The organism is Streptomyces longhuiensis, assembly GCF_020616555.1.
GTDB lineage: Bacteria > Actinomycetota > Actinomycetes > Streptomycetales > Streptomycetaceae > Streptomyces > Streptomyces longhuiensis.
Genome location: NZ_CP085173.1, coordinates 8,113,557 through 8,228,899, shown reverse-complemented (window position 1 = coordinate 8,228,899; position 115,343 = coordinate 8,113,557). Strand labels below are relative to the sequence as shown.

General features: G+C 71.3%; 95 protein-coding genes, 1 tRNA gene and 1 pseudogene (2 of these 97 cut by a window edge). 38 read left to right on the top strand and 59 right to left on the bottom strand.

Annotated elements, in window-relative coordinates; genetic code table 11:
- The 3 genes from LGI35_RS37510 to LGI35_RS37500 all read left to right on the top strand — a co-directional run.
- On the top strand, positions 1–771 hold the 3' portion of the coding sequence (locus LGI35_RS37510) for an SAM-dependent methyltransferase (RefSeq protein ID WP_227298808.1). It extends 42 nt beyond the left edge of the window; the window shows 771 of its 813 coding nt (coding positions 43–813); its start codon lies off the left edge, out of view; it ends in the stop codon at positions 769–771.
- 96 nt (positions 772–867) lie between these two features.
- Positions 868–1,878 (top strand): SPFH domain-containing protein, encoded by a 1,011-nt coding sequence (locus LGI35_RS37505; protein WP_227298806.1) that lies wholly within the window; start codon positions 868–870, stop codon positions 1,876–1,878.
- Positions 1,875–2,774 carry an NAD(+)/NADH kinase gene (locus LGI35_RS37500; protein ID WP_227298803.1) on the top strand — a complete coding sequence of 300 codons (900 nt, stop codon included), beginning with the start codon at positions 1,875–1,877 and terminating at the stop codon, positions 2,772–2,774. The genes LGI35_RS37505 and LGI35_RS37500 overlap by 4 nt, the downstream gene beginning before the upstream one ends.
- Positions 2,775–2,790: 16 nt before the next feature.
- Here the strand turns inward: LGI35_RS37500 and LGI35_RS46690 are convergent.
- Positions 2,791–2,909 (bottom strand): annotated as a pseudogene (locus tag LGI35_RS46690) (YceI family protein); the annotation flags it as partial.
- Positions 2,910–3,134: 225 nt separating this feature from the next.
- Between LGI35_RS46690 and LGI35_RS37495 the strand changes: the two are divergent.
- Together LGI35_RS37495 and LGI35_RS37490 are read left to right on the top strand one after the other, a co-directional pair.
- Complete coding sequence (locus LGI35_RS37495) at positions 3,135–3,380, top strand: immunity 53 family protein (RefSeq protein WP_264484699.1); 246 nt, start codon at positions 3,135–3,137, stop codon at positions 3,378–3,380.
- Between the two features lie 14 nt (positions 3,381–3,394).
- Positions 3,395–3,832, top strand: a complete 438-nt coding sequence (locus LGI35_RS37490) for a hypothetical protein (RefSeq protein ID WP_227298799.1) — start codon at positions 3,395–3,397, stop codon at positions 3,830–3,832.
- Between the two features lie 293 nt (positions 3,833–4,125).
- Here the strand turns inward: LGI35_RS37490 and LGI35_RS37485 are convergent, their stop codons facing one another.
- From LGI35_RS37485 to LGI35_RS37475, 3 genes are all read right to left on the bottom strand, one after another.
- A complete protein-coding gene (locus LGI35_RS37485; protein ID WP_227298796.1) occupies positions 4,126–4,380 on the bottom strand; it encodes a hypothetical protein in 255 nt (84 codons plus the stop codon).
- 269 nt (positions 4,381–4,649) lie between these two features.
- Positions 4,650–5,561 carry a YceI family protein gene (locus LGI35_RS37480; RefSeq protein ID WP_227298794.1) on the bottom strand — a complete coding sequence of 304 codons (912 nt, stop codon included), beginning with the start codon at positions 5,559–5,561 and terminating at the stop codon, positions 4,650–4,652.
- A gap of 391 nt (positions 5,562–5,952) precedes the next feature.
- A complete protein-coding gene (locus LGI35_RS37475; protein WP_227298792.1) occupies positions 5,953–7,152 on the bottom strand; it encodes an RNA-guided endonuclease InsQ/TnpB family protein in 1,200 nt (399 codons plus the stop codon).
- 146 nt (positions 7,153–7,298) lie between these two features.
- Here LGI35_RS37475 and LGI35_RS37470 point away from each other — a divergent pair, with 146 nt between their 5' ends.
- Complete coding sequence (locus LGI35_RS37470) at positions 7,299–8,489, top strand: hypothetical protein (protein ID WP_227298791.1); 1,191 nt, start codon at positions 7,299–7,301, stop codon at positions 8,487–8,489.
- The gene (locus LGI35_RS37465) at positions 8,486–9,781 is read left to right on the top strand and encodes a hypothetical protein (RefSeq protein ID WP_227298789.1); all 1,296 of its coding nucleotides are present in this window, start codon (positions 8,486–8,488) and stop codon (positions 9,779–9,781) included. The genes LGI35_RS37470 and LGI35_RS37465 overlap by 4 nt, the downstream gene beginning before the upstream one ends.
- 24 nt (positions 9,782–9,805) lie before the next feature.
- On the opposite strand, the gene LGI35_RS37460 is transcribed toward LGI35_RS37465, so the two are convergent.
- Positions 9,806–11,281 (bottom strand): NAD-dependent succinate-semialdehyde dehydrogenase, encoded by a 1,476-nt coding sequence (locus LGI35_RS37460; RefSeq protein ID WP_227298787.1) that lies wholly within the window; start codon positions 11,279–11,281, stop codon positions 9,806–9,808.
- 20 nt (positions 11,282–11,301) lie between these two features.
- On the bottom strand, positions 11,302–12,561 hold the full coding sequence (locus LGI35_RS37455; protein WP_227298785.1) for an aspartate aminotransferase family protein: 1,260 nt from the start codon (positions 12,559–12,561) through the stop codon (positions 11,302–11,304).
- A 236-nt stretch (positions 12,562–12,797) separates the two neighbouring features.
- On the opposite strand from LGI35_RS37455, the gene LGI35_RS46220 reads away from it, so the two are divergent.
- The 6 genes from LGI35_RS46220 to LGI35_RS37430 all read left to right on the top strand — a co-directional run bounded on the left by LGI35_RS46220 (position 12,798) and on the right by LGI35_RS37430 (position 17,936).
- Complete coding sequence (locus LGI35_RS46220) at positions 12,798–13,481, top strand: ROK family transcriptional regulator (RefSeq protein ID WP_264484698.1); 684 nt, start codon at positions 12,798–12,800, stop codon at positions 13,479–13,481.
- Positions 13,394–13,951 carry an ROK family protein gene (locus LGI35_RS46215; protein ID WP_264484697.1) on the top strand — a complete coding sequence of 186 codons (558 nt, stop codon included), beginning with the start codon at positions 13,394–13,396 and terminating at the stop codon, positions 13,949–13,951. The genes LGI35_RS46220 and LGI35_RS46215 overlap by 88 nt, the downstream gene beginning before the upstream one ends.
- A gap of 110 nt (positions 13,952–14,061) precedes the next feature.
- Positions 14,062–15,078: a Gfo/Idh/MocA family protein gene (locus LGI35_RS37445; protein ID WP_227298783.1), complete on the top strand. Its 1,017-nt coding sequence runs from the start codon at positions 14,062–14,064 to the stop codon at positions 15,076–15,078.
- Positions 15,075–16,085 (top strand): Gfo/Idh/MocA family protein, encoded by a 1,011-nt coding sequence (locus LGI35_RS37440; protein ID WP_227298781.1) that lies wholly within the window; start codon positions 15,075–15,077, stop codon positions 16,083–16,085. The genes LGI35_RS37445 and LGI35_RS37440 overlap by 4 nt, the downstream gene beginning before the upstream one ends.
- A 29-nt stretch (positions 16,086–16,114) precedes the next feature.
- Positions 16,115–16,630, top strand: coding sequence for an NUDIX domain-containing protein (locus LGI35_RS37435; protein WP_227298779.1), 516 nt, complete (start codon positions 16,115–16,117; stop codon positions 16,628–16,630).
- A gap of 235 nt (positions 16,631–16,865) precedes the next feature.
- Positions 16,866–17,936, top strand: a complete 1,071-nt coding sequence (locus tag LGI35_RS37430) for a mechanosensitive ion channel family protein (RefSeq protein WP_227298776.1) — start codon at positions 16,866–16,868, stop codon at positions 17,934–17,936.
- 76 nt (positions 17,937–18,012) lie between these two features.
- On the opposite strand, the gene LGI35_RS37425 is transcribed toward LGI35_RS37430, so the two are convergent.
- The 5 genes from LGI35_RS37425 to LGI35_RS37405 form a co-directional block, all read right to left on the bottom strand.
- Positions 18,013–20,136: a PQQ-dependent sugar dehydrogenase gene (locus LGI35_RS37425; RefSeq protein ID WP_227298773.1), complete on the bottom strand. Its 2,124-nt coding sequence runs from the start codon at positions 20,134–20,136 to the stop codon at positions 18,013–18,015.
- 53 nt (positions 20,137–20,189) lie between these two features.
- Entirely contained in the window at positions 20,190–21,272 is a 1,083-nt protein-coding gene (locus LGI35_RS37420) for a LamG domain-containing protein (protein ID WP_227298770.1), read from the bottom strand.
- A gap of 210 nt (positions 21,273–21,482) precedes the next feature.
- Positions 21,483–22,742: an NAD(P)/FAD-dependent oxidoreductase gene (locus tag LGI35_RS37415; protein WP_227298768.1), complete on the bottom strand. Its 1,260-nt coding sequence runs from the start codon at positions 22,740–22,742 to the stop codon at positions 21,483–21,485.
- Positions 22,739–24,181 (bottom strand): FAD-dependent oxidoreductase, encoded by a 1,443-nt coding sequence (locus tag LGI35_RS37410; protein ID WP_227298766.1) that lies wholly within the window; start codon positions 24,179–24,181, stop codon positions 22,739–22,741. Before LGI35_RS37410 ends, LGI35_RS37415 begins: the two co-directional genes overlap by 4 nt.
- The gene (locus LGI35_RS37405; RefSeq protein WP_227298765.1) at positions 24,178–25,650 is read right to left on the bottom strand and encodes an FGGY family carbohydrate kinase; all 1,473 of its coding nucleotides are present in this window, start codon (positions 25,648–25,650) and stop codon (positions 24,178–24,180) included. The genes LGI35_RS37410 and LGI35_RS37405 overlap by 4 nt, the downstream gene beginning before the upstream one ends.
- Before the next feature lie 129 nt (positions 25,651–25,779).
- On the opposite strand from LGI35_RS37405, the gene LGI35_RS37400 reads away from it, so the two are divergent.
- Entirely contained in the window at positions 25,780–27,300 is a 1,521-nt protein-coding gene (locus LGI35_RS37400; protein WP_227298762.1) for an amino acid permease, read from the top strand.
- Between the two features lie 85 nt (positions 27,301–27,385).
- Here LGI35_RS37400 and LGI35_RS37395 read toward each other — a convergent pair.
- Positions 27,386–27,459 (bottom strand) — tRNA-Pro (locus tag LGI35_RS37395).
- A 147-nt stretch (positions 27,460–27,606) separates the two neighbouring features.
- Between LGI35_RS37395 and LGI35_RS37390 the strand changes: the two genes are divergently transcribed.
- Positions 27,607–28,113, top strand: coding sequence for a DUF309 domain-containing protein (locus LGI35_RS37390; RefSeq protein WP_227298760.1), 507 nt, complete (start codon positions 27,607–27,609; stop codon positions 28,111–28,113).
- A 309-nt stretch (positions 28,114–28,422) separates the two neighbouring features.
- On the opposite strand, the gene LGI35_RS37385 is transcribed toward LGI35_RS37390, so the two are convergent.
- The 4 genes from LGI35_RS37385 to LGI35_RS37370 form a co-directional block, all read right to left on the bottom strand.
- Entirely contained in the window at positions 28,423–29,178 is a 756-nt protein-coding gene (locus LGI35_RS37385; RefSeq protein WP_227298758.1) for a sulfite exporter TauE/SafE family protein, read from the bottom strand.
- An 87-nt stretch (positions 29,179–29,265) separates the two neighbouring features.
- Positions 29,266–30,786, bottom strand: coding sequence for a long-chain-fatty-acid--CoA ligase (locus LGI35_RS37380; RefSeq protein ID WP_227298755.1), 1,521 nt, complete (start codon positions 30,784–30,786; stop codon positions 29,266–29,268).
- 67 nt (positions 30,787–30,853) lie between these two features.
- Positions 30,854–31,615, bottom strand: coding sequence for a 3-oxoacyl-ACP reductase FabG (fabG, locus tag LGI35_RS37375; protein WP_227298753.1), 762 nt, complete (start codon positions 31,613–31,615; stop codon positions 30,854–30,856).
- A gap of 31 nt (positions 31,616–31,646) precedes the next feature.
- Positions 31,647–32,834 carry a thiolase family protein gene (locus LGI35_RS37370; protein ID WP_227298751.1) on the bottom strand — a complete coding sequence of 396 codons (1,188 nt, stop codon included), beginning with the start codon at positions 32,832–32,834 and terminating at the stop codon, positions 31,647–31,649.
- 100 nt (positions 32,835–32,934) lie between these two features.
- Between LGI35_RS37370 and LGI35_RS37365 the strand changes: the two genes are divergently transcribed.
- Positions 32,935–33,576, top strand: a complete 642-nt coding sequence (locus LGI35_RS37365) for a precorrin-8X methylmutase (protein WP_227298749.1) — start codon at positions 32,935–32,937, stop codon at positions 33,574–33,576.
- Between the two features lie 63 nt (positions 33,577–33,639).
- Here the strand turns inward: LGI35_RS37365 and LGI35_RS37360 are convergent, their stop codons facing one another.
- Entirely contained in the window at positions 33,640–34,410 is a 771-nt protein-coding gene (locus LGI35_RS37360; protein WP_227298747.1) for a cobalt-precorrin-6A reductase, read from the bottom strand.
- A 51-nt stretch (positions 34,411–34,461) separates the two neighbouring features.
- Positions 34,462–35,652 carry an RNA-guided endonuclease InsQ/TnpB family protein gene (locus LGI35_RS37355; RefSeq protein ID WP_227300689.1) on the bottom strand — a complete coding sequence of 397 codons (1,191 nt, stop codon included), beginning with the start codon at positions 35,650–35,652 and terminating at the stop codon, positions 34,462–34,464.
- 161 nt (positions 35,653–35,813) lie between these two features.
- Between LGI35_RS37355 and LGI35_RS37350 the strand changes: the two genes are divergently transcribed.
- A complete protein-coding gene (locus LGI35_RS37350; RefSeq protein ID WP_227298745.1) occupies positions 35,814–36,926 on the top strand; it encodes a cobalt-precorrin-5B (C(1))-methyltransferase in 1,113 nt (370 codons plus the stop codon).
- 214 nt (positions 36,927–37,140) lie between these two features.
- Here the strand turns inward: LGI35_RS37350 and LGI35_RS37345 are convergent, their stop codons facing one another.
- Both LGI35_RS37345 and LGI35_RS37340 read right to left on the bottom strand, forming a co-directional pair.
- The gene (locus tag LGI35_RS37345; protein WP_227300688.1) at positions 37,141–37,779 is read right to left on the bottom strand and encodes a response regulator; all 639 of its coding nucleotides are present in this window, start codon (positions 37,777–37,779) and stop codon (positions 37,141–37,143) included.
- Entirely contained in the window at positions 37,776–39,530 is a 1,755-nt protein-coding gene (locus LGI35_RS37340; RefSeq protein ID WP_227298742.1) for a sensor histidine kinase, read from the bottom strand. The genes LGI35_RS37345 and LGI35_RS37340 overlap by 4 nt, the downstream gene beginning before the upstream one ends.
- Positions 39,531–39,688: 158 nt before the next feature.
- Here LGI35_RS37340 and LGI35_RS37335 point away from each other — a divergent pair, with 158 nt between their 5' ends.
- Positions 39,689–42,646: an NACHT domain-containing protein gene (locus LGI35_RS37335; protein WP_227298740.1), complete on the top strand. Its 2,958-nt coding sequence runs from the start codon at positions 39,689–39,691 to the stop codon at positions 42,644–42,646.
- A 1-nt stretch (position 42,647) separates the two neighbouring features.
- Here the strand turns inward: LGI35_RS37335 and LGI35_RS37330 are convergent, their stop codons facing one another.
- From LGI35_RS37330 to LGI35_RS37295, 8 genes are all read right to left on the bottom strand, one after another.
- Positions 42,648–45,032, bottom strand: a complete 2,385-nt coding sequence (locus LGI35_RS37330) for a beta-N-acetylglucosaminidase domain-containing protein (protein WP_227298737.1) — start codon at positions 45,030–45,032, stop codon at positions 42,648–42,650.
- Positions 45,033–45,095: 63 nt separating this feature from the next.
- A complete protein-coding gene (locus tag LGI35_RS37325) occupies positions 45,096–46,364 on the bottom strand; it encodes an alpha-L-fucosidase (protein WP_227300687.1) in 1,269 nt (422 codons plus the stop codon).
- Complete coding sequence (locus LGI35_RS37320) at positions 46,364–47,383, bottom strand: ABC transporter ATP-binding protein (protein WP_227298734.1); 1,020 nt, start codon at positions 47,381–47,383, stop codon at positions 46,364–46,366. Before LGI35_RS37320 ends, LGI35_RS37325 begins: the two co-directional genes overlap by 1 nt.
- Positions 47,367–48,443, bottom strand: coding sequence for an ABC transporter ATP-binding protein (locus LGI35_RS37315; protein WP_227298733.1), 1,077 nt, complete (start codon positions 48,441–48,443; stop codon positions 47,367–47,369). The genes LGI35_RS37320 and LGI35_RS37315 overlap by 17 nt, the downstream gene beginning before the upstream one ends.
- Positions 48,440–49,432 carry an ABC transporter permease gene (locus LGI35_RS37310; RefSeq protein WP_227298731.1) on the bottom strand — a complete coding sequence of 331 codons (993 nt, stop codon included), beginning with the start codon at positions 49,430–49,432 and terminating at the stop codon, positions 48,440–48,442. Before LGI35_RS37310 ends, LGI35_RS37315 begins: the two co-directional genes overlap by 4 nt.
- Entirely contained in the window at positions 49,429–50,505 is a 1,077-nt protein-coding gene (locus tag LGI35_RS37305) for an ABC transporter permease (RefSeq protein WP_227298729.1), read from the bottom strand. Before LGI35_RS37305 ends, LGI35_RS37310 begins: the two co-directional genes overlap by 4 nt.
- A gap of 7 nt (positions 50,506–50,512) precedes the next feature.
- A complete protein-coding gene (locus tag LGI35_RS37300) occupies positions 50,513–52,201 on the bottom strand; it encodes an ABC transporter substrate-binding protein (protein WP_227298727.1) in 1,689 nt (562 codons plus the stop codon).
- An 86-nt stretch (positions 52,202–52,287) separates the two neighbouring features.
- Positions 52,288–53,337 (bottom strand): LacI family DNA-binding transcriptional regulator, encoded by a 1,050-nt coding sequence (locus tag LGI35_RS37295; RefSeq protein WP_227298725.1) that lies wholly within the window; start codon positions 53,335–53,337, stop codon positions 52,288–52,290.
- A 198-nt stretch (positions 53,338–53,535) separates the two neighbouring features.
- Between LGI35_RS37295 and LGI35_RS37290 the strand changes: the two genes are divergently transcribed.
- The 11 genes from LGI35_RS37290 (at position 53,536) to LGI35_RS37240 (ending at position 67,839) form a co-directional block, all read left to right on the top strand.
- Positions 53,536–54,777 (top strand): glycoside hydrolase 5 family protein, encoded by a 1,242-nt coding sequence (locus tag LGI35_RS37290; protein WP_227298724.1) that lies wholly within the window; start codon positions 53,536–53,538, stop codon positions 54,775–54,777.
- Between the two features lie 48 nt (positions 54,778–54,825).
- Complete coding sequence (locus tag LGI35_RS37285; RefSeq protein WP_227298722.1) at positions 54,826–56,859, top strand: endo-beta-N-acetylglucosaminidase; 2,034 nt, start codon at positions 54,826–54,828, stop codon at positions 56,857–56,859.
- A gap of 116 nt (positions 56,860–56,975) precedes the next feature.
- Complete coding sequence (locus LGI35_RS37280; protein ID WP_227298721.1) at positions 56,976–57,833, top strand: TetR/AcrR family transcriptional regulator; 858 nt, start codon at positions 56,976–56,978, stop codon at positions 57,831–57,833.
- A 62-nt stretch (positions 57,834–57,895) separates the two neighbouring features.
- Complete coding sequence (locus tag LGI35_RS37275; RefSeq protein ID WP_227298719.1) at positions 57,896–58,816, top strand: beta-keto acid cleavage family enzyme; 921 nt, start codon at positions 57,896–57,898, stop codon at positions 58,814–58,816.
- Positions 58,817–58,818: 2 nt separating this feature from the next.
- Positions 58,819–59,787: a 3-hydroxyacyl-CoA dehydrogenase NAD-binding domain-containing protein gene (locus LGI35_RS37270; protein WP_227298717.1), complete on the top strand. Its 969-nt coding sequence runs from the start codon at positions 58,819–58,821 to the stop codon at positions 59,785–59,787.
- A complete protein-coding gene (locus LGI35_RS37265) occupies positions 59,784–60,260 on the top strand; it encodes a thioesterase family protein (protein ID WP_227298715.1) in 477 nt (158 codons plus the stop codon). Before LGI35_RS37270 ends, LGI35_RS37265 begins: the two co-directional genes overlap by 4 nt.
- A 188-nt stretch (positions 60,261–60,448) precedes the next feature.
- Entirely contained in the window at positions 60,449–62,434 is a 1,986-nt protein-coding gene (locus tag LGI35_RS37260; RefSeq protein WP_227298714.1) for a hypothetical protein, read from the top strand.
- Positions 62,431–63,930, top strand: coding sequence for a type 1 periplasmic-binding domain-containing protein (locus LGI35_RS37255; RefSeq protein ID WP_227298712.1), 1,500 nt, complete (start codon positions 62,431–62,433; stop codon positions 63,928–63,930). Before LGI35_RS37260 ends, LGI35_RS37255 begins: the two co-directional genes overlap by 4 nt.
- Before the next feature lie 86 nt (positions 63,931–64,016).
- Positions 64,017–65,102, top strand: a complete 1,086-nt coding sequence (locus LGI35_RS37250) for a toll/interleukin-1 receptor domain-containing protein (protein ID WP_227298710.1) — start codon at positions 64,017–64,019, stop codon at positions 65,100–65,102.
- Complete coding sequence (locus tag LGI35_RS37245) at positions 65,099–67,327, top strand: toll/interleukin-1 receptor domain-containing protein (RefSeq protein WP_227298709.1); 2,229 nt, start codon at positions 65,099–65,101, stop codon at positions 67,325–67,327. Before LGI35_RS37250 ends, LGI35_RS37245 begins: the two co-directional genes overlap by 4 nt.
- Positions 67,309–67,839: an HIT family protein gene (locus LGI35_RS37240; RefSeq protein ID WP_227298707.1), complete on the top strand. Its 531-nt coding sequence runs from the start codon at positions 67,309–67,311 to the stop codon at positions 67,837–67,839. Before LGI35_RS37245 ends, LGI35_RS37240 begins: the two co-directional genes overlap by 19 nt.
- Here LGI35_RS37240 and LGI35_RS37235 read toward each other — a convergent pair.
- Positions 67,753–68,181 carry a hypothetical protein gene (locus tag LGI35_RS37235; RefSeq protein WP_227298706.1) on the bottom strand — a complete coding sequence of 143 codons (429 nt, stop codon included), beginning with the start codon at positions 68,179–68,181 and terminating at the stop codon, positions 67,753–67,755. The two genes, LGI35_RS37240 and LGI35_RS37235, sit on opposite strands and share 87 nt — an antisense overlap.
- Before the next feature lie 164 nt (positions 68,182–68,345).
- Between LGI35_RS37235 and LGI35_RS37230 the strand changes: the two genes are divergently transcribed.
- Positions 68,346–70,142 (top strand): acyl-CoA dehydrogenase, encoded by a 1,797-nt coding sequence (locus tag LGI35_RS37230; protein WP_227298705.1) that lies wholly within the window; start codon positions 68,346–68,348, stop codon positions 70,140–70,142.
- On the opposite strand, the gene LGI35_RS37225 is transcribed toward LGI35_RS37230, so the two are convergent.
- The 7 genes from LGI35_RS37225 to LGI35_RS37195 all read right to left on the bottom strand — a co-directional run bounded on the left by LGI35_RS37225 (position 70,084) and on the right by LGI35_RS37195 (position 76,797).
- A complete protein-coding gene (locus LGI35_RS37225; RefSeq protein ID WP_227298704.1) occupies positions 70,084–70,767 on the bottom strand; it encodes a DUF6629 family protein in 684 nt (227 codons plus the stop codon). The two genes, LGI35_RS37230 and LGI35_RS37225, sit on opposite strands and share 59 nt — an antisense overlap.
- 142 nt (positions 70,768–70,909) lie before the next feature.
- On the bottom strand, positions 70,910–71,593 hold the full coding sequence (locus tag LGI35_RS37220; protein WP_100592868.1) for a GntR family transcriptional regulator: 684 nt from the start codon (positions 71,591–71,593) through the stop codon (positions 70,910–70,912).
- Positions 71,594–71,758: 165 nt separating this feature from the next.
- Entirely contained in the window at positions 71,759–72,760 is a 1,002-nt protein-coding gene (locus LGI35_RS37215; protein WP_227298702.1) for a proline racemase family protein, read from the bottom strand.
- 53 nt (positions 72,761–72,813) lie between these two features.
- A complete protein-coding gene (locus LGI35_RS37210) occupies positions 72,814–73,710 on the bottom strand; it encodes a dihydrodipicolinate synthase family protein (RefSeq protein ID WP_227298701.1) in 897 nt (298 codons plus the stop codon).
- A gap of 111 nt (positions 73,711–73,821) precedes the next feature.
- Positions 73,822–75,306, bottom strand: coding sequence for an FAD/NAD(P)-dependent oxidoreductase (locus LGI35_RS37205; protein ID WP_227298699.1), 1,485 nt, complete (start codon positions 75,304–75,306; stop codon positions 73,822–73,824).
- Complete coding sequence (locus tag LGI35_RS37200) at positions 75,296–75,634, bottom strand: (2Fe-2S)-binding protein (protein WP_227298698.1); 339 nt, start codon at positions 75,632–75,634, stop codon at positions 75,296–75,298. The genes LGI35_RS37205 and LGI35_RS37200 overlap by 11 nt, the downstream gene beginning before the upstream one ends.
- The gene (locus LGI35_RS37195) at positions 75,631–76,797 is read right to left on the bottom strand and encodes an NAD(P)/FAD-dependent oxidoreductase (RefSeq protein WP_227298696.1); all 1,167 of its coding nucleotides are present in this window, start codon (positions 76,795–76,797) and stop codon (positions 75,631–75,633) included. The genes LGI35_RS37200 and LGI35_RS37195 overlap by 4 nt, the downstream gene beginning before the upstream one ends.
- 236 nt (positions 76,798–77,033) lie before the next feature.
- Between LGI35_RS37195 and LGI35_RS37190 the strand changes: the two genes are divergently transcribed.
- Complete coding sequence (locus LGI35_RS37190; protein WP_227300686.1) at positions 77,034–78,392, top strand: aminopeptidase P family protein; 1,359 nt, start codon at positions 77,034–77,036, stop codon at positions 78,390–78,392.
- 75 nt (positions 78,393–78,467) lie between these two features.
- Here the strand turns inward: LGI35_RS37190 and LGI35_RS37185 are convergent, their stop codons facing one another.
- The 9 genes from LGI35_RS37185 to LGI35_RS37145 all read right to left on the bottom strand — a co-directional run bounded on the left by LGI35_RS37185 (position 78,468) and on the right by LGI35_RS37145 (position 86,178).
- Complete coding sequence (locus tag LGI35_RS37185) at positions 78,468–79,913, bottom strand: glyceraldehyde-3-phosphate dehydrogenase (protein WP_227298694.1); 1,446 nt, start codon at positions 79,911–79,913, stop codon at positions 78,468–78,470.
- Positions 79,914–80,064: 151 nt separating this feature from the next.
- Positions 80,065–80,661, bottom strand: coding sequence for a bifunctional 4-hydroxy-2-oxoglutarate aldolase/2-dehydro-3-deoxy-phosphogluconate aldolase (locus LGI35_RS37180; protein ID WP_227298692.1), 597 nt, complete (start codon positions 80,659–80,661; stop codon positions 80,065–80,067).
- A gap of 32 nt (positions 80,662–80,693) precedes the next feature.
- Positions 80,694–82,247, bottom strand: coding sequence for a DgaE family pyridoxal phosphate-dependent ammonia lyase (locus LGI35_RS37175; RefSeq protein ID WP_227298690.1), 1,554 nt, complete (start codon positions 82,245–82,247; stop codon positions 80,694–80,696).
- 69 nt (positions 82,248–82,316) lie between these two features.
- Positions 82,317–83,033, bottom strand: a complete 717-nt coding sequence (locus LGI35_RS37170) for a DUF4310 family protein (RefSeq protein ID WP_100592860.1) — start codon at positions 83,031–83,033, stop codon at positions 82,317–82,319.
- 13 nt (positions 83,034–83,046) lie between these two features.
- Positions 83,047–83,838, bottom strand: a complete 792-nt coding sequence (locus LGI35_RS37165) for a DUF4311 domain-containing protein (protein ID WP_227298688.1) — start codon at positions 83,836–83,838, stop codon at positions 83,047–83,049.
- A 10-nt stretch (positions 83,839–83,848) separates the two neighbouring features.
- Entirely contained in the window at positions 83,849–84,184 is a 336-nt protein-coding gene (locus LGI35_RS37160; RefSeq protein WP_227298687.1) for a DUF4312 family protein, read from the bottom strand.
- Complete coding sequence (locus LGI35_RS37155; protein WP_227298685.1) at positions 84,181–84,546, bottom strand: glycine-rich SFCGS family protein; 366 nt, start codon at positions 84,544–84,546, stop codon at positions 84,181–84,183. Before LGI35_RS37155 ends, LGI35_RS37160 begins: the two co-directional genes overlap by 4 nt.
- An 82-nt stretch (positions 84,547–84,628) precedes the next feature.
- Positions 84,629–85,012, bottom strand: a complete 384-nt coding sequence (locus tag LGI35_RS37150) for a hypothetical protein (protein WP_227298684.1) — start codon at positions 85,010–85,012, stop codon at positions 84,629–84,631.
- Complete coding sequence (locus tag LGI35_RS37145) at positions 85,009–86,178, bottom strand: amidohydrolase/deacetylase family metallohydrolase (protein WP_227298682.1); 1,170 nt, start codon at positions 86,176–86,178, stop codon at positions 85,009–85,011. Before LGI35_RS37145 ends, LGI35_RS37150 begins: the two co-directional genes overlap by 4 nt.
- A gap of 135 nt (positions 86,179–86,313) precedes the next feature.
- Here LGI35_RS37145 and LGI35_RS37140 point away from each other — a divergent pair, with 135 nt between their 5' ends.
- Positions 86,314–87,180 carry an IclR family transcriptional regulator gene (locus LGI35_RS37140; protein WP_227298680.1) on the top strand — a complete coding sequence of 289 codons (867 nt, stop codon included), beginning with the start codon at positions 86,314–86,316 and terminating at the stop codon, positions 87,178–87,180.
- 99 nt (positions 87,181–87,279) lie between these two features.
- Here the strand turns inward: LGI35_RS37140 and LGI35_RS37135 are convergent, their stop codons facing one another.
- The 9 genes from LGI35_RS37135 to LGI35_RS37095 form a co-directional block, all read right to left on the bottom strand.
- A complete protein-coding gene (locus LGI35_RS37135; RefSeq protein ID WP_227298679.1) occupies positions 87,280–88,749 on the bottom strand; it encodes a family 43 glycosylhydrolase in 1,470 nt (489 codons plus the stop codon).
- Positions 88,750–88,945: 196 nt separating this feature from the next.
- Entirely contained in the window at positions 88,946–90,508 is a 1,563-nt protein-coding gene (locus LGI35_RS37130; protein WP_227298678.1) for a carboxylesterase/lipase family protein, read from the bottom strand.
- Between the two features lie 57 nt (positions 90,509–90,565).
- Positions 90,566–91,660: a 5'/3'-nucleotidase SurE gene (gene surE / locus LGI35_RS37125; protein WP_227298676.1), complete on the bottom strand. Its 1,095-nt coding sequence runs from the start codon at positions 91,658–91,660 to the stop codon at positions 90,566–90,568.
- Positions 91,661–91,786: 126 nt separating this feature from the next.
- Entirely contained in the window at positions 91,787–93,571 is a 1,785-nt protein-coding gene (locus LGI35_RS37120) for a glycoside hydrolase family 3 protein (RefSeq protein ID WP_227298673.1), read from the bottom strand.
- Positions 93,572–93,703: 132 nt separating this feature from the next.
- Positions 93,704–95,038: an MFS transporter gene (locus LGI35_RS37115; protein ID WP_227298671.1), complete on the bottom strand. Its 1,335-nt coding sequence runs from the start codon at positions 95,036–95,038 to the stop codon at positions 93,704–93,706.
- Between the two features lie 257 nt (positions 95,039–95,295).
- Complete coding sequence (locus LGI35_RS37110) at positions 95,296–96,312, bottom strand: LacI family DNA-binding transcriptional regulator (protein ID WP_227298669.1); 1,017 nt, start codon at positions 96,310–96,312, stop codon at positions 95,296–95,298.
- A 235-nt stretch (positions 96,313–96,547) separates the two neighbouring features.
- Positions 96,548–97,699, bottom strand: coding sequence for an MASE1 domain-containing protein (locus LGI35_RS37105; protein ID WP_227298666.1), 1,152 nt, complete (start codon positions 97,697–97,699; stop codon positions 96,548–96,550).
- A gap of 102 nt (positions 97,700–97,801) precedes the next feature.
- Entirely contained in the window at positions 97,802–99,136 is a 1,335-nt protein-coding gene (locus LGI35_RS37100) for a PP2C family protein-serine/threonine phosphatase (protein WP_227298663.1), read from the bottom strand.
- Between the two features lie 579 nt (positions 99,137–99,715).
- Complete coding sequence (locus LGI35_RS37095; RefSeq protein WP_227298661.1) at positions 99,716–101,107, bottom strand: carboxypeptidase regulatory-like domain-containing protein; 1,392 nt, start codon at positions 101,105–101,107, stop codon at positions 99,716–99,718.
- A 77-nt stretch (positions 101,108–101,184) separates the two neighbouring features.
- Here LGI35_RS37095 and LGI35_RS37090 point away from each other — a divergent pair, with 77 nt between their 5' ends.
- From LGI35_RS37090 to LGI35_RS37075, 4 genes are all read left to right on the top strand, one after another.
- Complete coding sequence (locus LGI35_RS37090) at positions 101,185–101,742, top strand: TetR/AcrR family transcriptional regulator (protein WP_227298658.1); 558 nt, start codon at positions 101,185–101,187, stop codon at positions 101,740–101,742.
- A 109-nt stretch (positions 101,743–101,851) separates the two neighbouring features.
- Positions 101,852–102,388 carry a helix-turn-helix domain-containing protein gene (locus LGI35_RS37085; protein ID WP_227298657.1) on the top strand — a complete coding sequence of 179 codons (537 nt, stop codon included), beginning with the start codon at positions 101,852–101,854 and terminating at the stop codon, positions 102,386–102,388.
- Positions 102,389–102,515: 127 nt separating this feature from the next.
- Positions 102,516–103,661 (top strand): aminotransferase class V-fold PLP-dependent enzyme, encoded by a 1,146-nt coding sequence (locus LGI35_RS37080; protein WP_227298655.1) that lies wholly within the window; start codon positions 102,516–102,518, stop codon positions 103,659–103,661.
- 37 nt (positions 103,662–103,698) lie between these two features.
- The gene (locus LGI35_RS37075; RefSeq protein WP_227298653.1) at positions 103,699–105,288 is read left to right on the top strand and encodes an amino acid permease; all 1,590 of its coding nucleotides are present in this window, start codon (positions 103,699–103,701) and stop codon (positions 105,286–105,288) included.
- A gap of 69 nt (positions 105,289–105,357) precedes the next feature.
- Here LGI35_RS37075 and LGI35_RS37070 read toward each other — a convergent pair whose 3' ends face one another.
- The 3 genes from LGI35_RS37070 to LGI35_RS37060 form a co-directional block, all read right to left on the bottom strand.
- Positions 105,358–106,302: a TauD/TfdA dioxygenase family protein gene (locus LGI35_RS37070; protein ID WP_227298651.1), complete on the bottom strand. Its 945-nt coding sequence runs from the start codon at positions 106,300–106,302 to the stop codon at positions 105,358–105,360.
- Between the two features lie 606 nt (positions 106,303–106,908).
- On the bottom strand, positions 106,909–108,072 hold the full coding sequence (locus LGI35_RS37065; protein ID WP_227298649.1) for an acyl-CoA dehydrogenase family protein: 1,164 nt from the start codon (positions 108,070–108,072) through the stop codon (positions 106,909–106,911).
- 139 nt (positions 108,073–108,211) lie between these two features.
- The gene (locus LGI35_RS37060; RefSeq protein ID WP_227298648.1) at positions 108,212–109,981 is read right to left on the bottom strand and encodes a succinic semialdehyde dehydrogenase; all 1,770 of its coding nucleotides are present in this window, start codon (positions 109,979–109,981) and stop codon (positions 108,212–108,214) included.
- Between the two features lie 267 nt (positions 109,982–110,248).
- On the opposite strand from LGI35_RS37060, the gene LGI35_RS37055 reads away from it, so the two are divergent.
- Positions 110,249–111,457 carry an oxygenase MpaB family protein gene (locus tag LGI35_RS37055; protein ID WP_227298647.1) on the top strand — a complete coding sequence of 403 codons (1,209 nt, stop codon included), beginning with the start codon at positions 110,249–110,251 and terminating at the stop codon, positions 111,455–111,457.
- A 209-nt stretch (positions 111,458–111,666) separates the two neighbouring features.
- Here LGI35_RS37055 and LGI35_RS37050 read toward each other — a convergent pair whose 3' ends face one another.
- Positions 111,667–112,830 (bottom strand): TetR/AcrR family transcriptional regulator, encoded by a 1,164-nt coding sequence (locus LGI35_RS37050; protein WP_227298645.1) that lies wholly within the window; start codon positions 112,828–112,830, stop codon positions 111,667–111,669.
- 223 nt (positions 112,831–113,053) lie between these two features.
- On the opposite strand from LGI35_RS37050, the gene LGI35_RS37045 reads away from it, so the two are divergent.
- Positions 113,054–114,661 (top strand): long-chain-fatty-acid--CoA ligase, encoded by a 1,608-nt coding sequence (locus tag LGI35_RS37045; protein WP_227298644.1) that lies wholly within the window; start codon positions 113,054–113,056, stop codon positions 114,659–114,661.
- Between the two features lie 33 nt (positions 114,662–114,694).
- Here LGI35_RS37045 and LGI35_RS37040 read toward each other — a convergent pair whose 3' ends face one another.
- Positions 114,695–115,343 carry the 3' portion of a DUF6226 family protein gene (locus tag LGI35_RS37040; RefSeq protein ID WP_227298642.1) on the bottom strand. The gene runs 2 nt beyond the window's last position, so the window shows 649 of its 651 coding nt (coding positions 3–651); its start codon straddles the right edge of the window (only 1 of its three bases is visible, at position 115,343); the stop codon is at positions 114,695–114,697.

The following is a 115,343-nucleotide window of genomic DNA, read 5'->3' as shown; positions in this document are numbered from 1 at the left end:
AGCAAGCCGCATCCGGCACGGGTCTACGACTGGTTCCTGGGCGGCAAGGACAACTATCCGGTCGACGAGGAGCTCGGCCGGCAGATCGTGGCGCTCGAACCGCAGTCCAAGTACGCGGCCCAGCACAACCGTTGGTTCATGCAGCGCGCCACACGGCATCTCGCCGAAGCGGCCGGGGCACGCCAGTTCCTGGACATCGGCAGCGGCATCCCGACCGAGCCCAACCTCCACCGCATCGCCCAGGGCGCCGCACCCGACGCCCGTGTCGTGTACGTGGACAACGACCCGATCGTGCTCGCCCACGCGGGGGCGCTCCTTCGCGGCACTCCGGAGGGCCGCACCGAGTACCTCTCGGCGGACGTGCGGGAACCGGAGAGGATCCTCGAACTCGCCGCGCACATACTGGAGTTCGACCGCCCGGTGACCCTTTCGCTCATCGCGCTGCTCCACTTCATCCCGGACTCGGACGGCGCCCACGACCTCGTGCGGACCCTGGTGGACGCGTTGCCGTCGGGGAGCCATCTGGTCCTGTCGCAGCTCGCCGGCGACTTCGATCCGGAGCGGACGCGGGAGGCCGTGGCGATGTACACGGCGGGCGGGGTGACGCTCGTGCCGCGCTCGCGCGAGGAGATGGGCCGTTTCTTCGACGGGCTCGACCTGCTGGAACCCGGGATCGTGTGGCTGCCGGACTGGCACGCGGAGCTCGGCGTGGACGAGGTCAGGAACGGTTCGCCGGTGCCGCTGTACGCGGGGGTGGCGCGCAAGCCGTAACCCTCGGGCCACGCCCTCAATTTTTATGGTCACCTTGACTATATTCATGGTGCGCCATATCGTCGCCATGACGAAAACGACCAGGGGGTTCCCGTCATGGCCGACATCAAGCGACGCTTCGGACTGCACCACCTGCGCTCCGCGCCCACCGCCCACATCCGTCACCACAAGCGCGGCGCACTCGCCCACGACGGCACGGGCCTGAGCTTCTGGTTCCGGGCGTTGAGCGCGGCACTGTCCGAAGTACCCGTCGACGACAGGGAGTTGGCGGTCACGTTCCACGCGCGGACAGCCGACTTCCAGGACGTCGCCGTGCAGGCCTCGGTGACGTACCGGATCAGCGACCCCGCGCTCGCCTGCGCCCGGCTCGACTTCTCGCTCGACCCGGACACCGGCGCCTGGCGCGGCACTCCCCTGGAGCAGCTGTCCGCGCTGCTCACGGAGACGGCGCAGCAGCACGCGCTGGACGTCCTGGCGCGCACCCCGCTCGCGGAGGCCCTCGCGGACGGTGTGACGGCGGTGCGCGAACGGGTCGCGGCGGGCCTCGCCGCCGAGCCCCGCCTGCCCGCCACCGGCGTGGAGGTCGTCACCGTACGCGTCGTGGCGCTGCGCCCCGAGCCCGAGGTGGAGCGGGCGCTGCGCACGCCGGCCAGGGAGCGGATCCAGCAGGAGGCGGACCGGGCGACGTACGAGCGGCGCGCGGTGGCGGTCGAGCGGGAGCGCGCCATCGCCGAGAACGAGCTCGGCAGCCGCATCGAACTGGCCCGGCAGGAAGAGCAGTTGGTGGAGCAGCGCGGCACGAACGCGCGCCGCGAGGCCGAGGAGAACGCGGCGGCGGACGCGGTACGCGCCGAGGCGGAGGCCGCGCGGGCGGTGCGCCTGGCCGGCGGCGAGGCGGAGGCGGCTCGCGCGGTCGGCGAGGCGCGGGCGCATGCGCAGGAGGCGTGGCTGCGGGTCCACTCCGAGGTCGACGCCGCGACGCTGCACGCCCTCGCCGCCACGCAACTGGCGCAGAACGTGCCGCGGATCGAGAACCTGACCCTCTCCCCCGACGTGCTCACGGGCCTGCTCGCCCGGCTCGGCCACGACCGGGGTGAGCGACCGTGACGCTCGCCCCGCGCGCGGTACTGGTCCACCGGACCACGGAGTACGAGGAGCTGCTGGCCCGGCACGGCACGCACGGCCAGGCCGCCTTCTTCCTCTCCTCGCGCGGGCGCTCCGTCGAGGAGGTGGCCGAGCGCCATCACCGTACGGCGCGCGCCCTCGCGGAGGTCGCGGCGGCCGTGCCGCTGTCGTGGCGCAGGACCCGTCTCGAGCGGGCGGATCTGGACCGGTTCCTGTTCGGCCCGGAGGACGTGGTGATCGTCGTCGGGCAGGACGGTCTGGTCGCGAACGCGGCCAAGTATCTGTCGGGCCAGCCGGTCGTAGGCATCGACGCGGATCCCGGACGCAATCCGGGTGTCCTGGTGCGGCACCGGGCGGCCGACGCGGCGAAGCTGCTGCCGGCCGCCGTTTCCGACCGGGCTTCGGCCGACGAACTCACCATGGTGGAGGCCGTCGCCGACGACACACAGCGGCTGCTCGCGCTCAACGAGATCTACCTCGGTCCGGCGTCGCACCAGACGGCGCGCTACCGGATCGGCCCCGACGACGACACCCACGCGCCCGAGCCCCAGGCCTCCTCAGGCGTCCTGGTCGGCACCGGGACCGGCGCCACCGGCTGGCTGCGTTCACTGTGGCAACAGCACGCGAGCACACTGCCGCTGCCGGGCCCGGCGGAGCCCAGGCTGCTCTGGTTCGTACGGGAGGCCTGGCCCTCCCCCGCCACCGGAACGTCCCAGGTGGAAGGCTCCCTCGGCCCCGCCGACCGCCTGCGCGTCACGGTCGAGTCGGACCGCCTGGTCGCTTTCGGCGACGGCGTGGAGAGCGACGCGCTGGAACTGACCTGGGGTCAGACGGTGCGGGTGGGACGGGCGACGGAACGGCTGCGGTTGGTCGCCTGAGGTGGAGATCGGGCGGCTACTCCGGCGGCGTAGGCGTGTCGTGGCTGTGGTACATCGCCTGGATGTCGAGCTCCAGCTTCACCGTGGGACCGACCACGGCGATGCCGCGGGGCAGCACGTTCGCCAGTCGAGGGTGACTGGCAGTGGGGGCGCCAGGTACGGCCACGGCTGCACCCCGGTACTGGAACGGGCCCCGCCCGTCGTCCAACCGCTAGTGCTGTGACCGGGAAGGTCCACCGGCTCTGGGGCTCACCGCCAGTTCGAATAGCCTGCGCCCATGTCCGAATCCGAGAACGACCTTGACTGGTGCAGAGCTGGTACAGCTCGCAGTGCGATGGTGACTGGGAGCACGCATGGGGTGTGGCGATCGAGACACTCGACAACCCGGGCTGGTCCGTCAAGATTGATCTTGCGGAGACGGACCTGGCGGACCGGGAGTACCCCCGACAGCAAGTCATGCGGAGTGCGCACGACTGGGTGATGGCCTGGACATCTGAGAAGGCGTTCCATGCCGCCTGCGGGCCCGGCCAATTGACCGAGGACCTCACGCTGTTCAGCGCCGGGGCGACTGTGAGTGCCGTGACTGAAGAATCGATCACGCCGTGAGAGGAAATCTGTACGTGAACTTCGACGAGTACGCCACCTCGTTCCTGCTCTACGCCCCCGCGAAGAAACCTCACGGCTGGAATCTCGACCTGCAGGAATTCGGTGAAGCACTCCGGGAAAACTTCTCCGATGCCGGATATGAGCCGGAAGAAGAGTACCCAGCCCGTCTTTCCTTCTGGATAATGGACGAACAGGGTGTCGAGTTCAATGGTTTCGCCGATACGGAAGTGCGAGACACTATCGCGCTCGCCGAGAGTACGGTTGACGAGGTCGCCGAATTCACCGTCTGGTTCCGGGACAGCTGTATCCCTTCACCCGACTTGGTCCGGTTCACGTCGGAACTCGCTCACGCCCGCGGCATCGAGGCCGACTGGCGCGTTCCACGGACTGGCGGCGTGACCGAGGTTCTCAATGTGCTGCAGCAGCACATCCAGGTTGTGGTCGGAAAATAGACCTTCCACACATTCCGCCTGGCCGCGCCCTCCAAATGAAGAGCGCAGGCCCTGGCTCGCTGCCACGACGCGTTGCCTGATCATGACTGGGATCACCACCCAGCGCCTCGCCTCCCCTGCTGACTTCGCACTGCCGGTTCCGCCGGCCCCGCTGCTTCCTATGTTGACGTTGAAGGAAGCGCAGGATGTTGTCGAGTTGCCGGCCACTGTCGCGGCCGGCGGGGTTGTTGGATCGGGAGTGGGCTCGCACCCTGGCGATGAACTTGGCAGCCAGGGCGCCGTCGCGGGAGTGATCAGGGCTTGGTGAGTTTCGTCAGGCTGGCGCCGATTCCGGCTATCAGTTTCCTGATGTCTCCGGTGGGCTTGACTGCTGCGTCGGTCAGACGTGTGAGGGCCGCGACGAGCTCAACGTTGCTCTGGGCAAGAGCGAGAGTGGCGAGTGCTTGGGTTCGGGCGGCTTCATCCGGGTGCAGCTTCTGCTTGGTGTTCATGAGCTTGTCGGCGTGCGTGCGCGCTTCGCTGATGAGGTCGGTGGTCTTCTTATTCAAGGCTCCCCCTCGGTGCTCGTGACACGTGCAGACCAAAGTAAGTGCAGAACTCACCTGCTGCCAGAACGCCTCACGCCGCGGCCCGTTCGGCGAGAGGCAGGTCGAGCAACTCGCTTTGGTTGTCAGGGTTTTGGGCAGTTGCGGCACCGGAGTCCGAGGGTGCAGAGGGTGAGGGCGACGGGTTGACCTCAGGGGCACGCGACGCGGAGGTTCTCCGGTGGTGAGCGTCGGACCCGGCCGGCGATCTGTGCGATCTCGTGGGCGATCGACTACTCCGGCGGCGTAGGCGTGTCGTGGCTGTGGTACATCGCCTGGACGTCGAGCTCCAGCTTCACCGTGGGACCGACCACGGCGATACCGCGGGCCAGCATGCTTCGCCAGTCCAACGTGTAGTCCTCCCGGTGGAGTTCGGCCGTGGCGAGGGCCGCGCAGCGCAGCTCCTCCGCGTAACCGCCGTTGACCATGCCGAGATAGCCGGTGTCCAGTTCCACCGTGCGGCTGACGCCGTGCATGGTGAGCGCGCCCTGGATCGACCACTTGGTGCCGCCGCGGTACAGGAAGCGGTCGGAGGAGAAGTGGATGTACGGGTAGCGCTCGACGTCGAGGAAGTCGGCCGAACGCAGGTGGTTGTCCCGGGTCTTGTTGCCCGTCGTGATGCTCGCCGCGTCGATCCGCACCTCGACCCGCGAGTCCGCCATGTCGTTCGCGACCTGGATGCCGCCGTCGAAGCGGGTGAACCGGCCGTGGACGTGTGCCATGCCGACGTGCTTGGCGATGAACCGGATCGCGGTGTGCGGCGGGTCGAACAGCCAGGTGCCGGGCTGCGGCAGCTCCGGCGGGCGGGCCATGTGCAGCTGCACCGAGGTCAGCGGGAGCGTCTCACCGGCGACGACGTCGACCGTCTGCTGGTGGGGCTGGAGTCCGTCGGCCGCGATCATGACGCCGTACCGGCCGGGCGGCAGCGTGAGGAAGACGAGCCCGTACGGGTCGCTGACCAGCTTCGCCACGACGCGGCCGTTGCCGACCCGCGTCACCGTGACGTCCGCCCCCGACATCGGCTGCCCCATGGGGTCGGCCACCTCGCAGTGGAAGGCGCCGGCGCCGTGCGGCACGGGATGCACCAGTCCCGCCCCGCGCGGGTCACGTCCGGACCGGCTCCTCCTGAACAGCGCGAGGGGCATGCAGATCACCTTCCGACTCGGCCGCAGAACCTCCGCAGCGGGCTCGCATCTACGATCCCATGTCCGCGATCTCCGCTGATCAAGGGCGCTGAGGGTTACCGGCGGCAACTGCATGGTGAATACACGGGAATCCGACATACCGCCGCCCGGGCGCCCGGGACTGCACACTCTCCTCACCTTTCACCCACCACTCGACCACGCCCGCACCCCCTCGGACTCCGGGCGAGGGCGAGCGAAGAGGGGCAAGGACGGGCCAGGACGAACCACTGGGACGCAGGGCCACTTCCACGCCATATGTCTGCCGATTACGGGTCAACCGTTGACTCGGTCAATCGCGCTCTGACAGATTCTCGACGCCTTGACTTCACCCCCTCCTGAAGGAAGGGGATTCTCACAGCTCACGCCGTGGGGGTTTCTGCTTCGTCGCCGACTGCCCGCCCGGAGTTCTCCGTTGAGGTCTTACACCGGCTCCACAGACTGTCACCGCCAGCCCGGCGGCCTTCACGTTGCGTGCCGCGTTCACGTCCCGGTCATGGGTCGTACCGCAGCCCTCACACGTCCAAGTGCGGACGTGGAGCGGCATCTTCCCCGCGAGGGCGCCGCAGTGGGAGCACAGCTTGGAGGAGGGGAACCAGCGGTCCACGACCACGAGGTTGCGCCCGTACCAGGCGGCCTTGTACTCCAGCATGGTGCGCATGTCGCGCCACCCGGCGTCCGAGATGGCCCGGGCCAGACTGCGGTTCTTGACCATGTTGCGCACGGTCAGGTCCTCGATCACGAGCGTTTGGTTTTCACGCACGAGTCGAGTGGTCAGCTTGTGCAGGTGATCGCGGCGACGGTCGGCGATCCGGGCGTGGATCCTGGCGACCTTACGGCGCGCCTTGGCCCGATTGGTCCCCTCGCCCTTGGCCTTCTTCGCCAGACGGCGCTGGGCCAGGGCGAGACGAGCGCGGTCTTGGCGTTCGTGCCGGGGGTTGGCGATCTCCTCTCCGGTGGAGAGGACCAGCAGGCGGTCCAGGCCGGCATCGATGCCGATGGCCGAGTCCGTCGTGGGGAGCGGCTTCACGGCCGGGTCCTCGCACAGCAGGGAGACGAACCACCGGCCCGCACCGTCCTGGGACACGGTCACCGTGGACGGCGATGCCCCTTCGGGAAGGGGGCGGGACCATACGACGTCCAGAGGCTCGGACATCTTCGCCAGCGTCAGCTTCCCGCTCCGGTACCGGAATCCCGAGGTGGTGTACTCGGCGGACTTCCGGGACTTCTTCCGGGATTTGAAGCGCGGGTACTTGGCCCGCTTGGCGAAGAAGTTCGTGAACGCCACCTGCAAATGCCGGAGCGTCTGCTGGAGCGGAACCGACGACACTTCGCAAAGGTAGGCCAGTTCCTCGGTCTTCTTCCACACCGTGAGCATCGCCGACGTCTGGTTGTAATTGACCCGCTCCTGACGCGTCCACGCTTCCGTGCGGGCCGCGAGCGCCAGGTTGTAGACCTTGCGCACACACCCGAACGTGCGCGACAGCTCGGCTGCCTGCGCATCCGTCGGATAGAAGCGGTACTTGAATGCCCGCTTCACGTGCCCCCCGGTCATGCCCACAAACTAGCGTTACCAATAGTTGAGCCCAAATCTGCCGGTCAGCGCACTGCCCCAGAGGGCGAATCACAGCCCGTTGCCCTGCTCCGCAGGAGTCCGATTCCTCCCCAGGCTGAAGCCAGGGGTATCCACGGAGGAACCCGATGAATGCGACTGAGCCCGACCTCTCCGCCAGGTGGAAACGGTTCGCCGAAGCACACTGGGGCAGGGAGCCTGCCGCGGTTCCGTTCGCCCCGGGCCTCGGGCCGGAGCAGGTGTACGGGGCCGTCGCCGCCTCCTGCGCACCGCCCGTCGAGGACGCGGCCGGCGTCCGTTTCGCCACCGCGGCGCAGGGCCGATTACGCGACGCGGGCGCGCTGCTGCCCGGCCGTGACGACCCCGGCCCGGACGCGTACCGGGACCGAATTGCCCGTCACCTCACCGGATCCGGATGGCTGTTGAGTGTGCGGCAGCCGCTGTGGCGGGACTTCGGACTCTGGACCCATGTGCGCGAACTCGTCTCCGGGCTGTGGCGGGCGGTGGGCTGGCCCGCCCTGCCGGTGACCGCCGAACTCGCCCTCGGAGAGCACTGCGCCGGCCGCGACGCCCCCGCCGCGCGCCCCGGCTCGTTCACGCTCACCTGGGTACTCGCCGGCACCATGGCGGTCAGGCTCTGGCCCGAGCACACCGGCACCGAGTATCAACTCGCCGCCGGAGCGGGGGACTTGTTGTACTGGCCCGCCCGATGTCGCCACCTCGATCACTACCTCGACCGCTGCACCACCTTACGGATCGTCGTGCCCGCTCGCCGCGCCGCCGCGCTCACCCACGTACGGGGACTCCTGGCGGACCGTATGCAGGAGGACCTTGTCTACGCGGGCGCCCCCGGCGCCCTGCCGTTCCCTCCCCCTGCGGCCCCGGACGGCGAGATCGGCGCGGCGGAGCCGGTCGCCGGCACCGCGCGGCTGTTCGCCGGGCTCGCCACCGGACCGGGAACGGCCAGGGAGCTGCGCGTGTCCTGGGCGGCGCGCAGATCGGCGGCGGGGCTCGAACCGGCGCCTCCGCCACGACCGGCCGTACCTCTCGAGCCCGGACTGCGCGTACAGGCCTCGGCCGAGCTCTTCCGAGTACCGGACGGCCCCGGACGCGCCGTGTGGGCCGCGAACGGGCACACCCTGACGGTCGAGGGAGCCGGACCCGAACGCGTCAGGAACCTTCTGCGGTCCGAAGCGGCGCTCACGACAAGGGAGTTGGGCCGCTGCTCACGGATGCCCGCGCAGACACTGACCCCGCTCCTGTCCGACCTGCATCGCATTCGCGCCATCGAACTGGTGGACGGAGACGGGGCGGCATGAGGGAGGATCCCCGCGCCGCCGACCCCGCAGGCCGCGCCGCCGAGCCCACAGGCCACGTCACCGAGACCGCGAGCAGCGGCGCCGCCCCCGTCGAGCAGAGACAGCCGGTCCGGCTCGACCCGCTCGACCGCCTCGACTGGCGGGAGTTCGGCGAGCGGTACTGGGACCGGCGACCCGTGCTGTTCAGGTCGGTCGCGCCCGCCCCCTTCGACGCGCACGAGGTGTTCGAGACCGCCGTCGCCGCGGCCCACCGCGGAGGCCCTTTCGGTGTACCGCCCTACGCGGGGTTCGCGGTCGGCGGCGAGCCCCAGACCGACCCCGGCGACTTCCTGCCGCAGCCGAGGGACGGCTCGTTCGCGGGTTACCACCAGCGGCTCGTCCGGCAGCTCTCCGGCGAGCCGTACTCCCTGTCCGTTCAGGCGTTTCACGCGTTCCACCATCCGTTGTGGGCACGCGAACGCGCCTTCTTCGCCGGCCTGTGGGAGCGCGTGGGACAGCCCGTGCAGAGCGCCCTCACGACACTGGTCCACGGCACGTACGAGCAGCCGTTCACCGAGGCGCTGCCCGGTCAGCGCGTCGCGACGTTCCTGTTCGTGCTGGGCGGGCGGCAGCGGATGCGGTTCGATGCGGGAGACCGGGGCGCGTCCCTCACCGTCGAGGCCGATCCGGGCGACCTGTTGTACTGGCCGTCGCCGCTGTCCCCCGTCGCCGAGCCCTATGCCGGTTGGGCGTCGACGGGCGTGCGCGTGAGCGTCGTGCGGGAGGGGCGGCAGGCGGCGGCCGAGCTGTACGACCTGCTGCACGACGTGACGCCCGAGACGCTGCTCACGCCGGACCCGGATCCCGCGGGCGCCGGGCCGCCCGGCGAGGAGAGCCTGCTCGTGCCCGACGCCGAGGCGGGGTCGGAGCTGCCCGTTCCCCTGGAGCGTGCCCTCGCGCACTTCCGTTCGGCGGGCGCGCGCGGGCCGCTGGAGGAACGGGTCGCCCGGCAGTCCCTGCGGCACTGGACGGCCGGGGGATTCCGGCCCGTGCCGCCGCCGGCGCCGCGCGGCAGGTTCGGCGACGACGACGTCGTGCGCGCCAGGGAGCGCGTGCTGTGGACCGAGGCCGCCGGGCGGCGGCTGTACTCCGCGTGCGGCCATGTGGCGGCCACGGAACTGCCTGCCGCCGACCTGGCCGCCGTACTGCGGGTCCTCAACTCCGGACGACCGCTGCCCGTCCGTGAACTGGCCCCGGCAGCACGGGTGTTGCTGGCCGAGCTGACGGCGTTCCGCGCGCTGGAGCGGCTCTGAGGGCCCGCCGGTCCGTCATCGCCGTCACTGTCCCGGTGCCGGGATCGCCAGGTACTTGTACTCCAGGAACTCGTCGATGCCGACCCGGCCACCCTCCCGGCCGATGCCGGACTGCTTGACGCCGCCGAAGGGGGCCGCCGGGTTGGAGACGAGGCCGGTGTTGAGGCCCACCATGCCCGTCTCCAGGCGTTCCCCGACGCGCAGCGCCCGGTCGAGGTCACGGGTGAAGAGGTAGCTGACGAGGCCCCACTCGGTGTCGTTGGCGGCGCGTACCACCTCGTCCTCGTCGTCGAACGTGAACAGGGCGGCGACGGGTCCGAAGATCTCGGTCCCGGTGAGACCGGCGTCGCGCGGCACCCGCACGAGGACGGTGGGCGGGTAGAAGTAGCCCTCCCCGTCCGGGATTTCGCCGCCGGTGAGGACCTTCGCGCCGCGGTCCACCGCGTCGCGTACGAGCCGGTCGACCTTGTCGCGGCCGGCGGCGTCGATGAGCGGCCCGACGTTCGTCCCGGGTTCGGTGCCGGGGCCGACGGTGAGGGCGCTCATGCGGGCGGCGAGCCGGGAGGCGAACTCGTCGGCCACGGAGCTGTGCACGAAGATGCGGTTCGCGGCCGTGCACGCCTCTCCCATGTTGCGCATCTTCGCCACCATGGCGCCCTCGACGGCCGTGTCGAGGTCCGCGTCGTCGAAGACGATGAGCGGCGCGTTCCCGCCGAGCTCCATCGAGGTGCGGACGACGGTGTCGGCACACTGGGACAGAAGGATCCGGCCGACCTGGGTGGACCCGGTGAACGACAGCTTGCGGACGATTCCGCCGCGCAGCAGCGGTTCGACGAGCGCGCCGGCGTCCGTGGTCGTGACGACGTTCAGGACGCCGTCGGGCAGGCCCGCCTCGGTGAGGATCCCGGCCAGGGCCAGGGTGCACAGGGGGGTCTGCGGCGCGGGCTTGAGGACCATGGTGCAGCCCGCGGCGACGGCCGGGCCGATCTTGCGGGTGCCCATGGCGAGCGGGAAGTTCCAGGGGGTGACGAGCAGACAGGGGCCGACGGGCCTGCGCATGATCAGGTGGCGGCTGCGGCCGTCGGGCGAGGGCGCGAATCCGCCCTCGATCCGTACGGCCTCCTCGGAGAACCAGCGGAAGAACTCGGCGGCGTACGCGACCTCGCCGCGCGCCTCCGCGAGGGGCTTGCCCATCTCCAGGGTCATGAGCAGGGCGAGGTCGTCGGTGCGGGCGATGATGATCTCGTAGGCGCGGCGCAGGATCTCGCTGCGGGCGCGGGGCGCGGTGGCGGCCCATGACTCCTGCGCGGCCGCGGCGGCCTCCGCGGCGCGCCGGCCGTCGCCGGGGCCGGCGTCGGCGACCTCGCACAGGCTCTCGCCGGTGGCCGGGTCGTCGACGGAGAAGGTGCGGCCTCCGGCCGCGTCCTGCAGGCGGCCGCCGATGAGGAGCTGCTTGGGGACGTCCTCGACGACTCGGGGCGTGGGGTGGGTCGTTGTCATACTGCTTCCTCCGTCGCTGGTCAGCGGGTTGCCGTCGCGGTCTCCACGGCCGCGGCCCAGGCCCGCAGGCCGTCGTCGATCTGTCCCTCGTCGACGACGAGCGCGGGGATCATCCGCACGACGTTGCCCCAGGGCCCGCAGAGCAGGAGCAGCAGCCCCTCGTCGGCGGCGGCCTGCTGGGCCCGTACGGCGGTCGCCGCGTCGGGTTCCCCGTCGGGGGTCGTGAACTCGCTGGCGAGCATCAGGCCGAGTCCTCGTACGTCGCCGATCGCCTCCGTCTTCGCGGCGACGTCCTCCAGGCCGGAGCGCAGGCGGGCCCCCATGGCGGCGGCGTTGGCGACGAGCCCTTCCTCCTCGACGACCTCCAGGGTGGCGACGGCGGCGGCGCAGGCGACGGCGTTGCCGCCGTAGGTGCCGCCCTGCGAGCCGGGCCGCGCCTTGTGCATCAGCGCCTCGGGGGCGGCGATCCCGGAGAGCGGGAAGCCGCTCGCGAGGCCCTTGGCGGTGATGAGGATGTCGGGGCGTACGCCGAAGTGGTCGTGCCCCCAGAAGCGTCCGGTGCGGCCGACGCCGGTCTGCACCTCGTCGAGGACGAGCAGGATGCCGTGGCGGTCGGCGCGCTCCCTGAGTCCTTGCAGGAAGGCGGAGTTGGCGGGGACGTAGCCGCCTTCGCCGAGGACGGGTTCGACGAGGATCGCGGCGGTGTCGTCCGGGTCGGAGACGGTCTGGAGGAGGTGGTCGAACTCGCGCAGCGCGAACCGCGTCGCGGTCTCCTCGTCCCAGCCGTAGTGGTAGGCGTTCGGGAAGGGGGTGATGGCGACGCCCGCCATGAGCGGCCCGAAGCCGGTACGGATCTTCGTGCCGGACGTGGTGAGGGAGGCGGCGGCGACGGTGCGGCCGTGGAAGCCGCCGTGGGCGACGACGATGTTGGGCCGGCCGGTGGCCTGCCGGGCGAGGCGCATGGCCGCTTCGACGGCCTCGCTGCCGGAGTTGGCGAAGAAGAGGCTGTCGAGTCCTTCGGGCAGAACCGATCCCAGTTTCTCGACGAGGCGCTGAAGGGGCCGGTGCAGGACGGTCGTGTACTGGCCGTGGATGAGGGTGGCCACCTGCTCCTGGGCGGCGGCGACCACGCGCGGGTGGCAGTGGCCGGTGCTGGTGACGCCGATCCCGGCGGTGAAGTCCAGATATCGGCGGCCGTCGGTGCCGTAGAGATGGACGCCTTCCCCGCGTTCGGCGACGACGGGGGTGGCCTGGCGCAGATGCTCGGACAGTCGCGTCATGCCTCCACCCTCGACGCTGAGCCGAAAGGACGTCAATGGGCCATCTGTGACGATCCGCCCCCTGGGGGGCCACGGGTCACCCGGGTGGCCTCGACGACCGTCGGCTCCGTCACCCGTCGCAGGTCCGCTCATCCAATGCGCAAGAGTTCTGCGAAATCGGCTCAACCGGCAGGGTTCCCAAGGAAGTCGGGATATGCAACAGTCCTGCGCAACCCGAGGCGAGGGAGCGGACCGGCATGGCTGGGGCACGGGGGCACGACCTTGCGGCGCTGCGCGGGCTCAACACGGGTGTCGTGCTGCGGGCACTGCGCAGGGAGAGCCCGCAGACCGTCAGTCAGTTGACGGCCGCCACCGGACTGTCGCGGCCCACGGTCGAGGCGCTGGTCGACGAGCTCGTCTCGCAGGGCTGGATCTCCGAGACCGGCATTCCGCCCGCCGGGCGCACCCCCGGCCGTCCGGCCCGACGGCTGCGTTTCCGGTCCGAGGCCGGGCACGTCGTCGGCGTCGACATCGGGCTGCGCAAGATCGTACTGGTGCTCGCCCGGCTCGACGGCGAGGTCGTCGCGCGTGAACGGGAGGACATCGCCGAGGAGTTGAGCGGCACGGAGCGTATCGAGTTGCTCCGTGGACGGCTGCGCCGCTTCCTCGCCGACCACGGTCTGCGCGCCGAGGCCGTCTGGGCCATCGGTATCGGCGTGCCCGGCATGGTCGACGACACGGGCCGGATCCGGTCGGTGATCGTCCCGGAGTGGACCGATCTGGATCTCGCGCGCCGCCTCGCCGACGACTTCCCGTGCCGGATCCTCGTCGAGAACGACGTGAATCTCGCCCGGTGCTCGCCGAGCACTGGCAGGGCGCGGCGACGCTCGCGGACGACGTGGCCTGCGTGCTCGTCGGCCGGCGCATCTCCTGCGGCCTGATGATCAACGGCAAGTTGCACCGCGGACGCCGCGGCGGCGCGGGCGAGCTGGGCATCCTGCCCCAACTCGGCCTGGACGCCGCGGAGAAGTGGCTGGCGTGGGACGGCGAGCGGCTCCCGGGCGAGTCCGAGACGGACGCCCTCGCACGGGCCGTGCGGGACGGGGACGCCGGGGCGCGCGCCGTGCTCGACGACTATCTCGCCGGTGTCGCCCCGGGCATCGCCGCGCTCGTCCTCGCCCTGGACCCCGAGCTCCTGGTCCTCTCCGGCGCGCTCGCCCCGGTCGGTGAGGCACTCGGGCCCCTGCTCACGGAGCAGCTGCGGCCGCTGACGCTGCACGTGCCGCGCGTCGCGGTCAGCGCGCTCGGCCGTGAGGGCGTGGCCCTCGGCGCGGTACGGCGAGCGCTCGACGCTCTCGATCCTCATCTCCCGTACGGGACAGGCCCGTTGCGCCCGTTCCCTGCCCCCTGACCTCTCCACCGTCCCCCTCACCCTCCGGAGGCGCGGCAGCCCCTGGCCCCGACCTGCAGGAATCCGTTTTCTCTCCGCCCTGAAGGGCGGTTTATCCACGGAGGTATCCGATGACACGCCTCGATGTGGGTCTGATCGGCGCGGGCGGCATCGCCCGGGCCCATCTGCCCGCGTGGATCGAGCTGGGCGCCCGCGTCACCATCCTGTCCACGGACGGGAACGCGGAGAAGCTCGCCGCGAAGTACGCCGCGTCCGGCGTGACGGCCACGCACAGCCTGGCCGGTCTCCTGGACCGCTCCGGCGTCGTCGACATCTGCACACCCACCTTCACCCACCGGGAGCTCGCGCTCGACGCGATCGCCGCCGGCAAGCACGTCATCTGCGAGAAGCCCCTCGCGCTCACCGTGTCCGAGGCCGCCGAGATGGCGGACGCGGCCGAGGCGGCGGGCGTCCTGCTGTTCCCCGCGCACGTGGTCCGCTACTTCCCCGCGTACGCGGCGATGGCCGAGTCCGTCGGCAAGGGCGCCGTCGGGACCCCCGCGGTCCTGCGCTTCACCCGCTCGGGCGCCTATCCGGTGTGGGCTCCGTGGTTCTCCGACCCGGCCCTGTCGGGCGGCATCCTGATGGACCAGATGATCCACGACCTGGACTTCGCCCGCATGCTCGCGGGCGAGGTCGTACGCGTGCACGCCAGGCTCCGGGGCCGTCAGGAGCCGGGCGCGAAACCCGGTGACGTCGCGGTCGGCACGGCGGTCCTGACCCACGCGTCGGGCGCGATCAGCCACGTCCTCGGCGTGTGGGGGCTGCCCGACCTCCAGTTCCGTACGACGTTCCGTGTCGCGGGGCCCGACGGGATCCTGGAGCACGACTCGACGGCCCTGCCCGGGTTCCGCATCCTCGCCCAGGGCACGCGTCCGCCCGGCGAGGGCATTCCCGGCAGCCCGATGACGGAGAGCCCGTACCTGACGGAGCTGCGCGAGTTCGCCGGGGCGGTGGACGGCGGGCCCGTTCCCCGTGTGACGGCCCGCGACGGCGTCGAGGCGGTGCGGATCGCGGCTGCGGCGGCCGCCTCGGCCCGTACGGGCGAACCCGTGGAACTCAAGATCTCCGAGGAGGCGGCCCGATGAAGGTCGGAGTGCTGTCGTTCGCGCATGTCCACGCGGGCGGGTTCGCTCGTCTGCTCGACGGGATGGAGGGCGTCGAGGTCCTGGCGGCCGACCCGGACACGGATCTGGCGGCGCCGGGTGAGGTCCGGGGCCGGGAGTTCGCCGACCGGCTCGGGGTGGCCTACGCGGACTCGTACGAGGAGCTGTTCGCCTGGGGCCCCGACAAGGTCGTCGTCTGCTCGGAGAACGTCCGCCACCGGCCCCTCGTGGAGCTGGCGGCGGCGCACGGGGTGGACGTGCTGTGCGAGAAGCCCCTCGCGACGACGGAGGAGGACGGCGCGGCGATGGTCGAGGCGTGCCGCGCCGCGGGCGTGCGGCTCGCGGTGGCGCACCCCGTCCGTTTCAGCCCGGCCTACACGGCGGTCCGCGCCGCGGTGCGCTCCGGCACGGCGGGCGGCGTCCTCGCGGTGTCCGGCGCCAACAACGGATATCTGCCGGCCGCCCGGCGCCGCTGGTTCGCCGACCCTCAACTGGCGGGCGGCGGAGCCCTGATGGACCACACCGTGCACATCGCGGATCTCCTGGACGACCTCTTCGAGGCGTCCCCCGCCACCACCGTGTACGCACAGGTCAACAACGTGCTCCACGAGGGACGGGTGGACGCGGACACCGCGGGGCTCGTCACGGTCGAGTACGCGAACGGCGCCGTCGCGACGATCGACTGCAGCTGGAGCCAGCCCCAGCACCACCCGGCCTGGGGCGGGTTGCAGATGCAGGTGATCGGCGACCGGGCGACCTTGGAGATGGACGCCTTCGACCAGAAGGTCCACGGTTTCAGCGAGACGTCCCGCGCGCCCTTCGAACTGCCCTACGGCGTCAACCTGGACGCCCTGATGCTCCACTCGTTCCTGTACGGCGGCAGTGGCGGGACGAGCGTGACGGACGGCGAATCAGGGCTGCGCTCCCTGCGGATCGTCACGGCGGCGTACCGGTCCGCGCGCGAGGGGAGGGCTGTGCCGGTGCGGTGACGTCCGGCGGCTTCTGCCATCGTGGCCGCATGAGCGAACTGGTGGACCGCGTGGACGAACAGGACCGCGTACTCGGCACCGTGGACCGGGGCGCGGCGGTCCGTGAGGGGTGGCTGCATCGGGTGGCGACGGTCGTGTGCCGCGACCCGGCGGGGCGGATCCTCGTGCATCGCAGGGCGCCGCACGTCTCCCGCTTTCCCGGGCGGTACAACTGGCTGATCGGCGGGGGTGTGGACGCGGGCGAGTCGTACGAGGCCGCCGCGGCCCGCGAGCTCGCGGAGGAACTCGGGGTCACGGCCCCGGTCCGCTTCGTCTTCAAGTACCTGTGCCGCGGGGAGATCAGCCCGTACTGGCTCGGGGTCCACGAGGCCGTCGTCGACGGACCGGTGGTGCCGCTCCCCTCCGAGATCGTCTGGCACGACTGGCTCACCGAGGCCGGGCTGACGAACGCGATGCGCCAGTACCCGTTCGTGTCGGACTCCCTGGAGGCGCACGCGCGGTACGTCGCGCTGGGCCGCGAAGGCGGGGCGGGGACGGCGCGCTGACGAGTGGGAGCGCGGGGCCGGGGAATGGGCCCCGGCCCCGCGGCTGCCTCGTAGGCGCTGGTGAGCGGCATCCCCCGCGCGCATGTGTCCGGCGCGTGCGGCAGGATGTCCCGGCGCGTCGGTGAAGGCGCGGCAGCTCCACTTACGGACAAGCAGGTAGCAAGGTGACGACTCATCACATACGGCCGCTCCCGGCGGCGTACGACGACCTCGGTCACGGCGCGGGAGGCCGCCGGTGAACCGTGCGATGACGCCCGACGATCTGATAGTGGCCGGGATCGCGGTCGCCGCGGGGCTCGCGGCCGGTCTGCTCCTGCGCATGATGCTGCGCTGGCTGGGCGTGCGCGCGGACCGGACGCGCTGGGGCGGCGACGACGTCATCGTGGACGCGCTGCGCAGTCTCGTACCGTGGGCGGCGGTCGCCGCCGGTGTCGCTGTGGCCGCCTCCGCGCTGCCGCTCACCACCCGGACCCGGCACAACGTCACCGTGACGCTGACGGCGCTGCTGATCCTCGTCGCCACGTTCACCGCGGGCCGGGTGATCTCCGGGCTCGTGCGGTCGGTGGCGCAGTCGCGGTCCGCGGTCGCCGGGTCGGCCACCATCTTCGTGAACATCACGCGGGTCGTGGTGCTCGCGGTGGGCTTCCTCGTGGTCCTGCAGACCCTGGGCATCTCCATCGCCCCGCTCCTGACCGCCCTCGGCGTCGGCGGTCTCGCGGTGGCGCTCGCGCTCCAGGACACCCTCGCGAACCTCTTCGCGGGCGTGCACATCCTGGCCTCCAAGACCGTGCAGCCCGGCGACTACATCCGGCTCAGCAGCGGTGAGGAGGGCTACGTCGTCGACATCAACTGGCGCAACACCGTGGTGCGTCAGCTCTCCAACAACCTGGTCATCATCCCGAACGCCAAGCTCGCCTCCACCAACATGACCAACTACAGCCGCCCGGAGCAGCAGATGACGCTGCTCGTCCAGGTCGGCGTCGGCTACGACAGCGACCTGGAGCATGTCGAGCGGGTCACGGCCGAGGTCGTCGAGAGCGTCATGGTCGACATCACCGGCGCCGTCCCCGACCATGAACCGGCCATCCGCTTCCACACGTTCGGGGACTCCAGGATCAGCTTCACGGTGATCCTCGGCGTCGGCGAGTTCAGCGACCAGTACCGGATCAAGCACGAGTTCATCAAGCGCCTCCATGCCCGGTACCGGGACGAGGGCATCCGGATCCCGGCACCCACGCGGACGGTGGCCCTGCAGCAGGGAGCGGTGGCCATTCCGCACCAGCGCGAGGCACCGCCGATTCCGTGACGACGGCACGGTCAGGGGGAGCCGGTCCGTCCGGACAGCGGACCGGCTCCCCCTGACGTGCTTTGACCCCGTGAGGTCAGTCGCGCGCCACCGTCCCCGTGACCTTCAGGTTCCGGATCCGGCCGTTGTTGTCGAACGAGCCGAAGCCCACGCGGCCCGAGGAGAACACCGGGTCCGTGCCCGTGATGAGCGGCGTGCGGCTGCCGTCCATGTACACGGCCGTCTCGCCGGTGTCCGCGCAGTGCGTGAGACGGACCTTGTGCCAGGCGGCGTCCTTGATGGCCGGGGGCGCGCCGTAGGTGCCGTTCCACTGGTCGTCGATGCGGAGCCGGTCCGCGTCGTCGACCGTGAACAGGCCGTTGTGCGGGTAGATGCTGTTGTCGCTGGACAGGTGCGCGTACTGGAACTGGGTGTCCGAGTTGTAGTCCCAGACGACGATGACGTCCCGGTTGGTGATGTCGACCGGGGTGTCGATGCGCACCTCGGCCTCGATCGTCACGTTCGAGTAGCGCGGGCCAGCGGTGAGGACGGCGTACTCGAAGGGGCGGCGCGGGCCCGGGCGGGAGACGCCCGGCTCGGTGAGGACGGTCTGGCGCCGGGTGAACTCCCATTTGGCGGGGGTGACCGGGGCCCAGTTGTCCGCGCCGGTGGTGTGCGTGGTGGGGGTGTTGCCCACCTTGCAGTCGGCGAAGGTGCGGGTGCCGGTGACCTTCCAGACCTTGCCGTTCGCCTTGGAGACGATGTACAGGTCACCGGCGAGGTCGGTACCGAAGCGCAGGTCGACGCGCTGGTCCCCGGCGAGGTCGCGCATGGTGACCTTCTTGCCGGTGGCCTGGTCGAACAGCATCAGTGACTTGAGCGGCGCGAGACCGGCGCCGCGGCGCATGTCGTGGGTGTCGGCGGCCAGGATCCGGCCGTCCACGAGGTCGCCGAAGATGTACGTGCCGCGCAGCTCGGGCGCGTCCTTGCCCCGGTAGACGAAGCCTCCGGCGATCGCGCGGCCCACGTCGGAGCGGCAGTCCCAGTCGGCTCCGGGGTCGTGGTCGTACGCGGCGACGGGGTACGTGTAGCCGTACTTGGCGTCGTCGGCGGGCAGCGGCGCGATGCGGGCGCACGGGTCGGTGGTCTTCTTGTCGAAGAGGAACGGGCCCTCGCGCTCGCTCCAGCCGAAGTTGTCGCCGGCCTTGACCTCGTACACCGACTCGATGGCGTGCTCGCCGATGTGGCCGAGGTACATGCGGTGGCTGCCGCCGGTGTCCCAGCTGAAGCGGTGCGGGTCGCGCATGCCGACGGCGTAGATCTCGCCGAGGGCGCCCGGTGTGGACACGAACGGGTTGGCGGCCGGGATGCCGTACTTGCCGTTCGCGCTGTTGCGGCCCGCCGGGTCGATGCGCAGGAGCTTGCCGTGCGGGAGCGCCATGTTCTGCGGTTCGCTGTTGCCGACGCCCTGGCCGCCGTCGCCGACGGCGAGGTAGAGCAGCCCGTAGTCCTTGTCGTGGGGCTTGGCGGTCGGGTTGAAGTCGATCTGCTGGATGCCGTGCACCTGGCCGGTGAAGCCGATGCGCAGGACCTCGCGGTGGGTGCCGTGGAAGACGGCGGCCTTCGGGTCGTCGGCGGTCCACTCGGTGATGACGCCGTGGTACGTCGTGGTGCCCGCCTGCTTGAAGTCGGGGGCCTGGGTGACCTGCGAGGCGAGTTCGGTGTGGATGGTGTAGAAACGGCCGTTCTTCGCGAACTGCGGGTGGAAGGCGGCGTATCCGAAGCCCTGGCCGAGGCCACGGCCCGAGAAGAAGTTCGGGAAGGTGCCCTTCACGTCGAGGTACGGGTGCGGGGTGCCACCGGTGTCCTTGCCGGCGGTGCCCGGGTCGGTGAGGTAGAGCGTCCCGTTGAGGTCCGGGGTCGCCATACGGCCCGAACCGTCGGGGAGTTCGTTGATGGTGTTGATCCTGGCGTGCCGCATCAGACGCGGGTCCGTCGGGGCCGGGACCGGTTCCGACTTGGGGAACTGGGCGTATTCCGTCAGAACGAGCCCGGTCCTCGACTGGGCGGGCTTCTCCGGGATCGGGTCGCTGAGTCCCGCGGTCGCGGCGGCGGGAGCGGGCTCGTCGGCGTGCGAGGGCGCGGCGAGCCCGCCGAGCGCCAGGGTTGCGGTGACGGCGAAGGCCGCCCAGAGTCTTGGATTCTTGCGTCGTGCTGCCATGCGGGTCCCTTCGGATGGCGAGTACGGCTGGAGGGAAGCGGGGGTACGAGGCGTCAGTGGCCCCTCGTCATGCGGCGGTACTCAGCGCTGACCTGACCGGCCGTCACTTCGCGGTCCAGGAAGAGGAGATCGTCCATGCGGCAGTCGCAGGCGTTGTTCTCGCGCGTGTTCTGCGGGAAGCTGCCGCCGACCTTGATGCCGCGCGGGTCGGTCGGCGAGGCGCGGTGCGGTGCCGGTGTGGTGGTGAGTTCCCAGGGGTCGCCCGGCGTGACGTAGAAGCCGTCGAGCGGCTTGCCGTCGCGGTACAGGGCCATCGTGCCGTCGCGGAAGTCGAAGGTGGCGGCCAGATGGACCCACTCGCCCCGGGGCAGCACCTTCTGCCAGTCGGCGGAGGCGGCGAAGGTCTGGGAGGCGCCGCTGTCGAGGCGACGGCCGAGCGCGACGAGCTTCAACTCGCCGTTCACCTGGATGAGTTCGAGCAGCGCACGCACGGCGTGCCCGTCACTGGTGCCGGAGAGCACCCCGGCGAGTCCGATCGCTCCGTAGCGGTCGGTGGGGTTGGCGGTGTTGGAGTTGAGGGTGGGATTGTCGCCCGTCATCTTGAACCAGCCCATGACCGTGGCGGCCTTGGCGCTGTTGAAGGCGCCGAGGGACCCGACCCCGGCCTCGTTCCAAGTACCCGCTTTCCAGTCGTCGTTGCCGGCCGTGGCCGGGTTCTGCTGACGCACCTGGAGGGCGGGCGAGCTGCCCCGGTACGCCTCGTCGTCGACGCGCATGGCGGAGCCGCCGTTGATGAGCGTGAGCGGGGTGCGGGAGCGGCCGATGTCCCGCTCCCTCGCGGGATCGGCGGGATCGGGGTGCCCGAAGTCGTAGGCGGCGACGGCCTGGGCGCGCAACGGGCTGTGTCCCTCGGGGCCGTTGGCCTGCGCGGGGACCTTGTGAGCGGGGCCGCTCGCCTGCGCGGGAAGCGCGGCGGCGGCGAGGACGGCGACCGAGGCGAGGGCCACGGCGGCGAGTGCGGTGCGTCGGGTACGGCGGGTGTCCCGGGCGGATCGGGCGCGCCGGGCGTGTGGTGCGAGCCCGGTGCGGACGGCGGTCCGGGCGATCGCAGTGCGGCTGGTGCGGGGCAGTCTCATACGGCCTCCGAGCGGCAACGAAGGGGCTGCCGACCGGGATTCCCCCGACCGACAGAAAGCGCTTTCGTCACGTGCGGGCACCATGTAACTCCCTCACCGCAACCCTGACAATGGGCGTGTCCGCGCCATTTTTCGAAGACGCACCACTGGGCAGCCGATGCGGCCCGCCTCCGGGGCGTGGACGGCGCGCGGGTCAGCAAGGGGCGCGCATCACTCCGTGGCCGCTCCGAAGATTCCGTCCCTGAGCCCGCCGACCGTGATCCGGACGGGGCCGCCTGCGGCGTCGACCTTTCCCGTCCAGTGGCCCGCCAAGCGCAGGGTGCGGTTGGGGAGCGCGCGGCGCGGTACGTACTGGCGGTGCAGGCGGTGGCCGTCCTGCGTCACGACGAGCACCGGCCGGGTCAGCGCCTGCGCCGTGCGCAGAACGAAGCCGTCCACCGGCACCCCCGGGACCGCCCGGTTCGGCGCCACCCAGCGCAGGGGCGCCGCGACCTCGATCGCCGGGCCGCCCGGCGCCGGACCCGAGCCGTCCAGGAACCCGCGCACGGCGTCGGCCGCGAGCGCGCCCTCGCGGGCCGCCCACAGCGCCGGCTCCACCGCGTGCAGCACGTTCCCCACGGCGAAGACGCCCTCGACGCCGGTGCGGAACGCGCCGTCGACGGCGGGCCCCCGCGTCCCGGGATCGAGTGCCACTCCCCCGCGCCGCGCCAGCTCGTGGTCCGGCACGAAGTCCCCGGTGAACACCACGGTGTCGCAGTCGACGGTCGTCAGCCGGCCGTCACGATGCCGCAGCCGTACACCCGACAGCCGGCCCCTGCCCAGGAGTTCGGCCACGGTCGTGCCGGTGAGTACGGGGACGCCGTGACCGATGCGTGCCGCGACGGCCGACGCCCGGCCCAGTTGGTGGCGCGGCTGATCGGTGGTGAGCGCGACGACGGTGACGCGCGCGCGGCGCAGGGCGGACAGGGCCGCGTAGCCGACCGGTTCGGCTCCGACGACGACCGCGCGGGTGCCGACCCGCTGTCCGTGCAGGTGGACGGCCTGCTGGAGCTCGCCGGTGGTGAGCACTCCGGCGGGCCGTGTGCCGGGTACGAGGCGTGCGCTGCGCGGGCGTTCGCGCGCCCCGGTGGCGAGGACGACGGCGCGCGCGGTGATGCGTTCGAGCCCGTGCGGGCCAGTGGTGTCCAGGGTGAGCGGCCCGGCCCAGCCGGTGGCGGTGACCCCGGTCCGTACGCGGGCGCCGGAGCCGAGCGCGGCCTCGACGGTCCTGGCCGCGTACTGCGGCCCCGTCACGCCCCACCGGCCGAACCCGCGGTGGTGGCAGTGCCGCGGCACACCGCCCGCCACCACCTCACGCTCCAGGACCTCCACGACGCCCACGCCGTGCTCGGCGAGGCCGCGGGCGGCGGCGAGCCCGGCGGGCCCCGCGCCGACGACGAGCACGTCGACGCCCCGCTGCCGCCGCGTCATTCCGGACCCCACTCGCCCCTCCCCTCGTGAAGTACGCGCACGGCCGCCCCGCAGTAGAACCCCTGGCACCGTCCGCCCCGCGCCCGGGTCCTGCGGCGCAGGCCCTCCAGGGAAGCGGGCGGGACCGTGCTGATCAGGGCGTCCCTGATCTCGCCGCGGGTCACGCGCTCGCAGTGGCAGACGATGGTGCCGTACGCGGGGTCGGTCGCGATGAGGTCGGCGCGCTGGTAGGGGCGGGGGAAGGCCTCGCCCAGGTTGGGCATGTGGACGGGGAGCGGCTCGACCGGGTCCTTGAGGTCGAGGCCGGGGTCCGCCTCGGCGATCAGGCCCGCGACGTGCGCCGCGATCGCCATGGACGCGGTGAGGCCGGTCGAGCGGATGCCGCCCACGGTGACGTAGCGCCGCCCCTCGTGGCAGCGGATGCGGTAGTCGTCGTGCTCGGTGGCGGCGCGCAGGCCCGCGTACACGGCGGTGACCTCCTCGTCGACCAGGGCGGGCAGGATGCGGCGCCCCTTCGTGAGCAGCCCGTCGAGTCCGTCCGCCGTCGTGCCGGTGGCCGTCTTGTCGTCGAGGTCCTCGGCGGTCGGGCCGAGCAGTACGTTGCCGTAGACGGTCGGCGCCACGAGGACGCCCTTGCCGAGCGCGGTCGGCACCGGAAGCAGGATGTGCCGGACCAGGTCGCGGGCGAGTTTGTCGAAGACGATGAGCTGGCCGCGGCGCGGGGTGACGGTGAAGTCCCCGCTCCCGAGGACGAGCCGGTCGAGCACGTCGGCGTTCAGCCCCGCGGCGTTGACGAGGAACCGCGCCCGGAGCGCGCCGCGCGACGTGTCCAGAAGGTGTGCACCGTCTTCCGAACTCACCTTCTCCACTCGGACGTTGAGATGCAGGTCGACACCGGACCGCACCGCTTGGGTGGCGTACGCGAGCGTGGTGGTCCAGGGGCAGATGATGCTCTCGCCCGGGACGTCGAGGGCGCCGAGCGCGCCGGGGCCCAGGTGCGGTTCGCGGGCCCGGGTCTCGTCGGCGCTGATGATGCGCGCCGCGTCGTATCCGTTGTGTCCGGCCTTCTCCAACAGGCCGGGCAGCGCGTCGAGTTGTTCGTCGTCCCAGGCGACGAGCAGGGCGCCGACGGTCTCGACAGGGATTCCGGACTCGGCCGCGTAGGCGGAGAGCAGCCGCTGCCCTTCCCTGACGAGGCGGGACTCCAGGGAGCCGGGCACGGCGTCGAACCCCGTGTGCAGGATCGCCGTGTTGGCCTTGGAGGTGCCGTCTCCGACATCGCCGGACGCCTCCACGAGAGCGATGCGCAGGTGTGGGTGGCGCGCCAGTTCGCGGGCGATGGCGGTACCGACGACGCCGGCGCCGACGACCGCGACGTCGTAGGGCCGGGGCGACAGCTGCCCTTTGGGGGACAGCGGCCCTTTGGTGGTGACGGTCATGGGGACCCCGCCGGCGTGCGGTCGAGGAGCGTGGCCACCGCCGAGCGGAACCCGTCGAGGCGTTCGGCGGCCTGGGCGGCGTCGATGCGCGGCTCGTACACGGCGGCGGGCCGCCCGTACGGGACCGCGTCCCGCACGGTGAGCGCGGGATCGAGTCCGAGCCGGGCGACGGCACCTACGCCGAGCGCGGTCGCGTCGGGCAACTCAGCAACTTCCACGGGCAGTTGGAGAAGGTCCGCCTGGGTCTGCATCAGCAGGGCCGACCGGGTCAGGCCGCCGTCCACGCGCAGGGCGCGCAGCGGTTCACCCAGGTCGGCGGCGACGGCGTCCGCGAGCGAGACGACCTGCGCGGCGATCCCCTCGCACAGGGCGCGGACGAGGTGGCCGGGGGTCGTGTCCAGGCCGAGGCCCGTCAGGGAGCCGCGCAGGTCGCCGCGCCACCAGGGCGCCGCGAGACCGGCGAGGGCGGGCACGAAGGTGACGCCGCCGGTGTCGGGCACGGCCGATCCGACCGGGTCGATGTCCTCGGCCCCCGAGATCACCCCGAGGCCGGTGAGCCAGCGGACGGCGGATGCGGCGGTGTAGACCTGCCCGTCGAGGCAGTAGCTGCTCCGCCCGGCCAGTCGCCACGCGACGCAGCTGACCAGTCCGGAACTGCCGCGGCGCGGGCGGTCGCCGGTCGGGGCGAGCAGGAACGCACCTGTTCCGTAGGTGCACTTGGCGGTTCCCCGCTCGGTCACGTCCTGCGCGAGCAGCGCGGCCTGCTGATCCACGAGGAGCCCGGTGAGGGGTAGTTCGGGGCCGAATGCCTTCGTCGTGCCGACGGGTCCCGCGGCGTCGACGACGTCCGGTAGCCGCTCGCCGCCGAGGCCGAAGATCTCCAGGGCCCGCGGCGACCACGCGACGGCGTCCAGGTCGAGGAGCTGCGTGCGTCCCGCGGTGGCGGCGTCGGTGACGAACGCGCCGGTCAGCCGGTGGACGAGCCACGCGTCGCTGGTGGTGACGACGCCGTCCCGGGTGAGGTGCCGCCGGATCCAGGCCATCTTCGGGGCGGCGAAGTAGGGGTCGAGCGGCAGCCCCGTGAGGTCCCGCAACTCATCGGCGTACGAGGAGAGTTCCGCGCACAGCGCTTCCGCCCGTCGGTCCTGCCAGACGATCGCGTCCGTGAGCGGCCTGCCCGACGCGGGGTCCCAGGCGAGGACCGTCTCGCCCTGGTTGGCGAGGCCGACCGCGCCGACGGGCTCGCCCGCGGCGGCCAGCGCGCGGCGTCCCGCGTCGACGACGGAGGCGAGCAGCGCGGCCGGATCGACCTCGACGAGGCCGCCCGGGAGGTGGCGCGGACGTACGGGCGCACTGCCGGAGCCGATCACGCCGCGGCGCGGGCAGACGACGAGAGCCTTGGTCCCCGATGTGCCCTGATCGATGGCGAGGACGGTTCCCTCGCGCGGCCCGCCGGCATTCGTGATCACCGCGGAAGCCTGCTACAGCCTCCGCGAGAGCGTCAAGGGCGCCCCCTTCCCTCCGCCCCTACACTGATCATCCGTCAGACCTCGTACCAGACCTGTGACTTCACGCCTCTCTCCCCACAAGAGGAGCTCATGTCCACACCGGAAATAGGCACCACCACGTCGAGCGCCGCCGAGTACGGACAGGCCGGGCAGCCACCGGACGAGGAGGCCAGACTCAGGGAGCTGGGCTACCAGCCGGTCCTGGCCCGCCGCATGGGCGGCTTCGGGAACTTCGCCATCAGCTTCTCCGTGATCTCCGTCCTGTCCGGCTGCATGACGCTCTACGGATTCGGCCTCGGCACGGGCGGACCGGCCGTGATGATGTGGGGATGGGCGGGCGTCGGCCTCTTCGTCCTCCTCGTCGCCCTCGCGCTCGCCGAGGTCACCAGCGCGTATCCGACGTCCGGGGCCCTCTACTACATGGCCGACCGGCTCGGCGGCCGCCGCTGGGGCTGGTACACGGGCTGGCTCAACCTCCTGGGCCTGCTCGGCGCGATCGCCGGAATCGACTACGGCGCGGCCCTGTTCACCGGCGCGCTGCTCAACCTCCGGTTCGGCTTCGACCCGACACCGGGATCGACCTTCCTGATCTTCCTCGCCATCCTCGTCGTGCACGCCGCCCTGAACCTCTTCGACGTACGCCTGGTCAGCGTGCTCAACTCGATCAGCGTGTGGTGGCACCTGACGGGCGTGGCCGTGATCGTCGGCGTCCTCGCGATCGTGCCCGACCACCACCGGTCGCCGTCCTTCGTGTTCACCGAGTTCGTCAACGACACCGGCTGGCACAACCCGCTGTACGTCGCCGCGATCGGCCTGCTCCTCGCGCAGTACACGTTCTCCGGCTACGACGCGTCCGCGCATCTCTCGGAGGAGACGTCGAACGCCTCCATGTCCGCCGCGCGCGGCATCGTGCGGGCCGTGTGGGTCTCGTGGATCGCCGGGTTCGTGCTGCTCGCCGGGCTGACGTTCGCGATCCAGGACTACGCGGGCGCGCAGGACAGCGCCACCGGGGTGCCGCCCGCGCAGATCATGATCGACGCCCTCGGCACGTCCGGCGCCACGGCGCTGCTCCTGATCGTGATCGTGGCCCAGCTGTTCTGCGGCAACGCCGAGGTGGCGGCGACCAGCCGCATGGTGTTCGCGTTCAGCCGCGACAACGCGCTGCCGGGCTCGGCCCTGTGGCGCAGGGTGAGCGCCCGCACCCGCACACCCGTGCCCGCCGTGTGGCTGTCGGTGGGCCTCGCCACCGTGATCGCGCTGCCGTCCCTCTACTCCACGACGGCGTACGGAGCGGTGACGGCCATCAACGTCATCGGGATCACGCCCGCGTACGCGATCCCGATCCTGTTGCGCCTGCGGGCGGGCGACCGCTTCGCTCCCGGCCCCTGGAACCTGGGGCGCTGGAGCAGACCGGTCGGCTGGATCGCGGTGACGTGGGTGGCGTTCGTGACGATCCTGTTCTGCCTGCCGCAGGCGTCACCGGTGACGGTCGACTCGATGAACTACGCGTCGGCGGCCCTGGCCGTGGTCCTGATCCTGGCGACGGTGTGGTGGTACGCGGCGCGCGACGCGTACGGCACGCCTCCGGCGGAGGAAGACACCCCGGGATAAGAGGCGTTGGGAGAGAGTTCCGGGAACGACCGAGGGGCCGTGTCAGATTTCTCTGACACGGCCCCTGATCTGCGACTTCGAAAAGTCGGGACGACAGGATTTGAACCTGCGACCCCTTGACCCCCAGTCAAGTGCGCTACCAAGCTGCGCCACGTCCCGGTCGCGCCGCCCGGCGGGTGTTCCGCTTGGCGGCGCAGAAAGAACAATACCCCAAGCTCAGGGGTGGTCCGTCGCCGGTGCGAGAGCCGCGGGGACGCGGCTGGGCCGCGTCGGGAAGGCCGGGCGCCGGCGCGGGACAATCGAGGCATGAGTGACGTGAGCAGTGGCCGGGACCGCGACCGTGACGAGGAGGGGCGGGCCCGCAACGCGCGCCCCCGCGACGGCCTCGGCCGTCCGCTGCCGTACGGCGCGGAGGGGGTCGCTCGACAGCCGGAGGGGGTGGTGCGGTCCCCCGAGGAGACGGTCACGGAGGCGCAGGCGCTGCTCGACGCGGGCCGGCCGTTCCACGCGCACGAGGTGTTCGAGGACGCGTGGAAGTCGGGGCCCGACGAGGAGCGCGGCCTGTGGCGCGCCCTGGCACAGCTGGCGGTGGGCCTGACGCACACGGCCAGTGGCAACTCGGCGGGCGGCGCACGCCTCCTGCGCCGCGGCGCAGGAGGCCTCACGGCCTGGGCCGAGGCCACGAGCAGACCCGCACCGTACGGAATCGACCTGCCATCCCTGGACACCTGGGCGACAACGCTGGCCGAGAAGGTGGAAGAACAACCCCCCACCCTGGACGCGGCGGCAAACGCCCCCCGCCTACACCCATGACTGCTCGCCCAGGCTCCGTCACACAAAGGGGCGCGGGGAACCGCGCGCCCAGCCCCCACAACCCGCAGAGAGCCACACCCCCACGCCCCCGGGCATGCGGGGCGGGGCGGCGGCAGCCCCGCAAATCCCCGCCCAGCACAGCGCACCGCCCGTCACCCATGGAGCTCCGCAGGATCACGCACGTGCCCGTTCCCGATCTGACGCTGTCCGGGTGACCAACGATCGCGAAGCGGCTGCTCGCCGAGGATCTGGAGCACGGCCTGCCGTCCCGCAGCCCGGACAAGGTCCTCTCCGCTTCGTGACGGTGGCTCAGCGCATCAGGAGCTGCACCCCGCCGACCACGGTCGCCGCGATCACCAGCCGCTCGAAGAGCCGCTGGTTGATGCGGTGCACGCAGGCCTTGCCGATGAACGCGCCGGGTACGACGAACAGGACGAGTGCCGCATCGAGGAGCAGCGAGCGCCCGTTGATCAGGCCGAGGCCCACGCTGAACGGCACCTTGGCCGAGTTGACGATGAGGAAGAACCACGCGGAGGTACCTAGGAAGCCGAGCTTCCGGAAGCCCGCCGACAGCAGGTACATCGACATGACGGGCCCGCCGGCATTGGCGACCATGGTCGTGAAGCCGCCCAGCACGCCGTAGGAGCGGGCCTTCACGCGGCCGGCGCGGCTCGCGGTCTCCTCGACGTCCGGAGCGTCTTCCCGGCGTCTGCGCCACACCGTGACGGCGGCCATCAGGAGCAGGATCGCCCCGATCGACGTACGCACCATGGCGTCGTCGGCCCACACCATGAAGAGCGTGCCGAGCACCACTCCCACGGCCACGGCCGGGAAGAGGCGCCAGAGGGTGGGCCAGTGCGCGTGTCTGCGGTAGGTCAGTACGGCGAGGATGTCGCCGGCGATGAGGACGGGCAGCAGGATGCCGGTGGACTCACGGGCGGGCAGGACCGCCGCGAAGATGGCGAGGCTGACCGTGTTGGCGCCGCTGACCGCCGTCTTCGAGAATCCGACGAGCACGGCCGCGGCGGCGAGCGCGGCGAATTCCCAGAGGGTTATGGAGTACATACCGGGGTCAGATGCTAGACCCATCTATCCGGCCGGCGGCAGGGGGTGCCGCATGCCGGGACGGCACCCCCTGCGCGTGCTCCCGGGTCAGCCGGCGTACTGGGAGCGCAGTTCTCGCTTGAGGACCTTCATGCTCGGGCCGAGCGGCAGCTCGTCGGCGAACTCGATGCGGCGGGGGTACTTGTGGCGGCCAAGGTGCTCCTTGGACCACTCGGCGATCTCGTCGGCGTCGGCCGCGCTCGCGCCGGTCTCCCTGCGGATGATCACGGCGCAGACCTCTTCGCCGTGTACGGGGTCGGGCAGGCCGATGACGGCGATCTGGGCGACGCCGGGGTGGCGCATCAGGACCTCCTCGACCTCGCGCGGGTACACGTTGTAGCCGCCGCGGATGATGACGTCCTTCTTGCGGTCGACGATGCGCAGATAGCCGTCCTCGTCCTTGGTGCCGAGGTCGCCCGTGCGGAACCAGCCGTCGACGAGGGCCTCCGCGGTGGCCTCGGGGCGCCCCAGGTACCCGCTGAAGACGCAGTGGCCGCGCACGACGACCTCGCCGAGCTCGCCCTCGGGGAGCAGCTCCACGCGGTCCTCGACCTCGGCGCGGGCGATCTCCACGTCGACGCCCCACATGGGGTGCCCGATCGTGCCCGGGCGCGCACCGAAGACCGGCTGGTTGGTGGCGGCGGCCGGGGAGGTCTCGGAGAGCCCGTAGCCCTCGTAGACGGTGGCGCCGTAGGCGTCCTGGAAGCGTTCGAGGACGGCGACGGGCAGCGAAGCACCGCCCGAGACGCAGACCTTGAGAGTGGGGAGCTTCTCGGCTTGCGCCGCCGCGGCCACCAGCTTCACGTACATGGTGGGCACGCCGTGGAAGGTGTTCACGCCCTCGGCGACCATCAGGTCGACGGCCTTGGCCGCGTCGAAGCGCGGGAGGAGGACGAGGGTGGCGCCGGCGCGCCACGTCGCGTTCATGGAGACGGTCTGTCCGAAGGCGTGGAAGAGGGGCAGCGCGCCGAGCGCGATGTCGTCGGAGCGCACGTCGTGACCGTCGAAGGCGCTGACCGTCGCGTTCATCACCAGGTTGAAGTGGCTGAGGACGGCGCCCTTGGGGACGCCGGTGGTGCCGCTGGTGTAGAACACGACGGCCGGGTCGTCCGCGTCGCGGGTGAGGTACGTGGGCAGGGGCTCGGCGTCATGCGTGAGCCGCTCCAGGTCGCCGCCCTCGCCGAGGGTCAGCATGCGCACGCCGGTCGCCTCGGCCGCCGCCCCGCCGGTCTTCGCCTGACCCGGGTGGCACAGGAGCAGCGTGGCGCCGCTGTCGCGCAGGACGTGCTCGACCTCTCGCGAGGAGAGGAGCAGGTGTACGGGGACGACGACGGCGCCCGCGGCGAGCGCCGCGTAGTACGCGCGCGGGAACTCGGCCACGTTGGGCGCCATCAGCGCCACCTTGTCCCCCGGCCGCACGCCGAGCCCGATGAGCGCCGCGGCCTGCTTGCGGGCCTGGAGCCACAACTCCTGGAAGGTGACGCGCAGTTCACCTTCGACGAGCCCGGCCTTGTCCGGGTGGCGGCGGGCTGACTCGGCGAGGATCGCGGCGAGGGACAGGGTTGCCATGAGGGTGGTGCTCCGTTCCGTACTGACTTCTGGTGCGGCTCTGAACCAGGTACAGCTCAGCGATGTGTCAGCGCGCGCCGCCGTTCACGTACAGCGTCTGGCCGCTGACGTAGGAGGCGTCGTCGCTGGCGAGGAAGGCGACGACGGACGCGACGTCCTCGGGCCGGCCCACGCGGCCGAGCGGGGTGCGCTCGGCCGCGAGCTTCTGGTGCTCCTCGGCGGTGGTGCCGACTCGCTCGGCGGTCGCGGCGGTCATGGCGGTGGCGATGTAGCCGGGCGCCACGGCGTTCACGTTGATGCCGAAGCGGCCGAGCTCGATGGCGAGGGTGGCGGTGAAGCCCTGGATGCCGGCCTTGGCGGCGGCGTAGTTGGCCTGACCCCGATTGCCGAGGGCGGAGCGCGACGACAGGGAGACGATCTTCCCGTACCCGGCCCGCGACATGTACTTCTGCGCGGCCTGCGAGCAGTTGTAGACGCTGCTGAGGTTCACGTTGATGACGTCGTCCCAGTCGGACTTCGGCATCTTGAAGAACATGCCGTCGCGGGTGATGCCCGCGTTGTTGACCAGGATGTGCAGTCCGCCGAGTTCCTCGTGGACGCGGGCGAAGGTCGCCTCGACGGCGTCCTGGTCGGTGACGTCGCAGCCGTACGCCGACGCCTGCCCGCCCTTGGCGCGGATCGCCTCGACGGTGGTCCCGGCGCGCTCGGCCGTGAGGTCGACGACGGCCACGGCCGCGCCCTCCTCGGCCAGCCGCAGGGCGGTCGCGGCGCCGATGCCCTGCGCGGCACCCGTGACGACGGCCACGCGGCCGGTGAACCTGCTGCTCATCTTCTTCACGTTCCTTACGTTGTACGGGAGTTCAGGAGCGCTCGACGAGGACGGCGGAGCCCTGGCCGACGCCGACGCACATGGTGGCGAGGCCGCGCGAGCCGCCGGTGCGGCGCATGCGGTGGAGCAGGGTGGTGAGGATGCGGGCGCCGGAGCAGCCGAGCGGGTGGCCCAGCGCGATGGCGCCGCCGGTCGGGTTCACCAGTTCCGGGTCGATGCCGAGCGCGTCGACGCAGGCGAGGGCCTGGGCGGCGAACGCCTCGTTGAACTCCGCCTCCTGGACGTCACCGATGGACCAGCCGACGCGGGCGAGCGCCTTCTGCGTGGCGGGGACGGGGCCGATGCCCATGACGTCCGGGTGCACACCGGCCGAGGCTCCGGCGACGTACCGGCCGAGGGATTCGAGGCCGAGGTCGTGCAGGGCGTCCTCGCTGACCAGGAGCAGGCCCGCGGCGCCGTCGTTCATGGGTGAGGCGTTGCCCGCGGTGACGGTGCCGCCCTTGCGGAAGACGGGCTTGAGCGTGCCCAGCTTCTCCAGGGAGGTGTCGGGGCGGATGCACTCGTCCTGCTCGACGACGACGCCGTCCGGGCGCGTGACGGGGAGGATCTCGGCGTCGAAGAGGCCGTTCTTGCGGGCCTCGGCGGCGTTGTGGTGACTGCGGAGCGCGAAGGCGTCCTGACGCTCGCGCGGGACGTCGTAGCGCTCGGCGACCTCCTCGGCGGTCTCCCCCATGGCGAGGACCCCGTGCAGCTCCTTCATCCTCGGGTTGACCAGCCGCCAGCCCAGGCGTGTGTCGTACGTCTCCATCTTGTGCGGGAGCGCCTCGTCGGGGCGCTGGAGCACGAAGGGGGCGCGGCTCATGGACTCGGAGCCGCCCGCGAGGACGACGTCGGCCTCGCCGGAGGCGATGGTGCGGGCGGCGGTGGTGACGGCTTCGAGGCCGGAGGCGCACAGGCGGTTCACGGTCGCGCCGGGGACGGACTCGGGCAGGCCCGCGAGGAGGGCGGCCATGCGCGCGATGTTGCGGTTGTCCTCGCCGGCCTGGTTCGCGGCGCCCCAGTAGACGTCGTCGATCCGGGCCGGGTCGAGCTCCGGCACACCGGCGAGCAGACCGCGGACGACGCCGGCCGCGAGGTCGTCCGGGCGCACGGTCGACAGGGACCCGCGCAGCTTTCCGATCGGGGTGCGGCGGGCGGCGGCGAAATGGACGGGACGCACGTGCGGCTCCTGAGGGAAGTTAATTAGCACTGCTAGTTTTGGACTATAGACCCGGGCCCCACACCCTGTGAAGTGGGCACCGCTGGATAGGCTCCCCGCCGTGAGCACTGCGTTCGAGTACGAGAAGTCCGGGGCGGAGATCTACCGCCGGTCCTTCGCCACGATCCGCGCCGAGGCCGATCTGGGCGGGCTGCCCGCCGAGGTGGCCCAGGTCGCGGTCCGGATGATCCACGCGTGCGGGATGGTCGACCTGGCGGGCGACCTCGCGTACTCGCCGGACGTCGCGGTCCGCGCCCGCGAGGCGCTGCGCGGGGGCGCGCCCGTCCTGTGCGACGTGTCCATGGTCGCCAGCGGAATCACCCGGAAGCGGCTGCCCGCGGACAACGACGTGGTGTGCACCCTGTCCGACCCGTCGGTCCCCGCGCTCGCCGAGCGGCTCGGCACGACGCGCTCCGCCGCGGCGCTGGAACTGTGGCGGGAGCGGATGGGCGGGGCGGTCGTCGCCGTGGGCAACGCGCCCACGGCGCTCTTCCGGCTCCTGGAACTGGTGCGGGAGGGCGCTGAGCCGCCCGCCGCGGTGATCGGGGTTCCGGTCGGGTTCGTGGGCGCGGTCGAGTCGAAGGACGCGCTGGTGGAGCATGCGGGGGAATTGGGGCTGGAGTATTTGGTGGTGCGGGGGCGACGGGGCGGCAGTGCGATGGCCGCCGCGGCGGTCAACGCGGTTGCCTGTGCGGTGGAATAGGTTCGGGCGCACATCCCGGGGGCGGCGCCCCCGGACCCCCGCTGTCACCCTTCGGGCTCGTCCTCAGACGCCGGACCGGCTGGATACGCCCGGGCCGGAAATGCCCCCGGCCCACTCCGCCGCCTGCGCCACCGATCCCACCACGGTCACTCCCGCCGGCACCTCCGGCCGTCGTACCACCAGGACCGGGATCCGCGCCTCTCGCGCCGCGACGAGCTTCGGGGCCGTCGCCTCTCCCCCGCTGTCCTTCGTCACCAGTACGTCGATGTGGTGCGTGCGGAGCAGCTCCCGTTCGCCCTCCGGCGTGAACGGGCCCCGGTCCAGCACGACCTCCGAGTGCGGGGGCAGTGGCGGCTCGGGGGCGTCCACCGAGCGGATCAGGAAGTGGACGTCGTCGATGGACGCGAAGGGCGGGAGTCCCAGGCGGCCCACCGTCAGGAACGCCCGGGTGCCCAGGGACGGCAGGGCCCTCGCCGCCTCCTCCAGGGAGTTCACGTGGTGCCAGTCGTCTTCCGGTGCGGGGACCCAGCCGGGGCGCCGCAGTGCCAGCAGGGGAACATGGGCCGTGGCGGCGGCCTGCGCCGCGTGGAAACTGATCGTCCCGGCGAAAGGATGGGTGGCGTCGATGAGCGCGTCCACCTGGAGCTCGCGCAGCGCGCGGGCCAGGCCATCGGCTCCCCCGAAACCGCCTGTCCGCACCTCGCCCTCGGGCAGCAGGGGCCGGGCCACGCGGCCGGCCAGCGAGCTCGTCACGCGCCACCCGGGGTGGCCGGCGGTGAGGGCCTGCGCGAGGCGGCGGGCCTCGGTCGTGCCGCCGAGGATCAGTACGTGCACGGGTGCGGGGTCCTTCCTTGACTTTCTCCCCCTCGTGAACGAGGGGGATTCCTACGGCTCGCGCCGTGGGGCTTCCTGCTTCGTCGCCGACTGCCCGCCCGGAGTTCTCCGTTGAGGTCTTACACCAGCTCCACAGGCTGTCACCGCCAGTCCGGCGGCCAGCAGATTGTTAGCTGCGTTCGTGTCCCGGTCGTGGGTCGTTCCGCACGTGTCGCAGGTCCAGGTTCGAACGTGCAGCGGCATCTTCTTTGCGAGGGCGCCGCAGTGGGAGCACAGTTTAGAGGAGGGGAAGAAGCGGTCGACAGCGATCACTTCCCGCCCGTACCAGGCGGCCTTGTACTCCAGCATGCTCCGGAAGTCCGACCACGCGGCATCACTGATGGCGCGGGCAAGGCTCCGGTTCTTGACCATGTTGCGTACGGTCAGGTCCTCGATCACGAGCGTTTGGTTTTCGCGCACGAGTCGAGTGGTCAGTTTGTGCAGGTGGTCGCGGCGCCGGTCGGCGATGCGGGCGTGGATTCCGGCAACCTTTCGCCGGGCCTTGGCCCGGTTGGCGCCGTCGCCCTTGGCCTTTCGGGAGAGGTTCTGCTGGGCCTTGGCCAGGCGGGCACGATCCTTGCGTTCGTGCCGGGGGTTGGCGATCTTCTCGCCGGTGGAGAGGGCCAGGAGATGGTCGAGGCCCACGTCGATGCCGACTGCCTGATCGGTTGCCGGGAGCGGCGACAGGGACGGGTCCTCGCACAGCAGGGAGACGAACCAGCGTCCCGCCGCGTCCTGCGAGACGGTCACCGTGGACGGCTCTGCTCCCGGGGGAAGCGGGCGCGACCACACGATGTCGAGCGGTTCGTTCATCTTCGCCAGTGTCAGGCCGCCGTCACGAAAGCGGAACCCGCTGGTGGTGTACTCGGCGGACTTGCGGGACTTCTTCCGCGATTTGAAGCGCGGATGCCTTGCCCGCTTGGCGAAAAAGTGGGTGAACCCCGTCTGCAAGTGCCGCAACGTCTGTTGCAACGGCACCGACGACACCTCATTGAGGAACGCCAGTTCCTCGGTCCTCTTCCACGCGGTCAACATCGCCGAGGTGGCGTTGTAGTTGACCCGCTCCTGCCGCGCCCACGCCTCGGTACGGGCGGCAAGTGCGAGGTTGTAGACCTTGCGCACGCAGCCGAACGTGCGCGACAGCTCAGCCGCCTGCGCATCGGTCGGATAGAAGCGGTATTTGAACGCCCGCTTCACACACATCGTGATCACGCTCACAAACTAATGAGACCGCGACTCAACACCAAATCTTCCGGTCACAGCACCGTGATCCGCCCTGACGGCACATCACAGCCCCATACCCAGCTCCGCAAGAGCCCGTTTCCTCTCCGCCCTGAAGCACGGAGTATCCACGGAGGAACCCGATGACTGACGCGGGCGGGGCCAAGGGCGGACGAGGCGCCCAACTCAAGCACACCGGTCTGCGGCCCGGCTGGACGACCGGCGCGTGTGCGACAGGGGCGGCCACGGCCGCGTACACCGCGCTCCTGGCCGGCGACTTCCCCGACCCGGTGACGATCACGCTGCCGAAGGGGCAGACGCCCGCGTTCGCACTGGCGGCCGAGGAGTTGACCGGCGAGCACGCCATGGCGGGCATCGTGAAGGACGCGGGCGACGACCCGGACGTCACGCACGGCGCGCTGGTGCGGGCGTCGGTGCGGCTGCTGCCCGCCGGGTCCGGCGTCGTGTTCAGGGCGGGGCCGGGCGTCGGCACGGTGACCCGTCCGGGGCTGCCCCTCGCCGTCGGGGAACCCGCGATCAACCCCGTGCCGCGGCAGATGATGCGGGACCACGTGGCGGCCGTCGCCGAGCGCCACGGCGGGAGCGGTGACATCGAGATCACCGTGTCCGTCGACCACGGTGAGGAGATAGCCCGGTCGACCTGGAATCCGCGGCTCGGGATCCTCGGCGGGCTGTCCATCCTGGGGACGACGGGCATCGTGGTGCCGTACTCCTGCTCCGCGTGGATCGACTCGATCCGGCGGGGTGTGGACGTGGCGCGGGCCGCCGGGCGCACGCATGTGGCGGGCTGCACCGGGTCGACGTCCGAGAAGACCGTCGTCGCCGAGCACGGGCTGCCCGAGGACGCGCTCCTCGACATGGGTGACTTCGCGGGCGCGGTCCTCAAGTACGTACGGCGTCATCCCGTCGACCGGCTGACGATCTGCGGCGGGTTCGCCAAGCTGTCGAAGCTCGCGGCCGGGCACCTGGATCTGCATTCGGCGCGCTCGCAGGTCGACAAGTCGTTCCTGGCCGGCCTCGCGGCCGGGGCGGGCGCGGGCGCGGAGGTCGCGGCGGCGGTCGCGGACGCCAACACGGGCCTCGCGGCACTCCAGTTGTGGCCGCCGCTCGGCGACCTGGTCGCCGCGACCGCCCGCGACGAGGCCTTGCGCGTGTTGCGGGGCGCACCCGTACAGGTCGATGTACTCTGCATCGACCGGGCGGGTACGGTGGTCGGGCGCTGCGCACCCCGCTGAGCTCGCACTTCGGCCCCGTCGACCGGTTCCGGTAGCAACTCCTCCGGATCTCAGGGCTGGCCCTGATGTCCCGGGCGCGCGGGCTGCCTAGAGTTGAGTTCACCGGCACCGCTCCGCAGTCGACGTACGGGGGAGCCACGGGGGCAAATCGGGGGACGACGTCGCCTTCGGAGCGGCCAGCCGGGACCACTTCACTCCGCCCGCACGGGCGGGGTCAGGCGCGCAGGTAGGTGAGCACCGCGCGCACGCGCCGGTGTTCGAGCAGATCCTGCTCCAGGCGCAGCTTGCCGAAGATGTTCCGTACGTGCGTCTCCACCGTTTTGCCGCCGATGACGAGCCGTTGGGCTATCGCCTCGTTCGAGTGGCCCTCGGCCATCAGCGCCAGCACGTCCCGCTCTCTGCCCGTGAGTTCGTCGAGGGGACTCCTGGGGCGCGGTGTGTTGATGAGCTTGGCCACGACGAGCGGGTCGAGGACCGTCTCGCCGGACGCCACGCGCTTGAGCGCACCGCCGAGTTCGTCGATGTCGGCGACGCGCTCCTTGAGCAGATAGCCGAAGCCCTCGGGCTGCTCCGCCAAGGCCCTGACGGTGTCGGTCGTCTCGACGTACTGGGACAGCAGCAGCACGCCCGTGCCGGGGTGCGCCGCGCGGATCGCGGCCGCCGCGACCAGACCCTCGTCGGTGTGCGTCGGCGGCATGCGGATGTCGAGGAGCACGGCGTCCGGACGGTGCTCGGCGACGAGCGCGAGGAGCGGCTCCGTGTCGGAACACTCCGCCGACACCTCGAAACCCTCGTCCGACAGCAGTCGTACGATCCCCTGCCGCAGCAGCGCCGAGTCCTCGGCAACGATCACCCGCACGGAAGCTCCGCCCTGATTCTGGTCCCGCCACCGGCGGGACTGTGTACATGCAACACTCCGTCGACGGCGGCGAGCCGGTCCGCGAGGCCGCGCAGGCCACTGCCGCGCATGCTGTCCGCTCCCCCGACTCCGTCGTCGACGGTCTCGATGACGAGCCGCCCGTCCTGGTGCGTCGCCGAGACGCTGACGGCGCGGGCACCGGCGTGCTTGGCCGCGTTCGACAGGGCCTCGCACACCGTGAAGTAGGCGGTCGACTCGACGACCGCGTCGTAGCGCCGGGGTTCGGCCGCGACGACCACCGGCAGGGTCGCCTCCCGGGCCAGCGCCGTCAGCGCGGGTCCGAGGCCCTCGCGCGTGAGGACCGCCGGGTGCAGACCGTGGGCGAGACCGCGCAACTCCTCGATGGCGAGCCTGAGGCTGGACTCCGCCTCGGTCACGGACTCGCGCAGGGCGGCGTCGGGATGGTCGGCGAGGCCGCGTTCGACACGTCGCAGCGCCATCAGGGCGAAGACCAGTCTGGCCTGCGCCCCGTCGTGCAGATCCCGTTCCAGGCGCTTGCGTTCGGAGTCGGCCGCCTCCACGATCCGCGAGCTCACGTCCCTGGCGCGGGAGCGCAGCCACACGTTCTCGAGGGCGAGGCGCAGCGCGGCGGCGACGGACGCGAGGAGTTCCGGGTCGTCCATGAGGGCGGGGTCGTGGTGCAGCAGCGCGAGCGGCCGGCCGTCGGCCGCGCCGACGGGGGTGCGGCCGGTGCCGTCCGCCGTCACCTCGCGGCCCGAGCCGTCGACGTAGGCGCCCCGCTCCTCGCGCCACAGGCCGAGCCGCAGTGTCGGGTCGCCCAGGACGCGGGCCAGCGCCTCGCGCAGCCGGGCCGGGTCGGGGTCGGTGCCGACCTCGATGACGAGGCCGCTGACCTCGGCGCGCTGGAGGTGCATGCGCAGCAGTCCGGCGAGGAACGCGAACGGCACGGCGACCTGTGCCAGGTCGGACAGCAGATAGACGGCCTGCTCGCCGGTGTCGCCCACCTCGCCGAACCACGGCACGACGTAGAAGAGCATGTCCCACATCAGGAACACGACGGCGACGCCGATGCCGATCCACGCCGGGAGCAGCGCCTGCCTGCGGGCGGCGGACGCGTGCCGCCAGCGCTGTACGACGGCGACCGCGGCGCCGGTGGAGATGACCCAGCCGAGCGCGTGGTAGACGGTGTCGACGGGGCCGAAGAGGTCGTGGGTACCGGGGATGAACAGGGCGTTCGGGCCGCAGCCGACGCAGTCGAGGTAGGTGGCGCCGGTGGCCCGCGCCGGGTCGAACAGGAGCGTGCGCAGCAGGCCGCCGACCGCGACGAGGCCGTACGCGAACTGGACCAGACGCCGGGTCAGGACCGTGGTGAGGCGGCCCTCGGGGAAGCAGAGGATGAGGTGCAGGAGGATCGCCATGTTCAGCGCCTCCCACCAGGCGCCGAACGCGAACAGGGCGGGTACGGAGGTGCCTTGGAGGTTCCCGAGGAACCAGGTGACGCCCTCGGCGATCATCAGGGGGCCGGTCCGGTTGGCGGGCCTGCGCCGCCAGGCCATGAGCCCCGCGGCCGCGTACGCCCAGCCCACGGAGAGGTCCCGCACCACGTCGCCCGCGGACCCACCGGCCCGCAGGTACGCCCACGAGCCCGCCAGTCCCGATACGGCGGCCAGCGCCGCGGCCCCGGTCAGGCGCAGCCGAACCACACGCTTCCCCTGACTCTCCACGGCCCACACGGTAAGCCATTCGGGGGAACGGCGCGCACTCGGTGTCGCCCAGCTCACGGACCGTGCTCGATGGACCCCGACCTCGTGTCCTGGCAGAGTGGCCGCCGTCCGCACATGATCCATGGGGGGTTCGGGTGGGTTCGCGCAGGCTGCTGTCGTTGTCGGACGCGTTGGTACTGCTCGGCGCGGATCCGCCGCGCCTCGCGGCGCTCGACCGGTCGCTCGGCGGGGTGCTGGCCGTGGCGACGGGTGGCGTGAGCGACGGATTCCTCCGTATCGCGGACGCGCGGGGCCGGATCCTGGGGCTCGGCCGTGACGCGGTGCGCGGGGTCGGGGCGCGGCTCGGGGCGGCGGACGGGCGGGTGGAGCGGGGTGAGTTGCTGCGGGCCGCGCACACGGTCGTCGTGGTCCTCGGCTGGTTCGAGGCGCTCGCGGAGCAGGACCTTCCGTTCTCCCTCGACGCGGTGCGCATCACCCGTGGCGACCAGTTGTCGCTGGTCGGGGCCGGGGAGCCGGACGCCGGATTCGCGCGGGCCCTCGCCGCGGTGGACGCGCCGTTCCCGGCACCGCACCTCGCGCCGGAGGACGTGGCGCGAGAACTCCTCGGCTGGTACACGGCTCTGTCCGGGCGCTTCCTGCGGTTCGTGGCGGGCCTCGCGGTGTGGGACACGCTCACACCGGCGGGGCGGGACGCGGCGGAGCGGGCCCTGACGGGTGCGCTGCCTGGTGCGGCATGCGTCCACTACGACAGCCTGTACGCCCAACTAGCCCAGCAGGCGCCTGAGTTCGGGTTCTGGGCGACGCTGACCGAGCACCGGGCGACGCGGGCCGGTGTGCAGCGGGCCCTCGCGGGAATCGAGTCGCTGCTGGCCGGTACGGCGTCGCACGCGCGGCCGCCCGTGGATGTCGCCGCCGCCCTGGCCCGCTCCCACGAGGCGGCGCTCTCCCGTCCGGTCCTTGACGCGGCGTCGGCGCCCGACGGCATCCGCGTGCCGGCCCTGGAGGAGATGTATCTGGATCCGGACTTCCGGGTACGGCCGGTGGCCGGGCAGCACGGGCCGGCGGACGAGGCGTGGTGGGAACGGGCCCCGGTGCGCGAGGACCTGACCCGGTATCTCGCCGGGGCGCTGACCTCGGCGGGGCAGGAGCGGACTCCGCTGCTGGTGCTCGGGCAGCCCGGCGCGGGCAAGTCCGTCCTGACCCGGGTGCTCGCGGCGCGGCTCCCCGCGGCCGGGTTCCTGCCGGTGCGGGTGCCGCTGCGCGACGTGCGCGCCGAGGACGATCTCCAGGAGCAGATCGAGCAGGCGGTGCGGGCCGCGACCGGCGAGCGCGTCACGTGGCCCGAGCTGGTCCGCTCGGCCGGCGGCGCGGTCCCGGTGCTCCTGCTCGACGGGTTCGACGAGTTGCTGCAGACGACCGGGGTGCACCACAACGACTTCCTGGTCCGGGTGGCCCGCTTCCAGGAGCGCGAGGCGGAACAGGGCCGTCCGCTGCTGGCCCTGGTGACCAGCCGCACGTCCGTCGCCGACCGCGCGCGCTACCCCGACGGCATGGTGGCGCTGCGCCTCGAACCGTTCCGCGCCGCGCAGATCCAGCAGTGGCTCGCGGTGTGGAACGACGCCAACGCGGCCGGGTTCACGGCGAGGGGCCTGCGTCCGCTGTCGTGGGAGGTGGTGTCGCGGCACGCGGCACTCACGGCGCAGCCGCTGCTCCTGACGATGCTCGCCCTGTACGACGTGGCGGGCAACGGCCTGCAGCGCGACGGCGGGGAACCGCTGGACGAGGCCGATCTGTACGAGGAGCTCCTCTTCTCCTTCGCGCGCCGTGAAGTCGGCAAGACGAGCGCGGACATGGCGTCCGACGGCCTCCTGCGCGAGCGCGCCGAGCTGGAGATGCAGCGCCTGTCGCTGGTCGCGTTCGCCCAGCTCAACCGCCGCCGCCAGTGGGTCTCGGCGGCCGAGCTCGACGAGGACCTGGCCGCGCTCCTGGGGCGCTCGTCCCCCGGGGCCTCCGGATTCCGCACGCCGCTCGGCGCCGCCGAGGTCGCGCTCGGCCGGTTCTACTTCGTGCAGCGCGCCCAGTCGGTGCGCGACGGCCACGTCCTCGCGACGTACGAGTTCCTGCACGCCACGTTCGGCGAGTATCTGGCGGTGCGGCTCGCGCTGCACGTGCTGAGCGCGCTCGTGCAGAACCGGCCCGCCCTCGCCCTCGGCGACCAGCGCGTGGACGACGACCTGGCGTACGCGCTGCTCTCGTACGCGCCCCTGTCCGGGCGCCAGATGCTGCGGTTCGCCGGCGCGATGGCGGCGCGGATGGAGCCGGGCGAGCGGGAGCGGCTCAGCCGCGTCCTGATCCGCGTGCTCGACCAGCACGAGACCCGCACCGGTGACCAGCACCCCGCCTACCGGCCCGCGACACTGAGGGTCGCGTCGCGGCACGGCCTCTACGGCGCCAATCTCGTCCTGGTCATCCTGCTGCTGACGGGCGGCACCACGGCCGCCGAGCTGTTCCCCGGCTCGGCGAACCCGGTCAGCGCCTGGCACCGCCACGCCCTGTTGTGGCGTTCGGCGCTCAACGAGGAGCAGTGGACGGACTTCGCCCTGTCGATGACCCTGCACCGGTCCTGGGACGCCGACGGCCGCCGCACGCTCGACGTCGCGCCGCGGTACGGCGCGCCCTCTCCGCCGGACCCTGTCGACGCGAACTGGCTCTACCGCTATCCCCGCGGGCACGGCGGGCCCGGCTGGTCCCGGCCCTACTGGGACGAGATCTGGCACAAGATGGAGGTGTCCGGCGGGACGAACGACTCCCTCGTGCGACACGTCATGGACCCGGTGTTCGCGTGGCTGGGCCCTTCCGTGACCACGTTCGTGGCCACGGAAGGGGAGCCGGCCACCTCGCTCGCGCACGACCTGCTGCATCTTCTGCTCAGCGGTGGGGTGGAACTGACCGACGCCGAGCTGGAGTTGACGTACCGCCGGGTGCTGCGCGGCATGGAGGCCCTGCCGGGCAGCCACGTCCATCGCGTCGCCGCGCTGCTCGCCACCGTCGCGGGACGGGACGACGCGCGGCTGCCGGCGGACCTGCGGAGCGAGATCTACTCGTTCACGCGGTAGGTCAGCCCCGCGCCCTGCCGTACACCTCGACCTCCGCCATGTTCAGCTCGACGGGCTTCTCGCTCGCCAGCCACACCCGCACGTAGCGGCCGTGTGCCGTCACCGGGATCGCCGTCGGGCCGCCGGCCTGCGCGGTCTCGTGGTGGGACCACACGCCGGGCTTGGTCAGCTGGTCGGCGAGGGTGCCGGTGAAGGGCTCGTCGGAGACCAGGACGTAGTAGTCCTTGGTGCGGTCCGCGCAGCAGTCGCTGCGGTTGTAGACGTCGACGCGCTCCAGGTCGGCGACGGAGCCGAGGTCGACCTGCCACCAGGGCTGTGCCTCCTTGCCGCTGGTGGTCGAGAAGTTGAAGCGGTCGCCGTCGGCCGCCTTGGCCGCGCCGTACGGGAACGCGCCGTCCGAGCCGTAGTCCGAGCTCTGCTTCGTGTCCTTGTTCAGGGCGAGCTGCCGCAGCGGCTCGAGGCCCTTCGAGGCGTCGTGCAGGTCCTGGACCTGGCTGACGAAGTCGCCGAGGAACGGGTCGGCGATCTTCACGGGTCCGGGCTGGTGGTGCTCGGCCGGGTCGATGGTGATGTGCGAGGCGGCGTCGGCCGCCTTCTCCATCGCGGCGCGCTCGCCGGCCGCCTTGTCCGCGTCATGGGCGTCGATGGCCTTCAGCGCGGCGAGACCGTGCCCGAGGGCCTTGCCCCACAGCGCGGTGGAGTCCAGCCAGGGCCCGGCGTCGTGCAGGAACTGCTGGTCGGGCACGCCGGCACGGAGGACGGCAGGAAGGCGCCCGATGTTCGTCGCGGTCGGAGTGAAGGCGCGGATCGCGGCCGTCGGGTCGCTCTCGTACGCCTTCCAGAACTTCTCGAGCTGCGCGCTGAGGATCGGCGACTGCGGCTGCCACGGCTTGGCGCCGAACGTCGGTGCCATGTGGTTGAGGTCGACGAAGGTCTGTACGGCGTCGGCGACGCGCGGGTCCCCGCCGGCCAGGTGCAGCGCGGACTGACGGGCGGAGCGGGTGCGGTCGTAGCCGCGGTCGTTCCATGAGAAGTCGGACATGGTGAAGACGGCGAGCTTGCTGGCCGCCTCCTGGTTCATCGGGTTGGAGACGAGGCCGCTGAGGTGCTCGGACAGGCCGGGCTCACGCTTGTCGTAGGGGGCGAGCAGGAGGCGTCCCGAGGTCCGGCCGAAGTCGTTGACCGGGTAGTTGTCCCAGACGAACACCTTGCGTCCGAACAGCTCGGACGCCTTCTGCGCCTGGTCGTTGGTGATCTCCGGCGGGACGACGTCCGTGCCGGTCCACATCACCTCGATGTTCTTGTCGAGGTTCCCGCGGAGCTCCTGCTTGTACGCGGTGTCGGTGAGGTCGCCGTACTCGGTGGGCACCATCTGGAGCGGGTTGGCGCCGTCGTGGGTGGCGATGAAGTCCTGCTGGACGGTGTTGAGCAGACCGACCTGGGCCTTCGCGGCGGGGCCGCGCCCCGGGGCGCCGAACTTCTGCTGGTCGGCGTCGCAGTTCCACTTGGTGTAGCTGATGTCGTCGAGCGGCACCGAGAACGAGCGCACGCCCAGGTCGTAGAGCGCCTGGAGCTTCGCGGTGAGGGCCTTCACGTCGGCCGGGTCCGAGTAGCAGACCGAGCCGCCGGGCGACACGGCGAAGGTGAAGCGGACGTGGTTGGCGCGGGCCCGGTCGACGAGCGTGCCGAGCTCGGCGAGCTTGTCCGCCGGGTACGGCTCGCGCCACTTGTCGCGGTGGTACGGGTCGTCCTTGGGCGCGTACACGTAGGTGTTGGACTTGACCTCGCCGAGGAAGTCCATCTGGTCCAGGCGCTCCGCCTTCGTCCAGGGCGGTCCGTAGAAGCCCTCGATGGAGCCGCGCAGCCGCATGGACGGGAAGTCGGAGACGGACGCCCCGGCGATCTTCCCCTTGGCGACGAGCTGCTGGAACGTCTGGGCCGCGTAGAACTGGCCGGTCGCGTCGGTGCCGCCGAGCGCCACGGTGCGTCCCGCCACGCGCACGGCGTAGCCCTCGTCCTGGGTGGGGACGTCGGTGCCGCGCAGCGCCTCGGCCACGTCGGAGCGGGCGGCCGGGCCGAGGAGCACGGTCAGGGGCGCGTGCCCCGACGCCTTGGTACGGACGTCGACGTGGCGGACTCCGTGGGCGCGCAGGGTGGCGGTGAGGAGGTCGCGGGCCGGCTTGTCGGTGGTGTCGTCCACGACGAGTTCGGCGCGCGAAGGGAGGGCGATGTCCGCGCCGGCGCGGGTCATGTGCTGCGGGGTCGGCGAGACGACGGGCAGGGGCCGGTCCGTCGTGTGCGCCGATACGGGCGGCACCGCCGCGGCGGACGCGGCGACGAGCAGCGTGGCGACGGAACAGGCGTGCACGGCTCTTCGGGCTGTCATGGGGCTCTGCCTCCGAGATCGGTGTCTGTGTCGGTCGGTCGAGGGGGGTGGAGTCCAGGGGGGTCAGTCGCGGGTGTGTTCGCGGTACAGGTCGAGTTCGCCGTCGAGTTCGAGGGCGACGACCGTGCACAGGGGGTCGAGCTGGTCGTCGTCGATGTACAGGTACTCCCAGCCGGGGACCTCGCCGAGCCCGCCGACGCGCTCGTGGCGGACGTCCGTGCCCGTCCCGAGGACCCGCGCCGAGCGGACGGTGTTGCGGACGCCGCGCAGGACGACGTACTCGTTGGGCCGGTCGAAGAGGAACAGGTAGAGGGTGCGGCGGTCGGCGGAGAGGGTGGAGGGGCCGTAGAAGTGGCCGTGGGGCAGGCCGCGCACGGTGTCGCGGACGGCGGGCCGGTGTTCGGCGATCCATTCGCCGAGCGCTTCGAGGCGCTCGGCCTGCACGGGCGGGATCGTGCCGTCGGCCTTCGGGCCCACGGCGAGGAGGAGGTTTCCTCCGCCGCCGACGGTCTCGGCGAAGACGCGGACCAGCTGACGGGGCGACTTGTGATGGTCGTCCTGCGGCTGGTAGCCCCACGAGTCGTTGACGGTGAGGCAGAGCTCCCAGGGGCCCTTCGGCGGTTCGACGGGCACGCCCTGCTCGGGCGTCGCGTAGTCGCCGTGTCCGGTGAGGCGTCCGTTGACGACGGTGTGGGGGCTCAACTCCTTGATGAGTGCGGCGAGTTCCGTCATGCGCCACTGTTCGGGGCTGCGCTCCCACTCGCCGTCGAACCAGAGCAGGTCCGGCTGGAAGAGCCCGAGGAGCTCGCGGACCTGGGCGCGGTGGAAGGCGAGGAAGGCGTCCCAGCGCTCCGGGGACTCGTCACCGACGGCGGGCATCGAGTAGGGGTTGCCGCGGTCGGCTGCGTCGTCGGGGGTCTGCCCGTCCGGCCGGACCGTGGCGTAGTCCGGGTGGGACCAGTCGAGGTGCGAGTAGTAGAGGCCGACCTTGAGACCACGGCGGCGCAGCGCGTCCACATAGGGGGTGATGAGGTCGCGTGCGGCCGGGGTGCGCTTGACGACGGACAGGTCGTTGGCCTGTGTGTCCCACAGGGCGACCCCGTCGTGGTGCTTGGCGGTGAGGACCGCGTACGTGGCGCCGGCCTCGACGAACAGGTCGGCCCAGGCGTCGGGGTCCCACTTCTGGGCGTCGAAGCCGTCGAGCTGTGCCATGTAGGTGTCGTACGGGACCTGTCCGTTGAAGAAGGACCAGGACTCGGCGACGCCGTCGACGCTGTAGATCCCCCAGTGCAGGAAGATGCCGAGCTTTCCGTCCGTGAACCAGGGCTGCATCATCGGTAGTTCTCCTCGTCGTAGCTCCAGCAGTGCACCCACTGTCCGTCGTCGAAATGTGTGCGCGGCGGGAACGCCGTGGCGCACACGGGTTTCGCGAGGGGGCAGCGCGGGTGGAAGCGGCAGCCCGTGGGCGGGTCGACCAGGCTCGGCGGCTCGCCGAGGGTCTCCTCGTCGTCGACCACCTCGGGCTCGTCGAGCAGCCCGCCGTCGCGCTCGGGGTCGGGCGCGGACTCCAGGAGGAGCCGGGTGTACGGGTGCCTGGGCTGTTCCACGACGGCGTCGGCGGGCCCCGACTCCACGAGCTGGCCCGCGTAGAGGACCTTGATCTCGTCGGCGAAGTAGCGGGCGCCCGCGATGTCGTGGGTGATGTAGAGGATCGCGAGGCCGTCGTCGTCGCGGAGCGTGCCGAGGAGGTTCAGGATGTCGAGGCGGATCGAAACGTCGAGCATCGAGACGGGCTCGTCGCCGAGGAGGACCTTGGGGCGCGCGGCCAGGGCGCGGGCGATGGCGACGCGCTGGCGCTGGCCGCCGGACAGCTCGTGCGGGAACTTGTCGATGAACTGGTCGGCGGGGGTGAGGTTGACGCGGTTCAGGAGGTCGAGGATCTGCTGTTCGAGCTCCGCGCGCCCGGAGGCGTGGCCGTGCAGCTGGAGGGGGCGGCTGAGGATGTAGCGCAGGCGGTGCACGGGGCTGAGCGAGGAGAAGGGGTCCTGGAAGATCATCTGGACCTGGCGGTAGTACGCGCGTTTGCCGCGGGCCGTGCGGGCCTGCTTGACGGGTGCGCCGTCGAGGCGGATCTCGCCCTCGGTGGGCGGGTAGGCGAGGGCGAGCATGCGGGCGAGCGTGGACTTGCCGCTGCCGCTCTCGCCGACGAGTGCGGTGATGCGGCCGGCGTGCAGGGCGAGGCTGGTCGGCTCGACGGCGTGCACCTCCTTGCCGTGCCCGCCGGGCCCGTGCAGCGGGAACCTCTTGACGACGTCGCGTGCTTCGAGGACGGGTTCAGCGGGTGCGGGCATGGTGGTCCTCCTCGCCGCGTACGGTCTGGTGCAGATGGCAGGCGGCCTCGCCGGCGCCGAGGGCGAGGAGCTGCGGGGTCGCCTTGTCGCAGGGTTCGAAGCGGCGGGCGCAGCGCGGGTGGAAGGCGCATCCTGTGGGCAGGGCGCGCAGTCCGGGCGGGGAGCCGGGGATGCCGGTGATCTCGCGGCGCGGCCCGTGCAGGGGCGGGAAGGCGCCGCGGAGTGCCTCGGTGTACGGGTGCTGCGGGTCGGTGTAGAGCTGCCGCGCGGGTCCCGTCTCCACGACCTTGCCCGCGTACATGACGGCGATCCGGTCGGCGATCTCGATGAGCAGGGACAGGTCGTGCGTGATGAACACGACGGAGAACCCCAACTCACGCTTGAGTCGGGACACTTGGCGCAGGATCTGGCGCTGCATCACCACGTCGACGGCGGTGGTCGGCTCGTCCATGACGACGAGGTCGGGCTCGCACGCGAGGGCGAGGGCGATCGTGGCGCGCTGGCGCATGCCGCCGGACAGTTCGTGGGCGTACGAGCGCAGCCGGTCGGCGGGGATGCCGACCATGGAGAGCAGTTCTCCCGCCCGCTCCCAGGCCTCGCGCCTGGACAGGCGACCGTGGCGGCGGAGGACGTCGGCGAACTGGTTGCCCAGGCGCAGGACGGGGTTGAGGGCGTTCATCGCACTCTGGAAGACGACCGCGATGTTCTCCCAGCGCAGCTCCGACAGTTGACGTTCGGTCAGGCTCAGGACGTCGATGCTCTGGGTGCCGTCGTGGCCGTGGAAGACGACCGAGCCGGCGGTCGTGACGGCCGGGGGCCGCTGCAGCCGGGTGATGGCGGTGACGAGGGTGGACTTGCCGCAGCCGCTCTCCCCGACGATGCCGAGGGTCTCGCCGCGGAGCAGGTCGAGGTCGACGCCGCTCACGGCGTGTACGGGGTCCGCCTTGTCGAAGTAGTCGACGTGGAGGCCACGGACGGTGAGCAGGGGGGTGCGGTCCTCGCTTCGACGAACCGTGTCCTGCTTCGAGATCGATGAGTGCTGTGTGCCGCTGCTGTTCATGACGCGGCCTCCTGGACGGGCGCGGGCTTCCCGGCCGTGGCCTCGGCCGCGGAGCCGCCGGCGGCCGCGTGCAGCCGGGCGGCGCGGGCCCGGGCGCGTACCTCCTTGGAGGGCTTGCGGAGCCGGGGATTGGATATTTCGTCGATTCCGAAGTTGATCAGGCCCGCGGCGACCCCGATCAGGGCGATGCACGCGCCCGGTGGCACGAACCACCACCAGGCGCCCCGGGTCAGGGCAGCTCCGTTCTGCGCCCAGTAGAGCATCGAGCCCCAGCTCGTGATGTTGATGTTGCCGAGCCCCATGAAGGAGAGGCCGGCGTCCGCGAACATCGAGCCGACGACCGCGCCCAGGAAGCTCACGGAGATGATCGGCGCGAGGGAGGGGATCAGTTCGCGGGTGATGACGCCCCACCTGCTCTCCCCCGTCATCTCGGCCGCGGACACGAAGTCCCGGTGGCGGAGCGACAGGGTCTGCGCCCGCTTCTGCCGCGCACCCCACGGCCAGGCCGTGAGCCCGATGACCAGGGCCACGGTGAGCCAGCCGCCGCGCCCCTGTACATAGCTCGCCACGATGATCAGCAGCGGCATGCCGGGGATGACGAGGCAGACGTTGGTGGCGGCGGTCAGGAAGGAGTCGGCCCGCCCGCCGAGATAACCCCCCGCGACCCCGACGAGGACGGAGAGCGTGGTGGTGATGACGCCGGCCACGAGCCCGACGAGCAGCGAGATCCTGCTGCCGACGACGAGCTGCGCGAAGACGTCCTCGCCGGTGGCCGTGGTCCCCAACAGGTGTTTGGCGGAGGGGAGTTCCATGGCCTGCGAGGTGTCGACGTCGCTGGGCGAGAGGCCCATCACGTTCTGCACGACGAACGGGCCGAGCAGGGCGAGGAGCGCGAAGAAGACGAAGATCGCGATCCCGACGCGGACCTTGGGGTTCGGGGGCAGCTTCAGGCGGCGCAGGCTGAGTTCTCTGCGGACCAACGCACTCATGAGCGGGTCTCCCTCGCACGCGGGTCGATGAGCCCGTACACGGAGTCCGCGACGAAGTTCGCGGCGAGGACGGAGAGCGAGACGATCAGGAACAGCGCCTGCATCAACGGGTAGTCGACACTGGAGACCGCCTGGTAGAGGAGGTATCCGACGCCCGGGTAGGCGAAGACGATCTCCACGAGGAGTTGCCCGCTGACGACGGTCCCGATGGTGAGCGCGAACCCGGCGACGCTCGGCAGGACGGCGTTGCGGGCGGCGTACTGGAACATCACGCGTGCCTTGGACAGTCCCTTGGCGCGGGCGAGCAGCACATAGTCCTCGGAGACGGTCGTGACCATCATGTTCCGCATGCCGACGAGCCAGCCCCCCACCGATGCCATCACCATCGTGAGCGCCGGAAGGATGCCGTGCTGCAGGACGCTGGCCAGGAACGGACCGTTGAAGCCGGGCAGCATGTCGCCGTCGTACCCGCCGCTGGTCGGCAGCCAGCTGAGCTGCACCCCGAAGACGAGGACGAGGATGAGGGCGACCCAGAAGAACGGCAGCGACCCCATGAACATGGACGCGGGCGTCATGAACGAGTCGAAACGCGACCCCACGCGGGAGCCCGACACGACTCCGGCGGCGGTGCCGAGGACGAAGGACAGGACGGAGGTGAGACCCACCAGGCCGACCGTCCAGGGCAGTCCGGTGCGGATCACTTCCCACACGGGTGTGGGGTAATAGGCCACGGATATCCCGAAGTTGAAGTGCAGGACCTGGTTCAGATAGGTGACGTACTGGTCCCAGAGCGGCTCCCCGGGCGTCCCGAACAGCCGGTAGATGGCGTGCACCTGGTCGCCGGACAGCGTCTGCTTCTGCTGCATCTGCGCGATGAGCGCGGAGGCGGGGTCGCCCGGCATCAGGCGTGGGATGAGGAAGTTGAGGGTGATGGCCAGCGCGGCGGCCACGGCGTAGAAGCCCAGTCGCCGCAGGAAGTACCGGGCGGTGCCGAGTCTGACGCTCCTGAGGCGGCGGCCGGGCCGGGGCGCGACGACGGTGGCGTCCACCGGGCCGAGGGCGGGAACGGTCATGGCGCCATCAGCCCTTCACGGGGCGCAGGTTGAGCAGGATGCTCATGGCGTCGATCCCGCCGGCCCAGGGAGCGGGCTGCGCGTACGGGTTCTTCGCGGTCGGCCAGCCGGTCCAGTTCCTGCTGTTGTACTCGCTGGAGACACCGATGGTGATCAGCGGAGCGGCGGGCACGTCGTCGACCATCATTCCCTCGAGTTCGGCGGAGATCTTCTTGATCTCGGCCGGGTCGCCGGTCTCGCCCATCTCCTTGATGAGCGCGTCGGCCTTCGCGCTCTTGTAGTGGCCGTAGTTGGTCCACACGCCCGCGTTGCCGCTCCAGAGCATGTCCTTGAAGTAGTTGTACGGGGTGGAGTAGTAGACCGCGCCGCCGATCAGGACGTCGAAGTCGCCCTTCTTGCGCTTGACGTCGAGCTGCGAGGCGTCGGTCGGCTTGACCGACACGTTCACACCGGCCTTCTCCAGCTGGCTGGCCACGACCTTGTCGAACTGGACGGCGTCGCCCCAGGTGGAGACCTCGATGATGGTGAAGGAGAGCTGCTTGCCGCTGCCGTCGACCAGCTTGCCGTCCTTCTTGGTGTAACCGGCCTTCTCGAACTCGGCCAGGGACTTGGCGAGTTCGGCCCTGGGCTGCTCGGCGTCCTGGTACTTGGCGTCGATCCACTTGCCCTGCGTCTTGGCGTCCAGGCCGGTCAGGTTGAGCGTGTTGAACATGCCCGGGTTGGTGATGTCGAGCAGCTGGGTGCGGTCGACGGCCAGGGAGAGGGCCCGGCGCACATGCACATCGGTGAACGGCTTCTTCGTGTGGTTGAAGAACATGTACTGCCCGCCATAGGTGGGGTACCAGGCGTGGTGGTTCTTCGGGTCCTTGGAGATGTACTGCTTCCGCACGTCGGGCACGACCCCGCCGCTCCACTCCAGCTCGCCGCTGAGGAGCTTGGGCACCTCGGCGGCCTGGGTGATGACGGGCGCCTTGACCGTCTTGACCGGGATGTTCTTCTGCTTCCAGTAGTTGTCGCGGGCCTGGAAGGTGAGCTGCTGGGCGCTGTACTGCCTGAGCTTGTACGGGCCCGAGCCGACCGGGTTCGGGTTGGTGTAGGTCTTGCCGTTCCTGCCCTGCCACTCCTTCTTCGGTACAGGGGTGATCCCGCCGATGGAGTCGAGCTTCGAGTAGGCCGGCTTGTCGAAGGTGATCTCGAGCGTGTGGTCGTCGGCCGCCGTCGCCTTCTTGTAGTCGAAGGCCCAGCTCGGAGGCAGCTTGTTGTCCCGTACGTAGTCCATGGTGAAGACCACGTCGGCGGCGGTGAGCTTGGAGCCGTCCGACCAGTTGGCGCGCTTGTCGAGGTCGATGGTGATCTTCTTGCCGCCGTCGGACCACGTGTACTTGGTGCCGAGCCACGGCTTGAACTCGCCGCCCTTGAGGATGTTGAAGTCGAAGAGCGCCTCGTACTGGAAGCCGAAGGTGCCCTGCGTCGCCGCCAGGGAGAACGGGTTGAAGTTCCGGGTGATGGTGGTACCCGAGAAGCCCAGGTTCGCGGTGAGGGACGAGGCGCCCGCCCCTCCGGACGCCGCGGGGCCGGCCGAGCAGCCGGTCGCGGCGAGGGCGAGGGTGAGGGCAGCGAGGGTGCCGGTTCTGATCGCGTGGGTGCGGGGACGGCGCGTGGGGGTGGTGACATGCGTGCGGGCAGTGGCGTTCATGGGGACCTGAAACCTCCGGGACGAGGGGTCGACATCGTTGTCCGAGCGCGTTGCGTGTGGGGGGCGGCGCAATCGGTGGGTCCGGTTCAGGGCGACGCGGCGGTGGTGCTGCCGCGTCGTTCGAGATGGGGCAGTTCGTCCTCGACGCGCAGGGCCGGTCCGCCGTCGAGCAGGGCGAGCAGCTCCTGCGCGGCCCGGCGGCCGAACGCCGTCGTGTCGCGGACGAGCGCGGTCAGCGCGGGGTGCGTGGTACGGCACAGGACGGAGTCGTCCCAGGCCACGAGGGAGAGGCGGTCCGGTACGGGGATGCCGCGCCCGGCGGCGACGGCGAGTCCGGCGACGGCCAGGACGTCGCTGTCGTAGACGATCGCCGTCGGCGGAGTGTCGGAGTCGAGGACCCGGCGGGTGGCCTCGGCGCCCTCGGTGTCCGAGTAGTCCGTGGTGATCGACCGGACGTCGGTGAGGCCGCGCCGCTCCGCCTCCGTGCGCAGCGACTGGATGCGGCGCTGCGTGTGGGCGAGTTCGGGCAGGCCCGCGATGTGCACGATCCTGCGGTGTCCGAGACCGTGCAGGTGGCTCACGATGGACGCCATGGCGCGGGCGTCGTCGGCCCACAGGTTGGAGATGCCGGGGTGTCCGGTGCCGTCGTCGCCTGGCGGCAGGGAGCCGATGACGACGGCGGGCAGGCCGAGTTCGTCCAGGAGCGGCGGCCGGGGGTCGTCCGCCCGCGGGTCGACGACGAGGACGCCGTCCACGCGGCGCTCCGCCCACCAGCGCCGGTACGCGTCGCACTCCGCGGACAGGTCCTCGACCACCTGGAAGAGCAGGCCGAGGCGCCGCCTGGCGAGGACCTCCTGGATGCCGGAGACGAGCTGCAGGAAGAACGACTCGACGCCGAGCGTGCTGGCCGGGCGGGCCAGCACGAGGCCGACCGTGGCCGCGCCCTCGCCCGACAGGGCGCGCGCCGCGGCGCTGGGCCGCCAGCCCAGCTGGTCGGCGACGCGGCGGACCCGGTCCCGGGTGGCTTCCGAGACACCGGGCCTGCCGTTGAGCGCGAAGGAGACCGCGCTCTCGGACACGCCCGAGCGCAGCGCGATGTCCTTGATGGTGGGGCGTCTGGCGGGGGTACGCCGCATGGCTTGGCTCCTGGATCCGCTTCGCCGGACGGTTCGCACGGCTGGCTAAAGCGCTTGAGTTCGGTGGAGACTAAAGCGCTAAAGCCGCATCGGCAAGAGGGCTCGTAAAAATCTCCTGGAACTGCGCAAAGGGTGGATGCGAGCAAGGAGTTGAGGGCAGACTGCCCGGGATTCGATTCCGATAGCCGGGAGTCCGCGATGCGTTTCGGCGCCAACTACACGCCCAGCCAGGGGTGGTTCCACCACTGGCTCGACTTCGACCTCGACGCCGTGCGCGCGGACCTGGACGCGATCGCCGCTCTGGGCCTCGACCATGTGCGCGTGTTCCCGCTGTGGCCCGTCTTCCAGCCCAATCGCTCCCTGATCAGACCGCGGGCGGTCGAGCAGCTGGTGGCGCTCGCGGACGCGGCCGGCGAGCGCGGCCTCGACGTCAACGTGGACGGGCTCCAGGGGCACCTGTCGAGTTTCGACTTCCTGCCCGCCTGGACGCAGACCTGGCACCGCCGCAATATCTTCACCGATTCGGACGTCGTCTCGGCCCAGGAGGACTATCTCCGGACGCTCGCCTCCGCGCTCGCCGACCGTCCGAACTTCCTGGGAATGACGATCGGCAACGAGATCGCCCAGTTCGCGGCGGGCCCTCCGCATCCGGATCCGGACCGCATCACCCCCGAGCAGGCAGGGAGTTGGCTGGAGCGGGTGCTCGCCGCATGCGAGGAGGGCGCGCCGGGGCTGCCGCATCTGCACGCCGAGTACGACGCCTCCTGGTACCAGGACGACCAGCCGTTCACCCCGGCGCACGCGGCGCGGCTCGGCGCGATGACGGCGGTGCACTCCTGGGTGTTCAACGGCACGGCGCAGCGCCACGGCCGCAGCGGCCCGGCGACCTCCGGGCATGCCGCGTATCTGGTCGAGCTGTCGAAGGCGTGGGCGCTGGACCCGCGGCGGCCGGTGTGGCTCCAGGAGGTGGGCGCGCCGCAGCCGCTGATCCCGGCCGAGCACGCGGCCGAGTTCACGGAGGCCACGGTCGAGGCCGCCCTGGACTGCCCGGATCTGTGGGGCGTCACGTGGTGGTGCTCGCACGACGTCAGCCGAGACCTCGCCGATTTCCCCGAACTCGAGTACTCCCTGGGCCTGTTGACGAACGACAGCGAGGTGAAACCGGTCGGCAGGTCCGTGGCCGCGTTCGCCGCCCAGTGGCGGGGGCGCGAGCACGCGCCGGCTCCACGCACGACGGCCCTGGTCGTGGACGCCGGCGACGAGGACCGGGCCCCGCACCGCTCGGTGTGCGCGCCGGGCGGTCCCGTCTTCGAGGCGTTCACGCGTCTGACGGCGGACGGGGCGCGTCCGACGACGGTCCTGGCGGGCCTCGCGGACGACGCGGGGCATCTCGCGGCGCGCGGGATCACCGAGGTCGTGACGGTTGACAACGTTGCCTGATCCCCGCACCTGTCCCTGAACTCGCCCTCGCCCCACCGGAGTTGACTCATGGATGACGACCGCTCCCCCGTGCGCCCGTACATGCACGGCTACGACGCCGCCGCGCTCAAGAGCTGGAGCCCCGGGACCGACCGCTGGGCGCGCCACTTCCGCTCGCGCGTCCCGCTCGCGCCGCGCATCGCCCCGTTCCCCGCCACGCAGGCGCACCCGGACCTGGCGACGGGCCCGCGGCTCATGAACCTGACCTACGACTACGACGACGCCTTCTTCACGGCCCGCAAGTACGGCGACGCGTTCGCGCGCCGTCTCCTGCGCTTTTGGCAGTACTCCGACTTCTACGGCTCCTGGCACGGGCTGCCCGTCGACGGCTCGCCCGCGGACGACCCCGCGCACGGCCTGGTCAACCTGCCCAACCCCGCCTACACGGACGCGGCCCACCGCAACGGCGTGCGCAGTCTGGGCTGCTGGTTCTGGCCGCGCTCCGGCGACTTCGAGGAGTATCTGGAGCAGCGCGCCGACGGCTCGTTCCCCGTGGCGGACAAGCTGATCGAGATGGCCGCGTACTTCGGCTTCGACGGCTACTTCATCAATCACGAGGCCGAGACGCCGCCCGGCCACGCGGCGCGGCTCCACGACCTGCTGCGCTCACTGCGGGAGCGCGCCCCGGAGGGGTTCCACCTCCAGTGGTACGACACGATCACGCCGGACGGGCACCTCGACTACCTCAACCACCTCAGCGCGGACAACGCCCCCTGGCTCGACGTGTCCGACAGCTTCTTCGCGAACTACTGGATGACACCCGAGGGCGTCGAGACGTCACGTGCGACGGCCCTGAAGCTGGGCCGCGACCCCTATGCGACGGTCTTCCACGGCACGGAGAACGAGCAGTTCGGCTTCGACCCCGAGTACGACCCGCGGCTGCTGTTCCCGCCAGGGAAAGCGGCGCGCACGAGCTGGGCGCTGTTCGGCTCGCACTTCGTGAAGGAGCTGGCCCCTCGCCACGACGACCCGGACGCCCAGGACGAGGTGTTCCGGCGCGAGCGCCGCTACTGGTCGGGGCCGCACGAGGACCCCACCCGCAGCGGCCGCCTCCTCCCCCACGACCGGCGGACGCCGCGCGACCGGGACGACCACCGGGCGTGGGACGGCGTGGCGCACCACATCACCGAGCGGTCGGTCATCGGCTCGTTCCCGTTCGTCACCCGCTTCAACACCGGTCACGGACGCGCCTTCTTCCTCGACGGACGGCGGGCCTCGGACGGCGACTGGCACAACGCCTCCGTCCAGGACGTGCTGCCGACCTGGCAGTTCTGGACGCGCGCGGAGGGTACGGGCGCAGCGGGTACCGGTACGGAGGGGACAGGCGCAGAAGGCACGGGCGCTGAGGGTGCGGGCGCTGCGGGTGCGGGCGCTCCCCTGCCGGTCGACTTCGACCACGAGCTCGCGTACGACGGCGGTTCCTCGCTGCTCATCTCCGGTCCGCTCGGGCCGGACTGCGCTACGACGGTGCGCCTCTACAAGACGGCGCTGGCCGTCACCGGGCCCGAGCGCCTCGCCGTGACCACCCACGGCACGGACGGCGCAGATCTGGAGGTGGGGCTGCTGTTCCAGGACGCGCCCGACACCTTCACCTGGCTCGCGGCCGGGTCGGCGGCCGACTGGCACACGACGACGCACGGCCTCGCCCCCTTCCGTGGACGGACGATCGCGGCCGTCGGCCTGCGCGTGTCGTCCCGCCGGCCGACCCGGTGCGCCATTCGGATCGGTGAACTCGCCCTGCTGGGACCTGAGTTCGCAGCACCCGCCCAGCCCGAGGACTTCAGGGTCGACGAGGTGCTCACGGACGGAGGGACGGCCCACGTCCTCCTGTCCTGGCGCCTCGCCGGGCACGGGGTCCACCACTACGACCTGCTGCGCGACGACGACGGGAGCTGGCTCGGCCGCATCTACGACGACGTGTACTGCCTGAGCCTTCCCGCGCCCGCCGCGTCGGAGACCGTCACGCGGCTGCGGCTCGTGGCGGTCGCGCCGGACGGGTCCCGGAGCGCGTCCGCGACGGCGGAGGTCCACTGGTCCCGTTGAGCGCGCGTTGAGCTCCTGACTGATGCGCCAGTCAGTGGCTCAATACACCGACTGATCTGTATGGATGTGTGGCCGCGTGTTGAGATCTGCTCATCACGCGGCTAGGGTCGTCGACCGTGGAGCACGGAGACGAGAACCGAGACGAGGTCGCCGCCCGGGTGCGGGAGGTGATCACCGCCGCCGGGGTGAGCCAGCGCGAGTTCGCCCGGCGGATCGTCATGGACCCCTCCAAGCTGTCCCGGTCCCTGAGCGGCACGCGCCGCTTCACGGCGGCCGAGCTGGCCCGGATCGCCGACGAGGGGCAGGTGGACGCGGGCCGGCTGCTCGGCGCGCGGCACCGGCCCCCGGCCCGCCCGGCGGGCACCGCCGTCCCGGTCGAGGGCGGCCGCCCCTCGCAGATCGTGCGCGAGACGGTCCGCCTGATCGCCGAGCGCGGCTTCCACGCCGTACGGGTCTCCGACATCGCCGAGGCCTGCGCGACCAGCACGGCCGCCATCCACTACCACTTCCCCGGCCGCGCGGAACTCCTGGAGGCGGCCGTGCGGTGGTGCATGGACGAGGACACCGCCCACCGGGCGGCGCGCACCGCCGACGCGGCGGATCCGGCCGACGAGCTGCGCCAGCTCATCGCGCTCCAGACGCCGCGCACCGCGCAGCAGCGCAGACAGTGGGCGGTCTGGCTGGACCTCTGGGCCGAGGCGGCCCGCTCCACGGCGGTCGGCGGGCTGCACGCCGAGTACTACCGGCAGTGGCGCGAGACCGTCGCCGACGTGGTCCGGCGCGGCGTCGCGCGGGGTTCGTTCAGACCCGTCGACCCGGAGGCGGCAGCGCTCGCGCTCACCGCCCTGATCGACGGACTGGCCACCCAGGTGCTCGCCTCGACTCCCGGCGCCCCCGGCACCGACGCCGAGGCGATGCACACGGCTCTGCTCGCGTACGTCGACGACACCCTGACCGCGCCCGCCCCCCGCTGAACTGACTGTCCCTCACATCCCCCTGCCCCCAACGGCCTTCGGGCCCAAGGAGCGATGTCCGCATGCCCATGAACCAGGACGTCATCATCACCTGCGCCCTCACCGGCGCCGGCGACACCGTCCGCAAGAGCCCTCACGTACCGGTCACCCCCGAGCAGATAGCCCGCTCCGCGGTGGAGGCGGCGGACGCGGGCGCCGCCGAGGTCCACATCCACGTACGCGACCCCGAGACCGGAGCGCCCTCGCGCGACCCGCGGCTGTACCGCGAGGTCGTCGAGCGGATCAAGGAGACCGGTACCGACGTCGTCATCAACCTCACCGCCGGAATGGGCGGTGACCTGGTCGTCGACCCGGACGAGCCGCTGAAGCAGCTGCCGGGCACCGACCTCGTCGGCGGCCTCGAACGGCTGCCGCACGTCGAGGACCTGCTCCCCGACATCTGCACCCTGGACTGCGGCTCCCTCAACTTCGGCGACGGCAGCAACCTCTACGTCTCCACCCCGGACATGCTCCGCGCGGGCGCCCGGCGCATCCAGGAGCTGGGCGTGCGGCCCGAGTTGGAGATCTTCGACACGGGTCACCTCTGGTTCGCCAAGCAGCTGCTCGCCGAGGGCCTGCTCGACGATCCGACCGTGTTCCAGCTCTGCATGGGCATCCCGTGGGGCGCGCCCGCCGACCCGGGCGTCCTCCAGTCGATGGTCAACATGCTGCCTGAGGGCGCGCAGTGGGCGAGCTTCGCGCTGGGCCGGATGCAGATGCCGTGGGTCGCGCAGTCCGTCGTGCTCGGCGGGCACGTCCGCGTCGGCCTGGAGGACAACCTCTATCTCGGCAAGGGCGTCAAGGCCACCAACGCGCAGCTCGTCGAGCGCGCCGTGACGATCGTCGAGGCGATGGGCGCGCGCGTCGCCACCCCGGACGAGGCCCGCCAGAAGCTAGGCCTCAAGCCCCGCGGCCACTCCGTCGCCCAGGAAGGAACCGCCTGATCATGACGTCGACCGAACCCGAGAACGTACGCCGCGTCGCCTGTGTGGGCGCCGGAGTGATCGGCGGCGGCTGGGTCGCCCACTTCCTGGCCCGCGGCTACGACGTCACGGCCTGGGACCCGGCGCCCGACGCGGAGCTGCGGCTGCGCCGTCTCGTCGACGCCGCGTGGCCCGCGCTCACGCAGCTCGGCCTCGCCGACGGGGCGTCCACGAATCGCCTCACGGTGACCGCCACCCTCGAAGAGGCCGTGGCGGACGCCCAGTTCGTGCAGGAGAGCGCCCCGGAGAAGCTGGACCTCAAGCGCGATCTGCTGGCCCGCCTGGACGCGGCGACGCCGCCCGGGGTCGTCATCGCCTCGTCCACGTCGGGCTATCCGATGACGGACATGCAGACGGACGCGGAGGGTGCGGGCCGCCTCGTCGTGGGGCACCCGTTCAACCCGCCGTACCTCATCCCGCTGGTCGAGGTGGTCGGCGGCGAGCGGACCTCGGCGGAGGCGGTGGCGTGGGCCTCCCGCTTCTACGAGGTGGCGGGCAAGTCCGTCATCACGATGGACCGCGAGGTGCCCGGCTTCATCGCCAATCGCCTCCAGGAGGCCCTGTGGCGCGAGGCCCTGCACATGGTCGCCAACGGCGAGGCCACGGTGAAGGAGATCGACGACTCCATCACCGAGGGTCCCGGCCTGCGGTGGGCCTTCATGGGGCCGATGCTGACGTTCGCGCTCGCGGGCGGCGAGGGCGGCATGGCACACATGCTGGACCACTTCGGCCCCTCCCTGAAGTCGCCGTGGACCCGCCTGGAAGCTCCGGAGCTCGACAAGGCGCTGTACGACTCCGTGGTCGCCGGCTGCGACGACGCGGCGGCCGGACGGACCATCGCCGACCTGGTGGCCGAGCGCGACCAGGGCGTCATCGACGTACTGCGCGCGACGGGCCGCCTGCCGGGTGCCCGGAAGGAGGCCGGCAAGTGACGCCGCTGCCCCTGCTGCACCGCACCGTCCGTGCCGAGTGGATCGACTACAACGGTCATATGAGCGAGGCGTTCTACGTCCTCGTCTTCGGGCACGCCACCGACGCGCTGATGATCGAGACGGGCCTGCACTCCGGGTACCGCGAGTCCACCGGCTGCTCCCTGTACACGGTCGAGTCGCACCTGCGCTATCTGCGTGACGTCCCGGAGGGGTCGGCGCTCGCCGTCCGCAGCCGGGTCCTGGGCGCCGCTGCCAAGAAGGCCCGCTTCACCCACGAGATGTACGTCGTCGCGGCCCCGGGCGCGGAACCCGCCGAGGACGCGCAGCCGGTCGCCACGACGGAGCTGCTCGCGGTGCATGTCGACCAGAAGGCGGGGCGCGCGGCGCCGTTCCCCGACGAGGTCCGCGAGCGCTTCACCGAGCTGACCGAACCCGCTCCGGACTGGGCGGGACGGTCCGTCGCGGAGGTGTAGACACGCGGTGAGGTGCCCCGCGCCCGACCCAGGGCGCGGGGCATCGGGGCACCGGCGGCCGCCTGTTACGTGTAAAGATCAGCCAACTGCGCGCGAAACCTGAATACTTGACGTCACGGAGTGCCTCCTGTGGCATTCTCGCTGCACTGATGCCCTGCAGATCACCGAGATACGAGGGAGCAGGGGCCGTGACGGAGCACTCGGCAGTCACCGGCGTGCGAGGGCGCGGAGGCATCGTCTCGCTCGTGGAGTCGACGCTCGCGCTCGACCGCGCCGCGGAGCGTCCGCTGACCATGCTGCTCGGGCCGCGCGGCAGCGGAACCAGCGAGCTGCTGTGCGTCCTGATGGAGCAGTTCGGGAGCCAATACCCCTTCGGATACGTCAAGTTCACCTCGGGCCAGGAGCTGCTGCCGCGCTACGCACTCGGCCTGCTGGCCCGGCAGCTGGCCCGGGATCTGCCGAGCTACCGGCACACGGCGTTCCCGCGCCTCGCCCTCGGGCTCCTCGCCTCCGACCAGGACCTTCCGCACCAGGCCCTCACCGGCGGGCAGCGTGGCATCAGGGGCGCCCTCGCCGAACTCGAGAAGAGGGCCAAGCATCGGCACGGCGACTATCTGGCCGCCTATCTGACGGTCGCCCAGGCCTCGATCGACGCGCCCGAAGGGGCGAGCCGGAGCGCGCGTACGCTGCTCTCCGCGGCGACCGACACGTCCGCGCGGTCCTGGGCCGGGCGCTGGGACCACTCGGCCGCGGCCTGGTTCGGGCAGCACCGCCTCACCCACAGTTCCGACCCGTGGGAGTCCCTGCTCGAACTCAACCGCTGGCGCCACCAGGGCGACGAGCGCGACAAGCTCCGGCTCGACCAACTCCTGTGCTCCGCCTTCCTGGAGGACCTGCGCACCAGCGTCAAGGGGCTGTTCCGGCCGCGCTCGTACCTGCTGCTGCTCGACGAGACGCACACCGACCACGGACGCGAGTTCCTCGATCTGCTGCTCCAGGCGCGGCACGACGACACCGTGCTCGGGCGCCGCCCGTGCGATCCGCTGTCCGTCGTCGCGGGCTGCAACCGGTGGCTGCCCCGCTGGGGCCCCGCGACCGGCGAGGAGTGGCCCTGGCAGCCGCGCGAGCCCGACCGGGCCTCACTCGCCGACTGGCACGAGCACCGCCCTTCCGGGGACGGCCAGGACACGTGGTGGTATCCGCTGCGCATGCGCGACCTCGACCGCGACGAGGTGCGCATCCATGTCGAGCAGCAGCTCAACACCCACCCCGAACTCACGCCGTTCACCACGCTCGCGCCGTTCGTCCACCGGCTCACCGGCGGTCTGCCCAAGGCGGTCCAGCAGGTCTTCGAAGTGCTCGGCGGGCCGAACGTGCCGCAGGTGCCCGGCCCGCGGCAGAACCTCTGGCTGCGCGACCTGCCGCACCGCACCGTGTCGGCCGGGGGACGCAAACCGTTGCTCGTGGACGCCGCGCTCGACGACCTGCTCGCCGACTTCGACGCCGCGGACCGCGACCGCCTCGCCCAATGTGCCGCCGCCGACGACCTGTTCGTCGGCGCGCAGCTGCTCGGCCGCGGCGCGGAGCTGTTCACCGACATCCGCAGCCGCTGGCTGCTGAGCGCTCCCGGCACCCTGTCCCTCCATCCCTGGCTCCGGCGGATGCTGCTGTGGCACCTGGCCGGGAGGGCCGGCGCCTGGGACACCGCGCACGAGGTCCTCGCAGAGCATTACGCGAACGGGGAGCAGCGCGTTCAGGAGCTCTATCACCTTCTCGCCCTGGAAAGAGTCGACGAGGTCGCCGAGTACCTCGTGACTCTGCGCAACACGGCGCGGACGGAGGAGTGGCTCAGCGCCTTCCACGCCATCACCTCGGCCCCCAACCGGCTCGCCCACCCCGGCGGCCCGCTGGAGCTGCGGGCGCGGCTCGCGCCGTCCGACCCCGGCGACCAGGTCACCGTCCCTGCCGTGATCCGCGACCTGGTGGTGGCGCGCTGGCTGTGGAGCGACCCGCTCACGGATCCCGGCAGGCAGCTCAGCCCGGTCCTCGCCGACGGCTTCGTGCACCTGTCCCGACTGTGGAGGAACTACAACGTGGCTCTGGTCAACGAGGCGGAGCGCTACCGGCTCACGACACCCACCCGTACGTCGCCGATACTCGGGAGCGGGACATGAGCCCTCTGGCCTGGCCCCGGTGGCGCGAGTGGTCCTGGCGGACGGTGAAGCTGGTCGCGGCCGGTGTGGCGTTCGCGGTGGTGCTGTCGGTCGCCGGATTCGTGATCGTCGACAAGGTCTCGGACGCCCGCGCCCGCTGCGCCGACGGCGTGACGCATCTGGACCCGGACCGGGAGTGCGTCGGCGTCACCGACGGCTCGTACACGTTCGCCGGACATCTCAAGCGGGTCGAGAAGAAGATCGAGGAGGAGAACAAGCGGGTCTACGACCACCGCGGCACGGACCCGTACGTCACTGTCGCCTACCTCACCTCGTTCACCGTCACCGACGACGACAGCAATTCCGAGGACTCCGTCCGGCACGAGCTCGAAGGCGCCTATCTGGCGCAGGTCCGGCACAACACGGGTGACCTCGCCGCCTCCCCGAAGATCCGGCTGCTCGTCGCCAACACCGGGAGCGGAGCGCGCCATTGGGAGCACACCGTGGACGAGCTGATCGCCCGCAAGGGCGCTCCCGACCGGCTCGTCGCGGTGGCGGGCCTCGGCCCCAGCACCGGCCCGGACGTGGCGGCGCTGCGCAAGCTGTCGCGGAGCGGCATCGCCACGGTCTCCAGCATCATGACGGCCACGGACATCAAGGGCATACAGGGTTTCGTGCGGGTCGCGCCGACCAACGCGGACGAGGCGCGGGCGGGCGCGGCATACCTCAAGCGGCAGAAGGACAAGTACCGCACCGCCGTCGTCATCCAGGACGCCGACAAGGACGACCTCTACGCGTCCACCCTCGGTGACGCGTTCAGCGCGGAGTACCCGGACAAGAAGCACCGCCTCGTCGCGGACCGGATCACGTACGACTCCTCGGTGCCCTCGGCCTGGCCCAACGAACTCCATTACACCGCCGAGCAGTTGTGCGGCGAGCGGCCCGAAGTGGTCTATTTCGCGGGGCGCGGACGCCATCTGTCGCACTTCCTGAACGCGCTCGCCAACCGCACCTGCCAGTCGCGGAACTTCACCGTGCTCACCGGCGACGACACGACGAACCTGACACCCAAGGAACTCGCGGCCGCCGCGCGCACCGGCGTGACCATGCTCTACACGGGCCTCGCCCACGCGGACATGTGGCGCAACGACCCGGGGGCGGTCTCGGGACCGTCGGCCGGGAGCTTCCAGCCGGGCGGCACTCTCGACAAGTGGTTCCCCGACGACGCCCGTTACGACGGCCAGGACATCATGGGGCACGACGCGGTGCTCACGGCGGCGCAGGCGATCCGGATGGCGTCCAACTGGCAGGGCGAGGTGACGGGACGCTCGGTCGGCCGGATGTTCCTCCAGCTCGACGGGGACCGCAAGGTGCCCGGCGCGAGCGGCTTCCTGTCGTTCAAGGACAACGGGGACCCGCGCGACAAGGCGGTCCCGATCCTGCGGCTCACGCCGAAGGGCGAGTCGGAGCTGGTGGACGTGTCGGCGCCGAGGGGCGAACCGGCCACGCGCGGGTAATGCGTCCCGCTACCCACCGGCAGTCAACCCGGCTTATTCTCAAGGGTGTTGACCCGGCCGACCCCGGCGGCAGTTTGTGAGGGCGCGTGGATCCATCCGCTTTCTTCTACACGAGCTGCACCCGCGGCGACGGCTGGCCCGCGCTCACCCGCTTCCACGCCGATCTGGAGTACCGGCTGCGGGCGCAGGAGGGTTACGGCATCAGCGGCGCGCTCGGCGCGGCGATGAACCCCGACACGGTGCCGAGCAGCGCCATCACCAAGGCCGGCGTGATGATCGCGCTCTATTCCCCCAGGTATTTCCTGGACCGCGGCTGCGGCCTGGAGTGGGCCGTCATCCAGTCCCGGATGCGCCGCCGCGCGAACACCGAGGGCGTCCAGGCCCCCGGCTGTCTCATTCCGGTCTGCTGGAAACCCGTGGCCGAGCGTCTGATCCCGCAGGAGGTGCGCCGCTCCGAGTCGTTCCCCGGGCCCGGCGCCTTCGACTGGCTCAGGGAGCAGGGCCTGGAATCCTTGGTGTCGTCGTCGGACCCGGGTGCGGACGAGCGGTACTACGTGTTCGTCGAGCAGCTGACGAAGAGCATCCTGGAGGCCGGACGCGCCGGGCTGGCACCGCTCGGGGCCGACGAAGCACGCGACACGCTCCCCGCGTTCGGCTCCGCGCAGGGCGCGACCAGCCCTAGCGGCCCCCATCTCAGGGTGCCCGAGCAGCCCGACGCCCGCCACGAGAGCGCGGCCGGTGAGCCACGCTCGGTCGCCATCAGCTACGTCGGCGCCGACCAGGCGTGGGCCGACTGGATGGACGGGGTGCTCCGCGAGGAGGGCCACACCGTGCGGCAGCGGCGCCGTCGGGTCGGGCGCGAGACCCTCTCGCAGGCCGTGGAGCGCGCACGGGACGGCGCCGACCGGGTCGTGGTCGTCTTCTCCCGCAGTTACTTCGACGCGGGGAACACCGCCCCCACCGACTGGGAGGCCGCCTTCAACCCGCCCGCCTCCGACCCGTCCTGGCTCGTCGCCGTTCAGATCGACGCGGCGCCCCGGCCCGTTCTCGTACGTGGTGTCAAGGTCCTGACGCTGGAGGGATCCGGCCCCGACCAGGCCGAACGGCTCCGCGAAGGAGTCATGGACCCGGCGCGTACGGCGCCCCGCGATCCGGCGGGGGAAGCGCGTTGACCGGGTCGAGACGCTCCGCCACCGATCCGCCTCCGATCTCGAACCTGCCGGTCCAGGCGACGCCGTTCGTCGGCCGCGACGAAGAGATCGCCGCCATCCAGGACCTGTTCGAGGACCACCGCGCGGTCCTCCTCCACGATCCGGCCGACCGGCAGCACGGGTACGGCAAGTCGGAGGCGGCGATCACCTACTGCCACCGCTACCGCATGCGCTACCGCGTGGCCTGGTGGTTCAACTGCTCGCACGAGAGCGATCCCCACCGGCTGCGGCAGCTGATCGAGCGGGGGACGGACGAGCTGCACACCCGGTACCGCGAGGTCCTGCGCGTCTCGGAGATCCCCGCACGACCCGACGACAAGTGGCTGCTCCTGTACGACAACGTGGCCGATCCGGACCGCATCCAGGACCTCTTCCCGGCCGGCGACGCCCGGATCCTGGTCACCTCCCGCCCGCCGGGCGCGACCTGGGACGGGGCCGCCCGGCTGCCCGTCGGCGACCTCGACCCGTCCGAAGTGGCCAGCCTCTTCCGTCAGTTGGCCGAGATCCGGCAACCCGTGGCCGAGGATCTCGCCCGTACGTTCGCGGGACATCCGCAGCAGATCATCGCGGTGGCCGAGCAGATCCGCCGCGGCACCCCGCCCGCCGCGTGCGTCACCCTCGCCGACGCCGTACGGCTCGCGCCGGCGCCCGCGCGGCCCGCGCCGCCGCAGCCGTCGGGCCATGTGCGGATGAGCGCCCAGGACCGGGAGACGCTCATCGACACCCTGCTGTCCTCGCCGGTCTGCCGGGACCTGCCCAGCTACCGTGCGTGGATCGAGGCCATCGACCGGCGGGCGGCGGTGTCGTCCGGCCTGCCGTCGGAGACGGAGACCATCCGCACGCGCGTCGTCGGCCTGGTGTCCATCGCCCTGAGCCGGGACGCCCCCGATGTCCTGCTGGCCCTCGCCCAAGCCTTCGAGGACAGGGCCGGCCGGCACGAGGCGCAGCTCGTCCGGGCGCTGATCGGCCCGGCGGCGGCCAACTGGAACGAGAACAAGGAGCCGATACGCGCCGTGCTGCCCCCACGCCCCGCCGATGCCCCGTTCTTCTTCACCAGCTACGCGAACCGGGAGGACGACCAGGACCATGTCGCCGAGTTCCACGAGCAGCTCGAACAGGAGCTGCGCATCAAGCGCGGCCGGAATGTGACGAGTACGGGCTTCCTGGACCGCCGCAGTCTCCAACTCGGCCTCACCTGGCGGGAACCGATGGTCGAGGCGATCCGCTCGACGCGGCTGCTGGTCGCCCTGATCACCGCGGACTACTTCGAGAGCGAGTGGTGCCGGCGGGAGTGGGCCGTGATGACGGAGCGCGCCCGCCGGGCCGGGCGTTCGCCGGGGGACGAGCCGGTCGCCATCCTGCCGCTGTTCTGGGTCAAGCCCCGCGGCCCGCTTCCCAAGGATCTGGCCGCCATCCAGTACAGCTCTCCCGCGCTGTTCGGCGGGAGCAAGGCCCCGGACAACCTGATCGACCTGCTGCGCGAGGACAAGAAGAAGGCCGCGGCCTTCATCCGCAGGCTCGCCGACACCATGATCGACGCGGCGGACCGTGATCTCCCGGCGCTCGACGCGGACGCCGTACGGGACCTTCCGCTCGCGTTCGGCGAGTGGGACACGGGGGACACGTCGCTGCCGGGCTCCCGAACGGGCTCCGGCCCTGACGGGGGCGATGCCCAGCCGCACCCCGATCCCGAGCCGCGGCCGACGCTCGCCTCCGAACCGGATCCGGCACCCCCCGAGCAGGCCGAGCGCACCCCGGCGGTCTCCCCCGTGCCGGATCCTCGCGTCTCTCCCGACCGGCCCGAGGATCCGGTACGAACCACCGAACCCCCGCTCGCGGCCTCCCCCACTCCCCCGGCGGCCTCCGACAAGACCCGGCTGATCGAGGCCCTGACGACCGGCCCGCTGCGCGAGCCCACGCGGTACACGCCCTGGGTCGAGGCCGTACTCCGGGACGTCGACCAGGCGCACCGTCCCGCGGTCACGCAGTTCGTCGACCCGCTCAGAAGACGGGTGCACCTGCTCGTGAACTTCGCCTACGACCAGAGCACCCCCGACCTGTTCCGCGCCATGGCCCGGGCGCTCACGCTGGTCGACCCCGGCGGCGCCACCGCTCCCGACGAGACCGTGACCGCCGTCCAGAAACTGGTGGACCGTATCGTCGCGGCATGGCCGCATCACACGTGACACCGAACCGAAGACCGGCGCGCGACTGCCCGTTCTGCCGGATCGCCGCGGGTACCGGACCGGCCCGCCTGGTCGCAGCCGGACCGGACGTCATCGCCTTCCTGCCGCTGCGCCCGGTCCATCCCGGCCACGTCCTCGTCGTGCCGCGGCGCCACCTGGAGGACATCTGGGAGCTGGACGAGGAGACGGCAACGGCCGTGACCCGTACGGTACTTCGGGTCGCGCACGCCGTGCGTACCGTGTTCCGGCCCGACGGGCTCAACGTCATCCAGTCCTCGGGTGCCGCCGCGACCCAGACGGTGCCGCACCTCCACGTCCATGTCGTCCCGCGGTTCACGGACGACCGGATGGGCGCCATCTGGCCCGCCCCCGCCGACGGGTCGCCCGTCGCCCTGGACGACGCGGCGAGCCGGCTGTCCAAGGCCCTAGAACAGGACGACCAGGGCGATGAGCTGGGCCAGGGCGAGGCCGCCGTAGAAGAGCGCGACCGTCAGGGAACCCGCGGCCCGTAGCGCGCCGGCCCGCTCCGCGCCGGCGCTCGCGTCGAGGCTGAACGGCTCTATGCCGCTGCCCGGCCGCCGCACCTTGTCGTAGAGCCGTCTGAACAGTCGCTCCTTGTACAGGAAGTACCCGTCGAGCAGCCAGAAGGCCACGATGGGGACGAAGCCGGTGGCCGCCACCGTCCGGCTCTCGTTCCCGGCGGCGAAGGCGAGCAGCGCACCCATCAGGGTCAGCGCCCAGCCCTTGATCAGGAACGAGTTGTTGCCCATCCGCGCGACGACGGCCTGGATCAGTTCGAGGTGCCTGATCTGCCCGTCGTCCAGAACTGTCCGGCTCGCAGGTTCCGCTGTCACGGCATTCCCCCTTCGGGCGGAACCCTACCGAGGGGGCGCCCGGCGGCGTTACCCCCGTCCCTCACTGGTCGAATAAGCGACTGCTTAGTACGCTGGTGGGGCGGGTCCCCTCGGCCCCGTCGTTCGGTACCGCCCGTCACCACCAGTGCGCCTGGAGTAAACGCATGGCATCCCTGCTGCTGTCCCGCCGCGATCTCGAGTTCCTGCTGTACGAGTGGCTCGACGTCTGCGCGCTCACGTCCCGGGAGCGGTACGCGGACCACTCCCGCGAGACCTTCGACGCGGCGCTCGAACTGAGCGAGCAGATCGCGACGCGGCACTTCGCCCCGCACAACAAGAAGAACGACACGCAGGAGCCCACCTTCGACGGGGAGCGGGTTCACATCATCCCCGAGGTGAAGGAGGCACTCCGGGTCTTCGGGGAGTCGGGGCTCATCGCGAGCACCATGGACCACGAGGTGGGCGGCGGCCAGCTGCCGTCGGTGGTCGCCGACGCGTGCTTCGCCTGGTTCCAGGCCGCGAACGTCGGCACGGCCGCGTACCCGTTCCTCACGATGGGCAACGCCAACCTCATCCTCGCGCACGGCTCGAAGGAGCAGATCGACACCTTCGTACGCCCCATGGTGGAGGGCCGGTTCCTGGGCACGATGTGTCTCTCGGAGCCGCAGGCGGGATCGTCGCTCGCCGATGTGCGCACGCGGGCCGAGCGGCAGGAGGACGGCACGTACCGCCTCTTCGGGAACAAGATGTGGATCTCCGGCGGCGAGCACGAGCTGTCGGAGAACATCGTGCACCTCGTCCTCGCCAGGACCCCGGACGGGCCGCCTGGCGTGAAGGGCCTGTCGCTGTTCATCGTCCCCAAGGTCCTTGTGCACGAAGACGGTTCGCCGGGTGAACGCAACGACGTGGTCCTGGCGGGCCTCAACCACAAGATGGGATACCGGGGCACGACGAACACCCTCCTCAACTTCGGCGAGGGCGCCCACCGGCCGGGCGGCGCACCGGGCGCCGTCGGACACCTCGTCGGCGAGGAGAACCGCGGGCTCTCCTACATGTTCCACATGATGAACGAGGCCCGCATCGGCGTCGGCCTGGGCGCCACCGCCCTCGGCTACACCGGATATCTGCACGCCCTCGACTACGCCCGCACGCGCCCGCAGGGCCGTCCTCTCGCGGGCAAGGACCCGGCCGCGCCGCAGGTCCCGATCCTCGCGCACGCCGACGTCCGTAGGATGCTCCTGGCCCAGAAGGCCTACGTGGAGGGCGCGTTGGCGCTCACCCTGTACTGCGGCCGGCTCCTCGACGAGCAGCACACCGACGCGACGCCCGAGGCCCGCGCGGAGGCCCGGCTGCTGCTCGACGTGCTCACCCCGATCGCGAAGAGCTGGCCCTCGCAGTGGTGCCTGGAGGCCAACAGCCTCGCGATCCAGGTGCACGGGGGCTACGGCTACACACGCGAGTACAACGTCGAGCAGTTCTACCGCGACAACCGTCTCAACCCCATCCACGAGGGCACGCACGGCATCCACGGGCTCGATCTGCTCGGCCGCAAGGTCGTCATGGACGGCGGGGCGGGGCTGCGCCTCCTCGTGGAGCGCGTCACGGCGACGACCGCCCGCGCGGCCGAAGCGCGCGGAGAGGCCGCCGAGTACGGCGCCCGGCTCGACACCGCCGTACGCCGTGCGGTCGCCGTGACCCAGCGCCTGTGGTCGACCGGCGACCCGGAGACCGCCCTGGCCAACGCGAGCGTCTACCTCGAAGCCGTCGGGCACGTCGTCGTCGCCTGGATCTGGCTGGAGCAGCTGCTCGCGGCGGCGTCCGGCACGGAGGCCGTCCATGAGGGCAAGCGCGGCGCGTGCCGTTACTTCTTCCGGCACGAGCTGCCCAAGACGGACGCGCAGTTCAGTCTTCTGGAGTCCCTGGACCGGACGGCCGTCGATCTCGCGGAGGACGCCTTCTGACCTGCTGACCGGCGCTCCGGCCCGTCCACCACAGGAGGGTGACGGAGCAGACGGCCGCGAACGCGCACCACGTCGAGACGAACTCCCACCGCCACAGCGCGACACACACCGCCGCGCCGGCCGCGACCAGCACACCGAGCAGTACGAGACCGCGGTCGGCGGACAGGAGCAGGGAGCCGACCGTGGCCAGGAGGTACCCGGCGACCAGAAGCCCGGCGTGCGGCAGGCCGAGGGCGTATCCCACGGCGTGCCCGCGGATCTCGGCGGTCACGGTGCGGGTCGCCAGGGCGTAGGTGAGTCCCGCCGCGGTCACGGCCCCGGCGGCGAGCGGGATCAGCAGCCGCCCGCGGGCGCGCCGGGGCGCCGCGCACAGCACCCCGGCGGGCACCCACAGGGCCGGCACCGGGAGGGCGATCACGGCCCAGGCGAGGGTGGCCGGCCCCGCCCCGCCACCGGACCGCCACAGGACGGACTCGACGATCTGATGGGCGCCGAGCAGCAGCGGCAGCGCCGCGAGCGGCAGGTCGCGGGGCCGTCGCGCGCGGACCGTCCGTACGACGCAGACGGCTCCCACCGCGGCGATCGCGGTGCCCGCCACGAGATCGGCCGTCGCGCTCCAGCACATGCCACATCACCACGGTTCCGGGTCGTGCGCGCCGACGCCCGTCGCCGTCCGCCGTGCGGCCACGCTACGACGCCGCGGGCCGCCGCCGGCCGCGCCGACACGGGAGCGGCGGGGTCACGCGGCCGATCACCCGGGAGGTGGCCTACTGCGCCCAGAGCCCTCGCACATGACCGAGGTGGCGGGTCATCACGGCGCGCACCGCCTCCTCGTCACGGGCGACCAAGGCATCGAGGATCTCCAGGTGCTCCTCGGCCGACGCCTCAAGGCGGCCCGCCTCGACCAGCGCGTTCAGCCCGTAGAGCCGGGAACGCTTGCGCAGGTCGCCAACCACCTCGACCAGGTGCTCGTTGCCGGACAGGGCGAGCAGCCCCAGGTGGAAACGGATGTCCGCCTCGACGTACGCGATGAGGTCGCCGGCCACCGCCGCGTCGACGATCTCCCGCGCGACCGGGCGCAGCGCCTCCAGTGCCGCGAGGTCGGCCGTGGTGGCGAGTTCCGCCGTGGTCGGGATCTCGATCAGCGAGCGGATGTGCTTGTACTCGTCGAGCTGCTTCTCGGAGACGGCCGTGACCCGGAAGCCCTTGTTCGGCACCGCGTCGACGAGACCTTCCTTCGCGAGGTCGAGCATGGCCTCGCGCACCGGGGTCGCGGAGACCCCGAACCGGACGGCGAGGGTCGGCGCCGAGTACACCTCGCCCGCCCGCAGCTCACCGGCGATCAGCGCCGCGCGCAGCGCGTCGGCGACCCGCTCGCGGTAGCTGCTGCGCGTCCCGCCGAGGCTGGGCAGGGCGGGAGCGGCGGACGGGGCGCTGCGCCGGTCGGCCATGGGGCGGTCCTCCTAGGTGACATGTCACGTTCCACAAGTATCCCGTGGCGGGTGGAGTGCTGTGGGACGGGTGCTACGGGACTGGTGTTGCGGGACAGGTGTTACGGAAACGGGGCTGTACGGGACGGGGGCCCCACGGGACGGGTGGCTGATGCGGGACTGGCGCTACAGGACGAATCCCGCCGGAAAGGGGTCGTCCGGATCGAGCAGGTACTGGGCCGTCCCGGTCACCCACGCGCGGCCGGTGAAGCTGGGCAGTACCGCCGGGATCCCGGCCACGTCGGTGGTGTCGAGCAGCCGTCCGGTGAACTGTGTCCCGATGAACGATTCGTTCACGAACTCGGTGTGCAACGGCAGTTCACCGCGCGCGTGCAGCTGGGCCATGCGCGCGCTCGTTCCCGTGCCGCAGGGCGAGCGGTCGAACCAGCCGGGGTGGATCGCCATCGCGTGCCGGGAGTACCGGGCGGTCGCCCCCGGCGCGTACAGATGGACGTGATGGCAGCCGCGGATGGACGGGTCCTCGGGGTGTACGGGCTCGTCCTTGGCATTGATCGCGTCCATCAGCGCGAGGCCCGCGGCGAGGATGTCGTCCTTGCGTTCGCGCTCGAAGGGCAGGCCGAACCGTTCGAGCGGCAGGATCGCGTAGAAGTTGCCGCCGTAGGCAAGGTCGTACGTGACCGTGCGTCCGTCGGCGAGCGTGATCTCGCGGTCGAGGCCGACGGAGAACGACGGCACGTTCTTCAGGGTGACGGACTTCGCCGCGCCGTTCTCCACGGCGACGTCGGCGACGACGAGCCCGGCGGGCGTGTCGAGGCGGATGGTGGTGACCGGTTCGACGACCTCGACCATGCCCGTCTCCACGAGGACGGTGGCGACGCCGATCGTCCCGTGCCCGCACATCGGAAGGTAGCCGGAGACCTCGATGTAGATGACGCCGTAGTCGCAGTCGGGCCTGGTCGGCGGCTGGAGGATCGCTCCGCTCATCGCGGCGTGCCCGCGCGGCTCGTTCATCAGGAGCTGCTTGATGTCGTCGCGGTGCTCACGGAAGTACAGGCGGCGCTCGTTCATCGTGGCGCCGGGGACGGTCCCGATGCCGCCGGTGATCACCCGTGTCGGCATGCCCTCGGTGTGCGAGTCGACCGCGTGCAGGACGAGTTTGCTGCGCATGTCGGAAGCTGCTCCCTGGAAGTGGATGCGGTGGGCGAGTGCGGTCGCGTGGTTCAGACGAGGCCGGCGGCGACCGCCTGTTCGGTGGCGGCGCGCACGGCCTTCTCCTGGTCCGGCAGAAGAGGCATCCGCGGCGGGCGGCATGGGCCTCCGTGGCGGCCGATCATGTCCATGGACAGCTTGATGGCCTGGACGAACTCGGGGCGCGAGTCCCAGCGCAGGAGCGGGTGGAGCTGCCGGTAGAGGGAGGTCGCCGTGGCGAGGTCGCCGGACACGGCGGCGCGGTACAGCTCGACGGACGCGGCGGGCAGCATGTTCGGGTACCCGGCGATCCAGCCCTTGGCGCCTGCCAGGGCCAGTTCGAGCAGGACGTCGTCCGCGCCGATCAACAGGTCCAGTTCCGGGGCGAGTTCGGCGATGCGGTACGCCCGCCGCACGTCTCCCGAGAACTCCTTGACCCCGCGGACGAACCCCTCGCGGTGCAGTTTCGCGAGCAGTTCAGGCACCAGGTCGACCTTGGTGTCGATGGGGTTGTTGTACGCGACGACGGGGAGGCCCACGGCGGCGACCGCCTCGTAGTGGGCGAGGACGGAACGCTCGTCGGCGCGGTACGCGTTGGGCGGGAGCAGCATCACGGAGGCGCAGCCGGCGTCCTTGGCCTGCTCGGCCCAGCGGCGGGCCTCGGCGGAGCCGTAGGCGGCGACGCCGGGCATCACGCGCTGCCCGCCGATCGCGCCGACGGCCGTCTCGACGACCTTGGCACGCTCCTGCGGCGTGAGCACCTGGTACTCGCCGAGCGAACCGTTGGGCACGACTCCGTCGCAGCCGTTCTCGACGAGCCAGGCGCAATGCTCGGCGAACTTGGCGTAGTTGACGGAGAGATCGTCGTTCAGCGGGAGCGGCGTGGCGACGAGGACGCCGTGCCAGGGGCTGCGCTGTGACGTGGTCATGGGCTGTGTCTCCTCTGTGGGGTGTGACATGGCACTGATGGATACGGATGGCCGGTCCGAGGTCTGGCGACTGTCCAGTGGGAGAGCCGTGGTCGCCGGGGGCGTCCGGGCTCACTCGTCGGGCAGGTCCTCCCCGGCCCGGGCGAGCACTCCGAGCGGTACGGGCCGGGCGAACGGCCTTCTGGACGGGACCGGTTCACATCCTGTGAGCCCGGCGACGGCCGGTCCGCACATGCGGCCCTGGCACCAGCCCATACCGGCCCGGGTCAGCAGTTTCACGGTGCGCGCGTCCGTGGCCCCGAGCTCGCCGACCGCCTCACGGATCGCGGAGGCCGGCACCTCCTCGCAGCGGCACACGACGGTGTCGTCGGTGACCTGCTCGGCCCAGTGCGCACGCGGCGCGAAGACGGCGTCGAGCGAGGCGATGAACTCCCTGCTCCTCGCGCGGGACTTGGCGGCTTCCTCCCACGCTCGCGGGTCGGGTTCGCGCCCCGCGAGCCGTGCCGCGGCGGAGCACCCCGCGATATGGCCCTCGGCGAGCGAGAGGGCGGCGCCGCCCACGCCGGTGGCCTCGCCCGCGGCCCACACTCCGTGGACGTCGGTACGCTGCTCGTCGTCCACGGCCACGGCCGGTCCTTCGAGTCGGCAGCCGATCGTCTCGGCGAGGTCGGTGTGCGGCAGCAGGCCGTGGCCGACGGCGAGGGTGTCGCAGCGGATGACCTGCTCGGAGCCAGGCGCGACGCGCCCGTCACGGTCGAGCGCGGCGACGGTGACGGCTTCGAGCACGCCGTCGCCATGCGCCGCCACGACGGCGTGCCGGGCCTTCAACCGCACGCGGCGACGCATCAGCTCGGCCACGTAACCGGCGCCGTCGACGAGCTTGTCCGGGTGGGCGGCGAGGTTCCTCGCGTGCCGGGCGACGTCCTGCGCCCCGGCGGACTCGACCAGCGCGGCGACCTCCGCACCCGCCGCGGCCAGTCCGGCGGCGACCGGCAGCAGCAGCGGCCCCGTGCCCGCCACCACGGCCGTACGCCCCTGGAGCACGAGTCCGCCCTTGAGCATGGCCTGCGCGCCGCCCGCGGTGATCACGCCCGGCAGGGTCCAGCCCGGGAAGGGCAGCACTTTCTCGTAGGCGCCGGTCGCCAGGACGACGGCGTCCGCACGCACCACGGACGGGTCTTCCTGGGCAGGGCCGCGCAGCGCGTGGACGAGGAAGCCGGATGCCTCGTCAAGCCGTTCCACGCACCACACATGATGATCCGTCAGGTGGATGATGCGGCCCGTTGCGATCTGATCGGCCAGGCCGTCCCGCAGCCGCTCCCAGGTCCGCCACTGGTGGTGCAGCGCCTGCGGGCGGCGGGCGCCCAGCTCCTCGGCGGGCTGGCGGTAGAACTGGCCGCCGGCCTGCGTACCCGCGTCGATCAGCGTCACACGGCTCCCTCGGACCGCCGCGGCGAGTGCGGCGGCGAGCCCGGCGGGCCCGGCCCCGATCACCGCGAGCGAGCGACCCGCCGCGCCTCCATCGGCGTCTTCATGGACGTCATGGACGTCATGGACGTCATGGACGTCAGAGGCTTCATATGGGTTACGACTCATGGCCCCTCCCCTCCGCCGAGTCGTCGTGTCCGGTGCCGTGCTGAGTGCGGATGTCGTCGCCGGGTTCTGCCCGTACGAGGCAAGCCCGTTGGTTGGGGCGGCCGTTGACGGTCACGAGGCAGTCGAAGCAGACGCCGATGCCGCAGAAGACCCCTCGCGGCTCGCCCGTGCCGCGCGTGGTGCGCCAGGCGGTGACGCCCGCCGACCACAGTGCCGCGGCGACGGTCTGCCCGGGCAGCACCGCGAGCTGCGTGCCGTCGAACGTGGCGGTGTGCGCGGGCTCGGGCTCGGCCCTCACGAGATCCAGTGGTGTGCGCTTGCTGTTCACGACGCCTCCTCGGGGAACCGGTCCGGGCGGAACGGCGCGAGCGCGGGATCCAGCCGTCCGCCGCCGAGCGCCCCGGCGATCAAGTGCCCTGTTCCTGTGGCGAGTCCGATGCCGGCGCCCTCGTGTCCACAGGCGTGGAAGAGGCCGGGCACGCGCGCGTCCGGGCCGATCGCCGGCAGATGATCGGGCATGTACGGGCGGAAACCCAGGTAGGACCGCATCACGCGGACGCTCTCCAGGAAGGGGAACAGCCGCGCCGCCCCCGCCGCGAGGGACCGTACGACGGGCAGCGAGAACGTGCGGTCGAAGCCGACGCGTTCGCGGCTCGCGCCGATCAGTACGGGACCGGCCGCGGTGCCCTCGACGACCGGTGAGGTCTGCAGTGCGGCGGAGTCGCTCGCCACGTCGGCCACGTAGTCGGCGGCGTACACCTTGTGCCGGACCAGGCGCGGCAGCGGCTCGGTGACGAGGACGAAGCCGCGCCGCGGCAGCACCGGCAGCCGGACCCCGGCGAGTGCGGCCAGCTCGCCGCCCCAGGTGCCGGCCGCGTTCACGACGGCGGGGGCGTGGATCTCGCCCCCGCCGGTGCGGACGCCTCGTACGGAACCGTCCGCCGACCGGAGCACCTCGGTGACGGGCGCGCCGGTCAGCAGCCGTGCTCCCGCCGCGCGCGCCAGGCGTACGAGGTGCGCGGCGGCCAGTGTGGGCATCACCTGGGCGTCCTGCGGGTAGTGGACGCCGCCCGGCATTCCGGGGGCGAGTTCCGGTTCGAGAACGTAGAGCTCGTCGGCCGTGACGGCGCGCGCGTCGACACCGGAGTCGCGCTGCTGCGCGGCGAACTTCTCCAGTGCGGCCAGGCCTTCGCCGGACGACGCCACGACGACTCCGCCCTTGGCCTCGAACTCGACGGCCTCGGCCACCCCCGGCTCGGCGGTGAGTTCGGACCACAACCGGGAGGAAAGCAGGGCGAGTTCGAGCTCCGGTCCGGGTTCCTTGTCGGAGACGAGCAGGTTCCCCTCCCCCGCGCCGGTGGTGCCTCCGGCCACGGGGCCCCGGTCCACCAGGGCGACGGAATGCCCCGCCCGCGCCGCATAGAGGGCACAGGCAGCGCCCACCATTCCGGCACCGACCACTACAACATCGCAGGTCAGCCGCGTAGTCACGGCAGTACTATGTCACATGTTCCCAAGCGCGCCAAGGGTCACTAGGCTGACAGGCAGCTCAGCCGAAACCCCTACGGAACACAGCAGAAGGGTGCACCGTGTCCTCCTCCGAGCCCAGGCCACAGCCCACGACTCAGGCGACGTCACAGCCCACGACACAGCCCGAGGCCCAACCCCGGCCCACGGGACGCAAGAACGGCCTCTACGCGGGCCTGTCCGACGAGCTCTCCGCCCTGATGCGGACGGGCTGGGCCGACACCGAGCAGCGTGACCTGCGGCAGGACGAGCAGGCGCCGTACGCCGCCGGTCGCCGCGCCGCCCTGTCCGCGCGGTTCCCGGGCGAGCGCTTGGTGATCCCGTCCGGCAAGCTCAAGATCCGCTCGAACGACAGCTACTACCCGTTCCGCCCGTACTCGGCGTATGTGCATCTGACGGGAGATCAGGCGCGGGACAGCGCCGTCGTGTTCGAGCCGCGCGTCGCCGGCGGGCACGACGTCCACCTCTATCTGCTCCCCCGCGACAGCCGTGACACCGACGAGTTCTGGACCGGCATGACGTCCGAGCTGTGGATGGGCCGGCGCCGCAGCCTCGCCGAGTCGGAACTGGTCCTCGGCCTGCCCTGCCGCGACATCCGCGACGCCGCCGCCGAACTGTCGGCCGCGCCCGAGGCGCCGACCCGCATCGTCCGCGGCCACGACCCGGCCCTCGAGGCCGCCGTGACGACGGAGGCGGAGCGAGACGCCGGACTGGAGGAGGCACTGTCCGAGCTGCGCCTGGTCAAGGACGAGTGGGAGATCGGCGAGCTGCGCAAAGCCGTCGACTCCACGGTGCGCGGATTCACCGATGTCGTACGGGAGCTGGCCACGGCGATCGCGACCTCGGAGCGCTGGATCGAGGGCACCTTCTTCCGCCGCGCCCGCCTGGAGGGCAACGCCGTCGGCTACGGCTCGATCTGCGCGGCCGGCGAGCACGCCACGATCATGCACTGGGAGCAGAACGACGGACCGGTGCGCCCCGGTGAGCTCCTGCTCCTGGACGCGGGCGTGGAGACCCACACCCTGTACACCGCGGACGTGACGCGCACGCTCCCGATCAGCGGCACGTTCACGCCGCTCCAGCGCAAGATCTACGACGCGGTGTACGAGGCCCAGGAGGCGGGCATCGCCGCCGTGAAGCCGGGTGCGGCCTACCGCGACTTCCACGACGCGGCGCAGCGATACATGGCGGGCAAGCTCGTGGAGTGGGGCCTGCTGGAGGGCGACCCGGAGCGGGTCTTCGAACTCGGTCTCCAGCGGCGCTTCACCATGGCGGGCACCGGCCACATGCTCGGCCTCGACGTCCACGACTGTGCTGCCGCGCGCACGGAGTCGTACGTGGGCGGTCCACTGGAACCCGGCATGGTGCTGACGGTCGAGCCCGGCCTGTACTTCCAGCCCGACGATCTGTCGGTGCCGGAGGAGTACCGCGGCATCGGCGTGCGGATCGAGGACGACCTCCTGGTCACGGCCGACGGCACGGAGAACCTGTCGGCCGGCCTGCCGCGGTCGGCGGACGAGGTCGAGGCGTGGATGCGCACGCTCGCGGGCGACCGGTAAGGGTCCCGCCGCTGTGACAAAAGCCCGAGGGGGCCCGGCCGTCGGAACGGCCGGGCCCCCTCGGGCTGTCAAGGCTTACGCGGTCGGGACCGGGAAGGTCGGGTACTCCACCCCGGAGACGTGCTGGACTACGCGGATGACCTGGCACGAGTAGCCGAACTCGTTGTCGTACCAGAGGTAGAGGATCGCGTTGTCGCCGTCGACCTTGGTGGCACCGGCGTCCACGATGGAGGCGTGGCGCGAGCCGACGAAGTCCATGGAGACGGCGTCGGGGGCGGTGGTGAAGTCGATCTGGCGCTTGAGCGGCGAGTTCAGCGAGACGTCGCGGAGGTGGTCGAGGACCTCCTCGCGGGTGGTCTCGCGGCCGAGGCGCAGGCTGAGGATCGCGATCGAGACGTCCGGCACGGGCACGCGGATCGAGCTGCCGGTGATCGGCGCCTTGAGGTCGGGCAGCGCCTTGGCGACGGCGGAGGCGGCGCCGGTCTCGGTGATGACCATGTTGAGCGGCGCGGAGCGGCCGCGGCGGTCGGCCTTGTGGTAATTGTCCAGCAGGTTCTGGTCGTTGGTGAACGAGTGGACGGTCTCCACGTGGCCGCGCAGCACCCCGTACTCGTCGTCCATCGCCTTCAGCGGGGGGACGATCGCGTTGGTGGTGCAGGACGCGCAGGACAGGATCTGCTCGTCCGGCTTGATCATGTCGTGGTTGACGCCGTGCACGATGTTCGGGACGTCGCCCTTGCCCGGAGCGGTCAGGACGACCTTCTCGATGCCAGGACGGAGGTGCTTCGACAGGCCCTCGCGGTCACGCCACTTGCCGGTGTTGTCGATCAGGATGGCGTCGTTGATGCCGTACGCCGTGTAGTCGACCTCGGACGGGTCGTTGGCGTAGATGACCTTGATCTCGTTGCCGTTGGCGACGATCGTGCTGTTCGCCTCGTCGACGGTGATCGTGCCGTTGAACTGGCCGTGGATGGAGTCGCGGCGCAGCAGGGAGGCACGCTTCACGAGATCCTGGTCGCCACCGCCGCGGACGACGATGGCGCGCAGCCGCAGTCCGTTGCCGGAGCCGGCCTTCTCGATGAGCAGGCGGGCGACGAGGCGGCCGATGCGGCCGAAGCCGTAGAGGACGACGTCACGCGCCTGGCGGCGCTCGATCTTGTTCTCACCCGTGGCGCCGGAGACCGCGTCGGCGGTGAACTCCTCGACCGAGAGACCCCGGTCGTCGGCCCGGTGCGCCTCGGCGAGCAGGCCGATGTCGATCTGCGACGGGCCGAGGTCGAGCGCGGCCAGCGCCTGCAGGAACGGCATCGTCTCGGTGACCGACAGTTCCTCGCCGGCGATCTGGCGGGCGAACCGGTGGGTCTTGAGGATGCTCACCACCGACTTGTTCACCAAGGAGCGGCTGTGGAGCAGGACGGTGACGTCCCGCTCCCTGTGCATCTTCCCGATGATCGGGATCATCGACTCCGCGATCTCCTCGCGGTTCTTCCAGTTGGTGAACGAGTCGTCTTTGACAGTCACAGGTTTATCTTTCGAGCTAGGCGGCGCTCATATGCTAACCCGGCCCCCTTTTGATCGTTCAAACGGTCCCCCGGGTTGATCGTTCAGGCGGTCCCGCCCAGCGAAAGCCTCCCCCGTGCCCCCCGTGCCCGGCACCCCCCCTCGGCTTCGCTCAGCCGTCGAGGAGGGTGCGCAACCTGGCGGCGTTGCCCCTGATGTCGCTGCCGATGCTGACGGTGAAGGCGCCGGCTGCAAGCCACTCGGCCGTGTTGTCCACGGTGATTCCGCCGGTCGCCATGATCCGCGCGCCGGGCAGTACGGCGAGCAACGACTTGAGGTAGGCGACACCCCCGATGTGTGCCGGGAAGAGCTTCGCCACCCCGCGTTCGGCGGCGGTGCGCAGTTCGGAGGGGGTCAGACCACCCTCGACCAGCAGCCGGTCGGCGTCGTCCGCGACGGAACGGACGTCCGGCACCTGGAACGGGCTGACCAGGAACGACGCGCCGGCGGCCAGCGCCTGCTCGGCGATCCGCGGCGAGGTCACCGTGCCGAGTCCGAACACCGCCTGCGGGAACTCCTGGCGCCAGCTCTTCACCAGGCCCTCCCAGCCGGGGGTGGTGGCCGTGAATTCGAAGGTGGTGAAACCGGCGTCGAGCAGTTCGCGGGCCAGTGCGTAGGCGGCGTCGGCGTCGGCCGCCCGTACGGTCGGCACGGCGCGGGCCTGCTGGAGGTGGTCGACGACGCTCTGGACGGCGGGGGTGAGAGACATGGCGGGGAGGTCCTTCGATGGGCGGGGCGGAGTCACGAGGGTTCGGGGGCGGCGATGGCTGCCAGCTCGGCGAGTGCCTCGGCCGCCCCTTCGCCGCGCGCGGTGAGGACGATCTCCTCGCCGGAACGGATGTTGAGCGACATCAGGGACAGCACGCTGCGGGCCGGGACCTCGCGTGTGTCGGCCTCGGAGCTGCCTTCGGCACCGGCTCGGCGTACCGTCACGGCTGCCGTGCTGCGGCCTGCGGCCTGGGCGAAGGCCGCCGCCGGCCGGGCGTGCAGCCCCGCCGCCTCGGTCACCACGAGGCGGCGCTCCAAGGGCGCCACCGGCGTCGCCGTGCCGTCCGCGTCCGCCGCCCCGTCGGGCGTTGTCCCGGCTGCCGGCCGACCGCTCACCTGCGCGTCCTGCTGGTCCGGTGCCGATGTCCGCCCGGTCTCTGCCTGCTCTCCGTGACCGCGGGGCCCGGCGGCCGCCCGCGCGCCGCCCAGGATCCCGGTGAGCCGGGCCACGATCTCCTCTTCCTCCTGCGGAGTCAGCGGCCGGGGGTCGATGGCCAGCCTGCCGGTGGCGGCGTGGTGGTCCCGCAGGAACACGGGCGGCTGCCCCTGTGCCAGCTCCGCGGCGAGCTCGGTCGCGTTCCGGCCCGCCTCCTCCGGGTCGACGGTCAGTTCCGCCCGGTGGATGAGCCGGCCCGCCTCGTCGCGGACGACGCGCGCGGAGAGTCCCGGCAGCCCGTCGACGCGCTCGGCGAGCCGTGTCATGCGGGCCTGCTGCTGCTCCGGGTCGACGGCGCCGGCCGCGGTGCCGTAGTCGCGCACCGCCTGTACGAGGCCGAGGACGGTTTCCTTGCCGACCTTCATCGGCCGCCCGATGCCGCCGTACTGTGCGCGGCACGCGGCGATCAGGTCGGCCGGTCCGCAGATCAGTCCGGAGGTGGGGCCCCCGATGGCCTTGCCCCCGCTGTAGACGACCAGGTCGGCGCCGGTGGCCGGCCAGCGGCGCAGGTCCTCCTCGGCCGCCGCGTCCACGATCACCGGGATACCGTGCTCGCGCCCGATGGCCACCACCGTCTCCAGCGGTACCTGGCCCTTCTGAACCGCGTGGTGCGACTGGACATACAGGAGAGCCGCGGTGCGGTCGGTGATCGCGGCGGTGAAGTGCTCGGCCCGTGCCTTGTTGACGGCGCCGACCTCGACGGGACGGCCGCCCCCGATGGCGATCATCTGGCACACGGAGGCGCCGAAGTGGACGGCGTGCCCCTTCTGCAGCACCACCTCGTCGGGCGCGCCGCCGGCGTCGGGCAGTCGCTCCGTGCGGGCCGGGTCGGTGCCGGCGATGAGGGCGGCGACCGCGATGGCGATGCCGGCCGCGGCGCCGGTGGTGGGGCAGGCGTCCTCGGTGCCGGTGGCGCGGGCGAGTTCCCGGCCCGCGGCCACCAGCAGGTCGTCCATCACCACATGGCCGCGGGCGGCCTCGCCCATGGCGGCGATCACGCGGTCGTCGAGCCGGCTGCCGCCGAGGGCGGTCATCTTGCCGCTGGCGTTGATGGCGTGGGTGAGGCCGAGGTCCTCGTAGAGCGTGTTCATGGTGCCTTTCGTGGAGAGCGGATCCATGTGCGGGGTGGGGCCGACTTCTTCGGGGCGCGCCGGGAGTCTCTAGGTGCCGGCGATGGGGAAGAAGAGCCCGAAGAGCATGGCGCCGAGGATGGCGCCGCCGGTCAGGGGCTTCTTCCACCAGTAGAAGAGCGCGGCGCCGAGGGTGGAGCCGAGGCCCACGGGGAGGGAGGCGGTGGCCGCGGCGATGATCACCAGGGGGCCCAGATAGCGGCCGGCGGAGTTTCCGGCGCCCATCATCACGTCGGCGCCGAAGGTGGAGGTGCCGCCCGCCGAGTTCACCGTGGCCCGCCGGATGGCGAGGATCAGGGCGCCGATCAGCGCGCCCAGCAGGGCGCCGGTGGGCAGGGCCAGCCAGAAGTGCTCCAGAGGGGCGGTGATCCCGGCGGCCAGCAGCATCGCGGGGATGCCGATGCCGACACCGGTCTGCAGCGAGCCGCCGATGTCGAGGATGCCGACCATCGGCCCCTCGATGATCCGGGCGAACAGGAAGCCGGCGCCGAAGGCCGCCGCCGCCCCGTAACTCCCGCTGTCCATACCGCCCTTGAGCATGGCGGTGACGGCGACGTCGCTGAAGGTGCCGGTGCGGTAGACGTAGTACAGGTGCGTGCCGGCGAAGATGCCGGCCGCCAGGGCCGCCACGAAGAGCGGGAAGGCCCATTCCGAGAGCCAGAAGCTGCCCTCGCCGGGGACTTTGCCGCGGGTCCTGCCGGCGGGTGCCGCGGCTCCCGCGGTGGTGGTGGCGTCGTTCGTGGTCATCGCGGTGCCTCGCTCACTTCGTCGGGGTGGTGCCGGTCGCGTCGTGGAGCCCGGTCAGCCAGTGCGGCACGTCCGCCTTCATCTGCTGCAGCAGCTGGATGTCCACGCCGCGCAGGAAGGCGCTGACGACGAACAGCGTCATGACCGCGCCGGCCAGCGACTTGGTGACCCTGGTCCAGCCCAGGTCGTCGATGCCCTTGCCGACCACGATGCCGAGCACGATGCCGGGAACCGCGTTGCCCATCACGACGTGCGCCAGACCGCCCAGTACGGTGGCCCAGCCTCCGCTGCGCCGCCCCGCGTCGACCGCCGCCATCCAGAAGACGATCGGCATGACGGGGTTGATCAGCCACTCCGAGGCGGGGCCGAGCACGTCGGCCGCGACCTTCTGCAGCGAGTGCGGAATGGATGCCGCGGTGGTGTTCAGAACCGTCACCAGGACCAGGCCGACGCACGCCCCGTAGGCCGCCATCCGGCGCGGGTTGTGCAGCGTCTCGTCGAGGTTGCGGTTCTTGGTCATCGACAGCGCGGCGGCCCAGTGCGGCACGATGCGGTGGTCGACGTCCGAGGTCAGCGCACCGGTGCCGACCGCGCTGGCCCAGGCGTTGAAGAAGAAGCCGAGGCCGAAGGAGAAGTGCGCGACCGGGTCGTTCTCACAGGCGTTGAGTTCGCCCAGGGTCCGGAAGGCACCCATGCCCTGCACCTTGGGCGCGTGGAACATGCGGGCCACGCCCGCGCTCGCCCCGAAGCCGATCAGGGCGCCGATGACCATCGACTCCAGTGCGATGGTGAGCGTCTCGTTCATGCGGGTGTCCTCACCTCATGTGGAGCGCGTGCTGGAGCGGCGTCAGCCGCTCCTCGCGTACGGAGAATTCGATGGCGTCCAGATCGAGTGCGGCGGTGCGCACCTCGATCCGCAGGGTCAGCTCGTAGCGGCGGCGCTCGCGAGCGAAGAGCAGCCCCAGGAACCGTTCCGTCCAGCGGTGTTCGACCGCGGACGCGACCTCGACGGCGAGCGGCTCGACCCGGAAGCAGACGCCGTCCGTCAGCTTGCCGACGGCGCCGGAGACCTGCTGCATGGCGGCGGCGAACGCCTTCTCGCGGGTGGGCCCGGTGCCGCTGACCCGGATCGTGTGCCGGTCCTCGATCACGCCGACTCCCCGAGCTTCTTCAGCAGCGCCTCGGTCACCTTGAAGCCGAGTTCCTCGCTGTCCAGGAATCCGAAGCCCAGCACCGTCTTGCCCTGCTGCACAGCGGTGATCCCGGCCTGCGGGGAGCGCATGCCGAACTCGATGTCATGGCCGTACTTGGCCTTGGCGGTGACCGCGCCCGCGCCGCCGCTGCCGCAGAACGAGATGCCGAGGGCCGCGCCCTCGGCGGCCATCACGTCGCCGACCTTCATGTCCGCGCCGGGGCCCGGGATCAGGATGGGTTCGCCGCCCGCCGCGCGTATGCCGTCGGCGACCGCCTGACCCTTGCCGAGCCGGTGTCCGATCACGATCTTGACTGTCATGGTGCACTCCCTTTGTCGTCCGCTGATGTGGCCGGCCCGCTGGTGCGCGGTCCGGTCATGCCTGTGTGCTGTGTGCTGCCGGTCAGCTCTCCTGGAGCTGCCGCGCCGTCTCGAAGTGCAGGGCGAGCAGCACGACTTCGGTGTCCCGGGCGGCATGGCCCAGGGGTGTGCCGTACGCGTCGATCAGCTCGCGGGCGGCGGCCAGCGAACCCGGCGTGATCTCCTCGGCCACGCCGGGGTCCAGCGCGTCGAGGTGTTCGCCGGCGCGTACCCGGCGGACGAAGCCGAGGGCGTGGACGGCGAGCGCGAGACGGCGGTCCTCGTCGAGGAGGATCCGCTCCGCCGCGGCGCGTTCCTCGATCAGCGGGAGCAGTCGGGCCAGGGCGTGGCGGTCCTCGTCGCGCACGGGTTCGGCGGTGTCCGCCACGGCGCCGGTGAGCGCCTCGATCAGGGGGTCGTCAGTCATGCGGTGGCCTTTCGTGTCGGCATCGGGCGCCCGGCGCGGACGGTCGCGACGGGCGCGAGCCGGGTTCCTGCCGGGCGGGTGGCTCCCTGGGAGTCGGTGAGCCGGTCGGGCGCTCCGCGGTCCTCGAGCAGACTCAGGTCACCCGCGGCGCCGGGCCGCAGCGATCCCAACTCGCCCGCCATGCCCAGCACTTCGGCCGGGTGCGTGGTGGCGCACCGGATGACCTCCGGCAGCGACATCCCCAGGGCGAGCAGTTTGGACAGGGTGTGGGAGAGGTCCCGCACCGGCCCGTTCATGTTGCGTGCGTGCAAGTCGGTGCTGATGGTGTACGGACGGATGCCGGCCGCCAGAGCCCGTTCCGCGGTGTCGAACGCGAAGCTGGAACTGCCGTGTCCCACGTCGAACCGGACGCCGCGCTCCAGTGCCGCCCGTACCTGCGGCAGCGGTTCGGTTCCGCCGCCGAACAGCCCGCCGGGCTTGCCGTGGAAGGCGTGGGTGACGACGTCGCCCGGCCCGAGCAGGTCCAGGACGTCACCGAAGGCGGGCGGCGCGTTGCCGACGTGGACCATGACCGGCAGCGCGTGCGCGGCGGCGAGTTCCGTGGCCGCGCGCAGCGGCGCCAGACCGCTGTCGCCGAGGACCGACCGGCTCATGCGGACCTTGATGCCCCGTACCACCGCCGGGTTGTCGGCGAGGATCCCGTCAGCGGCTTTGACATCGATGTCTGCGGCGCCGCCGACGAGTTCTTTCGTGCCGTGCACGAGGCCGTGCCGGGAGATGTTGAGCCAGCTCAGCACGCGGGTGGCGGCCGGGGCGACGATCGAGGAGGCGAAGTGCGGCCAGTGGTCGCTGCCGCAGCTGCCCGCGTCGACGACCGTCGTCACTCCCTGCCGTACCCCGGCCCGATCGGCCGGGACTCCGAGGGCGGTGGCGCCGTCGTAGATGTGCGTGTGCAGGTCGATCAGACCGGGGGTGACCAGCAGGCCCGCCGCGTCGTACACCTCGGCGCCGGCCTGGTCGAGCGTCCCGGCCGGGCCGACCGCCGCGATCCGGCCGCCGGTGAGCGCGACATCGCCGGGCTCGACGGTGCCCCGCTCGGGGTCGACCACCTGCCCGCCAAGAATCACAAGATCGAATCGGTTTGCGTCGGATGCCTGCACAGCCATGGACGGCGACCTTCCAAGGAGCATGAGATAGGGCGCGGGAGGACAACCTACGGAGCACCGAGGCGTTCCGTAGGGTAGATTCGCGTTCCGTAGAACGGATTGACTGCACGCTAGCCGGATGCCTTCGGAGGGTCAATGGATCGCGAAGAGTCGCTGAAATCGACGGGCGCCCCGACGAACGCCTCGTCAGCTACGCGTAAACCCGCACCGCCGGAGCTCCCGCGCGAGGGCGGGCACGGCACCGCCCCGGGACAGTCGGAGGCCTCGGGCCCGGTCAACTCCGTCGCCAAGGCGCTGCGCGTCCTGCACGCACTCGCCCATCCCGACGCCCCCCACAAGCTGGGCGAGATCGCCGAGCGCTCCGGCGTCCCCAAGGCCAGCACCCACCGCATCCTCGCGACCCTGATCGAGGAGGGCTACGCCGTCCCGGACGGCGAGGGGCGCTACGGCATCGGCACCCAACTGCGCGCGCTGGCCGCCCAAGTGCTCTCGGACGACACCGTCGGCATCGACGCGGTCCTGCGGGCACTCCAGCAACGCCTGGGCCAGGCGGTCCACTTGGCGGTCCTCAGCGGCGACCACGCCACCTACACGCACAAGGTCGACCCCGGCCTCGCCTACCGCATCGCCACCGAGGTGGGCACCCGCCTCCCCCTGCACGCCTCGGCCGCGGGCAAGGTACTGCTGGCCCACCTGCCCGAGACGGAGACGAAGGCGCTGCTCGACCGGGCCGGCCTCCCGGCCCGCACCTCTCACACCGTCACCGACCGCACCACACTGCTCAGCCAGCTGGAAACGGTCCGGCACACCGGTTTCGCCACGGATTACGAGGAAGCCGACGCCGCGATCTGCTCCCTCGCCGCTCCCGTACTCGACACCGACGGCTACCCCGTCGGCGCGGTCTCCGTGTCCTCCCTGGCCGCCCTCGTCACCGAGGGCCAGCTCACCGAGTTCGCCCCGGCGGTCCGACAGGCGGCGCAGGAGGTCTCCCGCAGACTGTGACGCGCACCCGGGACAGACAGGACCCGCGTGCCACGCGTGGGTACGCGGTTGTCGCCCGCCCCCTGTGCGGGCGACAACCGCAGGCCTGCGCAACCGCGTTCAGTCGGTGTACACCTCCGCACGGTCCACGCTCACGAACGAGGCGGTGGACTGCGCGTTGTGCTGACCGGTGACCCGTACGCGCAGCGTGTGGTGTCCGGACGGGAGCCTCGGGCTCAGGTACTGGACCGTCTCCCCCGTACGGATGGCACCGTAGAAGTCCACGCGTTGTTCCGGCCCACCGTCGACACTCAGGTCCGCGTAGCCGTTCCCCACGTCACGTACGGACAGCAGGGCGATGCGGGTGCCGTCGAAGGTGAAGGTGGCCGAGGCGTCGGCGCGGTCGCTCCAGTGGTCGTCGCTCCAGAAACACTGGGTCGCGCAACCGGTGCCCGAGTTCCAGGTGCCGCTGTAGGTGACGGTCCCCGGACCGTCGGAACGCCCGTCGTCGTTGATCCAGTAGTTGCCGGCCCCGGGGTCCCCCGACGGCAGGTCCTGTGTGGCGCCGATGGCGAGCGGCCGTCCCAAGTCCGGGCTGCCGTCCGCCTTCCAGCCGAACTTCTGGGCGCGCGTGGTGCGGTTGCCGTAGGTGGACGTGCTCGTCGTCTTGGCGTGGTAGACGATCCAGTCCTCGCTGCCGTCGGGCGACTTGAACAACGCGTGGTGCCCCGGCCCGAAGACCCCGTGGTCGTCGGCGCGGGAGAAGACCGCGCCCTGATGCTGCGTCCAGTTGCCAGGCACCAGCGGATCGGCCGTGTCCGGGAGCGACATCATCCAGATCTGGTAGTCCGGCTTGCCGGTGTCGCACGTCGAGTACGTCATCCACGTACGGCCGTTGCGGTTCAGGAACTCCGGCCCCTCACGGACCTCCGGGCAGCCTCCCGCGGCGTCGATGGCCACCGCGTCGCCCGAGAGCGTGTAGGGGTTGGCCAGCGGTGCGATGTTGAGGCCGTTGTGCTGGTACTGGTTGATGCCGCTGTAGGCGAGGTAGAGACGCCCGTTGTGCTGCAGGACGCCCGCGTCGATGGCGAAGTCGTTCGCGTGGTTGGGCGGCGCGAGCCTGGCCTTGAAGTGGTAGGGGCCCGCCGGATCGTCCCGGTCCGACTCCAGGACGTAGAGGCGGTGATGGTCGTCCACGCCGTCGTCCGCGGTGTAGTACATGTACCAGCGGTCACCGAACCGGTAGAACTCCGGCGCCCAGATGTCACGGTTGCGCGAGCTGTCCGTGTCGGTCCACACCGTGACCGGATCGGCCGTCAGCAGGGTGCTCAGGGACGGGGATCGCCACATTCTGATGCTGTCGCCCTGCGTCGTCGTGAGGTAGTAGTCGCCATTCCAGTACGTCATGTACGGATCGGGGCCGCTGTTCAGCGGATTACGGAACCCGCCCGAAGCGGCGGCGGCCATCGTGCGCGGCGCACCGGGCGACGGGTCGGCCGACGCCGGGAGGACACCGCCGACGAGTGCCAGGAGCGCACCGAACGACACGACGCCCCGGCGGATGGCGCGGAGAGTGCTCGACAGGGACATGGGCAGCCCTTCGGAAGCGGCTCCCCGAAGGGAGACCGGCACGGGAGCGCGACGTCGTTACATCGATGTAAACCTGTGATGTCACCGTAGGGACGGCTGCGACACCTGTCAATTGCGCAGCAGTCCCACGGGACTTCGGGTCATCACCGTCGGTGACGCGGACCGGACGGGGGCCAGGCCCTTGGATCGAAAGGGCCTAGGTCAGCAGGAGGGAGCGCACGTCGGCGTAGCCGTCGCCCGTGTCGGTGGACCGGGTGTCGAAGACCCGGGTGACGGGGGCGCCGCAGGTATGGGGCGTCCACCCCGGGCTGCCGTCGCGGATGAACGCGACCGCCGCTCCGTGGACATCCGCGGCGAGGGCCTCGGGCGGCTCGGCACCGGCCACGGCGGTGACCCCTTCGCTGTCGAGGCAGTCGAACTGGAACGGCACGTCGAGGCAGTGCGTGGCCAGGCCGAGGACGGGCGAGCGCCAGGCGAAGCGGTACAGCCAGGTGGGGGCGGTGCCGCGGGCCCGGGCGACGCGGGCCACGGCCGTGCGGAAGACGTGGTCCGTGACGTACTGGCCGACGAGGTCGGCCGTGTCCAGGTCCGGGTGACCGGCGACGTAGGCGGTGGCGACGGCCTCGTCCACGCCGCACCCGGTGAGGATCCGGGCCGGCGCCGCCGTGGCCAGTCGGTCGCGCATGGGGTGCAGCGCCATCGTGAACTCGTGGTCGGTGGCCCCGAGTACGAGCTCCTTGTCGGCTCCCACACCCGCGGCGAGGGCGTCCAGGGTGGCCTGGGGGATCAAGTCACCGTCGATCATCGGAGCGAAGGGCAGGCTTCTGCTGATCAGGCTGGTGAGTCCGGCCAGGGCATCTTCCGGGTCCGGGATCGTGTCCGGGTCCGTATCCGTGCCCGTATCCGTATCCGTGCCCGTGCCCGTGCCCGTGCCCGTAGCCGTATCCGAATCGGTTTCTTCTGCCAGGGACGACACCCGCTTCTGCAGATCGAGGATCTGTTCCTCGCTCAGCCGGGACAGACCCGTTCGCGTCGGTCGTACGCCGCCCAGCTCCGCCAGCTTGCGGCCGACACGTTCCGCCCCGGCCGTCGACACCTGCGAAACCGGGCCGGACAGGCAGTGCACGCGCTGGAACAGGTGTTGCGCGCGGGGCATTCCCAGCAGGGTCAGTACGGCCGCGCCGCCCGCCGACTGACCGGCGATCGTGACCCGGTCGGGGTCCCCGCCGAAGCGCCGGATGTTGTCCCGCACCCATTCGAGGGCCAGCAACCAGTCACGGACGGCGCGGTTGTGCGGTGCGTCGGAGATCCATCCGAAGCCGTCGAAGCCGAGCCGGTAGCCGATCGAGACGACAACCACCCCGTCGCGGTTGAAGGCGGCGCCGTCGTACCAAGGGCTCGCGTGGGATCCGGCGACGAAGCCACCCCCGTGGATCCAGACCATCACCGGCAGGCCTGCGTCCGGAGAGGGCTCCGGGGTGAACACGTTGAGATTGAGCGTCCCGTCGCCCGGGATGCTCGGCTCAGGGATGAACGTGACCTCTGCCAGGGGGCGGCGCTGTGCGGTCGGTCCGTAGGCGGTGGCGTCCAGGACGCCGGACCAGGGCTCGGGAGGAACGGGCGCGGCGAACCGGAGTTCGCCGACCGGGGGTTGGGCGTAGGGGATGCCGAGGAATCGGACACCGCTCTCACGGCGCTCACCGCGCACGGGGCCGTGGGCGGTACGGACGACGGGCTGCTCCGCGGGGTGGTTGGTCACTGGTCGCTCCTGGTGTCTTGTACGGCGTCGAGGTGGGGATCGGGGATCTGCCCCGGCTCACGGGCGCGGGGCATGCTGCTCGACGTAGTGCTTCAGCTTCCGCAGGTTCTTCCCGCTGTCGATGGTGGCGCCGTAGGTGCGGTCCGCGGTGACGGGCGCGACGGCGACATGGCCGCTGAGCAGCGCCGTGGAGTCGGCCCGCCGCACGGTTTCCGTGCAGGCGTCGCCGGGCCTGTCCGCACAGACGCCGGGGACGATGTCGAAGGTGTCGCCGCTGCCTCGGTGGGCCGCGTAGTCGTGCCAGACGACCTTGCCGTGGCCGATGCCGGTCCACCGGGGCGCCTTGGCCCGCCGGCCCTTGCTGACGTCCGGGTAGTCGACCTTGACCGCGAACTTGCCGGTGAACAGGGAGTGTTCGCGCATTCCGGCGAGAAGGCGGGCGCCGAACTCGGCGTTGGCCCGGTAGTTGGCGACCGGGAAGTACGTGTTGGTGCCGTCGCCGGACGACGAGGAGAAGGCGATCGCGGGAACGCCGTCGTCGATGGCGGCGACAGCGGCGCCGACGGTGCCGGAGTCGTTGACCTGCGCGCTGACGTTCGGCCCGGAGTTGATGCCGGTCACGACCACGTCGGGGCCGTCGGCCCAGCCGACCTTGGCGGCGAGGCCCGAGCGGAGGGCGAACTTGACGGTGTCGGCCGGCGTCGCGCTCGGTGTGCCGGCGTCACAGGCGTCGTCGGACAGGCACACCCCGTAGACGGGCGATCCGGACGGTGCGCCTGCGCAGTCGTTCTCGTATCCGGCGGGCAGCTGTGTGCGCCGGGCCAGCGTGAGCGCGCCGCCGTTGGTGACGGCGGTGCCCTTGCCGGACTGCACCTGCCACGGCGCCATGACGACGACGTCGGCGCCGGCCGTGCACAGCGCCTTGCGCATCTCGTAGAGGCCCAGCCCGTCGGCGTGGGAGGCCTTGGCGGCCTGCATGGAGTCGTCGTTGGACAGCAGGACGCGCAGTCCGGCCAGCGGTTCGGCCGGGGCTTTCGCGTGAGCCGCGGCCTCCGTGGCCTGCGGCAGGGCGTAGGCCGCCGCGGTGAGGCTCGCCAGTACGGCGGTGGTGGCGGTGGCGAGCACGATGCGGGAGCGAGAGGTGATGGGCATGGTGGGCGTGTCCCTTTGTTCACGTGGATCACGTGGATCACGTTGATCACGGTGTTCACGTCGGAGGCGGTGGCCGGCGCGGTCGCCGGCCACTCGGTGTGTGCGGGTCCCGGACAGTTCCGGGAGTCAGAGAGGCAGTCCGTGCCCGTGCGGGAAGACGGGGTCGAGGGTGTCGTTGGGTACGTCCGGACGCGAGGCCGCGACGGCCGCCATGGAGCGGGGCAGCTCGAACGGGAGGCGCCCCTCGCCGGCGGCCCGGCCGAAGGCGACGTCCAGGAGTGCGGTGTCGCTCGCGCCGTAGTCGGCGATCAGCGCGGACGCCCTCTCGGCGATCTCCGGGATGACTGCCGGCCGCTCCAGGTTGATGCAGACGAGGGTCGGCACGGACTCCAAGAGGCCCAAGATGTCGCTCAGTTCCTCCTCGGGGAAGTCGAGTCGCCCGGAGTGGAAGAACGCTTCGAACCTGCCCTCTCGCGGCTCGTACGGCGTGCGCAGCCGCAGGATCGCCAGTTCGGCGGCGGCAGGGTCGGCGACCACTTCTCCGTAGGCGGCCGCCGCGTCCGACGAGACTCCTCGGACGTACAGCTTCGGCCGGGTCCCGGTGACCGGGAGTGTCCGCTCGCGGTTGGTCAGTACGGTCAGGGAGCGGCGCTGCGCGGCCTCGCCGGCCGCGCGGAACTCACTGTTGCCGACTGTCTCCTCGGCCGTCCCGGGATCGACGAAGGGACTGTCGAACAGTCCCAGGCGGAACTTGTCGCGCAGCAGGCGTCGCACCGAGGCGTCCATACGGGACTCCGGGACGCGGCCCGAGCGGACCAGTTCCACGATCACCTCCGGGCAGGCCTCGCCGCCGAACTGGTCGGCTCCGGCGTCGAGCGCCTTCGCCGCCCGCTCGGCGACGCCGAGGTGTTCCACTCCCCAGGCGCGCGCCTGGTGCAGTTCGCCGAGGATCGGGGCGTCGGTCAGCAGCCCCCAGTCGGTGCACACGATGCCGGTGAAGCCCAGCTGCTCGCGCAACAGCCCGGTGACGACACCGCGGTTGAAGCCGAAGCCCACCTCTTCCCAGTCCGTGCCGATCGGCTGGCCGTAGTACGGCATGATCTGCGCGCACCCCGCGGCGATGGCGGCGCGGAACGGCAGGAGGTGGTGGTCCCGCATCCCGCCGGGATAGACCTGCTCCTTGCCGTGCGCGAAGTGCGGGTCCTCACCGTCCTTCTGAGGGCCGCCGCCCGGGAAGTGCTTGACCATGGCGCTGACGGACCGGCCGCCCAGCTCCTCCCCCTGCAGCCCGTGGACGTACGCACGCACCAGCTCGGCGGTCAGGGCGGCGTCCGAGCCGAACGTGCCCGTCTGGCGGGACCAGCGCGGCTCGGTGGCCAGGTCGATCTGCGGGTGGAGTGCCACGCGCAGGCCGACGGCCAGGTACTCGCGTCGGACGGTGTCGGCGAACTGGTGCACCAGTTCGGGATCGCGGATCGCGGCCAGACCCAGCGGCTCGGGCCACGCGGAGAACGGCCCTGCGGTGAAGGACGCACCCGGGTTGTCGGTGAAGGCGTGCCGGGGGTCGGTGGAGAGCGTGATCGGTATGCCGAGGCGGGTGCCGGCGGCGAGCTCCTGAAGGGCGTTGTGCCATTCGGCCATCTGCCGGGCGCCCGCGGCGCCCAGGACGTTGAAGTGGCTGATGAGACGTGTCCGGATCAGTCCGGTGGTGTCCGTGGGCACCATCGCCTCGTCGCCGTTCTCGACCGGGCGTCCGTCCGGATGGAGGGGGAGCACGGTGTGGAAGACCTGGCCGGCCTTCTCCTCGAGGGTCATGCGGGCCAGGAGGTCCTCGACGCGCTCGTCGACGGGGCGGGACGGGTCCTGGTAGGGGTGGCCTTCGTTACGGGGCGCGGGTGCGGTGGTGGTCATGGGTGTCTCCAGGGCGAAGGGGACGGGATCCGGGGGGGTGCGGCGCACGGTGCGGATCGGGGCACGGCCGGTGCCCCGAGAACGGTGGTCACGGCGCGTTCGCGAATGGGGCGGCGTGGTGGGCCGGGCGGCTCAGCGAACGCCGCGGACGCGGAGTACACCCAGCGCACCCACGAGGGAGACGGCCGCGGCGACCGGGAACAGGGCCTCATAGCCGCCTGCGGCGACGATCCAGCCGGCGAGGGTGGGGGCGAGGATCTGCGGTCCGGCGTTGGCGATGTTGATGACGCCCATGTCCTTGCCCACGTCGGCCGCACGCGGCAGGACCTTGGTGATCAGTGCCATGTCGACGGCCATGTAGGCGCCGAACGCCAGTCCGCCGACGATGTTGTACGTGAGCATGCCGCCCTGAGTGGGCCACAGCATCGGGAGCGACAGGGCCAGCGCGGCGACGATGCCGGAGGCGAACACGAACGGCTTCACCCTGCCGACCTTGTCGGCGAGGGGGCCGAGGAGGAGGGTGGCGGCGACCGTGCACAGCGCGTTGACGACCATCAGGAAGCCGACGGTCGGCAGCAGGTCCTGGGGCGGGACCTTGATGTAGTCGGCGAGCAGGTACAGGTTGTAGGTGAGGACGATGAAGTAGCCCAGCATGACCCCGAGTCGGGAGACGAAGGCCCAGCCGAAGTCCGGGTGCCGGCGGGGGCTGACCCAGAAGCCGCCGAGGAACTCCCTGAGTGAGAACGGCTCGCGCGGCAGGGCACGGGCGTCGCGGTCCGGGGACAGGACGACGAACACGAGCGCCGCGACGACGATGACGGCGGCTGTCAGGTAGTAGCCGTTCTCACCCGCGAACCGGCCGCCGAATCCGCCGATGACACCGTCCAGACCGAACTTCGTGCCGGGCACCCCGCCGATGATCAGCGCCGCGGCGATCGTGCCGAGGGGCACACCCAGACCGACCAGCGCGGAGAAGGTTCCGTACCGGGCGACCGGGACGCGGTCGGGCATCGCGGCGGTGAGGCCTGCCTGGTAGCCGTTCATGATGAACTGCACGACGCCCCAGCTCAGGCCGAGCGTCGCGATGCTCGTCGCGTGTGCCTGGGCGACCAGGGCCAGTGCGCCGAGCAGCGCGCACAGGAGGATCCACGGCGCCCGGCGGCCGAACCGGGACCGCGTGCGATCGGACAGTTGCCCGAACACCGGGTTGCCGATCGTCGCGAGGACCGCCCCCGTGGTGCTGGCCGTGGACAAGGCGGATGTGTCGTTCGTGCCGGTGATCTGGGCGACCTGGATGGGCAGCAGGAAGCCGCCCACGCCGAGCCACAGCAGGTAGAGCGCGATGTTGGCGGCGGGCAGCGTGACGTAGAGCCGTGCGTGGCGCCGGGGAGGCGCGGTTGCGGCGGCCTCGGTGTCGGCGCCGACGACAGCGGCCGCAGCCGCGTTTTCAGGAAGTGAATGGGTCATGGTGGGGCCCCTTGAAGAGCGATGCCGATGAATGCGGACGCGGTGGGGGCGCGCGTTGAGGAGGACAGTAGGTGACACGTGTAATCAGCGGAAGAGGTCTGACGGCACGAGTTGTGTTCGTCATCAGCTGCGGGACCACTCACGTGTTGAAAAGTTGAAGCCATTGATCGGCGTCGAAGCGACAGCTCCGCAAGCCGCGACGCGGTCGCCGCATGCGGCGAAACGCCGCTGTCACGTCACCTTGCCGACCGCCCTGGCTAGGCGGTCTCCCGGATCACCAGACCGGTTCGGAGGTAGGAGCGGGTCTCCGCAGGCGTGTCGGGGGTGCCGATCAGACGGTCCAGCATCGCCGCGATCTCCCGTGCGGGCGTGAAGTCCATACGGACGGTCGTCAGCTTCGGGCGGAGCAGTCTGCCGATCAGCAGATCGTCCGCACCCACCACGGCGACGTCCTCCGGGACGCGCAGGCCGGCGTCCTGCAGGGCGCGCACGGCGACGGACGCGTACTCGTCGTTGTAGGCGAACAACCCGTCGACCTTCGTCTCGACCACCAGCTCGGCCCACTGGGCCGCAGCTCCCTCGTCGAGAGAGAGTTCCTGCCGTACGACGGTGACGGAAGGCTGCGCTCGCGCGGCGGTCTCAGCACCGGAGAACCGGGGCTCGGCGAACCCGCGCAGCGACGCGTCGGCGGGCACGATCACACCGATGTTCCCGCGTCCGACCGCCACCAGGTGCTCCACGGCCGTCGCGCCGACCTGCACCTGGTCCGCCACCAGCGCGTGCGCGCCGGGCACAGGCGCCGGCCCGGCGCTGACCACGACCCCGATCCCGGCCCGGTGCAGCACATCGACAGCGTGCTCGTCCAGGCTGTCGTCCATCAGCGACAGCACCGCGTCGGGCCGGAGCTCGGCCCATCGCCGGGCGGCCTCCGCACCCCGATGCCCCGTCGGGCCGTAGAGGACGGCCGTGTAACCGAGTTCCGACAGGGCCAGCTGCAGCTCCGCGAAGAACTGCGCGAACAACGGCCCAGCGGTCACCGCCGGGGCGGTGAGCAGGACGACCCCGCTCCGCCCCGCGCGCAGTGCCCGCGCCACGGCGTGCGGCACATAACCCAGCTGTCGGGCCGCTTCCCGCACCCGCTCCCGGGTCGCCTCACTGACGCGTCCGCCCCGGGTGTTGTTCAGGACATACGACACGGTGGCCCGCGACACTCCCGCGGCGCGCGCCACGTCCTCGCTGGTGGGCGGGGTGCCGACTGAACCGTGCGAGGACATGGAGACCATGATCACGCATCATCCCAGATGAGGCCGGTGCCGGTGAGGGAGCGCGGGCACGAAGCCAGGAGCGGGCACGCGCCCCGTTCCCCTCTCCCTGCGGCAGGGTCGACCCAGGACGACGGTGAGCCACCCGGCCCGCCCTTTCCCACCTCCGAGGTGCCCCGCCGGCGCGACGGCATCACGCACGCTGCGAAGTCGGGACAGACCTCTGCCCGGCGGAGGGCCAGGTCGATCACGCCGTTCTTCCGGTTCGTCCTCCGTGCTCTTCCCGGCCGTCCTCTTCCTCGACCTTGCCGGCTTCGCCGTCCCCTTCGCCGACCCTGCTCGCTTCGCCGTCCCCTCCGTCGGCCTCGCTCGCTTCGACGCCCTCTCCTCGGACCTTGCGCACTTCGCTGACCCGGTACATTTCGCCGGCTCTGACCGGGAGCATCCGCTCGTGGCCGCCCTCGGAGACCTTGGCCACCATCTCGGCGAGATACCCGCAGGCCCGCGAGATCTCCTGCTGGGACTGGTTGCGTTCGCTGACGGCGGCCGCGACCAGCAGGGCGGTCAGCGCGGAGGAACCGTTGAAGGCCTGCAGGGTGATCATGTTGGTCAGCAGATCGTGACCGGCGAACGGGCCGGACCCCCGGGTGGCGGCGATGATCGTGAAGGTGGACACGGCCAGGGCGCAGGGCGCGGCCCCGGCCAGCTGGAAGCGGAAGGCCGCCCAGATCAGCAGCGGGAAGCCCAGGAACATGAGGGGCGCACCGCCGTACACGAGGAGTCCGACGCCGACCGTGGCCGCGAGGAGCAGGAACCCCTCCACCCAGCGGGACGGCGGAACCCCCTTCGGCAGGCGGGCCGAGCGGAGAACAAGCAGGACGGGCGTCACCACCAGGACACCCATCGCGTCGCCGGTCCACCAGACCGACCACGTCGGCCAGAACTCGCCGGCGCTCAACACTCCGGCGAGGGCCAGGGTCCCGCTGCCGATCGTCGCGCTGACCAGCATCCCGGTGAACGCACCGAGAAAGATCAACGCGAGCACATCCCGCAAACGGGCCAGTTCGATGCGGAATCCCGTACGCCGGAGCAGTACGTACGAGCAGACGGGCGCGAGGGTGTTGCCCGCCACGATGGCGAGCACGGCAAGCGGCGACGGGCCGAGGGTGACGTTGGCCAGGAGCGCGCCGAGCGCGATCCCTGGCCAGACCCGCGGGCCGCGCAGGAGCAGGCTCGCCAGGGCGATCCCGGTCGGCGGCCAGAGGGGGGTGACCTGGCCGCGCACCAGCTGCTGGAGCAGTCCCAGCTTGGCCGAGCCGTAGTAGACCGCGGCCACGACACAGATCTCCAGGGCGGCTGCGGCGCCGCGCCGGAGCCGTTCCTGCCGGGCGACAGTCATGGGGCGGCCTCCGCTTCGACATCGCTCCGTGATCCATCATCCGCCGCTTCCGCGGGATCCTCCACGGCACCGTCGATCCGGGTCTCCGGTGCGGGCTCGAGGTCAGGCCGGCGGGGTGCGCAGGGCGAGGACGGCCATGTCGTCGTGACCGTCGCTGGGGTGGTGATCGGCCAGTGCCTGAACGAAGTCCGGCAGGGGCAGGGCGGCGTATGCGGTGGCGAGACCGGTGAGCTCGCGGAGGCTCTCGTCGATGGACCGGGCGGGATGCTCGACCAGCCCGTCCGTGAAGAAGACGACGGTGGCGTCCGGGGGCACGTAGCGGGAGTGGTCTGGGCGGGGTTGTTCGGGGTCGACCCCGAGCGGCAGCCCCGGCTCGGCGAAGAGGGATTCCGCCCGGCGCCCGGGGACGATCAGCAGGGGCGGGACGTGGCCCGCGCTGCTCCAGTGGAGGCGCCAGCCGGGTCCGTCCGGTTCGATCCGCGCGAGCGTCGTGGTGGTGATGGGGTTGCTTGTCATGGCCTGCAGGGTGTGGTCGAGCTGAGTGAGGACGGCACCGGGCGCACTGCCATGTTCGAACAGCAGAGCGCGCAGCATGTTGCGGGTCGAGGCCATGGCGGCCGCGGCCCGCAGATCGTGACCGACCACATCACCGATGACGACCGCCACCACATTGCCGGGCAACGGGATGGCGTCGTACCAGTCTCCGCCGAGCTGACTGGGCTCGGCAGCGGGCCGGTAGATGGCGGCCGCGGTGAAAGGCCGCAGGTCGGGAAGCGTCGGCAGCAGGAGCCGCTGGAACTGCTCGGCGCCGACCCGTACGCGCTCGAACAGGCGGACGTTCTCGATCGCGATCCCGGCGGCACCGGCCAGGGCGACGACGACGTTCTCGTCGTGAGTGTCGAACGGCTGTCCGTCGCGCCGCTCGGAGAGGTAGAGGTCGCCGTAGATCTCGCCGCGGACGCTGATCGCGACGCCGAGCAGGCTACGCATACAGGGGTGGCCTGGTGGGAACCCGGTGGACGCCGGATGGGACACGATGCTCTCCACGCGCAGCGGCTCCGGATGGCGGATCAGGTGCCCGAGGACCCCCCGACCACGGGGGAATCCGGTCTGGGCGAGATCAGCGCGTTCCTGTTCGGACAGGCCGGCGGCGATGAACCGCTCCAAATGGTCTCCGGTCTCGTCGAGTACGCCCAGTGCCCCGTAGCGGGCGCCCACCAGTTCCATGGCGGTGGTGACGATGCGGTTCAGCACCGCGGGCAGCTCCACCTCCCGGCTGATGGACACCACGGCGTCCAGCAGGCCCTGAACTCGGTCCATGGCGTCCAGCAGGGACCGCAATTGCTCGTCGATCCGGCCCAGCTCGGCACGCAGACGTTCGTGCAGGTCGGGGGTGTGCGGCCGCCTCGGGTGGATGCCGTGCTCGATGCCCGCCATCACAGGCACCCAGGGACCGCACGGCCGATCTCGGTCGCCTTCCGCCCACGGCAGTCGCTCCGCACCGTCGCCGGGTCCGCCCACACGATCGAGGAGTGCATTTCGGCCTCCAGGCAGGGCCCTCGGTGGTCGAGGTCATGGCGTCGCACGACAGAAAGAGCAATACGGTCATTATTTCAAATGTCCGAGGACGGCGTCGCCGCTGCGGAGCCGTACGGCTGACAGCTTCGGCCGAGCAGGTCCGCACCGGTGTCGGCGGTCCGCCGGGAGCGTGACCACAGAGGTTCCGCAGGGCACATGCGGGCGGTGGGCCACCAGGGCGAGGGCGGTTCGGTCGTCGGTGAAGTCCGCGGGGGGACTTCCGTCGTTCGGGGTGGTGCCGGTGATCACCTCATGGGTCTCGATGGTGAGTGGCCGTCGAACTCGCGGGCACGCCGGGACACGCGGTGGGCCAGGGAACCGGCGACCACGAGGCCCTGTACACCGCGATCGAGAGCCACGACACGGCCCGGGCCACCGAACTCGGAGGCAGAGGGAAGAAGTTCAGCCCACTCCGAGCACTCGCACTCAGCGGGACAGTCAGCGAGAGACGGTGAATCTGCCGGACTCCGCGTCGACCGCACTTTCCTCGCGCCCCCGCAGCGTGAAGTCCGCGTCCACCGCCTCGCCCGCCCGCAGCGACTTGCGGAGGGCCAGCGGGTGCCGCCCGGGTGCCGACGCCACGATGCCGAGGTGCCCTTCGGGTAGCCCCGTGACGGCGTAGCGTCCCTGTTCGTCCGTGACGGTGCTGACCAATTGCCGCCCCCTGCTGTCCAGAACGACCACCACCGCGCCGCGCACGGGTTCTTGGTCGACGTCGCGGACCAGGCCGGCCAGCGCGGGCACGGGTTCGCCGAAGTGGTGCCGGTGCACCGGGAGCGCGGTGGGTACGGGCGTCTCGAGAGCGGGGTCGTCCGCGGGCGGCTCGGCGACCGCTTCCTCGAGCGCCGCACGCCTGTGGCGCCCATGGTCCAGTGCGACGAGCGCGACGCCCCCGGCGATCCAGCCGCACAGCACGAGGACCGGCTTGAGCACGCCCGCGCCGCCGAAGTACAAGATGCCTCGCAGCGCGTCGATGGCGTTCGCCAAGGGCATGACGGCGTGCACGTCCTGATAGAACTCCGGCAGCAGCGGGGCGGGCACCGCGCCTCCGCTCGTGGGGATGGACATGACGATGAAGAGCGTCATGCCGATCGCGGGCAGGAACCGGCCGGTGAAGGGCGCGAGTCCGGAGGCGGTCGTCGCCACCGCCGTGGTGAGGAGGAAGGCGACGGCCATCACGGACGGTTCGGGGTTCAGGTATCCGAGGCCGGCCCCCACCACGTAGCCCACGATGCTGAACACCGCGGCGACGACCGCCAGCGCCAGCAGCTTGCGGCGACGGTTGAGGGTGACCGCGCGCAGCAACGTCGTAGCCAGGATGTAGGCCGGGATGTTCCATGCGATGCCGAAGTAGAGCACGGCCGAGCCCATCGGGTCCTCGGCCGTGGTCGGAACGACGTCGCGAACAGCGAGCGTGTCAGCCGTCCCGGCGACCTTGCCGAAGGACGTGATCAACGTCTGTTCCAGCGACGCCCCGTCGGCCTTCGCGACGTAGAGCACCGGGTGTCCCCCGTCGACGGCGTAGCCCGCGAACGCGTCCCGGTGAAGCACGGCCTGTCGCGCCCGCTCTCGATCCGCCACGGCCGTGACGTCGAATCCGCCGGCGGTCTGCGCGCGCAGCTTCGCGTCGACCCGGTCCGCCTCGGCGCCTCCGGCCACGACCACCTTGACGTGGTGCGGCGCGGGCGCGTGCAGGGCGGGCGCGAAGAAGAAGATCACCCCGAGAAAGAGGACCGTGGGAAACCAAGCCGCCTCGGCCAGGGCCTTCGCCGCCGCCCCGCGAGGTCGTGTGCCGCTCTCCACCGTGTCGCGCTCCGTTCCCGCATCCATAGATGTACCGATCGGCACACAAATAACGATTGGACGATACATGTACCGTGCGGTACGTTCAAAATGTGTCCCGTCCGATGAACACCGAGAAGCGCGCCGAACTCCTCGGCCAGGTGGTGGGGTACCTGCAGGGCCACGGCCTCGCGAACATGTCGCTGAGCCCGCTCGCCGAGGAGATCGGCACGACGAAGCGCATGCTGCTCTACTACTTCGGCAGCCGCGGGAATCTGTTGGCCAGGGCCCTGGCGGCAAGCCGCCCCGATGCCCACGCGATGTTCGACACGGTCGAGGACGCCGCGGACCTGCGCCGGTCGGCCCGTGCACTGTGGAAGGCGATCACCGTGGGCGAGCAGGCCGGGCCCATCCGGATGCTGCTCCAGCTCCTGAGTCTGGCCGCGACCGACCCGGACGAGTACGGAGACCTGGCCCGCGAGACCGTCGAAGTCATGATCGGCCCGATTGCGGACGCCGTGGGCCGCCTGGGCCACCCGAGAGAGGTGGCCCGCGAACGGGCGACTCTCCTCGTCTCGGGCCTACGAGGCCTGTGCCAGGACCGCCTGGTGACCGGGGACGCGGCGCGCACCGACGCGGCGGCCTTCCATCTCATCGAGACGGTGGTCGAGCCGGGGCGGTGAACCCGGTGCGCCGCCCACAACAGGGCTGGTCCGCTCTACGCCTCCGGGAGTTGCGGGAGAGCGAGGCGCCGTTCCGCCCGCGTGAGCGCGTCTGAGCTACCCTCACCGCGTGATCGGCAACCGGATACGCGAGCTGCGCCAGTCCCGCAAGATGACCGTACGGGACCTGGCCTCGCACGCCGGGGTGTCGACCGGTCTGGTCAGTCAGGTCGAACGCGGCCTGACCGATCCCAGCCTGGAGACGCTGCGCAGGCTCTCCGCCGCCCTCGGACTCCCCCTTTTCGACCTGTTCCGGCAGGACGACCCTGAGGACGTCGCCCTGGTGCGGCGCGACCGCCGGATCGTGGTGCGTTCACCGCAGGGCGGGATCGAGTACACACGCGTGTCGGCCGGCTCCGCACGCCTCGAAGTTCTCGAGGGCGTACTGGAACCGGGAGGCGCGTCCTCGGAGCAGCGCTACAGCCACCCCTCGGAGGAGTGCGTGGTGGTGCTGAGCGGCAGTCTGGTCGTCGAGGCCGGCGGCGGCCGCCACGAGCTGAGGCCCGGGGACAGCTGCACCTTCGACTCCCGTGTCCCGCACCGTTACGTCAACGAGGGCGGCGAGCCCGCACGGTTCCTGGTGAGCGTGACACCGCCGAGTCGGTGACCTTCAGCCGGCAGACGGCCGGCTCCGGGACGACGGCCTGCCGCCCACCCATTGACGGGCACATGACTCGACTGCTTCGATCACCAGCACTGAACAGTTTCACCGTGATTGAAATGCGAGGCGCCCCGTGTCCATCGTGCCCCTCGACGCCGCCGAGCGTTTCCGTGCCCGCTTCCCCTCCCTCAAGGACACCGTCCACCTGGCCAGTTGCAGTCAGGGCGCGGCATCCGAGCACGTACTGACGGCGCTGCAGGAGTTCCAGTGGTCCATGCGCAGCCAGGGCGCGCCCTGGGGCGCCTGGATGGCCCAAGTGGACGCCGCCCGCGCCGCGTTCGCCGACCGCATCGGCGCGCAGCCGGACGAGATAGCGGTGGTCGGCTGCGCTTCCGAGGGCGCCTATCAGGTGGCGTCCACGCTGGACTGGTCGCGCCGCCCCGGCCTGGTCACCACGGACATGGAGTTCCCGTCCATCGCCCACGTCTGGCTCGCGCAGGAGCGACGCGGGGCACGGGTGCGCCATGTTCCGGAGCAGGAAGGGACCGTATCCGCCGAGGACTACGTCGCCGCGGTCGACGACTCGACCGGCCTGGTCTCCGTACCGCTGGTCTCCTATCGCAACGGCGCCCGGCTGCCGGTCGCCGAGGCGGTTCGAGCGGCGCGTGCGGCCGGCGCACGCGTGTTCGTCGACGCGTACCAGGGACTGGGCGTACTCCCGGTGGACGTGAAGGAGTTGGACTGCGACTACCTGGTGTGCGGTGCGTTGAAGTATCTGCTCGGCGTCCCCGGCATCGCGTTCCTCTACGTACGCGAGGGTCTGCGTGACGACGTGGATCCTCAACTCACCGGCTGGTTCGGGCGAGTTGACCCCTTCGGCTTCGACCCGCGCTCCCTCGACTTCCCGGACACCGCGCGCCGCTTCGAGACCGGCACCCCGTCGATCCCCTCCGCGTACGCCGCCGCGGCCGGGTTGCGCACCCTGGCCGACGTCGACCCGAAGGACATCGAGTCGCACGTCGGCGCGCTCACCTCGTACGCCTACGCACGCCTGACCGGGATCGGCGAGACGATCGCCTCGCCCGCCGACCCGGAACTGCGCGGCCCGCAGGTGGCGATCGCCGACCCCGCCCCCGACGCGCTCGCCGCCGCGCTCGCCGAGCGCCGCATCGTCACCAGCCCGCGCGGAACCCTGCTCCGCGTCTCCTTCCACTACTACAACAACCCGTCCGACGTCGACGCGCTGATCGACGCGCTCGGTGAGATACGCGCCCAGTAGCACGTCCAGGAACACCGCACCCCACGGAGCGAGTGACATGCCCGACGATGCCGGAAGCGGCCCAACGGCCGACCTCTCCCCCACCACCGGTCCGCTTCAAGGCCGCGGTTCGGACGGCCAGGACCATGGCCTCAAACGGACCTTGACAGGGCGTCAGCTCAGCATGATGGGTCTGGGCGGCGCCATCGGCACAGGCCTGTTCCTCGGCTCGGGTCTCGCCATCTCCGCCGCGGGCCCCGCCTCCGTGCTCGCGTACGTGCTCTGCGCGTTGATCGCCCTGGTGATCGGCTGGGCGCTCGCCGAGATGACCGCGGTACACCCGGCGACCGGCTCGTTCGGCACCATCGGCCGTCACTATCTGGGCCCGCTGGCCGGCTTCGTGATCCGCTGGACGTACTGGACGATCCAGGTGATCGCCATCGGCGGCGAGGTCATCGCCGCCGGCATCTACGTCCGTTTCTGGTGGCCCGAACTGCCGCTGTGGACACCGGTGGTGGCGTTCTCGCTGCTGCTTCTGGCCGCGAACGCGCTGACCGTCGGGGTGTTCGGCCGCCTGGAGTACTGGTTCTCCACCATCAAGATCACGGCAATCGGGGTCTTCGTCCTGCTCGGTTGCGCCTACGTCTTCCTCGGCCTGCCCGGCCACGAGGCGGTCGGCGCCTCGAACCTCTCGGGTCCCGGCGGTCTCCTTCCCCACGGCATGAGCGGCCTGGGCACCGCATTCGTCTTCGTGATCTTCAGCTACATCGGCACCGAAATCATCGCGGTGACCGCCGCCGAGTCCGAGAATCCGGTGCGAGACATCCCGCGCGCCGCCCGGCGGATGGTCGTGCGCCTCGCGCTCTTCTACGTCCTGGCCATGGCGGTGGTGGTCACCGTGGTGCCGTGGTCGCGCACGGCGGCGGGCGGAGACGTCACGGCGAGCCCCTTCGTCCAGCTCTTCGACGTCGCCGGGATCCCGGCCGCCGCGGGCATCATGAACTTCGTGGTACTGACCGCGGCGCTCTCCAGCGCCAACGCCAACACCTACCTGGCCACCCGCATGATCCATTCCCTCGCGGTGGACCGGCACGCGCCACGGACGTTCGCACGGGTCGGCCGCGGCGGCGTCCCTCACCGGGCGCTCGCCGTCTCCGGGCTGGGCCTGGGCGCCGCCGCGATCCTCTCGGTCCACTCCGAGGACACGGCATACGTCCTGCTCTTCGGCATCTCGGTGTTCGGGGCGCTGGTCGTGTGGATCCTCATCCTCGCCACGCACCTGATGTTCCGCCGCCACCGCGCCCGGCACGGCCTCCCCGCCTCGCCGGCCCGGCTGCGCGGCGCTCCGCTCACGACCATCGCGGCAGCCCTCGCGCTGGCCGCGATCCTGGTCTCCACGGCGTTCATCGACGGCCTGGAGGACTCCTGGAAGGCCGGACTGCCGTTCTTCGCGCTGCTCATCGTCGTGTACCGCTTCGGCGCGCGGCGCTACGAGACGGCGGAGCCGCTGCCGGACAGCACACTGCCGCCCGAGAGTTCCGACGCCCGTCCGCCTGGCGCCCGTCTCACCGGCGCCCGCCTTGCGCACGCGCACGGCGAAGCGCCCCTCACCGATGAGCCGTCCGGTGCGGACGAGGGGCCGGGCTGACGCCGTGCAAGGCCCCGCATCCCGTGAGATGAAGCCAAGTCGCCCCCGGTCACACTGCCGGGGCCCGGCTCAGCCGAACGGACGGTCCCCGGCGATCGCCACGCGTTCGGCGACCCGGGGGTACGGCGCGTAGTCGTTGACGGCGTAGTGCTGGGTCGCGCGGTTGTCCCAGAAAGCGACGTCGCCCGCCTGCCAGCGGAACCGTACCTGGAACTCCGGGACGTGGGCCTGCTGGAAGAGCAGCCTGAGCAGGCGGTCGCTCTCCGGGCGCTCAAGGCCGATGATCCGGGTGGTGAAGGAGGTGTTGACGAACAGCATCCGGCGTCCGGTCTCCGGGTGGCGACGCACCACGGGGTGCTGGACAGGCGGGAACTGCTCCTGGAACGGGGCAAGCCGCTCCGGCGAGTAGAAGCGCGCGAAACCCGGCAGGAAGTCGTGGACGGCACTCGCGCCGTCGATCCGCTCGCGCACCTCGACCGGCAGGTTGTCGTACGCGGCCGCCATGTCCGCCCACATCGTGTCACCGCCCACCGGTGGCACCTCCCGCAGCTGCAACACGGCGCCCAGGGCGGGGCGTTCACGGAAGGTGACGTCCGTGTGCCAGACGTTCTCATACGTGGGAACGGCACCGGCGGACTTGTCGAAGCGGACCACGTCGTCGCCGTCACCGGGGGCGAGCAGCGGATTGGTCTCCAACTCACCCCAGTTGCGGGCGAATTGGCGTTGCGCGTCGGACGTCAGGTGCTGGCCGCGGAAGAAGAGCACCTTCCATTCGAGGAGTGCGCGGTTCAGTTCCTCCCGCACCGCGAAGGACACGGGCCGCGACAGGTCGAGGCCGCGGATCTCCGCTCCGATGACGCGGCCCTGCGGAACGAGTTCGAACCGCTCGTACGGCCTCTCCAGATCACCGTCCGGCAGTCGATTCAGGATGCGAGTGCCCTCGAAGAGGCCGTCGGCGGGGATGCGGTGGTCGCGCAGGGCAGATGTGGGGGCGACGTCATGGGTGAGCGACATGGCGAACTCAACTCCTTCGGAGATCAAGAAGCGGCCGGCGGCGGACGGCGCGACGCGACGTTTCCGGGAACCGGTACGGGAAGGCTCAGGCCCGGATATGGAGGCCTGCGGCGGATTCAGCGACAGGAAGACGCCGGGGGCGAACCCACCCGGCCGCGGCGGCGCAGAAAGCCGTACCCGCGGGGCGCGCACTCACCGCGGGGGCCGCTGTGCTGCGGCTCATCCTCACGGAAATTCAAGTGCGTCTGCATGTCGGCCACCCTAACGCAGAGACCTGCGGGCCGACACCACGCGTCCATGCCGCGGAGGACCGCGCGACACGAATGGGCCGCAAGGGGGAACTCGCTCCTTGCCGTGAGGGGGAGCACAGCGTGTGGGTCCTGGCCCCTCAGGGAGCCAGGACGATGTACGTCGGGAGGGCCTGCACCCGGTGGACGTCCTGACGGGTTCGGAGCTCGGGCAGCGAGCCGCGGTGGAGGACGGGCGAACCTCGGCACATGGGTGCCACCGACAATGCGGGGCGGGCGCAGAAGCCGTGGGCCACTCGTGCCGCGACCTGGTCGGTGTCGTCGGTGTCCGGTGAGTCGCGCGGGCAGTGGGCCGGGCCTACAGCCCCAGGTCGCGGGCGACGATCTCCTTCATGATCTCCGTGGTGCCGCCGTAGATGGTGGTGATACGCGAGTCGAGGTAGTCGTGTGCGATGCGGTACTCGAGCATGTAGCCGTAGGCACCGTGCAGTTGGAGGCAACGTCCGACGATGTCGACGTAGTGCTCCGTGGCCCAGAACTTCGCCGACGCGGCGTCCACGGCGCTCAGTTCACCGCGGGAGTGCCTGGCGAGCAGTTCGTCGATGTAGGTGCGGCCCACGCGGGCGGTGGTGACCATGTCGGCCAGCTGGAAACGGGTGTTCTGGAAGGAGCCGACGGTCCGCCCGAACGCCTTGCGCTCCTTGACGTACTCCACGGTCCGCTCCAGCACGCCCTCGATGGAAGCCACGGCGTTGGCAGCGATCGAGATCCGCTCCTGGGGAAGGTTGCGCATCAGCGCCTTGAAGCCGGAGCCCTCCTCTCCGAGCAGGTTGGCGGCCGGCACGCGGACGTCCTGGAAGAACAACTCACTGGTGTCCTGCGCGTGCAGGCCGATCTTCTCCAGGTTGCGGCCACGCGAGAAGCCGGGCCGGTCGGCCTCGACGACCAGCAGGCTGATCCCGCCGTGGCGGTCCGCGCCGGTCCGTACCGCGGTGACGACCAGGTCGGCGTTCTGGCCGTTGGAGATGAAGACCTTGCTGCCGTTGACCACATAGTCGTCGCCGTCGCGGACGGCGGTGGTGGCGATGCCGGCCAGGTCGCTCCCCGTTCCGGGCTCGGTCATCGCGACCGCGACGATGAGCGCACCGGCAGCGATGCCCGGCAGCCAGCGGGCCTTCTGCTCGTCATCGGTCAGGTCGGTGAAGTAGGGCACGACGATGTCGTTGGACAGCCCCACCCCGGCGAGGCCGTCCGACGCGGGGTGACGGGAGAACTCCTCGCCGATCACCGCGTTGAAGCGGAAGTCGGTGACCCCACCGCCGCCGTACTCCTCCGGAATGTTGAAGCCGAGGATTCCGGCCCGGGCGGCCTCCAGGAAGAGTTCACGGTCGACCTTGCCCTCGGCCCGCCACCGCTCGGCGTGCGGCGTGGCGTGCTTGTCGACGAACGCGCGAACCGTCTCGCGCAGGAGTTCGTGGTCATCGTCGTAGAGCGACCGTTCGGCGAAGATCGCACTCGTCATCAGGACTCCGATCTGGACTTGTCCGACCTCGTACATGCGGGGAGGGATGAGCAAGAGGGGTGCAAAAGGACTCAGAGGCATGCAGAGTGACATAGCAGGAATGCCCGCCACCGTTCGCGTACGGCCCATGTGTCGCCGCTCAGCGCACACGCAGCCGGCGCAGGAGAGTCAGCTGACCGTTGGTGCGGCGGACGAAACTCTCGACGGAGCTCTTCACGGAAGTACCCGCAGCGGTCTCCGCCGAGCGCTCCTCCGAGTTCTCCGGAGAGTTGTCCACGGCCTTCGCCGGTCCGAGTGGCAGAAGGCGCTGCGTGGCGATCGTCTGGCTCTCGGTGTACTTGCGGATTCCCTCGGCCCCGTGGCGCCTGCCGAGTCCGCTGTCGCCCATGCCGCCCATACCGGCCTCGATGCTGCCGGCCGCCGCGGCGGCACCGTCGTTGATGTTGACCGACCCGGCGCGGATCCGCACCGCCATCCGACCGGCCTCACGGGAGTCCTTCGACCAGATCGACGCCGACAGTCCGTAGGTGCCTCGGTTGGCCAGGCCCACAGCCTCACTGTCCGCTCCGTAGGAGTAGAGCGAGAGCACAGGACCGAACGTCTCCTCGTCGCACACGGCCATCCCGGGCGTGACGCCTTCGAGGACGGTCGGCTCGTAGAAGAGCGGGCCGATGTCGGGGCGGGCCCGGCCACCCGCGAGTACGGTCGCCCCCTCGGCCACCGCGCCGTCGACATGCGCCTCGACGGCCGCGAGTTGCGCGGCCGACGTCAGTGAACCGATGTCCACCGAGTAGTCGTAGGACCGCCCGAGCCGAAGCGCCCGCGTCGCCCGGAGGAGCTCGGCGCGGAAGGCGTCGTAGACCTTCTCGTGCACGTAGACGCGTTCGACATGGATACACATCTGCCCGGTGTTGGCGAAGGCCGCCACCACCGTGCCGGCCGCCGCGGCTGCCACGTCGGCGTCCTCACGCACGATCAGCGGATTCTTGCCGCCGAGTTCGAGAGAGACCCCGACCAGTCGCCGCGCGGCACGCTCCGCGACGGTGCGTCCTGTGGCGGTCGACCCGGTGAAACAGACGAAGTCGACGGCGTCGACCAGAGCGGTCCCCACCACGACCCCGGGACCGGCCACGATCCGCCACAGACCGCTCGGCAGCCCGGCCTCCGCCATCAGGGCACGAGTCCACAACATGGTCAGCGCGGTCTGGGAATCCGCCTTGGAGACCACGGCGTTGCCGGCCATCAAGGCCGGCAGCACATCGCCGACACCGAGGTAAAGGGGGTAGTTCCAGGGGGAGATGACGCCGACGACACCCTTCGGCACCCGCACCTCCTTGACCTTCGTCAGGCCGGGCACCATCCCCCGCACGTGGTGGGGGGCCAGGTAGTGCCGGGCACGCCGCGCGTAATGCCTGGCGATCGCCGCGACCTGGGCCACCTCCTGCCAGGCGTGATACCGCGCCTTGCCCGTCTCCCACTGGATCAGATCGATCACCTGGTCCTGCCGTTCCAACAGCAGGTCGTGGAAGGCGAGCACCACATCGCCACGGCGCCTCAGCGGCGCCCCCGCCCACTCCGGCTGGTCCGCCCGGGCACCGGCCACCGCCGCCGCGACGTCCTCCGGGGCGCACGCGGGGACGGCCGCGATCGGGGACAGGTCGAACGGCGCGACCGCGGTCACGGACTCGGCACTGCCGGGCCCACGACGCGACGCGTCCCGGCGCACCCCCGCGCACCACTGCGCGATCAACTCCTCCGTCACCCATGCGGGTCGAAAGCCTTTCGCCACAGGGCTGAGAGGCACGGGGCTGTCAGACGCGGGACTGTCAGGCACAGGGCCGTCAGGCGTCGCTGAGTTGTCAGGGACTGGACTGTCCGGCGCGGGGGTCTGGTCCTGCTCCGTGGTCATGCGGGCTCCTCGGTCGTACGGGACTGGTTCGAACCGGAGTGCCGTGGGCCCCACGTCCGGCTCGCCCGGTGCGGATCCGGCGGGCCGAGGGCCCGAGCCGGCGACGGCTCGTCGGTCACGTCGATGCCCTTGTCGACGGCAACGCACCTCGCTATGTTAATCAGAAATCACATCCTGGAACAAGCATTGAACCGTGCGGGCAACGCCAACTCCGCGCCAGAAAAGGCTAGATGAGCCGCACGTCCGACCAGGAAGGCGAGCAAGTCAATGCACAATCTCAGCCGCAGAAGAGTCCTGTCCCTAGGTGCCGCGCTGGGTCTCGTGAGCGCGACGAGCACCACCGACGCGTGGGCGTGGTCGCCGACGGGCTCGGTCGCCGGAACCGGCACGGGCACCGACCCGGAATACGTGTGGGACGACGAGGTGGACCAACTGGTGGCCTCGCTCCTCGACAACGGCCAGGTTCCGGCGGTCAACACCGCGATGGCGTCGTGGGTGAACAACAACGACCCGCTGCCCAGTGGCCTGCCGGCCGACCTCACCGCATACCTGCAGAGGGTCAACAAGCTGCCCTCATGGGCGGATCAGGACAAGCTGGCCCGCGCCGCCGACTTCAACCGGCGCAAGGACACCTACCTCTTCCTGCTCTACGGACTCGGCAGCGGGATCATGAGCACCGTGATCCCGCGGGAGGCCAGGAGCGTCTACTGGTCCGCCGGCGGCGCCAACATGCAGGACCGCGCGGCCAAGACGTTCACGTTCGGCTACGACCTGGCCCAGCTGAAGGGCTTCGAGCCGACGGGCCAGTTCGTGGTCACGGCCAACAAGACGCGCGTGGTGCACGCCGCGGTGCGTCATCTGCTGCCGCAGTCGCCCCATTGGACGGCGGTCACGGACGAGCGCATCCCGATCAGCAACGCCGACATCCTGGTCACCTTCCACAGCCTCGGCACCTTCGTGCGCAGGAGGCTGCTCGACTGGAAGGTCCCGTTCTCGGCCGAGGACCAGGACGCCTTCCTGCACAGTTGGCAGGTCGCCCTGCACCTGCTCGGCGTGCGGGACGAGTACATCCCCAAGTCGTGGGCCGACGCGGAAGCGCAGTCGGGGCAGGTGCTCACGCCGATCCTCGCCCCGACGACCGAGGGCATCGAACTGGCCGAGGATCTGCTCGGGTTGACCGCCCAGGTCGACCTGGGCGTCACGCGCGGATTCCTCAACGAGTTCGTGCGCTACGTCCTCAGCAACGAGATCGGCGACTGGCTCGGGCTGAAGCGCGACTACGCCTCGGCGGCACTGATCCGCACCGCATGGCCGGCCTTCATCCTGTTCCGCGAGGGGCTGTCGCCCGTCGCGCCCGGCGCCTTCTACGTCTTCGACCAGTTCGTACGCGCCTTGGCCATGCTGTTCCTCAACAAGGGCGCTTCGGGGACGACCACTCCCATCGTGATCCCGACGGGGAACAGAGCGGCCTCCTGAGCACCCGGACCGATCGCGCGCAGGCCCGTCCCACGGCACACCCTGCCGCAGGACGGGCATCTGCCCGCTCTCCGCCCAGAAGCCCAGGCACGACTCGGAGAGGCAGGATCTGCTCAGAAACCCCAGGAACGGATCAGCGACCGAGGCTCGGCCGAGAAACCCAGGCTCGGCTCAGATACCCGGGCACGGCCCCGAGCCGCACGCCCTGCTCACAAACCCAGGGCGCCCGTGACCAGGCCGGTCACGGCGGCCCGGTGGTCAGGGCTGTCCTGCCAGCGCAGGCCCCGCCCTGCCTCGACGACCACGCCGAACCCGGCGTGCACCAGCACCCGGGCCTGACGCGGGTCCAGCTCCGGACGCGCCGCTCGTAGCTGCTGCTCCCAGACGGCGATGTGCTCACGCTGCGCAAGGACCAAGGGGCGCTGCAGATCGGCCGGCAGGCCGACGAACTCGGCTTCGGCAACGCTCGTGAGAGCGGTGTGCTCGAAGCTGTAGGCCACGTACGTCGCCGCCAGCGCCGCGACGGCGTCATGCGGATCGGCCACCTCCTGCAGACTCCGGTCCACCGCCTGGGCCAGCAGCCCCGCCGCCTGCAGGCATGCCGCCGCCAGGATGTCGACCTTGCCCGGGTAATGACGGTAGAGCGCGGACGGGGCCAGCCCCACCGCCTGTGCGATCTGGCCGTTCGTGACGTTGGCGAACCCGTCCCGGGCGAACAGCGGGACGGCGGCAGCGAGGATCTCCGCACGCCGTGAGCGCGGCACCGGCAGGGCCGGCAGCTCGACGGAGCGCCTGCTCCCCACGGCCGGTACGGGGTCGGTCGCGATCACGCGCTGGGCGCACCCCAACAGCAGTTCCTCGACCCGGCGTTGGGCGATGGAGGTGCGATGCATCGTGATGGACCCGATCGCACCGAGAGCCGCCGCGACCCGCAGATGCTCATCGGACCGGGGTTCCTCGCGCCGCACCGCCTCGGTGACCCGCCCGACGACGTACCCGAACTTCGCCCTGAGGAGCCGGCGATCCTCGCGGTCGAGATACCTGGCCTCCCATCGGTACACGCCGCCGGACGCGCGATGCGCGAGGGTGACCCGGATGAGGGCGGTGAGCACGTCTGCCGGGGCCGCCTCGGGCGGCATCTCGTCGAGCGCGCCGACGAGCCGGTCCACCATGGCATGCGCACACTCGGCGAACAGCGCGTACTTGTTCGGGAAGTGCCGGTACAGGGCCGTGGCGGTGATGCCCACAGCGGCGGCTATCTCCTCCATGGACGCCGCGTGGTAGCCGCGCTCGCTGAAGAGCCGGCCGGCCGCCTCGACGATGAGCTGCCTGCGGTTGCGGGGGCGAGTGGCCGCGCTCGGCTCGGCGGTCATGAACGCACACACGAATGCGGAGACGGGGCCATACGGCCCAGTCAATCACACGTCGAGCAGGCCCTGGGGCCACCCGCGTGCGGACCGCGCGACATGCGGCCCCGAGAGGCCACCCATGTGATTTTCCATTAACAAAATGCGTCACGACGCTTCTCGAACCACGGCATTGAACGGCACAATGCCGCAGCGGCCACCGATCGACACGACACCTGAGGAGTCACCCATGCCGACCGACACGGCTCCCGCCTGGTCCTTCCGGCACCACTGGATGTCCCAGGCGGCCACCCACGCGATGATGCGCCCCGACAAGCCCGCGCTGCGCCATCTCGGGAAGACCACGACCTGGGCACAGTTGTCGCGGAGGTCGCTGCAACTGGCCGCCGCGCTCGCCGACCGAGGCGTCGCCGCGGGTGACCGCGTGGCCATGCTCACGCTGAACCATCCCTGGTTCGTGGAAAGCGTGTTCGCGGCGAACAGCCTGGGGGCCATGGCCGTGCCGCTCAGCTTCCGGCTCGCGCCGCTGGAGCTCGAGTACATCCTGGCCGACTGCACTCCTTCGGCGATCGTCGTCGACGCACATCTCCTGCCGCTGCTCCAGGCCGTGCCGAACGCCACGTCGATCGGCACGGTCGTCGTCATCGGCGCATCGGCCGAGACCGAGGTCGAGGGCGAGGGCGAGGGCGAGGGCGAAGGCCGCACCGCGTACGAGGAGTTCCTGTCGGCGCACGAGCCGATGGAACTGCCCGACATCAGCGAGGAGTCGACCGCGCTGATCATGTACACCTCGGGCACCACCGGCCGCCCGAAGGGGGTGATGCTGTCCCACCGCAACATGCAGGTCCAGGCGATCACGTGCGTCCGCGCGATGGAGATGTTCGACGACTCCGACGTCGGCTTCCTGACGGCGCCCTTCTTCCACATCGCGGGTCTGGGTTCGATCGTGGCGAACTTCCTGGTCGGAAGCACAGTGGTGATCCATCCGCTGGGCGCCTTCGACCCGCGGGCGGTGCTCGACGCCTACGAACGCGAAGCCGCCACCGTCGTGTTCAACGTTCCGCAGCAATGGGACCTGATCTGCGCCCAGCCCGACATCGACAAGCGTGACCTGAAGCTGCGGATCATCAGCTGGGGTGCCGCCCCCGCGAGCGATGCGACCCTGCGCGCCATGGGCGAGAAGTTTCCCGCCGCGCTCAACGTGGCGGTGTTCGGCCAGACCGAGACCTCGCCGATCACCTGCGTCCTCCGCGGGGAGGACGCGCTGCGCAAGCTCGGCTCGGTCGGTCGCCCGATCCCGGGCGTCCAGTACCGCATCGTCGACGCGGACATGAACGACGTCGCCGTGGGCGAGGTCGGCGAGATCGTCTACCGCGGGCCCACGGTGACGCAGGGGTACTGGAAAAAGCCGCAGGAGACGGCCGAGGCGTTCGCCGGTGGGTGGTTCCACTCCGGTGACCTGGTCAAGCGCGACGACGAGGGCTTCGTCTGGGTGGTCGACCGCAAGAAGGACATGATCATCAGCGGCGGCGAGAACATCTACTGCGCCGAGTTGGAGAACGCCGTCGCCGCGCACCCCTCCGTACAGGAGGTCGCAGTGATCGGCAGGTCCGACGAGCGCTGGGGCCAGGTGCCGGTCGCCTACGTCACCGTCACCCCGGGAACCGGCCTCTCGCTGCGCGAGCTGACCGAGTTCCTCGAAGGAAAGCTCGCCTCTTTCAAGTGGCCGAAGGACCTCGTGGTGGTCGCCGAGCTTCCCCGCAACGCGGGCGGCAAGGTGGTCAAGCCCGCGCTCCGCACGCGGGACGCGGAAGCGGCAGGCGTCGGTGAACCGTGATCGATCTCGCGTGACGTGACCTCGCGCGGGTGATCACTCCCAGGACTGCCCCCGCACGACGCGGTACGGCGACCGCCCGGCCCGCGCCACGGCGAGCGCCTCCTCGACCGGCGGCCCGGACGCCTCCCAGTCGCTCGCCGACCAGCTCTCCCCCGTACCCACGATCTCCCGCCCCTCCCCGGCGTCGACGTGCACGAACTCGCCGGTCACCACGGCGACCACCACGTCGTCCAGCACCTCGATCAGGTCGGCGGAACCGCTGTCACAGGCATCGCAACCACAGTCCGGAAGCTGCTCGATACTCACGGCGGGCTCCCCCGCCCCCACCACGAGAACCGTCCCGGGAACGTCGTCGACGGCCGCGAACCCGAACACGAGAGGTACGGCGTCTGCGCGCACCGGACGCAGCCGGACAGCACCGCTCACCGCCACGCCCGGCTCCCGGCGCCAGACCCCCGCCGGATCGGTGACCGTCTCCACCTCGGCCAGCCCGAGCCGCGACAACGCCTGTGTCCAGGCGTCGGCCCGGGCAGCGAGAATGCGGTACTTCTCCGGCGCCGAACACCGCGAGTACTCCTCGTCCCGCACTTCGCGGTCAGGATGTGGATCGGGCCAGGGAGGGGTGTCCACCCCGGTGACGGCGAATGCCTCGTCGACAGCCCGGCCAAGTTCCACTGGATCC

Coding starts and splice junctions, on each gene's coding strand:
- LGI35_RS37060 (WP_227298648.1), bottom strand. CDS start 109,981: ATGACCACGGAGCAGGACCAGACCCCCGCGCCGGACAGTCCAGTCCCT.
- LGI35_RS37090 (WP_227298658.1), top strand. CDS start 101,185: ATGAACACCGAGAAGCGCGCCGAACTCCTCGGCCAGGTGGTGGGGTAC.
- LGI35_RS37210 (WP_227298701.1), bottom strand. CDS start 73,710: ATGACCACGTCACAGCGCAGCCCCTGGCACGGCGTCCTCGTCGCCACG.
- LGI35_RS37205 (WP_227298699.1), bottom strand. CDS start 75,306: ATGAGTCGTAACCCATATGAAGCCTCTGACGTCCATGACGTCCATGAC.
- LGI35_RS37150 (WP_227298684.1), bottom strand. CDS start 85,012: ATGACTGACGACCCCCTGATCGAGGCGCTCACCGGCGCCGTGGCGGAC.
- LGI35_RS37480 (WP_227298794.1), bottom strand. CDS start 5,561: ATGCCCCTCGCGCTGTTCAGGAGGAGCCGGTCCGGACGTGACCCGCGC.
- LGI35_RS37075 (WP_227298653.1), top strand. CDS start 103,699: ATGCCCGACGATGCCGGAAGCGGCCCAACGGCCGACCTCTCCCCCACC.
- LGI35_RS37300 (WP_227298727.1), bottom strand. CDS start 52,201: ATGAACGCCACTGCCCGCACGCATGTCACCACCCCCACGCGCCGTCCC.
- fabG (WP_227298753.1), bottom strand. CDS start 31,615: ATGAGCAGCAGGTTCACCGGCCGCGTGGCCGTCGTCACGGGTGCCGCG.
- LGI35_RS37315 (WP_227298733.1), bottom strand. CDS start 48,443: ATGAACAGCAGCGGCACACAGCACTCATCGATCTCGAAGCAGGACACG.
- LGI35_RS37455 (WP_227298785.1), bottom strand. CDS start 12,561: ATGACGCGACTGTCCGAGCATCTGCGCCAGGCCACCCCCGTCGTCGCC.
- LGI35_RS37330 (WP_227298737.1), bottom strand. CDS start 45,032: ATGACAGCCCGAAGAGCCGTGCACGCCTGTTCCGTCGCCACGCTGCTC.
- LGI35_RS37270 (WP_227298717.1), top strand. CDS start 58,819: ATGACGTCGACCGAACCCGAGAACGTACGCCGCGTCGCCTGTGTGGGC.
- LGI35_RS37465 (WP_227298789.1), top strand. CDS start 8,486: ATGAGGGAGGATCCCCGCGCCGCCGACCCCGCAGGCCGCGCCGCCGAG.
- LGI35_RS37175 (WP_227298690.1), bottom strand. CDS start 82,247: ATGAACACGCTCTACGAGGACCTCGGCCTCACCCACGCCATCAACGCC.
- LGI35_RS37285 (WP_227298722.1), top strand. CDS start 54,826: ATGGATGACGACCGCTCCCCCGTGCGCCCGTACATGCACGGCTACGAC.
- LGI35_RS37180 (WP_227298692.1), bottom strand. CDS start 80,661: ATGTCTCTCACCCCCGCCGTCCAGAGCGTCGTCGACCACCTCCAGCAG.
- LGI35_RS37190 (WP_227300686.1), top strand. CDS start 77,034: ATGCGGACGGGCTGGGCCGACACCGAGCAGCGTGACCTGCGGCAGGAC.
- LGI35_RS37425 (WP_227298773.1), bottom strand. CDS start 20,136: ATGGCAGCACGACGCAAGAATCCAAGACTCTGGGCGGCCTTCGCCGTC.
- LGI35_RS37290 (WP_227298724.1), top strand. CDS start 53,536: ATGCGTTTCGGCGCCAACTACACGCCCAGCCAGGGGTGGTTCCACCAC.
- LGI35_RS37385 (WP_227298758.1), bottom strand. CDS start 29,178: ATGTACTCCATAACCCTCTGGGAATTCGCCGCGCTCGCCGCCGCGGCC.
- LGI35_RS37460 (WP_227298787.1), bottom strand. CDS start 11,281: ATGACAACGACCCACCCCACGCCCCGAGTCGTCGAGGACGTCCCCAAG.
- LGI35_RS37165 (WP_227298688.1), bottom strand. CDS start 83,838: ATGAACGAGACGCTCACCATCGCACTGGAGTCGATGGTCATCGGCGCC.
- LGI35_RS37415 (WP_227298768.1), bottom strand. CDS start 22,742: ATGACGCGGCGGCAGCGGGGCGTCGACGTGCTCGTCGTCGGCGCGGGG.
- LGI35_RS37225 (WP_227298704.1), bottom strand. CDS start 70,767: ATGTGCTGGAGCGCGACGGCCGATCTCGTGGCGGGCACCGCGATCGCC.
- LGI35_RS37355 (WP_227300689.1), bottom strand. CDS start 35,652: ATGTGTGTGAAGCGGGCGTTCAAATACCGCTTCTATCCGACCGATGCG.
- LGI35_RS37470 (WP_227298791.1), top strand. CDS start 7,299: ATGAATGCGACTGAGCCCGACCTCTCCGCCAGGTGGAAACGGTTCGCC.
- LGI35_RS37220 (WP_100592868.1), bottom strand. CDS start 71,593: ATGGCCGACCGGCGCAGCGCCCCGTCCGCCGCTCCCGCCCTGCCCAGC.
- LGI35_RS37310 (WP_227298731.1), bottom strand. CDS start 49,432: ATGAGTGCGTTGGTCCGCAGAGAACTCAGCCTGCGCCGCCTGAAGCTG.
- LGI35_RS37115 (WP_227298671.1), bottom strand. CDS start 95,038: ATGACCCATTCACTTCCTGAAAACGCGGCTGCGGCCGCTGTCGTCGGC.
- LGI35_RS37100 (WP_227298663.1), bottom strand. CDS start 99,136: ATGGCGGGCATCGAGCACGGCATCCACCCGAGGCGGCCGCACACCCCC.
- LGI35_RS37065 (WP_227298649.1), bottom strand. CDS start 108,072: ATGACGAGTGCGATCTTCGCCGAACGGTCGCTCTACGACGATGACCAC.
- LGI35_RS37380 (WP_227298755.1), bottom strand. CDS start 30,786: ATGGCAACCCTGTCCCTCGCCGCGATCCTCGCCGAGTCAGCCCGCCGC.
- LGI35_RS37295 (WP_227298725.1), bottom strand. CDS start 53,337: ATGCGGCGTACCCCCGCCAGACGCCCCACCATCAAGGACATCGCGCTG.
- LGI35_RS37275 (WP_227298719.1), top strand. CDS start 57,896: ATGCCCATGAACCAGGACGTCATCATCACCTGCGCCCTCACCGGCGCC.
- LGI35_RS37350 (WP_227298745.1), top strand. CDS start 35,814: ATGACTGACGCGGGCGGGGCCAAGGGCGGACGAGGCGCCCAACTCAAG.
- LGI35_RS37135 (WP_227298679.1), bottom strand. CDS start 88,749: ATGTCCCTGTCGAGCACTCTCCGCGCCATCCGCCGGGGCGTCGTGTCG.
- LGI35_RS37120 (WP_227298673.1), bottom strand. CDS start 93,571: ATGACCACCACCGCACCCGCGCCCCGTAACGAAGGCCACCCCTACCAG.
- LGI35_RS37155 (WP_227298685.1), bottom strand. CDS start 84,546: ATGACAGTCAAGATCGTGATCGGACACCGGCTCGGCAAGGGTCAGGCG.
- LGI35_RS37325 (WP_227300687.1), bottom strand. CDS start 46,364: ATGCAGCCCTGGTTCACGGACGGAAAGCTCGGCATCTTCCTGCACTGG.
- LGI35_RS37400 (WP_227298762.1), top strand. CDS start 25,780: ATGTCCACACCGGAAATAGGCACCACCACGTCGAGCGCCGCCGAGTAC.
- LGI35_RS37420 (WP_227298770.1), bottom strand. CDS start 21,272: ATGAGACTGCCCCGCACCAGCCGCACTGCGATCGCCCGGACCGCCGTC.
- LGI35_RS37070 (WP_227298651.1), bottom strand. CDS start 106,302: ATGTCGCTCACCCATGACGTCGCCCCCACATCTGCCCTGCGCGACCAC.
- LGI35_RS37045 (WP_227298644.1), top strand. CDS start 113,054: ATGCCGACCGACACGGCTCCCGCCTGGTCCTTCCGGCACCACTGGATG.
- LGI35_RS46220 (WP_264484698.1), top strand. CDS start 12,798: ATGGCTGGGGCACGGGGGCACGACCTTGCGGCGCTGCGCGGGCTCAAC.
- LGI35_RS37445 (WP_227298783.1), top strand. CDS start 14,062: ATGACACGCCTCGATGTGGGTCTGATCGGCGCGGGCGGCATCGCCCGG.
- surE (WP_227298676.1), bottom strand. CDS start 91,660: ATGCCCATCACCTCTCGCTCCCGCATCGTGCTCGCCACCGCCACCACC.
- LGI35_RS37140 (WP_227298680.1), top strand. CDS start 86,314: ATGGATCGCGAAGAGTCGCTGAAATCGACGGGCGCCCCGACGAACGCC.
- LGI35_RS37050 (WP_227298645.1), bottom strand. CDS start 112,830: ATGACCGCCGAGCCGAGCGCGGCCACTCGCCCCCGCAACCGCAGGCAG.
- LGI35_RS37435 (WP_227298779.1), top strand. CDS start 16,115: ATGAGCGAACTGGTGGACCGCGTGGACGAACAGGACCGCGTACTCGGC.
- LGI35_RS37475 (WP_227298792.1), bottom strand. CDS start 7,152: ATGACCGGGGGGCACGTGAAGCGGGCATTCAAGTACCGCTTCTATCCG.
- LGI35_RS37255 (WP_227298712.1), top strand. CDS start 62,431: ATGAGCCCTCTGGCCTGGCCCCGGTGGCGCGAGTGGTCCTGGCGGACG.
- LGI35_RS37105 (WP_227298666.1), bottom strand. CDS start 97,699: ATGACTGTCGCCCGGCAGGAACGGCTCCGGCGCGGCGCCGCAGCCGCC.
- LGI35_RS37145 (WP_227298682.1), bottom strand. CDS start 86,178: ATGGCTGTGCAGGCATCCGACGCAAACCGATTCGATCTTGTGATTCTT.
- LGI35_RS37095 (WP_227298661.1), bottom strand. CDS start 101,107: ATGGATGCGGGAACGGAGCGCGACACGGTGGAGAGCGGCACACGACCT.
- LGI35_RS37170 (WP_100592860.1), bottom strand. CDS start 83,033: ATGACCACGAACGACGCCACCACCACCGCGGGAGCCGCGGCACCCGCC.
- LGI35_RS37440 (WP_227298781.1), top strand. CDS start 15,075: ATGAAGGTCGGAGTGCTGTCGTTCGCGCATGTCCACGCGGGCGGGTTC.
- LGI35_RS37390 (WP_227298760.1), top strand. CDS start 27,607: ATGAGTGACGTGAGCAGTGGCCGGGACCGCGACCGTGACGAGGAGGGG.
- LGI35_RS37230 (WP_227298705.1), top strand. CDS start 68,346: ATGGCATCCCTGCTGCTGTCCCGCCGCGATCTCGAGTTCCTGCTGTAC.
- LGI35_RS37240 (WP_227298707.1), top strand. CDS start 67,309: ATGGCCGCATCACACGTGACACCGAACCGAAGACCGGCGCGCGACTGC.
- LGI35_RS37410 (WP_227298766.1), bottom strand. CDS start 24,181: ATGACCGTCACCACCAAAGGGCCGCTGTCCCCCAAAGGGCAGCTGTCG.
- LGI35_RS37305 (WP_227298729.1), bottom strand. CDS start 50,505: ATGACCGTTCCCGCCCTCGGCCCGGTGGACGCCACCGTCGTCGCGCCC.
- LGI35_RS37320 (WP_227298734.1), bottom strand. CDS start 47,383: ATGCCCGCACCCGCTGAACCCGTCCTCGAAGCACGCGACGTCGTCAAG.
- LGI35_RS37505 (WP_227298806.1), top strand. CDS start 868: ATGGCCGACATCAAGCGACGCTTCGGACTGCACCACCTGCGCTCCGCG.
- LGI35_RS37055 (WP_227298647.1), top strand. CDS start 110,249: ATGCACAATCTCAGCCGCAGAAGAGTCCTGTCCCTAGGTGCCGCGCTG.
- LGI35_RS37110 (WP_227298669.1), bottom strand. CDS start 96,312: ATGTCCTCGCACGGTTCAGTCGGCACCCCGCCCACCAGCGAGGACGTG.
- LGI35_RS37215 (WP_227298702.1), bottom strand. CDS start 72,760: ATGCGCAGCAAACTCGTCCTGCACGCGGTCGACTCGCACACCGAGGGC.